108 protein-coding genes are annotated in these 114,981 nt (G+C 55.8%); 51 read left to right on the top strand and 57 right to left on the bottom strand.

Annotated elements, in window-relative coordinates; translation table 11 throughout:
* Positions 1 to 113: 113 nt before the first annotated feature.
* Positions 114 to 1,070: a VirK/YbjX family protein gene (locus JTA15_RS03095; RefSeq protein ID WP_138613659.1), complete on the top strand. Its 957-nt coding sequence runs from the start codon at positions 114 to 116 to the stop codon at positions 1,068 to 1,070.
* On the opposite strand, the gene JTA15_RS03090 is transcribed toward JTA15_RS03095, so the two are convergent.
* A complete protein-coding gene (locus tag JTA15_RS03090) occupies positions 1,067 to 2,725 on the bottom strand; it encodes an ATP-dependent endonuclease (RefSeq protein ID WP_014169354.1) in 1,659 nt (552 codons plus the stop codon). The genes JTA15_RS03095 and JTA15_RS03090 overlap by 4 nt on opposite strands.
* Before the next feature lie 289 nt (positions 2,726 to 3,014).
* Here JTA15_RS03090 and aqpZ point away from each other — a divergent pair, with 289 nt between their 5' ends.
* From aqpZ to hcr, 4 genes are all read left to right on the top strand, one after another.
* On the top strand, positions 3,015 to 3,710 hold the full coding sequence (aqpZ, locus tag JTA15_RS03085; RefSeq protein ID WP_025204573.1) for an aquaporin Z: 696 nt from the start codon (positions 3,015 to 3,017) through the stop codon (positions 3,708 to 3,710).
* 166 nt (positions 3,711 to 3,876) lie between these two features.
* Complete coding sequence (locus JTA15_RS03080; RefSeq protein ID WP_020884841.1) at positions 3,877 to 4,776, top strand: lysine exporter LysO family protein; 900 nt, start codon at positions 3,877 to 3,879, stop codon at positions 4,774 to 4,776.
* 144 nt (positions 4,777 to 4,920) lie between these two features.
* Positions 4,921 to 6,573 (top strand): hydroxylamine reductase, encoded by a 1,653-nt coding sequence (gene hcp / locus JTA15_RS03075; RefSeq protein ID WP_138013678.1) that lies wholly within the window; start codon positions 4,921 to 4,923, stop codon positions 6,571 to 6,573.
* A gap of 10 nt (positions 6,574 to 6,583) precedes the next feature.
* The gene (gene hcr, locus JTA15_RS03070; protein WP_219372848.1) at positions 6,584 to 7,552 is read left to right on the top strand and encodes an NADH oxidoreductase; all 969 of its coding nucleotides are present in this window, start codon (positions 6,584 to 6,586) and stop codon (positions 7,550 to 7,552) included.
* Between the two features lie 45 nt (positions 7,553 to 7,597).
* On the opposite strand, the gene JTA15_RS03065 is transcribed toward hcr, so the two are convergent.
* Positions 7,598 to 8,032 carry a DoxX family protein gene (locus JTA15_RS03065; protein WP_032677784.1) on the bottom strand — a complete coding sequence of 145 codons (435 nt, stop codon included), beginning with the start codon at positions 8,030 to 8,032 and terminating at the stop codon, positions 7,598 to 7,600.
* A gap of 151 nt (positions 8,033 to 8,183) precedes the next feature.
* Between JTA15_RS03065 and poxB the strand changes: the two genes are divergently transcribed.
* From poxB to JTA15_RS03045, 4 genes are all read left to right on the top strand, one after another.
* Entirely contained in the window at positions 8,184 to 9,902 is a 1,719-nt protein-coding gene (gene poxB, locus JTA15_RS03060) for a ubiquinone-dependent pyruvate dehydrogenase (RefSeq protein ID WP_014169348.1), read from the top strand.
* 38 nt (positions 9,903 to 9,940) lie between these two features.
* The gene (gene ltaE, locus JTA15_RS03055; protein ID WP_219372847.1) at positions 9,941 to 10,942 is read left to right on the top strand and encodes a low-specificity L-threonine aldolase; all 1,002 of its coding nucleotides are present in this window, start codon (positions 9,941 to 9,943) and stop codon (positions 10,940 to 10,942) included.
* Between the two features lie 10 nt (positions 10,943 to 10,952).
* Complete coding sequence (locus JTA15_RS03050; protein WP_219372846.1) at positions 10,953 to 12,392, top strand: SDR family oxidoreductase; 1,440 nt, start codon at positions 10,953 to 10,955, stop codon at positions 12,390 to 12,392.
* Between the two features lie 89 nt (positions 12,393 to 12,481).
* Positions 12,482 to 13,495 carry an NAD(P)-dependent oxidoreductase gene (locus JTA15_RS03045; protein WP_020884845.1) on the top strand — a complete coding sequence of 338 codons (1,014 nt, stop codon included), beginning with the start codon at positions 12,482 to 12,484 and terminating at the stop codon, positions 13,493 to 13,495.
* A 62-nt stretch (positions 13,496 to 13,557) separates the two neighbouring features.
* Here JTA15_RS03045 and JTA15_RS03040 read toward each other — a convergent pair whose 3' ends face one another.
* The 15 genes from JTA15_RS03040 to gspC all read right to left on the bottom strand — a co-directional run bounded on the left by JTA15_RS03040 (position 13,558) and on the right by gspC (position 29,831).
* Positions 13,558 to 15,387, bottom strand: coding sequence for a chitinase (locus JTA15_RS03040; RefSeq protein ID WP_014169344.1), 1,830 nt, complete (start codon positions 15,385 to 15,387; stop codon positions 13,558 to 13,560).
* A gap of 144 nt (positions 15,388 to 15,531) precedes the next feature.
* Complete coding sequence (gene iagB / locus JTA15_RS03035) at positions 15,532 to 15,972, bottom strand: type III secretion system invasion protein IagB (protein WP_014169343.1); 441 nt, start codon at positions 15,970 to 15,972, stop codon at positions 15,532 to 15,534.
* Between the two features lie 137 nt (positions 15,973 to 16,109).
* Entirely contained in the window at positions 16,110 to 18,845 is a 2,736-nt protein-coding gene (locus JTA15_RS03030; protein ID WP_078774805.1) for a glycosyl hydrolase family 18 protein, read from the bottom strand.
* Positions 18,846 to 19,105: 260 nt separating this feature from the next.
* Entirely contained in the window at positions 19,106 to 19,903 is a 798-nt protein-coding gene (locus JTA15_RS03025) for an A24 family peptidase (RefSeq protein ID WP_219372845.1), read from the bottom strand.
* Entirely contained in the window at positions 19,900 to 20,385 is a 486-nt protein-coding gene (gspM, locus tag JTA15_RS03020; RefSeq protein WP_020884851.1) for a type II secretion system protein GspM, read from the bottom strand. The genes JTA15_RS03025 and gspM overlap by 4 nt, the downstream gene beginning before the upstream one ends.
* Positions 20,382 to 21,515: a type II secretion system protein GspL gene (gspL, locus tag JTA15_RS03015; RefSeq protein WP_219372844.1), complete on the bottom strand. Its 1,134-nt coding sequence runs from the start codon at positions 21,513 to 21,515 to the stop codon at positions 20,382 to 20,384. The genes gspM and gspL overlap by 4 nt, the downstream gene beginning before the upstream one ends.
* Positions 21,516 to 21,530: 15 nt before the next feature.
* Complete coding sequence (gspK, locus tag JTA15_RS03010) at positions 21,531 to 22,541, bottom strand: type II secretion system minor pseudopilin GspK (protein WP_032681350.1); 1,011 nt, start codon at positions 22,539 to 22,541, stop codon at positions 21,531 to 21,533.
* On the bottom strand, positions 22,538 to 23,161 hold the full coding sequence (gene gspJ / locus JTA15_RS03005) for a type II secretion system minor pseudopilin GspJ (RefSeq protein WP_047355708.1): 624 nt from the start codon (positions 23,159 to 23,161) through the stop codon (positions 22,538 to 22,540). Before gspJ ends, gspK begins: the two co-directional genes overlap by 4 nt.
* On the bottom strand, positions 23,158 to 23,538 hold the full coding sequence (gene gspI, locus JTA15_RS03000) for a type II secretion system minor pseudopilin GspI (RefSeq protein ID WP_014169336.1): 381 nt from the start codon (positions 23,536 to 23,538) through the stop codon (positions 23,158 to 23,160). Before gspI ends, gspJ begins: the two co-directional genes overlap by 4 nt.
* Complete coding sequence (gene gspH, locus JTA15_RS02995) at positions 23,531 to 24,016, bottom strand: type II secretion system minor pseudopilin GspH (RefSeq protein WP_014169335.1); 486 nt, start codon at positions 24,014 to 24,016, stop codon at positions 23,531 to 23,533. The genes gspI and gspH overlap by 8 nt, the downstream gene beginning before the upstream one ends.
* Entirely contained in the window at positions 24,016 to 24,465 is a 450-nt protein-coding gene (gene gspG, locus JTA15_RS02990; RefSeq protein ID WP_219372843.1) for a type II secretion system major pseudopilin GspG, read from the bottom strand. The genes gspH and gspG overlap by 1 nt, the downstream gene beginning before the upstream one ends.
* A 3-nt stretch (positions 24,466 to 24,468) precedes the next feature.
* Positions 24,469 to 25,677: a type II secretion system inner membrane protein GspF gene (gspF, locus tag JTA15_RS02985; RefSeq protein WP_219372842.1), complete on the bottom strand. Its 1,209-nt coding sequence runs from the start codon at positions 25,675 to 25,677 to the stop codon at positions 24,469 to 24,471.
* Complete coding sequence (gene gspE / locus JTA15_RS02980; protein ID WP_014169332.1) at positions 25,677 to 27,155, bottom strand: type II secretion system ATPase GspE; 1,479 nt, start codon at positions 27,153 to 27,155, stop codon at positions 25,677 to 25,679. The genes gspF and gspE overlap by 1 nt, the downstream gene beginning before the upstream one ends.
* Before the next feature lie 14 nt (positions 27,156 to 27,169).
* Positions 27,170 to 29,086 carry a type II secretion system secretin GspD gene (gene gspD, locus JTA15_RS02975; RefSeq protein ID WP_219372841.1) on the bottom strand — a complete coding sequence of 639 codons (1,917 nt, stop codon included), beginning with the start codon at positions 29,084 to 29,086 and terminating at the stop codon, positions 27,170 to 27,172.
* 13 nt (positions 29,087 to 29,099) lie between these two features.
* Complete coding sequence (gene gspC / locus JTA15_RS02970; protein ID WP_219373228.1) at positions 29,100 to 29,831, bottom strand: type II secretion system protein GspC; 732 nt, start codon at positions 29,829 to 29,831, stop codon at positions 29,100 to 29,102.
* Positions 29,832 to 30,131: 300 nt separating this feature from the next.
* Here gspC and JTA15_RS02965 point away from each other — a divergent pair, with 300 nt between their 5' ends.
* Complete coding sequence (locus tag JTA15_RS02965; protein ID WP_219372840.1) at positions 30,132 to 31,694, top strand: ExeA family protein; 1,563 nt, start codon at positions 30,132 to 30,134, stop codon at positions 31,692 to 31,694.
* Complete coding sequence (locus JTA15_RS02960) at positions 31,694 to 32,290, top strand: hypothetical protein (RefSeq protein ID WP_219372839.1); 597 nt, start codon at positions 31,694 to 31,696, stop codon at positions 32,288 to 32,290. The genes JTA15_RS02965 and JTA15_RS02960 overlap by 1 nt, the downstream gene beginning before the upstream one ends.
* On the opposite strand, the gene JTA15_RS02955 is transcribed toward JTA15_RS02960, so the two are convergent.
* The 3 genes from JTA15_RS02955 to JTA15_RS02945 all read right to left on the bottom strand — a co-directional run bounded on the left by JTA15_RS02955 (position 32,291) and on the right by JTA15_RS02945 (position 34,333).
* The gene (locus JTA15_RS02955) at positions 32,291 to 32,914 is read right to left on the bottom strand and encodes a helix-turn-helix domain-containing protein (protein WP_020884862.1); all 624 of its coding nucleotides are present in this window, start codon (positions 32,912 to 32,914) and stop codon (positions 32,291 to 32,293) included.
* 268 nt (positions 32,915 to 33,182) lie between these two features.
* The gene (locus tag JTA15_RS02950; protein WP_032677767.1) at positions 33,183 to 34,013 is read right to left on the bottom strand and encodes an N-acetylmuramoyl-L-alanine amidase; all 831 of its coding nucleotides are present in this window, start codon (positions 34,011 to 34,013) and stop codon (positions 33,183 to 33,185) included.
* A complete protein-coding gene (locus JTA15_RS02945; RefSeq protein ID WP_006174327.1) occupies positions 34,010 to 34,333 on the bottom strand; it encodes a heavy metal-binding domain-containing protein in 324 nt (107 codons plus the stop codon). Before JTA15_RS02945 ends, JTA15_RS02950 begins: the two co-directional genes overlap by 4 nt.
* 97 nt (positions 34,334 to 34,430) lie before the next feature.
* Here JTA15_RS02945 and JTA15_RS02940 point away from each other — a divergent pair, with 97 nt between their 5' ends.
* From JTA15_RS02940 to artJ, 6 genes are all read left to right on the top strand, one after another.
* Positions 34,431 to 34,949 carry a lipoprotein gene (locus JTA15_RS02940; RefSeq protein ID WP_014169325.1) on the top strand — a complete coding sequence of 173 codons (519 nt, stop codon included), beginning with the start codon at positions 34,431 to 34,433 and terminating at the stop codon, positions 34,947 to 34,949.
* Positions 34,950 to 35,175: 226 nt separating this feature from the next.
* Positions 35,176 to 35,904 (top strand): arginine ABC transporter ATP-binding protein ArtP, encoded by a 729-nt coding sequence (artP, locus tag JTA15_RS02935; RefSeq protein WP_014169324.1) that lies wholly within the window; start codon positions 35,176 to 35,178, stop codon positions 35,902 to 35,904.
* Positions 35,905 to 35,924: 20 nt separating this feature from the next.
* Positions 35,925 to 36,656, top strand: coding sequence for an arginine ABC transporter substrate-binding protein ArtI (gene artI, locus JTA15_RS02930; RefSeq protein ID WP_020884864.1), 732 nt, complete (start codon positions 35,925 to 35,927; stop codon positions 36,654 to 36,656).
* Positions 36,657 to 36,662: 6 nt separating this feature from the next.
* Entirely contained in the window at positions 36,663 to 37,379 is a 717-nt protein-coding gene (gene artQ, locus JTA15_RS02925; RefSeq protein ID WP_014169322.1) for an arginine ABC transporter permease ArtQ, read from the top strand.
* Complete coding sequence (artM, locus tag JTA15_RS02920; RefSeq protein ID WP_025204592.1) at positions 37,379 to 38,047, top strand: arginine ABC transporter permease ArtM; 669 nt, start codon at positions 37,379 to 37,381, stop codon at positions 38,045 to 38,047. The genes artQ and artM overlap by 1 nt, the downstream gene beginning before the upstream one ends.
* A gap of 177 nt (positions 38,048 to 38,224) precedes the next feature.
* Positions 38,225 to 38,956 (top strand): arginine ABC transporter substrate-binding protein ArtJ, encoded by a 732-nt coding sequence (gene artJ / locus JTA15_RS02915; protein ID WP_020884865.1) that lies wholly within the window; start codon positions 38,225 to 38,227, stop codon positions 38,954 to 38,956.
* Positions 38,957 to 39,019: 63 nt separating this feature from the next.
* Here artJ and JTA15_RS02910 read toward each other — a convergent pair whose 3' ends face one another.
* The 11 genes from JTA15_RS02910 to nfsA all read right to left on the bottom strand — a co-directional run bounded on the left by JTA15_RS02910 (position 39,020) and on the right by nfsA (position 49,737).
* Positions 39,020 to 40,486 carry an ATP-binding protein gene (locus tag JTA15_RS02910; RefSeq protein ID WP_219372838.1) on the bottom strand — a complete coding sequence of 489 codons (1,467 nt, stop codon included), beginning with the start codon at positions 40,484 to 40,486 and terminating at the stop codon, positions 39,020 to 39,022.
* Positions 40,473 to 41,177: a response regulator transcription factor gene (locus JTA15_RS02905; protein WP_014169317.1), complete on the bottom strand. Its 705-nt coding sequence runs from the start codon at positions 41,175 to 41,177 to the stop codon at positions 40,473 to 40,475. Before JTA15_RS02905 ends, JTA15_RS02910 begins: the two co-directional genes overlap by 14 nt.
* Positions 41,178 to 41,248: 71 nt before the next feature.
* Positions 41,249 to 42,376 (bottom strand): 23S rRNA (uracil(747)-C(5))-methyltransferase RlmC, encoded by a 1,128-nt coding sequence (gene rlmC / locus JTA15_RS02900; RefSeq protein WP_219372837.1) that lies wholly within the window; start codon positions 42,374 to 42,376, stop codon positions 41,249 to 41,251.
* Positions 42,377 to 42,416: 40 nt separating this feature from the next.
* Positions 42,417 to 42,890: a YbjO family protein gene (locus JTA15_RS02895; RefSeq protein WP_219372836.1), complete on the bottom strand. Its 474-nt coding sequence runs from the start codon at positions 42,888 to 42,890 to the stop codon at positions 42,417 to 42,419.
* A gap of 65 nt (positions 42,891 to 42,955) precedes the next feature.
* Positions 42,956 to 43,801 (bottom strand): putrescine ABC transporter permease PotI, encoded by an 846-nt coding sequence (potI, locus tag JTA15_RS02890; RefSeq protein ID WP_020884869.1) that lies wholly within the window; start codon positions 43,799 to 43,801, stop codon positions 42,956 to 42,958.
* Positions 43,798 to 44,751, bottom strand: a complete 954-nt coding sequence (gene potH / locus JTA15_RS02885; RefSeq protein ID WP_219372835.1) for a putrescine ABC transporter permease PotH — start codon at positions 44,749 to 44,751, stop codon at positions 43,798 to 43,800. Before potH ends, potI begins: the two co-directional genes overlap by 4 nt.
* 10 nt (positions 44,752 to 44,761) lie before the next feature.
* Positions 44,762 to 45,895, bottom strand: a complete 1,134-nt coding sequence (potG, locus tag JTA15_RS02880; protein WP_020884870.1) for a putrescine ABC transporter ATP-binding subunit PotG — start codon at positions 45,893 to 45,895, stop codon at positions 44,762 to 44,764.
* Between the two features lie 143 nt (positions 45,896 to 46,038).
* Entirely contained in the window at positions 46,039 to 47,151 is a 1,113-nt protein-coding gene (gene potF, locus JTA15_RS02875; protein WP_014169310.1) for a spermidine/putrescine ABC transporter substrate-binding protein PotF, read from the bottom strand.
* A gap of 351 nt (positions 47,152 to 47,502) precedes the next feature.
* Positions 47,503 to 47,979, bottom strand: coding sequence for a YbjN domain-containing protein (locus JTA15_RS02870; protein ID WP_014169308.1), 477 nt, complete (start codon positions 47,977 to 47,979; stop codon positions 47,503 to 47,505).
* Positions 47,980 to 48,042: 63 nt separating this feature from the next.
* Positions 48,043 to 48,945 carry a 30S ribosomal protein S6--L-glutamate ligase gene (gene rimK, locus JTA15_RS02865; protein ID WP_020884872.1) on the bottom strand — a complete coding sequence of 301 codons (903 nt, stop codon included), beginning with the start codon at positions 48,943 to 48,945 and terminating at the stop codon, positions 48,043 to 48,045.
* Between the two features lie 69 nt (positions 48,946 to 49,014).
* Positions 49,015 to 49,737 (bottom strand): nitroreductase NfsA, encoded by a 723-nt coding sequence (gene nfsA, locus JTA15_RS02860; protein ID WP_025204598.1) that lies wholly within the window; start codon positions 49,735 to 49,737, stop codon positions 49,015 to 49,017.
* 182 nt (positions 49,738 to 49,919) lie between these two features.
* Here nfsA and JTA15_RS02855 point away from each other — a divergent pair, with 182 nt between their 5' ends.
* Positions 49,920 to 50,189 (top strand): GrxA family glutaredoxin, encoded by a 270-nt coding sequence (locus tag JTA15_RS02855; protein ID WP_014169305.1) that lies wholly within the window; start codon positions 49,920 to 49,922, stop codon positions 50,187 to 50,189.
* 30 nt (positions 50,190 to 50,219) lie between these two features.
* On the opposite strand, the gene JTA15_RS02850 is transcribed toward JTA15_RS02855, so the two are convergent.
* Positions 50,220 to 50,594 carry an inner membrane protein YbjM gene (locus JTA15_RS02850; protein ID WP_032677760.1) on the bottom strand — a complete coding sequence of 125 codons (375 nt, stop codon included), beginning with the start codon at positions 50,592 to 50,594 and terminating at the stop codon, positions 50,220 to 50,222.
* 273 nt (positions 50,595 to 50,867) lie between these two features.
* Here JTA15_RS02850 and JTA15_RS02845 point away from each other — a divergent pair, with 273 nt between their 5' ends.
* From JTA15_RS02845 to JTA15_RS02825, 5 genes are all read left to right on the top strand, one after another.
* Entirely contained in the window at positions 50,868 to 52,553 is a 1,686-nt protein-coding gene (locus JTA15_RS02845) for an aspartate:alanine antiporter (RefSeq protein WP_014169303.1), read from the top strand.
* Positions 52,554 to 52,803: 250 nt separating this feature from the next.
* A complete protein-coding gene (locus tag JTA15_RS02840; RefSeq protein WP_014169302.1) occupies positions 52,804 to 53,124 on the top strand; it encodes a metalloregulator ArsR/SmtB family transcription factor in 321 nt (106 codons plus the stop codon).
* A 36-nt stretch (positions 53,125 to 53,160) separates the two neighbouring features.
* A complete protein-coding gene (locus JTA15_RS02835; protein ID WP_219372834.1) occupies positions 53,161 to 54,450 on the top strand; it encodes an arsenic transporter in 1,290 nt (429 codons plus the stop codon).
* A 12-nt stretch (positions 54,451 to 54,462) separates the two neighbouring features.
* Entirely contained in the window at positions 54,463 to 54,894 is a 432-nt protein-coding gene (gene arsC, locus JTA15_RS02830) for a glutaredoxin-dependent arsenate reductase (RefSeq protein WP_025204600.1), read from the top strand.
* A gap of 117 nt (positions 54,895 to 55,011) precedes the next feature.
* On the top strand, positions 55,012 to 55,788 hold the full coding sequence (locus JTA15_RS02825; protein WP_219372833.1) for an SDR family NAD(P)-dependent oxidoreductase: 777 nt from the start codon (positions 55,012 to 55,014) through the stop codon (positions 55,786 to 55,788).
* Here JTA15_RS02825 and JTA15_RS02820 read toward each other — a convergent pair.
* The gene (locus tag JTA15_RS02820; RefSeq protein ID WP_078774820.1) at positions 55,785 to 56,336 is read right to left on the bottom strand and encodes a TetR/AcrR family transcriptional regulator; all 552 of its coding nucleotides are present in this window, start codon (positions 56,334 to 56,336) and stop codon (positions 55,785 to 55,787) included. The two genes, JTA15_RS02825 and JTA15_RS02820, sit on opposite strands and share 4 nt — an antisense overlap.
* An 82-nt stretch (positions 56,337 to 56,418) precedes the next feature.
* Between JTA15_RS02820 and JTA15_RS02815 the strand changes: the two genes are divergently transcribed.
* Positions 56,419 to 57,633: an MFS transporter gene (locus tag JTA15_RS02815; protein ID WP_032677755.1), complete on the top strand. Its 1,215-nt coding sequence runs from the start codon at positions 56,419 to 56,421 to the stop codon at positions 57,631 to 57,633.
* Positions 57,623 to 58,435, top strand: a complete 813-nt coding sequence (locus JTA15_RS02810) for a Cof-type HAD-IIB family hydrolase (protein WP_219372832.1) — start codon at positions 57,623 to 57,625, stop codon at positions 58,433 to 58,435. The genes JTA15_RS02815 and JTA15_RS02810 overlap by 11 nt, the downstream gene beginning before the upstream one ends.
* A 40-nt stretch (positions 58,436 to 58,475) precedes the next feature.
* On the opposite strand, the gene JTA15_RS02805 is transcribed toward JTA15_RS02810, so the two are convergent.
* A complete protein-coding gene (locus JTA15_RS02805) occupies positions 58,476 to 59,708 on the bottom strand; it encodes an MFS transporter (RefSeq protein WP_014169295.1) in 1,233 nt (410 codons plus the stop codon).
* 168 nt (positions 59,709 to 59,876) lie between these two features.
* Between JTA15_RS02805 and JTA15_RS02800 the strand changes: the two genes are divergently transcribed.
* The 3 genes from JTA15_RS02800 (at position 59,877) to deoR (ending at position 62,047) form a co-directional block, all read left to right on the top strand.
* The gene (locus JTA15_RS02800; protein WP_219372831.1) at positions 59,877 to 60,605 is read left to right on the top strand and encodes a phosphatase PAP2 family protein; all 729 of its coding nucleotides are present in this window, start codon (positions 59,877 to 59,879) and stop codon (positions 60,603 to 60,605) included.
* Between the two features lie 7 nt (positions 60,606 to 60,612).
* The gene (ybjG, locus tag JTA15_RS02795) at positions 60,613 to 61,221 is read left to right on the top strand and encodes an undecaprenyl-diphosphate phosphatase (protein ID WP_121340062.1); all 609 of its coding nucleotides are present in this window, start codon (positions 60,613 to 60,615) and stop codon (positions 61,219 to 61,221) included.
* A gap of 67 nt (positions 61,222 to 61,288) precedes the next feature.
* Positions 61,289 to 62,047 (top strand): DNA-binding transcriptional repressor DeoR, encoded by a 759-nt coding sequence (gene deoR, locus JTA15_RS02790; protein ID WP_014169292.1) that lies wholly within the window; start codon positions 61,289 to 61,291, stop codon positions 62,045 to 62,047.
* A gap of 52 nt (positions 62,048 to 62,099) precedes the next feature.
* On the opposite strand, the gene dacC is transcribed toward deoR, so the two are convergent.
* Positions 62,100 to 63,305: a serine-type D-Ala-D-Ala carboxypeptidase gene (dacC, locus tag JTA15_RS02785; protein WP_219372830.1), complete on the bottom strand. Its 1,206-nt coding sequence runs from the start codon at positions 63,303 to 63,305 to the stop codon at positions 62,100 to 62,102.
* A 256-nt stretch (positions 63,306 to 63,561) separates the two neighbouring features.
* Here dacC and JTA15_RS02780 point away from each other — a divergent pair, with 256 nt between their 5' ends.
* Entirely contained in the window at positions 63,562 to 64,188 is a 627-nt protein-coding gene (locus JTA15_RS02780) for a glutathione S-transferase family protein (protein ID WP_020884885.1), read from the top strand.
* On the opposite strand, the gene JTA15_RS02775 is transcribed toward JTA15_RS02780, so the two are convergent.
* Both JTA15_RS02775 and bssR read right to left on the bottom strand, forming a co-directional pair.
* On the bottom strand, positions 64,189 to 65,307 hold the full coding sequence (locus JTA15_RS02775; protein ID WP_025204606.1) for a PQQ-dependent sugar dehydrogenase: 1,119 nt from the start codon (positions 65,305 to 65,307) through the stop codon (positions 64,189 to 64,191).
* Between the two features lie 106 nt (positions 65,308 to 65,413).
* Positions 65,414 to 65,797 (bottom strand): biofilm formation regulator BssR, encoded by a 384-nt coding sequence (gene bssR / locus JTA15_RS02770; protein ID WP_020884887.1) that lies wholly within the window; start codon positions 65,795 to 65,797, stop codon positions 65,414 to 65,416.
* A gap of 216 nt (positions 65,798 to 66,013) precedes the next feature.
* On the opposite strand from bssR, the gene rimO reads away from it, so the two are divergent.
* On the top strand, positions 66,014 to 67,339 hold the full coding sequence (gene rimO, locus JTA15_RS02765; protein WP_014169287.1) for a 30S ribosomal protein S12 methylthiotransferase RimO: 1,326 nt from the start codon (positions 66,014 to 66,016) through the stop codon (positions 67,337 to 67,339).
* A 50-nt stretch (positions 67,340 to 67,389) separates the two neighbouring features.
* On the opposite strand, the gene gsiD is transcribed toward rimO, so the two are convergent.
* From gsiD to iaaA, 5 genes are read right to left on the bottom strand one after another with little or no spacing between them, the layout of a single operon-like run.
* On the bottom strand, positions 67,390 to 68,301 hold the full coding sequence (gene gsiD / locus JTA15_RS02760) for a glutathione ABC transporter permease GsiD (RefSeq protein ID WP_044858126.1): 912 nt from the start codon (positions 68,299 to 68,301) through the stop codon (positions 67,390 to 67,392).
* A 1-nt stretch (position 68,302) separates the two neighbouring features.
* Positions 68,303 to 69,223: a glutathione ABC transporter permease GsiC gene (gene gsiC / locus JTA15_RS02755; RefSeq protein WP_073395810.1), complete on the bottom strand. Its 921-nt coding sequence runs from the start codon at positions 69,221 to 69,223 to the stop codon at positions 68,303 to 68,305.
* A gap of 45 nt (positions 69,224 to 69,268) precedes the next feature.
* Positions 69,269 to 70,807, bottom strand: a complete 1,539-nt coding sequence (gsiB, locus tag JTA15_RS02750; protein WP_032677748.1) for a glutathione ABC transporter substrate-binding protein GsiB — start codon at positions 70,805 to 70,807, stop codon at positions 69,269 to 69,271.
* 23 nt (positions 70,808 to 70,830) lie between these two features.
* Complete coding sequence (gene gsiA / locus JTA15_RS02745) at positions 70,831 to 72,702, bottom strand: glutathione ABC transporter ATP-binding protein GsiA (protein WP_014169283.1); 1,872 nt, start codon at positions 72,700 to 72,702, stop codon at positions 70,831 to 70,833.
* 11 nt (positions 72,703 to 72,713) lie between these two features.
* A complete protein-coding gene (gene iaaA / locus JTA15_RS02740; RefSeq protein WP_163305732.1) occupies positions 72,714 to 73,652 on the bottom strand; it encodes a beta-aspartyl-peptidase in 939 nt (312 codons plus the stop codon).
* A gap of 188 nt (positions 73,653 to 73,840) precedes the next feature.
* On the opposite strand from iaaA, the gene moeA reads away from it, so the two are divergent.
* Positions 73,841 to 75,073 (top strand): molybdopterin molybdotransferase MoeA, encoded by a 1,233-nt coding sequence (moeA, locus tag JTA15_RS02735; protein ID WP_219372829.1) that lies wholly within the window; start codon positions 73,841 to 73,843, stop codon positions 75,071 to 75,073.
* A gap of 1 nt (position 75,074) precedes the next feature.
* Positions 75,075 to 75,827, top strand: coding sequence for a molybdopterin-synthase adenylyltransferase MoeB (gene moeB / locus JTA15_RS02730; RefSeq protein WP_219372828.1), 753 nt, complete (start codon positions 75,075 to 75,077; stop codon positions 75,825 to 75,827).
* 40 nt (positions 75,828 to 75,867) lie between these two features.
* Here moeB and fsa read toward each other — a convergent pair whose 3' ends face one another.
* Entirely contained in the window at positions 75,868 to 76,530 is a 663-nt protein-coding gene (gene fsa / locus JTA15_RS02725) for a fructose-6-phosphate aldolase (protein WP_020884894.1), read from the bottom strand.
* A gap of 128 nt (positions 76,531 to 76,658) precedes the next feature.
* Between fsa and JTA15_RS02720 the strand changes: the two genes are divergently transcribed.
* From JTA15_RS02720 to JTA15_RS02705, 4 genes are all read left to right on the top strand, one after another.
* Positions 76,659 to 77,558, top strand: coding sequence for a glycyl-radical enzyme activating protein (locus JTA15_RS02720; protein ID WP_163304667.1), 900 nt, complete (start codon positions 76,659 to 76,661; stop codon positions 77,556 to 77,558).
* A gap of 4 nt (positions 77,559 to 77,562) precedes the next feature.
* Positions 77,563 to 79,995, top strand: a complete 2,433-nt coding sequence (locus JTA15_RS02715; RefSeq protein WP_025204613.1) for a formate C-acetyltransferase/glycerol dehydratase family glycyl radical enzyme — start codon at positions 77,563 to 77,565, stop codon at positions 79,993 to 79,995.
* Between the two features lie 161 nt (positions 79,996 to 80,156).
* On the top strand, positions 80,157 to 80,972 hold the full coding sequence (locus JTA15_RS02710) for a Cof-type HAD-IIB family hydrolase (protein ID WP_047357149.1): 816 nt from the start codon (positions 80,157 to 80,159) through the stop codon (positions 80,970 to 80,972).
* A 149-nt stretch (positions 80,973 to 81,121) separates the two neighbouring features.
* Positions 81,122 to 82,378 (top strand): DUF1479 domain-containing protein, encoded by a 1,257-nt coding sequence (locus tag JTA15_RS02705; RefSeq protein WP_014169275.1) that lies wholly within the window; start codon positions 81,122 to 81,124, stop codon positions 82,376 to 82,378.
* Here the strand turns inward: JTA15_RS02705 and JTA15_RS02700 are convergent.
* Entirely contained in the window at positions 82,375 to 83,448 is a 1,074-nt protein-coding gene (locus JTA15_RS02700; RefSeq protein WP_219372827.1) for a LacI family DNA-binding transcriptional regulator, read from the bottom strand. The two genes, JTA15_RS02705 and JTA15_RS02700, sit on opposite strands and share 4 nt — an antisense overlap.
* Before the next feature lie 287 nt (positions 83,449 to 83,735).
* Here JTA15_RS02700 and JTA15_RS02695 point away from each other — a divergent pair, with 287 nt between their 5' ends.
* Complete coding sequence (locus JTA15_RS02695; protein ID WP_020884899.1) at positions 83,736 to 85,037, top strand: MFS transporter; 1,302 nt, start codon at positions 83,736 to 83,738, stop codon at positions 85,035 to 85,037.
* 17 nt (positions 85,038 to 85,054) lie between these two features.
* Positions 85,055 to 87,418: a TIM-barrel domain-containing protein gene (locus JTA15_RS02690; RefSeq protein WP_219372826.1), complete on the top strand. Its 2,364-nt coding sequence runs from the start codon at positions 85,055 to 85,057 to the stop codon at positions 87,416 to 87,418.
* Positions 87,419 to 87,494: 76 nt separating this feature from the next.
* Here JTA15_RS02690 and JTA15_RS02685 read toward each other — a convergent pair whose 3' ends face one another.
* Complete coding sequence (locus JTA15_RS02685) at positions 87,495 to 89,090, bottom strand: ABC-F family ATPase (protein ID WP_020884901.1); 1,596 nt, start codon at positions 89,088 to 89,090, stop codon at positions 87,495 to 87,497.
* A gap of 221 nt (positions 89,091 to 89,311) precedes the next feature.
* On the opposite strand from JTA15_RS02685, the gene ldtB reads away from it, so the two are divergent.
* On the top strand, positions 89,312 to 90,232 hold the full coding sequence (gene ldtB / locus JTA15_RS02680; protein WP_025204618.1) for a L,D-transpeptidase: 921 nt from the start codon (positions 89,312 to 89,314) through the stop codon (positions 90,230 to 90,232).
* A 69-nt stretch (positions 90,233 to 90,301) separates the two neighbouring features.
* Here ldtB and JTA15_RS02675 read toward each other — a convergent pair whose 3' ends face one another.
* The 9 genes from JTA15_RS02675 to mntR form a co-directional block, all read right to left on the bottom strand.
* A complete protein-coding gene (locus JTA15_RS02675) occupies positions 90,302 to 91,018 on the bottom strand; it encodes a GntR family transcriptional regulator (protein WP_032677739.1) in 717 nt (238 codons plus the stop codon).
* A 15-nt stretch (positions 91,019 to 91,033) separates the two neighbouring features.
* Complete coding sequence (locus JTA15_RS02670; RefSeq protein WP_219372825.1) at positions 91,034 to 92,356, bottom strand: PTS sugar transporter subunit IIC; 1,323 nt, start codon at positions 92,354 to 92,356, stop codon at positions 91,034 to 91,036.
* A gap of 51 nt (positions 92,357 to 92,407) precedes the next feature.
* Complete coding sequence (locus tag JTA15_RS02665; protein WP_032681380.1) at positions 92,408 to 93,784, bottom strand: glycoside hydrolase family 1 protein; 1,377 nt, start codon at positions 93,782 to 93,784, stop codon at positions 92,408 to 92,410.
* 147 nt (positions 93,785 to 93,931) lie between these two features.
* Entirely contained in the window at positions 93,932 to 94,972 is a 1,041-nt protein-coding gene (locus tag JTA15_RS02660; protein WP_014169266.1) for an aldo/keto reductase, read from the bottom strand.
* Positions 94,973 to 95,078: 106 nt separating this feature from the next.
* On the bottom strand, positions 95,079 to 96,599 hold the full coding sequence (locus tag JTA15_RS02655) for an efflux transporter outer membrane subunit (protein WP_219372824.1): 1,521 nt from the start codon (positions 96,597 to 96,599) through the stop codon (positions 95,079 to 95,081).
* Positions 96,599 to 98,170, bottom strand: coding sequence for a DHA2 family efflux MFS transporter permease subunit (locus tag JTA15_RS02650; protein WP_219372823.1), 1,572 nt, complete (start codon positions 98,168 to 98,170; stop codon positions 96,599 to 96,601). The genes JTA15_RS02655 and JTA15_RS02650 overlap by 1 nt, the downstream gene beginning before the upstream one ends.
* A complete protein-coding gene (locus JTA15_RS02645; RefSeq protein ID WP_020884906.1) occupies positions 98,167 to 99,261 on the bottom strand; it encodes an HlyD family secretion protein in 1,095 nt (364 codons plus the stop codon). The genes JTA15_RS02650 and JTA15_RS02645 overlap by 4 nt, the downstream gene beginning before the upstream one ends.
* A gap of 101 nt (positions 99,262 to 99,362) precedes the next feature.
* Complete coding sequence (locus JTA15_RS02640) at positions 99,363 to 100,472, bottom strand: anion transporter (protein ID WP_040016987.1); 1,110 nt, start codon at positions 100,470 to 100,472, stop codon at positions 99,363 to 99,365.
* Positions 100,469 to 100,942, bottom strand: a complete 474-nt coding sequence (mntR, locus tag JTA15_RS02635; protein ID WP_014169260.1) for a manganese-binding transcriptional regulator MntR — start codon at positions 100,940 to 100,942, stop codon at positions 100,469 to 100,471. Before mntR ends, JTA15_RS02640 begins: the two co-directional genes overlap by 4 nt.
* Positions 100,943 to 101,125: 183 nt before the next feature.
* Here mntR and mntS point away from each other — a divergent pair, with 183 nt between their 5' ends.
* A complete protein-coding gene (mntS, locus tag JTA15_RS02630; protein ID WP_020884908.1) occupies positions 101,126 to 101,257 on the top strand; it encodes a manganase accumulation protein MntS in 132 nt (43 codons plus the stop codon).
* A gap of 283 nt (positions 101,258 to 101,540) precedes the next feature.
* Entirely contained in the window at positions 101,541 to 103,124 is a 1,584-nt protein-coding gene (locus JTA15_RS02625) for a phosphoethanolamine transferase (RefSeq protein WP_025204621.1), read from the top strand.
* A 95-nt stretch (positions 103,125 to 103,219) separates the two neighbouring features.
* Here JTA15_RS02625 and ompX read toward each other — a convergent pair whose 3' ends face one another.
* Positions 103,220 to 103,738, bottom strand: a complete 519-nt coding sequence (gene ompX / locus JTA15_RS02620) for an outer membrane protein OmpX (RefSeq protein ID WP_020884910.1) — start codon at positions 103,736 to 103,738, stop codon at positions 103,220 to 103,222.
* A gap of 354 nt (positions 103,739 to 104,092) precedes the next feature.
* On the opposite strand from ompX, the gene rhtA reads away from it, so the two are divergent.
* The 6 genes from rhtA to ybiO all read left to right on the top strand — a co-directional run bounded on the left by rhtA (position 104,093) and on the right by ybiO (position 110,695).
* Complete coding sequence (gene rhtA, locus JTA15_RS02615) at positions 104,093 to 104,980, top strand: threonine/homoserine exporter RhtA (RefSeq protein ID WP_086463042.1); 888 nt, start codon at positions 104,093 to 104,095, stop codon at positions 104,978 to 104,980.
* A 300-nt stretch (positions 104,981 to 105,280) separates the two neighbouring features.
* Positions 105,281 to 105,784 carry a DNA starvation/stationary phase protection protein Dps gene (dps, locus tag JTA15_RS02610; protein ID WP_010428924.1) on the top strand — a complete coding sequence of 168 codons (504 nt, stop codon included), beginning with the start codon at positions 105,281 to 105,283 and terminating at the stop codon, positions 105,782 to 105,784.
* A gap of 362 nt (positions 105,785 to 106,146) precedes the next feature.
* Positions 106,147 to 106,890, top strand: a complete 744-nt coding sequence (gene glnH, locus JTA15_RS02605; protein WP_014883108.1) for a glutamine ABC transporter substrate-binding protein GlnH — start codon at positions 106,147 to 106,149, stop codon at positions 106,888 to 106,890.
* Between the two features lie 84 nt (positions 106,891 to 106,974).
* Positions 106,975 to 107,634, top strand: coding sequence for a glutamine ABC transporter permease GlnP (gene glnP / locus JTA15_RS02600; protein ID WP_014169254.1), 660 nt, complete (start codon positions 106,975 to 106,977; stop codon positions 107,632 to 107,634).
* Complete coding sequence (gene glnQ / locus JTA15_RS02595; RefSeq protein ID WP_014169252.1) at positions 107,631 to 108,353, top strand: glutamine ABC transporter ATP-binding protein GlnQ; 723 nt, start codon at positions 107,631 to 107,633, stop codon at positions 108,351 to 108,353. Before glnP ends, glnQ begins: the two co-directional genes overlap by 4 nt.
* A 131-nt stretch (positions 108,354 to 108,484) precedes the next feature.
* Positions 108,485 to 110,695, top strand: a complete 2,211-nt coding sequence (gene ybiO, locus JTA15_RS02590) for a mechanosensitive channel protein (RefSeq protein WP_047366371.1) — start codon at positions 108,485 to 108,487, stop codon at positions 110,693 to 110,695.
* A gap of 46 nt (positions 110,696 to 110,741) precedes the next feature.
* Here the strand turns inward: ybiO and rlmF are convergent, their stop codons facing one another.
* A complete protein-coding gene (rlmF, locus tag JTA15_RS02585; protein WP_020884914.1) occupies positions 110,742 to 111,653 on the bottom strand; it encodes a 23S rRNA (adenine(1618)-N(6))-methyltransferase RlmF in 912 nt (303 codons plus the stop codon).
* A 243-nt stretch (positions 111,654 to 111,896) separates the two neighbouring features.
* Between rlmF and mcbA the strand changes: the two genes are divergently transcribed.
* The 3 genes from mcbA to ybiJ all read left to right on the top strand — a co-directional run bounded on the left by mcbA (position 111,897) and on the right by ybiJ (position 113,093).
* Positions 111,897 to 112,163 (top strand): DUF1471 family periplasmic protein McbA, encoded by a 267-nt coding sequence (mcbA, locus tag JTA15_RS02580; protein ID WP_032677729.1) that lies wholly within the window; start codon positions 111,897 to 111,899, stop codon positions 112,161 to 112,163.
* 117 nt (positions 112,164 to 112,280) lie between these two features.
* The gene (locus tag JTA15_RS02575) at positions 112,281 to 112,547 is read left to right on the top strand and encodes a DksA/TraR family C4-type zinc finger protein (protein WP_014169247.1); all 267 of its coding nucleotides are present in this window, start codon (positions 112,281 to 112,283) and stop codon (positions 112,545 to 112,547) included.
* Positions 112,548 to 112,832: 285 nt separating this feature from the next.
* Positions 112,833 to 113,093: a DUF1471 family protein YbiJ gene (gene ybiJ / locus JTA15_RS02570; RefSeq protein WP_020884917.1), complete on the top strand. Its 261-nt coding sequence runs from the start codon at positions 112,833 to 112,835 to the stop codon at positions 113,091 to 113,093.
* A gap of 115 nt (positions 113,094 to 113,208) precedes the next feature.
* On the opposite strand, the gene ybiB is transcribed toward ybiJ, so the two are convergent.
* The gene (gene ybiB, locus JTA15_RS02565) at positions 113,209 to 114,171 is read right to left on the bottom strand and encodes a DNA-binding protein YbiB (RefSeq protein ID WP_032677728.1); all 963 of its coding nucleotides are present in this window, start codon (positions 114,169 to 114,171) and stop codon (positions 113,209 to 113,211) included.
* 256 nt (positions 114,172 to 114,427) lie between these two features.
* On the opposite strand from ybiB, the gene JTA15_RS02560 reads away from it, so the two are divergent.
* The gene (locus tag JTA15_RS02560; protein WP_014169244.1) at positions 114,428 to 114,964 is read left to right on the top strand and encodes a fimbrial protein; all 537 of its coding nucleotides are present in this window, start codon (positions 114,428 to 114,430) and stop codon (positions 114,962 to 114,964) included.
* The last annotated feature ends 17 nt before the right edge of the window (positions 114,965 to 114,981 follow it).

The following is a 114,981-nucleotide window of genomic DNA, read 5'->3' as shown; positions in this document are numbered from 1 at the left end:
CTAAACGACTCCTCAACGAAACCCCCGCGCACCGAAATCGCCTCAATTTGTTGATGAGTTATTGAAATTTCGCCTGCTGAAATAGAACCCTTCCTTCAGAAGCAGGATCTAACATGTCTTCCATCGTCGATACACTTATTTCTCATCAGCACCAGCCTAAATCCGGCTGGCAGCTCTTCAATAATCTGGCCTTCGGGAAGATCACGCCGGGGCTGGCATGGCAAAACCCCGCTTATCGACGTAAGTTCATGCTCCGTTCGCTGATGACACCGTTCAGCACCACGCGTCTGCTGTCAGAGCTGGCAAAGCAGCCGCGCCTGATGCAAATGTTGCAGGTGCAGCCGGGGCTGCCGTGCCGCCTGCACCGCCCGTGGTTAACGGTGGACATGGATCGCCGACAGGCGCTGGAATCGCTGACCTGGCACTACCAGACAATGACGCGCCAGCTTCCGGCAACGCTGGTCAAGGGTTACCTTTCACCGCAGGGGGCAACCCTGCTGACCCTGACCGGAAAAGACGAACAGCAGTTTACTGTGCGCCTGTGCGCCGACGCCTTCATGGATAAAGAGGGTGAAGCCACCCTCGTCTTTTGTAACCATCAGAATACCGTGCTGGCGGAAATGACCTTCACGCTGTGCCCGTTTGAAGGAAAAACAACGCTGTTCATTGGCGGCCTGCAGGGGGCAAAAGCACATGTTCCACATGAACTGATCCAGGGGGCGACCAAAGCGTGTCACGGCCTGTTCCCGAAACGCCTGCTGGTTGAAACGGCAATGACGCTTGGCGCAGCTTTCCCGGTTGAGCATATTGTCGCGGTGAGTAACGCCACGCATATCTACCGCAGCTGGCGTTACCGCAAGAAAAAAGAGGGAAAACTGCTGGCCGATTATGACAGCTTCTGGCTCTCCCTCGGTGGGCAAAAACAGGATAACGGCCACTTCATGCTGCCGCTCGCCATGCCCCGTAAGCCGATGGAAGAGATTGCGAGCAAAAAGCGCGCTGAGTACCGCCGCCGCTATGCGCTACTGGACAGCCTGACGCAACACGTCACGCAGGCGACCCGCGCTTAATCCGCTTTCCCGCGTGCCAGCCACAGCACGCGGGAGAACATCTTGCGCAGCAGCGTCGGCACGGACTCCACGCCACGTCTCCCCGCTTCCGTCGCCACCTCAATCGCTAAATCAGGTTTTGAAGAGCGGTGGATGGCTTTGGCAATCACGCGCCGCATGTTCATTGGCACATCCACCGGCACCATCGCAATCCGGTGGAACACGTCGTCGAACCCCTGACGGTACATAAAGTGCTCCATGTCCATGGCCGGCAGCATGGTTAGGTGGTCGCGCTCTTCTTCGCGCTCATTATTTAGCAGGCCACGCACGGTCGCGGCATATTTTTTCCCCGCCTCGTCACCATCCACCAGCACATGCCATTCAATGCCCATCCGCCGGGCGAATTTGATCAGCGGCTTGATCCCCGACTGGGCAAATTCGATGACCTTGATACCTTCGGCATCAAAATGGTGGCCGCACTGACGCGCCAGTTCGTTGATAACCCAGGTTTCCGTTTCTCCCTCAACCAGCAGCCAGCAGCGGGCGAACAGCGACGACGCACGATTAAAGCGGATGTGGAACGAGATACGACGTCCCTCTTCCGCGTTCATCCCGCCCGGCCCGAGGCGATAGGCGGTGACGCGGGAAGACTCACGTACCAGACGGCAGACGTGCTCGACCGGGGTCAGCGACAATAACTCGCCGGAATTGGTGGTGGTCACGCGCTGCAGCGGCAGTAGATTCAACAGGTGCCACGCCACCGAGAGCATGATCGGGTGCAGGCGCGTTTCCGGGTCTTCCACCAGCAGCAGCGGGCGGGCGTCACGGTCGAGACGAACGGTGCCCTTGGCCTGCAGAAGCGTCGAAAACAGCCCCAGCAAAATCACCCGATGGGTACGGCCACCGGGCCTGTCGATCATCCGGTTAATGATATCGAGGTAGCGCCAGCTGCGTTGTTCATCGTGAGAGCGGCGGCGCATCAGACGATGGCGCGACTCCGACGTCCCCTGCTCGGAAAAATAGTGTTCCAGCAGTTGTACCATTGCCGACAACCCCTGGCGGATTTGACCATCGGTCAGATTTTGCGGACGCGCCACCAGCTCTCGCGCCAGGAAATCCAGCTCGCGGGCGGTCACTTCCACTTCCGGCATATTCGGTACGGTGCCGTTGCGGATCCGCCGCATAAAACGCGCATCACGCAGGCGCAACACCGGCATCAGGCGAATCAGGTGGCGAGCCAGGTCGTCGATGTCATCCAGCGGAATAGGGTTGGCTTTCTCATCGAGGAAATCACGCAGGGTTAATACGCCCTCGTTTTCTGCCATCTCACCTTCCAGTCGGTAGAAAATCCGGTGGAAACCGTCGTCGCACGGGACCCAGCAGGGTGATAACGGCCGGAAGCGTCGCACGCGGTGACGCCCCGGCTCGGATTCGCGGAACGTCAGAATAATGTGCAGGTGTTTTTCGCGGCCGTTCACATCGCCGGGAGGAAACCAGAAATCATCATGGGCAAAGTGATACAGATCGTCTTCGGGCGAAAGCAGCAGCGTCAGCGCATCCAGCAGGCTGGACTTACCCCACGCGTTCTCACCGATCAGGACGTTGTTCTGCTCAAGCTGCAGCGACAGGCGGTTAATACCGCGGAACCCAACAATTTCCACACGTTCGAGAAGCATAAATCCCCCGCGAGATGATCACTTTTTCCTTTAAGTTATCAGCAGTATAGCGGCAGGAACTTTGACACGACAGCACAACCTTCGTGCTGCAGAGAATTGGTCTATGCTCTATTTACCGTCGATTTGAACAAGGAATGACATCACGTTGCCATAAATCAAATTAACCGAATTAATTTTAGTGGCGAAGGGATGTTTTTGTTTTTAAAATAATGGCTCTTTGAGTCGTCATCCCTTTTTTGACGATATCCCGCACGCAGGAACGCGTGTGAAGTTTATTATTGAGGTGGTTATGTTTAGAAAATTAGCAGCAGAATGCTTTGGTACATTCTGGCTGGTGTTTGGTGGCTGCGGTAGCGCCGTTCTGGCAGCAGCATTTCCGGAATTAGGTATTGGTTTTGTTGGCGTAGCGCTGGCATTCGGTTTAACCGTATTAACCATGGCGTTTGCCGTGGGTCATATTTCCGGTGGTCATTTTAACCCGGCGGTGACATTAGGTTTATGGGCGGGCGGTCGTTTCCCTGCTAAAGAAGTCATTGGTTATATTGTGGCCCAGGTTGTTGGCGGGATTATTGCTGCAGCAGTTCTGTACGTTATTGCCAGCGGTAAAGCCGGCTTTGACGCCGCCGCAAGCGGCTTCGCCTCAAACGGTTTCGGCGAACACTCCCCTGGCGGTTACTCCATGCTCTCTGCCATCGTGATTGAAATTGTGCTGACCGCAGGCTTCCTGCTGGTGATCCACGGCGCAACCGACAAACACGCCCCGGCGGGCTTCGCGCCTATCGCCATTGGTCTGGCGCTGACGCTTATCCACCTGATCTCTATTCCGGTCACTAACACCTCCGTAAACCCGGCGCGCAGTACTGCCGTCGCTATTTTCCAGGGCGGCTGGGCGCTTGAGCAGCTGTGGCTGTTCTGGGTAATGCCAATCATCGGCGGTATTCTGGGCGGCGTGCTGTATCGCACCCTGCTGGAAAAACGCGATTAACTACGTGTGCAGTCGGGTAGCACTTACGCTTACCCGACCTGCATGACAACACTCAGGCCGGGTCAGGCGTTGCCGCCACCCGGCTTTTTTGTTGCTCCTTTACCTGACAACGTTTATTGGGTAGTGTCTCTGGCGCTTAACAGATATTCACAAGGACCCGTTGTTCATGTTTTCAGGACTCCTCATCATTCTGCTGCCTCTGATTGTGGGCTACCTTATCCCGCTACATCGCGAATCCGCGTTACGGCTTATCAACCGTTTTCTGAGCTGGATTGTCTACGTCATTCTTTTCTTTATGGGGATAAGCCTGGCGTTTCTGGATAATCTGGCCACCAATCTGCTGGCGATCCTGCATTATTCTGTCGTCACCTGCGCCGTTATTTTGCTGTGCAATATTGCCGCACTATTCTGGCTTGAGCGCACTATTCCGTGGAAAAATCACCACCACCAGGAAAAACTGCCGTCACGAATTGCAATGGCGCTGGAATCTTTAAAATTATGCGGCGTCGTGGTGCTGGGTTTTGTTCTTGGGCTGAGCGGATGGAATTTTTTACAGCACGCGACGGAAGCCAGTGAATATACCCTCATTTTCCTGTTGTTCCTTATCGGTATTCAGCTGCGAAATAATGGCATGACGTTGAAACAGATTGTCCTGAATCGCCGTGGAATGATCGTCGCGGTTATCGTCGTCATTAGCTCACTGGTGGCGGGCGTGATTAACGCTTTTATTCTCGGCCTGCCGTTAAAAACCGGTCTGGCAATGGCCTCCGGATTTGGCTGGTATTCCCTTTCCGGTATTCTGCTGACCGAATCGTTCGGTCCGGTCATCGGGAGCGCCGCCTTCTTTAACGACCTGGCGCGAGAATTAATTGCCATTATGCTGATCCCGGGCCTGGTGCGCCGCAGTCGCTCGACCGCACTGGGTCTGTGTGGCGCCACGTCGATGGACTTTACCCTGCCGGTTCTGCAGCGTTCAGGTGGGCTGGAGATGGTGCCTGCCGCCATCGTACACGGCTTTATTTTGAGCCTGCTGGTTCCCGTTCTGATGGCGTTTTTCTCCGCCTGATACTCCTCTGGCGGTAGGCTTTCTGCCGCCAAAATTGCGCTAAATCAATCTCCCTCTATTTTGTAGAAGAAAGCCCTTTTCACCGTTCAGTCACAGGCATAATCTCAAACATGTATATCAAATATAACTTTAACAGGTGTGATTATGTTTTGTGTGCAATGTGAACAAACCATCCGTACCCCGGCAGGCAATGGCTGCTCTTATGCGCAAGGTATGTGCGGCAAAACTGCAGAAACATCAGACCTGCAGGATCTGCTGATTGCCGCCCTGCAAGGCCTTTCCGCATGGGCATTCAAGGCCCGCGAATATGGCATTATTGACCACTATGTAGACAGTTTCGCCCCCCGCGCCTTTTTCTCCACGCTGACTAACGTTAACTTTGATTCCCCGCGCATCGTCGGCTATGCTCGCGAAGCAATTGCGTTGCGTGAAGCGCTGAAAGCGCAGTGCCTGATCGCCGATGCCAACGCACGGGTAGAAAACCCAATGGCAGACCTGCAGCTGGTGAGCGACGACCTGGGCGAGCTGCAGCGTCAGGCAGCAGAATTCACCCCCAACAAAGATAAAGCGGCGATTGGCGAGAACATTCTCGGCCTGCGTCTGCTCTGCCTGTACGGCCTGAAAGGGGCCGCGGCCTATATGGAACACGCGCACGTTCTGGGCCAGTACGATAACGCTATCTATGCTCAGTACCACAAAATCATGGCGTGGCTGGGTACCTGGCCTGCCGAGATGAATCCGCTGCTCGAATGTTCAATGGAAATCGGCCAGATGAACTTCAACGTGATGCGTATTCTGGATGCCGGTGAAACCCGCACCTACGGCCACCCGACACCGACGCAGGTTAACGTTAAAGCGACCGAAGGCAAGTGCATCCTGATCTCCGGCCATGACCTGAAAGACCTCTATAACCTGCTGAAGCAGACCGAAGGCACGGGCGTTAACGTCTATACCCACGGCGAAATGCTGCCCGCACACGGCTACCCGGAACTGCGTAAATTTAAACACCTGGTCGGGAACTACGGCAGCGGCTGGCAGAACCAGCAGGTTGAGTTCGCCCGTTTCCCGGGCCCCATCGTGATGACCTCTAACTGCATCATCGACCCCACCGTTGGCGCGTATGACGACCGCATCTGGACCCGCAGCATCGTTGGCTGGCCGGGTGTGAGCCACCTGGAAGGGGATGATTTCGGCCCGGTCATCGCCCAGGCGCAGCAGATGGGTGGCTTCCCGTACAGCGAAATCGAACATCTGATCACCGTCGGCTTTGGTCGCGAAACCCTGCTCGGTGCCGCGGATTCACTGATTGACCTCGTGAGCCGTGAAAAACTGCGCCATATCTTCCTGATTGGCGGCTGTGACGGCGCGCGCGGTGAGCGTAACTACTTCACCGATTTCGCCACCAGCGTACCGGAAGATTGCCTGATCCTGACGCTGGCGTGCGGTAAATACCGTTTCAACAAGCTGGACTTCGGCAACATTGAAGGTTTGCCACGTCTGGTCGATGCGGGTCAGTGTAACGATGCCTACTCTGCCATCATTCTGGCCGTCACGCTGGCGGAAAAACTGGGCTGCGGCGTCAACGATCTGCCGCTGTCGCTGGTGCTCTCCTGGTTTGAACAGAAAGCGATTGTCATCCTGCTGACCCTGCTCTCTCTCGGCGTGACCAACATTGTGACCGGCCCCACCGCACCCGGCTTCCTGACACCGGATCTGCTGGCCGTGCTGAACGAGAAGTTTGGTCTGCGTTCCGTGACCACCGTAGAAGAAGATATGCAGCAGCTGCTGAGCGCGTAAGGAGTTATTCATGACCATGCCAACCTCACAATGTCCGTGGCGGATGCAGGTTCATCACATCCATCAGGAGACGCCGGATGTGTGGACGCTGTCCCTGCTGTGCCATGACTACTATCCGTACCGTGCAGGTCAGTATGCGCTGGTCAGTGTCCGCAACTCAGCGGACACGCTGCGCGCCTACACGATCTCCTCGACGCCGGGCGTGAGCGAGTACATCACGCTCACTATCCGCCGTATCGATGATGGCGCAGGCTCGCAGTGGCTGACCCGGGACGTGAAGCGCGGGGATTACCTCTGGCTGTCGGACGCACACGGGGATTTCACCTGTGACGATAAAGCGGAAGATAAATTCCTGCTGCTGGCCGCCGGGTGCGGCGTCACGCCGATCATGTCAATGCGTCGCTGGCTGGCGAAAAACCGTCCGCAGGCTGATGTTCAGGTGATCTTCAGCGTGCGCTCGCCGGAAGATGTGATCTTTGCCGAAGAGTGGCGTAACTATCCGGTGACGCTGGTGGCGGAACATAACGCAACCCACGGTTTTGTCGCCGGACGTCTGAGCCGTGAACTGCTGCAAAGCGTCCCGGACCTCGCGGATCGTACCGTGATGACCTGTGGGCCGGCGCCGTATATGGATATCGTTGAGCAGGACGTGAAAGCGCTGGGCGTGACCCGCTTCTTCAAAGAGCAGTTCTTCACCCCGGTCGCGGAAGCGGCAACCAGCGGAATTACGTTCACCAGGCTGCAACCTGCTCAGACTTTCTTTGGCCGGGTCGGCACCACGCTACTGGACGCGCTGGAAAGCAACAATGTGCCGGTGGTGGTGGCATGCCGTGCTGGCGTGTGTGGCTGCTGCAAGACCAAAGTGGTCTCCGGTGAGTACACCGTGACGAGCACCATGACGCTGACCGAGGCAGAAATCGCCGACGGATACGTGCTGGCGTGCTCGTGTCATCCACAGGGGGATCTTGTGCTGGCGTAGCGAATGACGGGGGTAAGCGCTCGCGTTTACCCCCGGTTAGTACGCCTACCGCCAGACCGGCGCTTTCCCCAACGCAAAACGCCCAGCGCCTAAACATGCTACCGCCAGCGCACCGATAAAGAAGTACACCAGGCTCTCAATCGCCCAGGCACCTACCGCGTCCAGCGCAAAGGTTTCCCCCGTCCCGACCATCAGCCACGCCACAATCATGGTAAACGCCAGCACCAGTGCCGCCGGGCGCGTAAAAAGCCCCACGATAATCAGGACAGGTGCCACCACTTCGCCAATGAGCACGCCGTAGGCGATAAACCCCGGTAATCCTTTTTCCACCAGCATGCCGCTGATGAACCCCACGCCACCCAATAACTTGTGTAAACCGTGAAAAAGCATCAGCCCACCGACGGCAAGTCGTAACAAGAGTTTGCCGGCATCGTCGCACGATAGCTTTTCATTAACAGCAATTAACAATGATTTAACCATTTGAAATGATTCCTGTTTTCATCTGTGTGATGACCAGATTATGCCGAATCATTGCGGGTGAAAAGCACCTTTTAATAAGGGGGAAAGCGCGGCAATACAGTGACTTTCTTCTAAGCTTGTAAGCGATATCACTTAAAGGAGATGGACACCCATGAAACAAACCGTGGCTGCATACATAGCAAAAACCCTCGAGCAGGCAGGCGTAAAGCGCATCTGGGGCGTAACCGGCGACTCCCTGAACGGGCTGAGCGATAGCCTCAATAAGATGAAGACCATTGAATGGATGCCAACCCGTCATGAAGAGGTTGCCGCCTTCGCGGCTGGGGCGGAAGCGCAGGTGACGGGTGAACTGGCCGTCTGCGCCGGATCGTGCGGACCGGGCAACCTTCACTTGATCAACGGCCTGTTTGACTGCCACCGCAATCACGTACCGGTCCTGGCGATTGCCGCCCACATCCCTTCTTCCGAAATCGGCAGCGGCTATTTTCAGGAGACGCATCCTCAGGAGCTGTTCCGTGAATGCAGCCACTATTGCGAATTAGTTTCCTCACCAGAACAAATCCCTCAGGTTCTGGCCATTGCAATGCGCAAAGCCGTGCTTAACCGCGGTGTTTCGGTGGTCGTTATTCCCGGTGACGTGGCGCTGAAGGCCGCGCCTGAAGGTGCCAGTTCGCACTGGTATCACGCCCCACAGCCTGTCATCACGCCGGCTGAAGAAGAGCTCAAAAAGCTCGCGCAGCTGCTGCGTTACTCCAGCAATATCGCCCTGATGTGCGGCAGTGGCTGCGCAGGCGCGCACAAAGAGCTGGTGGAATTTGCCGGCAAGTTAAAATCCCCGATTGTTCACGCCCTGCGCGGCAAAGAGCACGTCGAATATGACAATCCGTATGACGTGGGCATGACCGGACTGATCGGTTTTTCCAGCGGTTTCCACACCATGATGAATGCCGACACGCTGATCCTGCTCGGCACCCAATTCCCGTACCGCGCGTTTTACCCGACGGATGCCAAAATCATTCAGATTGATATTAACCCGGGCAGTATTGGTGCCCACAGCAAAGTCGATATGGCGCTGGTAGGGGACATCAAATCCACCCTCGCCGCCCTGCTGCCGCTGGTGGAAGAAAAAACCGACCGGAAGTTCCTCGACAAAGCCCTCAGTGATTACCGCGATGCACGCAAAGGACTGGACGATCTTGCCAAACCGAGCGACAAAGCCATTCATCCCCAGTATCTGGCGCAGCAAATTAGCCATTTCGCGGACGACGACGCCATCTTTACCTGCGACGTGGGCACCCCGACCGTCTGGGCGGCACGCTATCTGAAGATGAACGGCAAACGCCGTCTGCTGGGGTCGTTCAACCACGGTTCGATGGCCAACGCCATGCCGCAGGCGCTGGGGGCCAAGGCCACCGCACCAGAGCGTCAGGTGGTGGCGATGTGCGGCGACGGCGGGTTCAGCATGCTAATGGGCGATTTCCTGTCGGTTGTGCAGATGAAGCTCCCGCTGAAAATCGTGGTCTTTAACAACAGCGTGCTGGGCTTTGTGGCGATGGAGATGAAGGCAGGTGGCTATCTGACGGACGGCACCGAGCTGCACGACACCAACTTCGCGCGCATCGCTGAAGCCTGCGGCATCACGGGTATTCGCGTAGAGAAAGCCTCAGAAGTCGATGAAGCCCTGCAGCGCGCCTTCTCCATCGACGGTCCGGTACTGGTGGACGTGGTGGTGGCGAAAGAAGAGCTGGCGATCCCACCGCAGATTAAACTCGAGCAGGCCAAAGGATTCAGCCTCTATATGCTGCGCGCCATCATCAGCGGACGCGGTGATGAGGTAATCGAACTGGCAAAAACCAACTGGCTCAGGTAAAACATTTCACATAACCTCTTAAATTAAAGGGATGTGAAATGATTGATTTACGCAGTGATACCGTTACCCGTCCGGGTCGCGCCATGCTCGAAGAGATGATGGCCGCCCCGGTCGGGGACGACGTCTACGGTGACGATCCGACGGTGAATGCGCTGCAGCGTTATGCCGCCGAGCTAAGCGGTAAAGAGGCTGCCCTGTTTCTGCCATCCGGCACCCAGGCCAACCTGGTGGCGTTGCTCAGCCACTGCGAACGCGGTGAAGAGTATATTGCCGGTCAGGGCGCGCACAATTACCTGTACGAAGCAGGCGGTGCGGCGGTACTGGGCAGCATTCAGCCTCAGCCGATTGATGCCGCCCCGGACGGCACCCTGCCCCTCGACAAGGTCGCGGCGAAAATCAAAGTCGATGATGTGCATTTCGCCCGCACCAGGCTGCTCAGTCTGGAAAACACCCACAACGGCAAAGTGCTGCCACGCGAGTACCTGAAAGCAGCGTGGGAATTCACCCGCGAGCGCAAACTCGGGCTGCACGTGGACGGCGCGCGCATCTTTAACGCCGTGGTGGAGTATGGCTGCGAGCTGAAAGACATCGCGCAGTATTGCGATTCGTTCACTATCTGCCTGTCTAAAGGGCTGGGGACGCCCATTGGCTCGCTGCTGGTGGGCAATGCGGACTTCATCAAACGCGCGGTCCGCTGGCGTAAGATGACCGGCGGTGGGATGCGCCAGGCCGGTATTCTGGCGGCAGCCGGACTGTACGCCCTGAAAAACAACGTGGCCCGCCTGAAAGACGACCATGAAAACGCCGCGTGGATGGCCGTACAGCTACGCGAGATTGGTGCAGACGTCATGCGCCACGATACCAACATGCTGTTCATTCGCGTGGGCGAAGAGCACGCTGCCGCGCTGGGTGAGTTTATGAAAGCCCGTGGCGTGTTGATCAACGCCTCGCCGGTGGTACGCCTGGTTATGCACTTAGACGTTAATCGTCAGCAGCTGGCAGACGTGGTGAAACACTGGCAGGCGTTTTTACAGCGCTAAGGAGCAGAGCGTGCCACAGCGTATTCTGGTACTCGGTGCCAGTGGGTATATCGGTCAGCATCTCACCACTGCGTTAAGTCAGCTGGGGCACCAGGTGCTGGCCGTGGCACGCAACACGGAGCGTCTGCAAAAGCTGCACCTGCCCGGGGTGACCTGTCACAACGTCGATCTCAACTGGCCCACGACGCTGCCGGCGTTACTGGAAGGGGTCGACACGCTTTACTACCTTGTTCACAGCATGGGCGAAGGGGGCGATTTTATCGCCCATGAACGTCAGGTGGCGATGAACGTCCGCGACGCGCTGTTGCGCACACCGGTGAAGCAGGTGATTTTTTTAAGCTCGCTGCAGGCGCCTGCTAACGAGCAGTCCGATCATCTTCGCGCCCGTCAGCTCACGGCTGAAACCCTGCGCGGCGCCAATATTCCCGTCACCGAACTGCGGGCGGGGATCATCGTCGGGGCCGGCTCCGCCGCGTTCGAAGTGATGCGCGACATGGTGTACAACCTGCCGGTGCTTACCCCGCCGCGCTGGGTGCGATCGCGCACCACGCCGATTGCGCTGGAAAATTTACGCCATTATCTGGTGGCCCTGCTGGACCATCCGGCTGAGCAACACCGCGTGCTTGAGGCTGCCGGCCCGGAAGTGCTGAGCTACCAGCAACAGTTCGAACATTTTATGCGCGTCAGCGGCCGCCGACGCTGGCTGATCCCCATTCCCTTCCCTACCCGCTGGATCTCGGTGTGGTTTTTAACCGTCATTACGTCCGTGCCGCCGACGACCGCAAAAGCGCTGATCCAGGGGCTCAAACACGATCTGCTGGCCGACGATCGCGCGTTGCGTGCGCTGATCCCCCAGACGCTGATCCGTTTCGATGACGCGGTACGCAATACGCTCAAGGAAGAGGAACAGCTGATGAACTCAAGCGACTGGGGCTACGACGCCCAGGCGTTTGCCCGCTGGCGGCCTGAGTACGGTTACTTTCCTAAACAGGCTGGCTGCACGGTGAACACCCCGGCAAGTCTGGCGGACCTGTGGGAGGTGGTGAATCAGATTGGCGGCAAAGAACGCTATTTCTTCGGCAATATCCTCTGGCAAACCCGTGGCGCACTGGATCTGCTAGTAGGACACAGGCTGGCGAAAGGCCGTCCTGCGCACCCGTATCTTGCGGTAGGCGATACGGTTGACAGCTGGAAGGTAATTATCGTCGAGCCCGAAAAACAGCTGGCGCTGCTGTTTGGCATGAAAGCGCCCGGTCTGGGACGGTTGTGCTTTACGCTAAAAGACAAAGGCGACCATCGTGAACTGGACGTTCGTGCCTGGTGGCACCCGCACGGTATGCCGGGGCTTTTCTACTGGTTGTTGATGATCCCCGCTCACCTGTTTATCTTTCGCGGAATGGCGAAACGTATCGCGCAGCTGGCAGAACAAAAGACGAAAATAACTCAATAAAACTCTTATTCTTTCACCTTTCCCATTGCAACCCGCCGTAATTCACGAAAGAATGCGCACGAAATTCTTTTTCAACACAGTGGATTGATATGAAGGTACTGGTTACCGGGGCGACCAGCGGCTTAGGCCGAAATGCGGTCGAGTTTCTGCGCAACAAAGGCATCAGCGTCAGGGCCACCGGTCGCAACGAAGCGATGGGTAAACTGCTGCAAAAAATGGGCGCAGAGTTTGTCCATGCCGACCTGACGGAGCTGGTCTCCTCTCAGGCCAAGGTGATGCTGGCCGGTATTGATACGCTGTGGCACTGCTCCAGTTTTACCTCCCCGTGGGGCACCCAGGAAGCTTTTGACCTCGCCAACGTGCGTGCCACCCGTCGTCTGGGTGAATGGGCCGTGGCCTGGGGCGTGCGTAACTTTATTCATATCTCCTCCCCGTCTCTCTATTTCGACTATCACCATCACCGCGACGTGCAGGAAGATTTTCGCCCGGCGCGCTTTGCCTGTGAGTTTGCCCGCAGTAAAGCGGCCAGCGAAGAGGTGATCGATCTGCTGGCGCAGTCGAACCCGCACACTCGTTTTACCGTATTGCGTCCTCAGAGCCTGTTCGGCCCGCATGACAAAGTGTTTATCCCGCGTCTGGCGCAGATGATGCACCACTACGGCAGCGTGCTGCTGCCCCGCGGTGGCGATGCGATGGTGGATATGACGTACTACGAAAATGCGGTCCACGCCATGTGGCTGGCAAGCCAGCCGGACTGCGATACCCTGATTTCCGGTCGCGCGTACAATATCACCAACGGTGAGCCCTGCACGCTGCGCAGCATCGTGCAAAGGTTGATTGACGAGTTGCAAATCGACTGCCGTATCCGTTCCGTGCCCTACCCGATGCTGGATATGATTGCCCGCAGTATGGAGCGTCTTGGGAGTAAATCGGCGAAAGAGCCTGCGTTGACGCACTACGGTGTGTCAAAGCTCAACTTTGATTTTACGCTGGATATCACCCGCGCAGAAAACGAACTGGGGTATAAGCCGATTGTCTCCCTGGATGAAGGGATTGTGCGTACTGCCGCCTGGCTGCGTGACCACGGTAAATTGCATCGCTAGTTGAGCGCGCTCATCTCAGAGAACAGAGACGAAAACGGCAACCCGAAGGTTGCCGTTTTGTTTTACAGCGCCGTCCAGGCGTCTGACCACGCCAGACCCGCGCCTGGCTCGTAGTACGCCGGGGCATTGTTACACCAGCCGCTGTACGGGAACGGTTTGCACTGGAACAGTTTACCGTGGTTATTCACGATATCGCCTGCCTTGTACTTGCTGTTCGCGCTCCACGCGGCGTAAGCACCTGAGGTACCGTCGTTTTCAGACGGCGTCGTGGCTTTCGCTTTAACGTTCAGCAGATAGGAAGTGGTGCTGCTCAGCTCACCATCGCTCACGGTCAGGCTGACTTCATACTGTTGAGCCGTCGCAGACTCTGGCGCGGTAAAGGTCACCACCGCCTTGTCTTCACCGGTGACCGTCTGGCCATCCTGTGAACGCCAGGTGTAGGTCAGCGTATTGCCGTCCTGGTCAGTGGATCCTTCTGCGCTCAGGGATACCTGCGCGCCCGCTTCCACCGCACCGATTGGGCCCGCAATCTGCGCGACCGGGGCGTGGTTCACCACGGTCGGTTCTGCCGGCGTTTCATCCGGAACCGGTGCCGGTGCCGGGGTTTCATCTTCCGATGGCGTCGGTGCCGGAGTGACCGGATGCTCGTCCGGCGTCACGGCGGAACCGTCATCGTTGATGATGTTGACGTTATAGAATTTCTTCACGCAGTTCGTGTAGTCACCCTCTTTAAAGGCGCTGAACGGCGTCTGATAACCGACCAGCTGGCAGGAATACGTTTTACCGTCTGGCGTATCGGCACTCCATCCCCAGTCCTGCTCCCAGTAAATCTTCAGCGCACCGGAGCCGCCTTCATCGAACTGCTTCATGTTGGCACAGCCGAGCACTTCATTTGCCGGGACAGGCACTTTCAGGTACTTCGCAAACTCTTTGTAGTACTTGATACGGTTTTCAGACTGGGCAATCTCAGTCGGGCCGCCACACTCTACGCCACCGTTAATGATCTGGGTGGTCACGCCGAAGCCCGGAACCAGGCCGTTGGCTTTGTCATGATCGTTTGGCTGCCAGGTGCCGTCGATAACCTGCAGCATGCTCGGTTTCGGCGGCTGCGGATAGGCGAAGAAGAAGATGGCGCTTGCCAGGTTCAGCCAGGTGTCAGCCACCAGCTCCGGCTTGTCGAGCAGCGTGCGGACAGTGCCGAACATCGCTTCAGAGAACGGACCGTAGTTGTAGTTATAAGACAGCTGTTTTGCCCCACGGCCAAAGTAACTCACGAAATCGCCGTCTTTGTCTTTGCCGCACGGCCAGGTTTGTCCCTGCCAGATATCAGGATTACATTCGCCGTTGTAACCGCCTTTCTGCCCTTCGGTCCAGCCCATTTCGCGAACGTGAACCAGCGCCTGACGCCACTCGGCTTCCGGACGCCAGCTTTCGTGGCCGCCGGTTTCCTGAGCGAAGTGGGCAAACATGGTGGCCAGCTCTTTACGGCAGATGGCGTCGCTGTCACGGCCGTCGTTGTAGGTCTTACACAGCGCCGGGAATTTGCCCACCGCTTTCAGGAAGTTACTGTAGGTGTAGGACTGCGCTCGCATCGGGAAAAGGTATTCCCAGTCGCTGGCCTTCACAATGCCTTCAACGCGTTTAACGTTATCCGGGTTCGCTGCACGGCCTGGCTCAATCAGCTCAACCTGGGCATTATCCAGCGTACGAATGGTGTCTTTAACCGACGCCATCAGTGGAAAGTTAGTCAGTTCCTGTTCTTTCTTCGCCAGATCGCTGGCTTTCAGGGTGAACGGCTCGCTGGTGGTTGCCTGCAGCGTCGCAGCCTGTGCCATGAAAGGCGCAATGCATGCACCCGCAACGAGCACGCTCAGTAAGGTCCTTTTGGTCATTTCAACTCATCCTATATATAGCAACAAGGGTTAATGCAATCACGGTTTATGTATTATTCCCTTAATAAATAAACCAAAGAGTGCGGTAATTTTTCATTTTCTGAAGCGCACCTCTGGGTACGCTTCAAAAAACAAAAAGCAGAATTAATAAGAGGAACGAGGTTTTATCTCCTGATATTTCGCCCAGACCTTGCGGGCATAATTCATGCGCTTTGAATAATTCTCTTTTTTCACTCCCGCGTTATAAGCCCCGACGGCTTCCCAGTTATAGCCATATACGTTGATCATCGTCGACAGTATTGATGCGCCCACCATAATGGAGGTGCAGGGCTCGGTCACAAGCCGGTTCTCGTCAATGCCCTGGCGCTGCAGTTCGCTGAAATGCGTGCTGTTAATCTGCATTAATCCCACATCCCGCGAGCCATCCTGATTCCACCCCACGGCATTCGGATTCATACCGGATTCCACCTGCGCAATGGCATATAATAAATACGGATCGACATGATAATAATGCGCCGCTTTATCCCAGCAATTTGCTGTCGCACTCTGACTTAAAATAAGCAATAACAATAAAAAGCGTTTCATCTCATTACCTGTTTATTTACTGACGATCCTTCTCCTTGCGCACGCTGTCTTATTCCGGAAGGGGTTGACCACACCCGAAACGGGGTGTGGTCAACGATTGCAGGCGATATCAAACCCGCAACCTCAGGCTAAGAAGGTTATTTGCAGTCTGCTGACGCGCCTTCTTTCACCCATACATCGCTGTTACCTGGTTTATCACCACGGGTCCACCATTTCGCACGGTAGACATACCCCTGGTAGGTGGTCGTATCGCCACCGTTGTAAACCACATCTGAACGCCAGTTCATTTTCACCTGGCTGACCAGCTCCCACGCATCCGCGTCAAAGCCAGGTTTATTGCCCTGTGTCCAGTACTTCGCTTTCCACACCAGGTTGTCGGCGCTCACGGTGTCACCACTGTTGTAGATTTTGCTCGCACTCCAGGCCGGGTACTGGCTGGCATTGGCATCAACAGGTGCATCACAACTGCCGGTGGCAGAGCCTTCATCAGAAGGTGGCGTGACCTCATCGGCTGGTGGTGTCACCTCGTCAGATGGCGGCGTGACCTCATCGGCTGGTGGTGTTACCTCGTCAGATGGCGGCGTGACCTCATCGGCTGCTTTTGGCGTGACAATAACCTGCACGTTCGATTGAACGCTGGTTTTACCGTCGCTGACCACCACGCTCAGGGTGTAGGTGGAATCGGAAGCGACAGCCGGTGCGGTGATATTCACGTTCGCGGTGTCAGTACCGGTTGCGTTCATGTCCGCCGGCACGCTCCAGGCATAGGTCAGCGCGTCACCATCCGGATCGGCCGCCTGCGCATGCAGGGCATAGGTTTCACCCGCCTGCAGCGTGATGCTTTCCATCGGGTTGACCACCGGTGCCTGGTTCGCTTTAGGTGCTTTGTTCACGACCTGAACATCAATGGCGTTCGTCAGGCCTTTCGCATCTTTCACCGTCAGGCGGAAGGAGAGCGTCTGGTTCTGAGTCACTGCCGCCGCGCCGAAGGAGGCTTTGGCTTTCGTGCTGTTGGTAAGGGTCACGGCTGGACCGGAAATCTGGGTCCACTTATAGGTAATGGCGTCGCCGTCCGGATCGCCAGACGCAGAGCCATCGAGGGTGACGGTAACAGGCCCGGTCACGGTCTGATCGGCAGCCGCAGCGATCGGCGCATGGTTGGTGACAACGGGATCAACCGGCGTTGAACCGCCGCCCAACAGGCTTTCGTTCATCGCATTAAGGATGTCGCCATTGTCCGAGTCGATGGACCAGGAGAACAGACCGCCCAGATTTTTCGCCAGCACATACTTACCTTTTGCCGTGGTAGAACGCGCGTCTTCATAGGTAATCAGATCGCCGGTGGCTTTATTGAACAGATACGGCGCTTCTGCCGCGGCATCGTATTTGTATTCCCAGCCTGGCTTGCCTTTGTACTCGTTCGCAATCTGACGGTAGTCAACCACGCCCGGTTCCCAGGTGCCTTTGACCGCGCCCGTTGCCGTACCGGTGAACGGATTATCGCCGGTGTAGCCATGAACGCCGGTCCAGCCGCGACCGTACATGCCCGCCCCCACAACAATCTTGCCCGGCTGCACGCCCTGCTCCAGCAGCGCGTTCACGCCGTTTTCAGTGGTGTAGTTGGTGTCCGGTTTCCACTCCGCGCCGTGCAACGCCGCCTGGTGGCCGAGATCAGTGTTGCTCCAGCCGCCGTAGAAGTCGTAGCTCATCAGGAAGATGTGGTCGAGATACTGCTGCGCCGTGGTGTAATCCACGTCTTCAATTTTGTCTTTACCGGAACCAATGGCGGTGGTCAGTTCGTACGTACGGCCCGTTTCTGCTGACAGCTCGTTCAGCATCGCGCGCAGATCGTGCATCACCGCGGTATAGGTGGCTTTGTCCTGAGCAGGGTTGCCAAGATTTTCCGACACGCCACCACCCCCCGGGAATTCCCAGTCAATATCGACCCCGTCGAAGAATTTCCAGGTTTTCAGGAACTCTTTCACGGAAGAGACGAAGCGCGCGCGGATCGCGGAATCATGCATCTGGAAGAATGGATCGGACATCGTCCAGCCGCCAATGGAAGGCAGCACTTTCAGATCCGGATGGGCTTTTTTCAGCGCCATCAACTGACCAAAGTTACCTTTGTAGGGGTCGTCCCAGTTGGTCACGCCGGCCTGCGGTTTTTGCAATGCCGCCCACGGATCGTGAATGGCCACGGTGTAATCCTGACGGCCCGCACAGGCGCGCTGCAGCGCGGCGAAGCTGTTGCCGTTCTCAACCGTTTTTAATCCGTCGTTGATGCCATCACCGCCACAGATCGGAATGAAACCGTACAAAATGTGGTTCAGGTTCGCCGCAGGGATTTTATCCACCGGGAACTCACGCCCATAGACGCCCCACTCAGGGAAATAGGCACCCACCACTTTGTCCGTATGTTTAGAGAAAGTTTTGTTATTTTCCTTCAGGGTGGTGTTCAGCGGCAGCAGATGGCTCCCGTCCGTGTCCGCCACGATGATCAGTTTGCTGGCACTTTTAGAACACCCGCTGGCGTTACAGAGTTCAACCTGCTCCTGATAGCGTCCGCCCTTTTTCACTTTGAAGGTGGCTGACCCGGAGGCGCTTGCGGCGCCACTCCACACGGCCTGACCATCCAGAAGCACTTTTGCCGAGGTTGGCGCATCGCCGCTCCAGACGTTCCACTCAACTTTCACATCCGCGCCATCATGGACTTTCACAAGGCTGTTATAGTCTTGCGCTGCCTGGTCAACTTCAACAATCGCAAACTTATCATTGCCACTGCTGAGGGTTGGCGTACCTGGCGCCGCCGCGAAGGCAGAGCTGGACGCCGCTGCAACGAAAAGCGCCAGATATTTAGGCTTCATAAATTTCATTTTTATTTCCTGATAAATTTATTTGTAAACGTTAATGACCCATGTCTTCCTTTAAAACATGGAATAGTTTTTTACAGACTTTGAATTTCAACTTAAGCAATAATCGTTAACCGCTATTTCTGTGGCGCGCTGTATTCCTCCATTAAAAGATACAAGCTCGAATTCTGTGAAGCTTATGTCTTTAACGATACGCTGAATAAATACTGTATTCCTTTCATTCCCCAATCGAAAAAATCACTAAAAAAACTTGACCGGTGTATTCAGAATGTGGAACAGGCAACCTGATAAACAAAAACCGTCATGCCGGCAAAAGCTAAATAAGGACCGAAAGAAATAATGCGGTTATTTTTATTCGCATGTCTTGTCGCGAAATATCCGACAATACCGCTTAACGCGGCAATCAATTCCAGGGTGGGCAGTGCCTGCCAGCCGCACCAGGCGCCTAACGCCGCCAGAAGTTTAAAATCGCCATAGCCTAATCCTTCTCGTCCGGTAAGCAGACGAAATACCCAGTAAAGAGACCAGAGCGAAAGGTAGCCAGCCACCGCCCCGACCAGCGCATCCTTAAGCGGCAGCGTGTGGTCAACGAGGTGTAACAACAGTCCTGCCCACAGCAACGGCTGGGTCAGACAGTCAGGGAGCAACTGATGCTGCCAGTCAATCATCGCCAGCGGCAGCAGAAACGCGGCCAGCAACCACAGTGAGAACAACGCCGGTTCGCCCGGAATGCACAAGGCGGTGAGGCCAAAAAAGAGCGCGGTGACGAGTTCGAGCATCAATAAGCGCAGCGGGATGGCCGTGCCGCACTGCCTGCAGCGCCCGCGCAATACTAGCCAGCTGACCAGCGGGATATTCTCCCAGGCCGCGAGATCATGCTGGCACACCGGGCAGTGAGAGGCCGGAAACAGCAAGTTGCCCGTGCCTTCCTCCTCCATCACCATGCCCGGCACGCGCTCGGCGACAACCCCCAGAAAACTGCCCACCATGCTGCCCAGGATCGCACTCATCACCGGGAACCCCACCGGGTAGATTTCCCGCATCAGCGCAACGGTGTTCATGCGGTTTTGCGCCAGGTGAGCTGCACTTCTGCTTTCACATCACTGAGGTGATCGACCGGCGTAAGGTTCATTTTTTGCAGCCTGACGCCGGAGGTCTGGTTGATTTCCCGCAGCCAGTTTTTTAATTCATACACATTTACGCGGTTCACCACGAACGATAAGGTTTGCCCGTCCTGACGCACCTCCGTCAGGGAAAGGTTAATTTCATGAGCGCTGTTCTCCACCACCGTGCGCGGGTTATCCGTTTTAATGATCATCACCGGAAGGTGGTGTTTATCTATTTCTCTGCGCATCCAGTTCAGCGTCTCTTTTTGTCGGGTCAGCGTTGATTTGCTATTTTGAATCATATTATCCAGTGGCATCATGCCCGCGTAATAAACAGCCGCGGCCAGGAGGGCAACGGCACCGGTTTTTAAAATATATTTCTCCCGGATGCTGTATTGTTGATAACGCGACGTAAGCTTCGTGATTCGCTCTTTCATTTATATTTCCCTGCGATCATGGCGGTATAAGGTGCAGTGGTCGAAACAGGCTGTAGGGTGAAATCAAAATGCTCCCCTGTTTTCTCCACAAACGACTGCAGCGCGGCCTGGCTTTGCGCACTGACGCTCAGGGTCAGCGCATTTTGTTGCGCATCGTACTCAAGCAGGGAGATCTCAAGTGCGGGTACGGCCAGTCTGGCTTTCTCAAGATCATCCAGCTGCAGGAATATCCCTTTGTGCTGCTTTTTCATGTTTTGACCAAAGTGGTATTTGATATTGGTCTGCTGGCGCATGCTGGGAAAATGGTGCTGATAAACCTGAACGATCTCCTGCTGAACCCGATTTTCCTGCTGTACCAGCATCCAGGCCATCGCGATCCGCGGGCCCAGCAACAGCCCGAGAGACAGCAGGCCCGCCGCCGCCATCGCGATTTTTATTCCTTTAGACGCGCTGCCTTTTCCTGCCTTCGGGCTGAATTCACCGTGCAGGAGGGTGACCCGACAGGATTGCCACTGTGGCTGGATCAGCACCAGCGGATGCTGCCACGGTTGCAGAAGATCCACCCCGACACCGGCTGGCGGTTCGCCGTAACAGCACACGTCACCGTCTGGGGTTTTTTGCATCAGCAGCGGCAGCAGGCTGGCCTCCATTTCGCTGGCGACATGGGGCGACAGGCGCAGCCAGTAGCGGTCATCCAGGGCAACCAGCGTGCTTCCTCCTGCCGTCACCGGCAGCAGCCAGGCATCCGGCAGCACCTGAATCACCTTCAAACCGGCCTCCTGGCAACGGGCTAACCACCCGCGCAGAAGATCGGTATCAATCGCCACCGCGTCAACGTCGGCCCCCTTTTTGTGAAGCACCGTCCAGTGAAGGTTATCCACCTCGCCAATGAGCGTCTCTTCCGCCAGCCACGAGAACGCCGCCGTCTGAGAGGCAACTTTTTTCGGCAACGTAAAATGGCGGAAGATCATGTTGCCCGCGGGCAACAGTAAACAGACCCGGGCCGCGAGAGGATGGTCTGCCAGCGCGTCAAGGCGCTCCACAACGTCAACCTGCTGGCTGCCGGAAGCACACCACATTATTTTCCCGCCCTCACGGCTGTCGGGACGAACAAAAAGTACCTGTTTCATAGCCATCTGCTTTTCTTATTCAATCATTCGGTAACGACGTTGCCACGTCACGATCTCACCGGCTTCGTTATTGACCTGAAGCTGGCTTACCACGCGAAGCGTTAGCGCATCGGTGTTGCCGGTATAGTTAACGCGGAAGTACCGGCTTTGGGTGGAGAGTTGTCCGGCCACCTGCGGAAGGTCGTCTTTCACCTGCGGGAAGGCCTGCTCCAGCGCGTTGCTGAAGGTTTCCATATTTTCCCAGCCGGTTTCAGGTCGCGATTCAATCAGGCGAACGGCATCGTCTTGCGTTATTTTTCCGGGGAACATGGCGGCCAGTAAGGCGGCCTGTTCCGGTTTCAGGGTGTTCACATCCACCTTGCTGGCGGTATCCGGTAAGGCACACAGCAGCGTGCTCACCTTCCGGTATGCCGTTGCCGGAAATGCCGGCAGCAGCGTGATCTCAGCGATCGTGCGCATCATCTGGTTTGCGGGCTGCCGGGGGGGCACCACGCCCGCCCAGGCATCGCCCTCCGCCCCCTTGCTGGCCGTGGTGGTATCGCCATCCAGATAGTCCACCAGCTGCGAGTAAACCTCGTGCGCCGTGGACTGGCTGAGGCCACTCCCGGTCAGGAGTTGCTCAACAATCTGCTCTTTCCGCGGTTTTTCCGGCACCGCGGGCGCATTTTGCCCCTGCGCGATGTCATCGGCCGCCAGCAGGTTATTCACGTTGAAGCAGTCCTGGGCGTCTTCTACCTGACTGACCACCGTGTAATCGTCACCCCGGGTCTCCAGCGGCTGATGCCAGTCACCCTGCAGGGTAAGGGCTTTACTCTCACCGCTGGCGTCGCTCTGCAGACGATCTTTGACCACCTTCTCCTGAGCCTGCATGGCCCAGCGCAGCTGCTGCTGACTCACCTGGTAATGGGTTTTCTGCAGATTGCGGCAGAACTGCTGGCTGATTCTGGCAGCCAGCGCCGACATCATGACCAGCAGGATCAGTACCACCAGCAGCGCGACGCCTTTCTGTTTACGTAAAGCCTTCATGATGTCGCTTCCGCTGCAGGTGGCGCGGCAGGTGCGTCTGCGGGCGCTGGCGCGGCGGCCTCGGGGATATCGCCCGGCGTCGTAAACACCCAGCGCCAGGTTTCCCCGTTTTCCATCGTCAGCGTCAGCTCGACGCCATCCGGCAGATGTGCCGGGTCGTTCCAGCTTTTTTGCCAGCCCTGACGGTAAAAACGCCACTGCAGAGATTTCACCTCGCCGACAATCGGCACCGCATCGGGTCTGGCACCCGCCGGGCTGTCAATCACCGGCCAGACATCCCGGTACAGTCGCCCCTCTTCCAGCCGCCAGCGCACGCGCTCCAGCTGTACGGTTCCGCTCACGCCGTTCAGCGTGGTCAGCTCAAGGCCGTCATCCCCCTGACGAAATGTATCCGGCTCGTTGCGCGGCGCACGCGCCTGAAGCTGATAGAAATCGCGTTCCATCAGGCTCCAGGCACGCTGAAGCTGATTGAGCTTTGCCGCGCTGGCCTCCGTCGCCGAACTGGTGCGCATCGCCCCGTCGAGGATTTGCCAGGCCAGGGTGCTGATCACCGCAAAAATGGTCAGCGCAATCATGATCTCCAGCAGGGTAAATCCCCGCTGGCGTCGGATTTTCTTCACGGTTCCTCTCCCGGCGCGATGACCTGCAGTGAAATAACCGGCTGGCTTTCATCGCCTTCTGCATAGACGCGGATGGCATTCGCCCAGCCGTTAGCCGCGGTTTTTACGCGCTGCTTTCGCCAGGCCCAGCTGCGCCCGCCCATGACCTCTGCCCCCTGCGCTTCAGCGTCAGGAAAATCACGTCTGTTGAGCTGCGCCTCCGCCAGTTGATTTTCGGCGACCCAGCTGGCCTGCAATGTATCGGCCAGCCCGTGGGTGAAACGCACGTTCAGGGAGACCGAGTTCATCAGCGCCAGTGCGGCGGTGGAGAAGATGACCAGCGCGACCATCACCTCCAACAGAGTCATCCCCTTTTGCTTTCTCTTGCCGTTAGCCATCGTTTTCTACCGTTACAGGGGCCGCGCCTTGCGACACCACGCGGAAATGGTGCGCGTTGTCGCGGCTTTGCAGCGCCAGCGTAAAGCGGCTGATTTCACCGTCTGGCAGAAATAACACCTGCGGTTCGGATGTCACCGTGGCGGCGAGACGCTGCGGCGTGAGCGAGACGTGCATCTCCGGCGGGAAATCACCCCGGGTCGTTATCCGCCCCGCGGATAACGACACCCAGTGACGTTCACCGTTTTTATCCTCGAGCGTCACCAGCCGGTATTTATCCGCGGTCATAACCAACCCCACGATATTTCCGTCCATCACTGCCCGGTCTGAACCATAATCAACGAGGGCTTTTAATTGCTGACCAAATATATCCGCACCGCTGCGTGAGGGTATTGTTGAAACCACCATCATGGCGCAACTGGCAAATATCACCAGCGCCAGAATAATTTCCAGCAACGTAAAGCCGCGTTGACGTTTCATTATTTCTCTTTCTTATCCAGAGACCAGTTTGTAATATCATCGGCGGTATTGGCTTCGCCATCTGGACCTGCGGAGAAAACGTCTACGGCACCGTGTTCACCCGGGCTGACCAGAATATAATCCCCGCCCCACGGGTCCTGCGGCAGGCGGCGGATATAACCGTCCGCACGGTAGCCGTTGGGAATTGGCGCAATCTCTGGCTTCGCGACCAGCGCCTGCAAGCCCTGTTCAGTGGTGGGATAGCGGTGATTATCCAGCTTATACATATCCAGCGAGCCTTCGAGCGCGACGATATCGCTGGTCGCTTTTTGGGTATCCGCTTTTTCTTTATTGCCCATTAAATTGGGTACCACCATACTCGCGAGTACGCCGAGAATAACAATAACCACCATTAATTCGAGCAAGGTGAAGCCCGCCTGGCGAGCCAGGTGTTTACGTTTTATAGCCATGATTTAACCTACCATATTATTAAGTTGCAGAAGCGGTTGTAATATTGACAGGACGATGAATAAAACAATCGTCGCCATAGATACCACCAGTGCCGGTTCAAATACCGACAGCGTTAACGTAATACGATGCTGTAATGCCGATTCCTGGTTTTCCGCCGCGCGGTCCATTAAATGGCCTAATTCCCCACTCTCTTCCCCGGAGGCAATCATATACAGCATGATCGGCGGGAATAATTTCGCCTGCTCCAGAGCCGTATAAAGCGATGCCCCCTGGCGCACGGTATCCGCCGCCTGCTCCAGCACCTGCCGGGCATACCGGTTTTCGATCCCGTCCATCGCGATATACATCCCCTCCAGCAACGGCACGCTACTGGCCTGCAGAATGCTCAGGGTACGGATATAGCGGGCGCTGTTGATGGCGCAGACCAGCTTTTTGACGGGCGAACCGTTCACCAGCCAGTTGTGCCAGCGAAAACGATTTTTAGCGTTTCGAAGCCAGGCCTTAAAACCCATCATCCCGCCAGCCAGGCTGCCGACGATATAGAGGCCGTAAACCTGCAGGAAATCACTCACCGCGATCAGCGTGCGGGTGGTGATCGGCAGCTGCTGTTTCATATGGGTGAACTGCTCAATCACCTGGGGCACAACCGCCACCAGCAGAATGCCGATCACCGCGATGGCCACCACGGTCAGGGTGATCGGGTAGACCATCGCCTGCGTCAGTTTGCTTTTCATCTTCTGACGCTGCTCGTTGTACTCGGCCAGCTTTTCCAGCACGTCGCCCAGATGGCCGGTCTTTTCACCGGCCATTACCAACGTGCAGTAGAGCTTGTCGAAGCTGCGCGGAAACTGGCTGAAAGCGTCAAACAGCGTATGCCCTTCCACCACCTTCTCGCGGATGTCCACCACCATCGCCGCGAGCTTTTTATCCTCCGTCTGTTTCGCGATTGCCTTCAGCGCGCTCTCCAGCGGCAGCGCAGCGTTGACGAGCGTCGACAGCTGACGGGTAAACATCGACAGCACCGGCGTGGAGAGTTTTGCCCCGGCGTTCGCATTACCGGCAGCCGCAACCTCACGGGTTTCGTTGATGCTGACGGGCATTAGCTTTTGCTCGCGTAACATCTGGCGGACCTGCTTTTGCCCCTCAGCCTGCAACGTGCCACGCCGGGTTTTGCCCGCGGTATCCATCGCCGTCCAGGCGTAGAAGGCCATTACGCATCTCCTCCGCGCTCGGCGGTGACGCGCATCACCTCTTCCAGCGAAGTGACGCCGCCGATCACCTTCAGCAGCCCGTTCTCACGCAGGCTGTAGGCCTGCTTAAAGAGTTCGGTTTCGATGGCCATTTCGTCTTTATCTTCATGAATGGCGCGGCGCAGGGTGCTGTCGACCACCAGAAACTCATGAATACCAGCGCGCCCCTGATAACCGCTCTGGCGGCAGTGTTCGCACCCCACCGCGCGATAGATCGCGTGTGGCGGCTGGTCCATAAAGCTGAACAGCGCCTTTTCATTGTCATCCAGCGGACTGGTGGTACGGCAGTGCGGACACAGCCGACGCACCAGACGCTGGGCAATGACCCCCAGTAACGATGAACCGATTAAAAACGACTCCAGCCCCATATCCCGCAGGCGGGTTATCGCCCCGGCGGCGCTGTTGGTGTGCAGCGTAGACATGACCAGGTGACCGGTGAGCGACGCCTGCACCGCAATTTGTGCCGTCTCGGCGTCACGGATTTCGCCGATCATCACCACGTCCGGGTCCTGGCGCAGAATTGCGCGCAGCCCGCGGGCAAAAGTCATGTCCACGCGCGGGTTAACCTGCGTCTGCCCTACCCCTTCCAGCTCGTATTCAATGGGATCTTCTACGGTCAGGATGTTGCGCTCATGGCCGTTCAGCGCCGAAAGAATCGCGTACAGGGTGGTACTTTTACCGGAACCCGTTGGCCCGGTGACCAGGATAATGCCGTGCGGGCGGTCAATCAGCCCTTGTAACTTCTCCCGTTCTTCATCAATCAGCCCAAGCTTGTTGATATCAGGCTTGAGATTGCTTTTATCGAGCAGACGCATGACCACACGCTCACCATACTGGGACGGAATGGTCGATACGCGCACGTCGACAGCCTTACGGCCAATGCGCAGGGAAATACGGCCATCCTGCGGCAGACGTTTCTCCGCGATATCCAGCCGGGACATCACCTTGATACGCGAAACCAGCAGCGGCGCGAGCTTACGCGCGGGCTGCAACACCGGACGCAGCACGCCGTCGACGCGAAAGCGAATGCTCAGCGTACGCTCGAAGGTTTCAATATGAATATCCGACGCGCCCTCTTTTACCGCCTCGCCGAGAATGGCGTTGATCAGGCGGATCACCGGCGAGTTTTCATCGTTATCGAGCAGATCTTCGTTGTCCGGGATCTCCTCGGTTAACGCCATCAGATCGATATCGGCGTCCATATCGTCCACCAGTTGCTGGGACACCCCGCTGCTCTGCTGCCAGATCCTGGCCAGCATTTCATCGAAGGCTTCCGCCGTCAGGGTGACCGGGACAAACGCGCGTCCCAGCACCCGACGCACTTCCAGCAGCGCGAGTGCCGGGGTGTCATCACGGATATAGACCGCATCGTGATAAAATAAAACGCCGTTATCTTTTGCGTAGCCGCTGCTACACAGGGTTTTGCTCAGTTCGTCCACGTGATACCTCCGCCTTACTCTTTAAACGGATTGCGCGACGCGCTGGATTTCATCGATACAGCACTCGCAGCAGGGAACGCGGGTAACACGGCGTTATCCGCCGGTTCAATGATCCCGAGCTTTTTCTCCTCAACGCGCTGCTGCTGGCGGGCGCGGATCTGGTCATATTTCTCTTTCGACGCCGCGCTGTAGTTGTCGTCGTCACGCAGCACGGTGGTATGAATAAAGACCATCAGGTTGCGTTTGGACGCGTCCTGCGAGGTGTAGCGGAAAAGCTGCCCGACCAGCGGAATATCCCCCAGCAGCGGCACTTTGGAGACCGACTGCTTAGTGACATTCTCCATCAGGCCGCCGAGCACCACCGTTTGCCCGCTGTGCACCATCACTTCGTTATTGATGGTTCGGGTATTAAAGGTTGGGCCAAGGCTGGCGTCTTCCGTTGCGCTGTTGTCGACGCTTGAGACCTCCTGCTCAATCTTCAGGTGGATCATGTCGCCGTCGTTGATTTGCGGCACAATTTTCAGTTTGGTCCCCACCGTCTTGCGCTCTACGGAGTTAAAGACATTATCGCCACTGGTGGTCTGCGAACCGGAAAGCACCGGCACGTCCTGACCGACATTAAATGACGCCTCTTTGTTATCCAGCGTGACCACGCTTGGCGTGGAAAGGATGTCGTTTTTGCCGTCGGTTGAGAGCGCGGTCATCAGCGCACCGAAATCACCGTTAAAGAAGCCGGTCGCCAGGCCAGTAAAGCTGGCGCCCTTGATGGTGCCATTTTTTATCTGACTAATGGGCAGGCCGGTGGAGCCGAACTGGACGCCACCGTGCTTGCCGGTCCACTGCACGCCGAGATCCAGACCGTTGCCGTCCTGCACTTCAGCAATGATGGCTTCCACCAGCACCTGCGGACGGCGGATGTCGAGCTTGTCGATCACCTTCTCAAGGGAGTTCATCACGTTAGGCTGCGCGGTGATCACCAGCGAGTTGGTTGACTCGTCGGCGGTAATATTCAGATCGGTTGCCGCGGTGGCCGTTTTCGCCTTCGCGGTGCCGGCTTTGTCTTTCAGCTGTTCGCCAATACCGGTGAGCACCGGAACCACTTTGGTGGCGCTGGCGTACTTGAGATAGAAGACGCGGGTATTCCCCTCGTTGTTCTGCTCGCGATCTAACTCATGGATCAGGCTGCGGGTACGCGTGCGCGCATCCTCCGAACCGCTGATCACCAGGCTGTTGGTTTCGTCATCCGCCACCACTTTGGTGGCCAACTGCGGCGCGTTCTGCCCTTTCTGCTCTTCGTTGTTGAGATTATTCAACATGTCGGAGAGCGCTTTGGCGGAAGCAAAGCGCAGGGGGACGATTTCGCGACGCTGAACACCGTCTTTATCCACGCGCTGGACCAGATCCACCAGCCGGTTCACCACGGACGCTTTACCGGTTAACAACAGCACGTTGGAAGGCTCGAAGTGCACCACGTTGCCGATGCCGGTAGCATCGTTCAGTTGACGCAACAGCGGCGCGAGTTCACGCACCGGCACGTTTTCCATGCGCACGACACGGGTAATAATCTCATCGCCTTTGCCCGGGTTTGTGCTGTCTGCCAGCGGCGCACCGGCGGTGCGGGCCACGCTTGAGCGCACCACTTTAACCATGCCGTTATCCATCGGGATCACCGAGAGACCGTAGAGATCCAGCACGCTCAGGAAGAACTGGTAATACTCATCCTCCGTCAGCACGTTGTAGGTTCTGACAGATACGGAGCCCTGAACCGACGGGTCGACGAGAATGGTTTTGTTAAGGTTGCGGCCTACCGTATCGATAAATTCTCGGATATCGGTATTTTTAAAACTCGCGCTAAAGTTGGCTGCGAGCAGCGAACCCGAATATAACGACAATGCGGTCAGCGCCACGCACGCCCATGGAAATTTCTTCATGTCTGTACACTTATTAATTGTTAAGAACATTGACCCGAATATTTTCAAGGTGAGCGTGACGTCTGACGACAACCTCCGCTTCTTTCATTTTTGACCATTCAGCAATAATATTTTTTGCCTTTACTTCATCGGTCATATCGACAGCATTCACTTCGACTGCCACGTCCCCTTTTTTCAGTCCTGAATGGCTATAAAAGGAAGAAGCATTCCGGGGATTAATGGCATAGCCTTCCAGTTGGCCTTTTTCGACAACCGGTTTTAATACCAGATAATCATTCAGATGCAGCGTGTCTGCGCCTGCATCTTTTGTCGATTTGGTTACCGGGCCGCTATCAACGCCGCCCTTGAAATAATCCGGTTTCTTTAAGGCCAGCGTCTGCGTGATGCCTTCATAATTCACGACGACACTGTCTTTGTTAATTTCCTGAATAAAGGCATCGTTAAACCCGGTCAGCGGCTCCCCTTCGCGGTAGCTCTTCTGGCCCGCGGGCGTTTTAATAACAGCGAAGGAAAGCCAGGGGTCATCACTGCGCACAATGCCTTCTATTTCCGCCGCCAGCGGGGCTTTTAGCGCAGCCGGCCCAATGTCCTGACGTGCTGCCGCCGTGAAAAGCGTGAATGTTTTCTCTTCGCGGCGGTTTTTCAGCGGCTGCGCATCAGAGTTAGCCAACCTATTCGTAACCTTTTTATAATCTTTAAACGTGAAATATCCTTGCTGGCCGCTAAAAATTAACAGCACCAACATCATGCAAGGGGTTATCCACCGTGACAGAAATGAGAACCTCATTTTTCATCTGGCCTTTAACAAAGCGAAAATAAGCAGCATCACGCTGCGACAAAACGTGTGAAGAGAGTAATGAGACGCGGTGAGTACGGCCATCGACTTCGCCACCAACTTTAATAAAGAAAATTATTGACCGTCTAAAATCGAGGTGTTAGGACATTTCTGCCGGATATTTTTACCCAGTTGAAAAATTGATCGCCCCGTCTCCTTACCGTAATTTCACGACCTGTTGCTATTCCTCATCAGAGACGGTAAGTCGTTATGTATCAGAGCCACTTTACTTTTAAAACCCCGCCCTTCAGGAAGGTCACCCGCTTATCCGGGGATTTTCTGGTGCCTTATCATCAGGACGTCTTTAACCTGCTGAAAGAGAAAACCCAACAGGCGGGAATATGCGGGCTCTTTAGCGACGATACCTCGCTGTTGGGCCAGTTCAGCGATGCGCTGAAAAACAGCGACAACCGCGTTCTTGCCATCAACGCGTTTCCAAAACTGAGCGCCAGTAGCCTGCTGTACAAGCTCAGCCCGGACACGAAAGCGATCGCCAGCCGTATTCAGGCGGTCGATACCGTGCTGCAGCAGTGGCAAGCCGGGAAAACGCAGGCCACCGTGCTGGTCATTTCCCATACTGAAGCCATGAAAGAGACCTGCCGGACGGTGCTGGGGATGTTGCTCACCCGTGCGCAGGAGCTGGGGTGTCATTTATCGGTGGTGCTGACGGGCGCGGAAAATCAGGCGGCGCTGCTACAGCAATCTGATCTGCGTGAATATGTGCATACCCACCACACCTTGCGCCCCCTGACCTGCCGTGAATATCTCAGCTACGTGCAGGCGCAGTGCGAAGAGCACGGGGGCGAAAACTCGCCGTTATCCCCGGCGCGCGTGCGTAAGATGCACGCAATGACAAAAGGGAAAATCAGTGAACTGAATGCGCTGGCGCACCTGTCGATGCTCGCGGCCTGGACCGAACGCGCAAGCCAGGTCAGTCCGCGACATTTACGCCTGGCGGCCGCAGAGGTGCTGCCCGCGAAAAAACAGGGTAAGCGTCTGGCAACGGTTTCACTGTTTGCCTCTGTGCTGTTCGCGGCTTGCGGCTGGTATTTCACCGCCTCAATGACTGCTCGCCTCCCGGTTTCTCTGCCGGTCCCGATAAGCTGGAAACACCCGGCCGCCCCCGTTCAGGCCCCCGTCGTGCCGGTTATCGACAAGGAAATAGTCAATCAGCCGGACGCGATGCATCAGCTTTATCTGATGTGGGGGTATGACGCCTCGGCGGACGATGCGCTGTGTCAAAACGCGGTGAAGGTAAACCTGATGTGTAACCAGGGAAATGCCTCTCCGGATGCGCTGGCAGGCGAAGGTTATCCGTGGGTGAGCGAGCTCAAAACCGGCAATCATCTTAACTATGCGGTGGTCGCCCGCGTCGGAGAAACCTCGATGGACCTGCTGATGAATAACCGGACCTGGCAGGTCAGCCGCAGCTGGTTTAACCGGCATGCAACCGGAAACTATACGCAACTGCACCGCCTGACGCCGGAAGGTAAAGACGCCATCAGCGCAACCAGTGACGGCAAAGAGATGAGCTGGCTTGATCAGCAGCTGAGCCAGGCCCTTTCTCAGCCTGAAACCCACGCTCAGCGCTGGACTGCGGAGATGATGAAACGCACTCGCGCGTTCCAGCAAAAAATGCATCTGCATGTGGACGGTATTCCCGGCGAAGAGACATTGATGCAGTTAATGCGGGAAACCAACACCACGCCGAGCGTATTGATCCAGGCTTCGCATGCAATACCGGATGCGAAAATGCAGGAGAAGCATTCCTGATGTCTACTATCAGCCTTGCGGCTCAGCGCAGTTACACCACCGGGGAAGCGGTCTGGTTTTCATATCGCCTTCCCGGACTGAGATACGTTTTTGCCCACACCGTTTTAGGACTCCTGGGTCTGTGCGCCATGCTGATGGCCGGGTTGTACGCGCATGTGTATTGGGATCTGCGCCACCCTGCCCCCGCCCCCATCAACGCGAGCAGTGCCAGACCGGAAACACAGCTTTCAGATATGCATTATGTGTATGTGAGCAAACCCTTCCCGCATCCGCACCCTAAACCTGCGCCGGTGCATGAGGATATGCCAGCCCTGCAGGATCTGCCGATTAACGGCGATGATACCGACTGGCAGCAGGCGCCTGAAGGAGCGGCTCAGCACGATACCGCGCGGGATACGTTACCCGGAACTGGGGCGCACACCGACGCTTCTGCACGGGCTGGCAGCGACAGTTCCTCATTAACAGAATTGTTTAAGCAGGCGTTAAAAGAACAAGAGCAGGATTATTCGCAAGGCAAAATTCCCGCGCCGCCGGTTGACGAAACGCAGGATATTTCCCGGTCCCCTTTACGTCATAAAGGAGACCGGCTGGAGTAATTAATATTTTTCAGGCAAGGATGTCAGGTTAAGGAGTCGCCCCTTTTCCACCACAATATACTGACCTTTTTTCAGGTCGGAGAGAATTTTAATAATGGTACTGCGTGCCAGGTTGGTGTATTCCTGAATATAGTCATATATATTGATATCACGCTGATGCTGAACAATCAGTTCATTAATCTCGTATAAAAATTCGCGCACCACCGAATAGGCACTGCGGGCAACCAGCACATCGTCACGCTTGCTCAGCATACAAATATACCAGGAGAGCACTTTCGTCAGTTCCGGCCACAGATTGTTTTCAGTCATTAGCTGGGCGAAGTCCTCTTTTTTTATCGAGCGCACGACGGTATTTGACCGAATGAGGCCATACATGTGCGTGGCGCTGTAAAACATAGAACAAAGCCCAAATATACACGGCCCCTGCACGGTGAACATGCACAGTTCATCAGATTCGCGGCGGAACTCAACGTCGCCACTGACGATAATATGAATATACTGTGAATCACTGGTAGATATTTTCTGCCACTTTTTTAACGTCTTCTCTTCAAATCCTGACGTTGCAGAAATAATTGCATTGACTTCGTTTTGCGGACGTAATTTTTTACCGTAGATGCTTAACATTATTATACCCAATTTAAGATGTGAAATATAAAACTCAGGATTAAGACGTAAGGCCTCAACCCAGGAATATTTTCCTGATGAAACACTCAAGGAGAAAATAAAAGTAGAAATTGTTTACGTTAATTTGCTGCTTTACTTAGCAAGCTATGTGTCCATCTTAAATCCGGATAATTTTAAGTCAATTAACTAAAAATGAATTGAGTTTGTACTTAAGATTAATCTTACTTAAATTACGCGAAAAATACTCACGAGGGGGTATCCCGCAGGATCACCCCTGTCCGTACTTTTCCAGAAGCGCTTCAGCGATGGCCAGCGTTTCCCGGTCAGCCACACCATTCCACAGCTGTGGACGGAAGTGCATTTGAAACGCGGTAATCACTCTTTTCTGCTGCTGGGCTGTGGCAGCCTCCGGCACTTCATAGCCATACCGCGCTAACAGATCGAGCAGCAGTGCGCTGTCCACTTCCTGATAGCGTGGCTGCCCATTGAGATAAAAGTTGACGCGGTCCGGATCGGGCCAGGCACCAATTCCCTGCTGCGCCAGTTCGCGCCAGGGGAACAGCGGGCCGGGATCGTCTTTACGCTGGGGGGCAATATCAGAGTGCGCGACGACGTTCTGCGGCTTAATGTCGTAGCGGGCGATAATGTCTTTGGCGAGCGGGATCAGAGCCGCAATTTGCGCCGGCTCGAACGGGGTGAAGTGTTTTACTCCCGCCGTTTTTTGCCAGCCCCGGTTTTCCAGCTCAATCCCCACGGAGGTGTCATTAATACGGTTGGTGCCGCGCCAGAAGCTGATGCCGGCATGCCATGCCAGTTCGCTCTCCGGCACCAGCTGCCAGATACGCGGTTTGCCCTCAGGGGCAGGCGGTTTGGCGGGGATCAGGTAGTGAGAGCTGACATTCTTGTCGGTTAACGTCGCCAGCGAGCTGTCAAAGTCATCGGCGGTGTAGTGGATCACCAGCACCTTTATACGCGGGTAAGCCGCCTGGGCCTGATGGCGGGTATCCAGCTCATAGGCACCTTTATCAATAATGCCTTTTTCCGTGGCGCACCCTGCCAGCAACAGCGCCAGCAGGAGTGTGGCAAGCGAGCGCTTCATCGACGGGTTTTCACCGCCGTACCGCTTACGCTCACCATCAGCATGCTGGCATCTTTACCGACCGTTTCGTAGTCAATATCGATGCCTACCACGGCATCTGCACCCAGCGCCTTGGCCTGCTCGCCAAGCTCTTTAAACGCAATTTCGCGGGCTTTGCGCAGCTCTTTCTCATACGCGCCAGAACGTCCCCCCACGATATCGCGAATGCCGGCAAAGAAGTCCCGGAAAATGTTCGCGCCCAGTATGGCTTCGCCGGTGACCACGCCGCAGTACTCGGTAATAGGTTGCCCTTCCAGGGTAGGCGTTGTTGAAAACTGCATACTTTCTCTCCTTCTTTAGCGTTCAATGCCTTAGGTACAGCATTATCGGTTCGTTACGCTATGATTGAAAGGATAGTTAATAAATAAGGAAATCAACATGCGCTATTCAGCTTTAACACTTTTCGTGCCCTGCGCGCTGGTGCTCAGCGCCTGCACCACCACGGTCACGCCAGCCTTTAAGGATATTGGTACCCGCAGCGGCCCATGCATTGAGGGCGGCCCGGATACCGTGGCGCAACAGTTCTATGATTACCGCATACAGCACCGCAGCAATGATATTACCGCCCTGCGACCGTATCTGAGTGACGGCCTGGCGAAACTGCTGAGCGACGCCACCCGCGATCCGCAGCATAACGCGCTGCTTAAATCCGATCCGTTCTCCAGCCGCGCCACGCTGCCTGACAGCGCCGAGGTCACCAGTGCTTCAACGATCCCAAACACCGATGCGCGAAACATTCCCCTGCGCGTCAAACTGACCCAGGGAACCCAAACCTGGCAGGATGAAGTGCTGATGATCCGTGAAGGTCAGTGCTGGGCGGTGGACGACGTAAGGTACGTCGGTGGCAGCGTTCACGCCCCGGCAGGCACGCTCCGCCAGTCAATTGAAAACCGCTAAGCCTCCCGTCTAAAAAGCGTTAACCCCGTAAAATGTGCGGCATTTCATGCGGAATGCCGACATTTATACTCGCCGACATTGCCGTTCGCTATTTTGTGCTATGTTTAGAGGGTATTGCGGGTTATATTTAACTTTTAACGCAGAAATATTGCATAACTATTCTGTCAACGGTACTATCTGCGGCCTCAATTGCTATAGATTGCCTGGATGAGTAAAGACTGCCCCGATGAGTATTAAACTAAACGGCATTAACTGCTTCTACGGCGCACACCAGGCGCTGTTTGACATCACGCTGGACTGCCCGGAAGGCGAAACGCTGGTTTTGCTTGGCCCAAGCGGTGCAGGTAAAAGCTCCCTTCTGCGTGTCCTTAATCTGCTTGAAATGCCCCGTTCGGGTACGCTGGCTATCGCCGGTAACCATTTTGATTTCGCGAAAACACCGTCTGATAAAGCGATTCGTGAACTGCGTCAAAACGTTGGCATGGTCTTCCAGCAATACAATCTCTGGCCGCATCTGACCGTACTGCAAAACCTGATCGAAGCCCCGTGCCGCGTGCTGGGCTTAAGTAAAGATCAGGCGATCGCGCGTGCGGATAAGCTGCTGGAGCGTCTGCGCCTTAAGCCTTACAGCGACCGCTATCCGCTGCACCTGTCCGGTGGTCAGCAGCAACGTGTGGCGATTGCCCGTGCGCTGATGATGGAGCCTGCGGTACTGCTGTTTGATGAACCGACCGCGGCGCTGGATCCCGAAATTACCGCCCAGATCGTGAGCATCATTCGCGAGCTGGCGGAAACCCATATTACTCAGGTCATCGTAACCCATGAAGTGGAAGTGGCGCGCAAAACGGCCAGCCGCGTGGTCTACATGGAAAACGGGTATATCGTTGAGCAAGGTGATGCGAGCTGCTTCTCAAACCCGCAAACCGATGCGTTCAAAAACTATTTATCTCATTGATTGTGTCAGGGGAAATGATAATGAAAAAAGTATTACTTGCCGCGCTGCTCGCCAGCGTCACCCTTTCCGCTACCGCAGCCCAGACGATTCGTTTCGCGACTGAAGCGTCTTATCCTCCGTTTGAATCCATTGATGCGAACAATAAAATTGTCGGCTTTGACGTGGATCTGGCAAACGCCCTGTGTAAAGAGATCGACGCAACCTGTACCTTCAGCAACCAGGCGTTCGACAGCCTGATCCCAAGCCTGAAGTTCCGCCGTATCGACGCCGTTATGGCCGGAATGGATATCACCCCTGAGCGCGAAAAACAGGTTCTCTTCACCACCCCTTACTACGACAACTCTGCCCTGTTTATTGGTCAGAAAGGCAAATTCACGTCGGTTGATCAGCTGAAAGGCAAGAAAGTGGGCGTGCAGAACGGCACCACGCACCAGAAATTCATCATGGATAAACACCCGGAAATCACCACCGTTCCGTATGACAGCTACCAGAATGCGAAGCTGGATCTGCAGAACGGCCGTATTGATGGCGTGTTCGGCGACACCGCCGTGGTGACCGAGTGGCTGAAAGCCAACGATAAACTGGCACCAGTGGGCGATAAAGTGACCGACAAGGATTACTTCGGCACGGGTCTGGGTATTGCCGTTCGTCAGGGCAACACTGAGCTGCAGCAGAAATTCAACGCTGCGCTGGAAAAAGTGAAGAAAGACGGCACCTACGAAACCATCTACAAAAAATGGTTCCAGAAGTAATTCCTGATGAATGAAATTTTTCCTTTAGCAAGCGCCGCCGGGATGACCGTCGGCCTTGCCGTTTGCGCACTGATTATCGGCCTTGTGCTGGCGATGATCTTTGCGGTATGGGAATCAGCAAAATGGTTCCCTGTCGCATGGGCCGGCTCAGCGCTGGTCACCGTGCTGCGTGGGCTGCCTGAAATTCTGGTGGTCCTGTTTATCTATTTTGGCTCCTCGCAGCTGCTGTTAACGCTGTCGGACGGCTTCACCCTCAATCTGGGTGTGGTACAGATCCCGGTGCAGATGCAGATTGAGAACTTTGACGTCAGCCCGTTCCTGTGCGGCGTGATTGCTCTCTCTCTGCTCTATTCCGCGTATGCTTCGCAAACCCTGCGCGGTGCGCTGAAAGCGGTTCCGCAGGGACAGTGGGAGTCTGGCCAGGCGTTAGGCTTGTCGAAATCGGCGATCTTCTTCCGTCTGGTGATGCCGCAGATGTGGCGTCATGCGCTGCCCGGGCTGGGTAACCAGTGGCTGGTGCTGCTGAAAGATACCGCGCTGGTAAGCCTGATCAGCGTGAACGATTTAATGCTGCAAACCAAAAGTATCGCGACCCGTACCCAGGAGCCGTTTACCTGGTACATCGTGGCGGCGGCTATCTACCTGGTGATCACGCTGGTGAGTCAGTACATCCTCAAGCGCATTGATCTGCGTGCGACGCGCTTTGAACGGAGACCAGGCTGATGCTTGACTATTTTCCGGAGCTGATGAAAGGGCTGCACACCAGCCTGACGCTGACCGTCGCATCGATCATCGTGGCGCTGATCCTGGCGTTGATCTTTACCATCGTCCTGACGCTAAAAACGCCGGTGCTGGTATGGATTGTGCGAGCCTACATTACCTTGTTCACCGGTACACCGCTGCTGGTGCAGATCTTCCTGATTTACTACGGCCCGGGCCAGTTCCCGTCGCTGCAGGAGTATCCGGTTATCTGGCACCTGCTTTCTGAGCCATGGCTGTGCGCCCTGATTGCCCTTTCGCTGAACAGTGCGGCCTATACCACGCAGCTGTTCTACGGGGCTATTCGTGCCATCCCGGAAGGGCAATGGCAGTCCTGTGGTGCGCTGGGCATGAGCAAGAAAGACACGCTGGCTATTTTGCTGCCGTACGCGTTTAAACGTGCGCTCTCCTCCTACTCCAACGAAGTGGTGCTGGTTTTCAAGAGTACGTCTCTGGCCTACACCATCACGCTGATGGAAGTCATGGGCCACGGGCAGCTGCTCTACGGACGCACCTATGACGTCATGGTGTTTGGTGCCGCGGGCGTGGTCTATCTGGTGGTAAACGGTTTGCTGACGCTGATGATGCGCCTTATCGAGCGTAAAGCGCTGGCGTTTGAGCGCCGTAATTAATCACCGTTTTGCATAAACTTTATTGACGAAGACGGGCAAGTCTAACGACTGCCCGTCTTTTTTTATGGGTTAAATAATATTTAATCATTTTTATTGAATATAAATTCATTAAATGGCATTGTATTTCCATGCCGCAGACACGGCGCATAAGACAGACTGACAGACGGGAGCATTACAATGAAAAAGTTAGTTCTGGCCGCTTTACTGGCCACTTTCGCCGCTGGCGCATCAGCTGCAGATAAAATCAACTTCGGCGTTTCGGCCACCTATCCGCCATTTGAGTCGCTGGATGCCAGCAACCAGATTGTCGGTTTTGATATCGACCTCGCCAAAGCCCTGTGCAAACAGATGCAGGCCGACTGCACGTTCACGAACCATGCGTTTGACAGCCTGATCCCGTCGCTGAAATTCAAAAAATACGACGCGGTGATCTCCGGGATGGACATCACCCCAGAGCGTAGCAAGCAGGTCACCTTCACCGACCCGTACTACGCCAACTCGGCGGTGGTCATTGCGAAGAAAGGGGCTTACACATCCTTTGACCAGCTGAAAGGCAAACGCATTGGGATGGAAAACGGCACCACGCATCAGAAATACCTGCAGGACAAACATCCTGAAGTGAAAACCGTGGCCTATGATAGCTACCAGAATGCCATTATCGACCTGAAAAATGGCCGTATTGATGGGGTCTTCGGTGACACTGCGGTGGTGAACGAGTGGCTGAAAACCAACCCACAGCTGGGCACCGCGACCGAAAAAGTGACCGATCCACAGTACTTCGGTACGGGCCTGGGCATTGCGGTGCGTCCGGATAACAAAGCCCTGCTGGAAAAACTGAATGGCGCGCTGAAAGCAATTAAAGCTGACGGCACGTACAAGAAAATCAGCGATCAGTGGTTCCCGCAGTAACAGCTTTTTGTCGGGTAGCCTGGCCTACGGGGGTGGTCTGTAGGCCGGGCAAACCCGGCAATTTCACAGTGGAACAAAGAAGCGAAAACGAGCCCCGTTCGTGGACTCCATCAGCCTGATCCCCCCGCCGTGCAGTTCCAGCATACGTTTCACAATCAACAGCCCCAACCCGCCACGGTTTTCCCGTGATGCCTGCGGATTTAACGCCGAAGGACGCTCAAACAGATCGTTGCGAAGAGAAGCATCAACGCCGGTTCCATTATCAGCCACCTCAACCTGTAGCTGCGCGTTCTCCTGCCAGACCGCCAGACGGACCTCTCCACCGGTCGGCGTATGCCGCATCGCGTTATCCAGCAGGTTAGTCACCACCCGCTCAATCATCGAGACATCGGCATTCACCAGCGGCAACGGGCCCGGTACATCAATGCGCAGGTTCACCTCCCGCGTGCGGGCCGTGAGTTCAAATTTCTGCGCCACATCTGAAATCAGCTCCCCCATGGCAAAACGCTCGCGCTGCGGTTTGATGCCGCCGTGCTCAAGGCGCGCCAGTTCAAACAGCTGCTGCGAAAGATGACGCACTTTCTGACCCTGGCGCAGCGCCGTGGCGAGATACTGCTGGTGTTCCTGCGGCGTCAGCGTCGCGGATTTCAGCGACAGCGTTTCGAGATAGCCCAGCAAGGAGGTGAGCGGCGTGCGTAAATCGTGCGAGATATTGGCGATAAACTCCCGGCGCTGGCGATCGCTGTCGGCCAGCTGATCCCACTGCAGGGTGATTTTACGGGCCAGCTCGATAAACGTATTGCGCAGCGTGGCCACTTCATCCTTTACCGTGGTTTCAGTAGGCTGCGCCGCCAGCTGTTTAATGGCGCTAATGCTGTCCTGCTCCAGCCCGGCCACTTCCTGCGTGAGACGTTTGACCGGACGCGTTACCCAGTACCAGACCAGTAACCCCGCCAGCAAACCAAACAGCGCGACCCACATCAATGACCACAGGACGGTGCTCCAGAGCGCCTGATGCCAGGCCATCTCCGCCAGCGCGTTTGACTCTTCGCCCTGCAGAATAATGTACAGATAGCCTTTCAGCTCTCCGTCCTGACGCAACGGCGTTGCGCTGAAAACCTTTTTGTTCTGGCTTCGCGGGTCATCGCCCAGTACCGGCCGTGCGGCATCACTGAGGAAAGTCTGCACCGGCCCGAGGTCGATTTTTTGCCGCTGGATATGCCCCGGCGGCGCGGCGTCAGCCAGCAGTTCGCCATCAGGCGAGACAACGTACAGTTCGACGCTTGGATTGAAGGTCATCAGCCGGTCAAAGAGCGGTTTCAGCGCGTGGCGGTCAACCCTGCCCTGCGCATCCAGAATCGGTTCCCGCTGGACAATCTGCTGCGCCAGGCCACCGGACAGCCGCTGCACCATCGCATTACCGTACTGCATGGTGCTGTAAAGTTGCACCGCGCAGGCGATGGTCGCACAGAGCGTCAGCAGCAGAATAAACAACAGCGTCAGGCGCTGGCTCAGGCTAAAGCGGCGCATCGTTTGGCTCCGCAAATTTGTAGCCTTTGCCCCAGACAGTGCGAATGATCTCCGGCTCGGCGGCGTCCTTCTCAATCTTGATGCGCAGGCGGTTAATGTGGGTGTTGACGGTGTGTTCGTAACCTTCGTGCTGATAGCCCCAGACCTGTTCCAGCAGCGCCAGACGCGAGAAAACTTCACCGGGATGACGGGCAAAGAAGTACAGCAGTTCAAACTCGCGCGGGGTGAGATCCACCACTTGGCCGTGCAAAAGCACGCTGCGCGCCAGCGGGTCGAGCGTCAGGCCGTGAGCCTGAATATTCCCGGCACTTTGCGCCTGCCCCATCGCCTGCTGGCGTCGGAACAGCGCCTTGATACGCGCGATCAGCTCCTGTACCGAAAACGGCTTGGCCAGATAATCGTCCGCCCCGGTTTCCAGCCCGGTAATACGGTCGGTTTCACTGCTGCGGGCGCTGATGATGATCACCGGCAGGTAGCGGGTCATCTGGCGGATGCGACGGCAAATCTCCAGACCGTCGACGTTGGGGAGCATTAAATCGAGGATCACCGCGTCCCACGGCTGCTTCTCGAGGCGCTGTAAGGCATTGCCCCCGTCGGGCTCGTGGGTGATGGCGTAGCCTTCATCTTCTAAGTTGAGGCGCAGAAGCGCCGCGATATCGTGGTCATCTTCCACCAGCAGGATCTGCTTCATGGGTAAGCCTTCTTCAATTCTGATGAGATAAGCTTACCTGATTTCGCAGGCGGACAGAGTTCATATTTTGTTTAAGATTTAACGAGTAGCGTCAGGACTTCATAATGCGCGGTATGCGGGAACATATCGAACAGCTGGACGCGTTCAATGCGGTAGCCCGGCAGCGTCGCGATATCTTTTGCCATCGTCTGCGCGTTGCAGCTGGAGTAGACGATGTAGTCCGGTGCCATCTGGCTCAGATAGTCGCACAGCGCTTTCCCGATGCCCCGGCGCGGCGGGTTCACCAGCACCAGTTCAGGCACATTATCCTGCCCTGTCGCGAACTGCGTGGAGTCCAGCGCCTGGAAGTGCAGCCGGGTCAACCCAAGCTCTGCGGCAGACTGTCTGGCACAGGCAATCGCTTCGGCGGAGATCTCAATCCCGGTAAGCTGCATGTCTGGCGTGGCGCAGTGCAGACCGAAGCCGCCCACCCCGCAGAACAGATCCCACATATGATGGATATTTAACGCCCGCACCCAGTCACGGGCGGTGGCATAAAGCGCACTCGCGACGGTCGGGTTGGTCTGGAAGAAGCTTTGCGGACGGATCCACAGCGGTACATCGTTGAACGTTTCTGCCAGCGCATGCTGTTCGGTGAAGAAGATCTCCCGCTCCCCTTCCATGATAGCCATATGCACCGGCTGAATATTCGCGGTGATAACGGTTAACTGCGGAAGCTGTTGCTGAAGCCATGGCAACGCCGCGCGAAGCTGCTCCACCTTGGCTTCTGAGCGCAGAACAAAGCGCAGCATCATGCTGCCGTCTACCTGGCTTTCGGTAAGAAGAAGGTATTTGAGCTCGCCGCGCTTGCGGGCAACGTTATAGGGCGTTAACCCGGCACGGGCAATAAACGGTTTGATCGCAGCAAAGACCGGGGCGAACGAGGCGGGATAAAGCGGACAGTCGGTTAAATCTTCAGGCGTACCCTCGCGATGCAACATGCCCAGCAGCGGTTTTTCAACGCTGCCGCTCACCACCATTTTGGCTTTATTACGAAAGCCCTGCTCCGGCCCGCTGACGGGTGCGCACCATTCGCCCACGGCATGGTCTGCCAGCAGGTGTTGCAGGTCGGCCATTTTGGCGGTGAGTTGCTGAGAAACCGGCTGTTCTATCCACTGACAGGAGCGGCAGCGACCGGCGTCATAGAGTGCGCACTGCATATCAAAACCTTAAGAATCACGAGGGCTGCGATTATACACATTATTGCAGCTGGAAGAACCGCCGACTGGAAGCAGGCACGAACAGGAAGAACAGCACCAGCATATCCGGGAGTTTTTGCAAAAACAGCGCGTGCAAAATCTCGCGTTTTGATCCACCCGCAATACTGAACAGTTCCGGATAGCCATACCCCAGCGAGGCGGCCCACAGATAGCTCGCCGCCGTAATTTGCGTCAGCAAATAGACCCAGCGCGCCCAGTTGCGTCCTCTGACCAGCGAAAATGCGCAGTAAATCTCGATAAACACCAGTACCAGGCTGCTCAAAAAGACCAGCGTCAGGTTCCACGTCTGTACGCTGCGGTGAATGAATTCAGCCATACCGCGCACACCCAGGGTGTTAAGGATCATCAGCACATCAAGACAGCGGATCATAATAATAGCGAGCGCCGCCACCTGCACCAGTACAGGAACGTTTGGACGAGCGTGCGTAAGACGTGATTTTTTTAATAATCCCAATGTTTTACTTCCCTGAAAAACAGTGCCGCGTCATGCGCGGCACATCACTGGAAAGTTTAAATCCTTCAGCCGCGTCTTGCACGCTGGATATCACGCACACGTTGTTTTTCCGCGCGCGCCATCAAATACCAGGCGATAAATCCGACAATTCCGACCACCCCGAGGATGATCGAGGCCAGGGCGTTAATCTCCGGATTGACCCCCATGCGTACGCTGGAGAAGACCAGCATAGGCAGCGTCGTCGCGCCCGGTCCTGAGACAAAGCTGGCGATAACCAGATCGTCGAGCGACAGCGTAAACGCCAGCAGCCAGCCGGAAATCACCGCCGGCATAATCATCGGCAGCGTGATGATGAAGAAGACCTTCAGCGGCGTCGCTCCGAGATCCATCGCCGCCTCTTCAATGGAGCGGTCCAGCTCGCGCAAACGCGAAGAGATAACCACCGCCACGTACGCGGTACAGAAGGTGACGTGCGCCAGCCAGATGGTGAGCATGCCGCGATCTGCCGGCCAGCCAATGGCATGCGCCAGGGCGACGAACAGCAGCAGCAGCGCCAGACCGGTGATAACGTCTGGCATAACCAGTGGCGCGGTAATCATAAAGGCAAAGCCGTTCGACCCCCGAAAACGCCCGAAGCGCACCATGACCAGCGCGGCAATGGTCCCCAGCACGGAGGCCATCGTGGCCGCCAGCGCGGCGATGGTCAGGCTCAGCCCCACCGCGCTCATCATCGCGTCATCATGGAACAATTCGCCGTACCAGCGCGTCGACCAGCCGGCCCATACCGTTACCAGTTTGGAGCTGTTGAACGAGTAGATCACCAGCATCAACATGGGTGCATACAGGAAAGTAAAGCCAATCACCAGGATGGCAATTCGCCATGGGGAGCGCACTACCGGTAAGTTGTTCATCCGTGGTCTCCCATCTGTTTCTGCTGATGTTTGTGGAACCACATGATCGGTACGATCAGCAGGAGCAACATCACGATCGCCACCGCAGACGCCACAGGCCAGTCGCGGTTATTAAAGAACTCCTGCCACAGCACACGCCCAATCATGATGCTGTCCGGGCCACCGAGCAGTTCCGGGATCACAAACTCCCCTACCGCCGGGATAAAGACCAGCATCGACCCGGCAATAATGCCGCCCCGGGTCAACGGAACGATAACGCTGAAGAAGGTTTTAAGCGGACGGGCACCAAGGTCAAGCGATGCTTCCACCAGCGAATAATCGATACGCGTCAGCGCCGTATAAATTGGCAGCACCATAAACGGCAGATAGGCGTAAACAATCCCGATATAGACCGCGAGATTGGTATGCAGGATTGTCAGGGGCTGATCGATAACCCCAAGCCACATCAGGAAGTTATTCAGCACCCCGTTGTTTTTCAGGATCCCCATCCACGCGTAGACGCGGATCAGGAACGAGGTCCATGACGGCAGGATCACCAGCAACAGCAGAATGTTGCGCGTCGAGGATTTACTGTGCGCCACGGCCCATGCCAGCGGATAACCCAGAAGCAGACAGCAGATCGTCGAGATCGCCGCCACCTGCAACGACTGCAGATATGCTTCGAAATAGAGCGGATCTTCCGTCAACTGCAGGAAATTGCCGAGGTTAAGGGTCAGCGTCAGCTGTCCGTCAGCCCAGTCCAGCAGGTTGGTATAGGGCGGGATCGCCCGCGCCATTTCCGCCAGGCTTATCTTAAAAACAATCAGGAACGGCAGCAGGAACAGCAGGATCAGCCACACGTAAGGCATGGCAATCACCAGCTTGCGTCCGTGATTCATCTGCATGCGCGCCAGCCAGTGCGCAAAGCCACCCGGTTTTTCAACGCGGGCTGGAGGTTCTAAGGTATTCATTGTCCGCTCCTTATACCGTCAGCACTACACAACTGTCCGCATCCCAGCACAGGCGTACTTCGTCGCCCCAGGTCGGCTGTCCCTTGCGATAACGATGTTCGTTCTGCAGCTGGGCGCTGAGCATCTGCCCGCTTTTCAGACGCACATGGTAGATGGAGAGGTCGCCCAGGTAAGCAATGTGCACCACTTCCCCGACGGCGAAGTTAAAGCCATCGGCCGGCGGATCTTCGCACAGCATGATCTTCTCCGGGCGGAGCGCGACATACACCGGCACGTTATCCACCACCGAGCTATCCGGATCGACCTTAAGCGGATGCTGCAGCCCCGGCGACTCAATCACCAGACCGTCATCCTCGCGCGATTTCAGCAGCCCTTCGAAGACGTTGACCGACCCGATGAACTCCGCGCTGTAGCGGGTGGTCGGATGCTCATAAATCTCTTCCGGCTCGCCAATCTGTACGAACTTACCGCGGTTCATGATCGCAATACGCCCGGCCATGGTCATCGCCTCTTCCTGGTCGTGGGTAACCATCACGCAGGTCACCCCCACGCGCTCAAGGATATCCACCACTTCCAGCTGCATACGGTCACGCAGTTTTTTATCCAGGGCGCCCATCGGTTCATCGAGCAGCAGCAGCTTAGGACGTTTCGCCAGGCTTCTCGCCAGCGCCACGCGCTGACGCTGGCCACCTGAGAGCTGATGCGGTTTACGCTTCGCGAACTCCTGCATGTGCACCAGGCTGAGCATCTCTGCCACGCGGGCGGTGATTTCGGCTTTCGGCAGTTTGTCCTGCTTAAGACCAAAGGCGATATTCTGCTCCACCGTCATATGGGGGAAGAGCGCGTAAGACTGGAACATCATGTTTATCGGGCGCTGATACGGCGGCACGCGGGAAAGATCGACACCATCCAGCATGATTTGCCCGGCGGTAGGCTGTTCAAAACCGGCCAGCATACGCAGCAGGGTCGATTTACCGCAGCCAGATGCGCCCAGAAGGGCAAAAATTTCACCTTTGTAGATAGTCAGGCTGACGTCGTCCACGGCATGCTGACCATCGAAAGATTTGGTGAGGTTACGAATTTCAAGAAGCGGGGTCAGCGCTTTACGGACTTTCGCCTGCGGGCGGGGGATCGCGTCATTCACGGGGTGCTCTCCGGCAGAAATCAAAACTGGTGCAAACGCACCATCAGGGTGCGCATCGTCGGGCGGCGCTCACGCCAGCCCGACCGACGGGTTTAGCAGGCCCGGTGAGCGCTTTTGCCACCGGGCAACCGTACCGGACGCCGTTATTTACCGCTTTTCACTTTGGTCCACGCACGGGTACGTACGCGGTCAATTTTTGGATCCTGAACTTTCAGGGTGAACAGCTTGGCAAACACATCCGCCGGCGGATAGATAGCCGGGTTATTGCGGATCTCTTCGCTGACCAGCGGCACAGAGGCCTTGTTGCCGTTAGCGTAATAGACGTGATCGCTGATATGCGCGATGACTTCCGGACGCATCAGGTAGTTAAGGAACTGGTAAGCTTCGTCTTTGTTTTTCGCGTCAGCCGGCATGGCGAAGACGTCGAAGAACGCCAGCGCGCCCTCTTTCGGAATGAAGTAGGAAACATTCACGCCGTTTTTGGCTTCTTTGGCGCGGTTAGCCGCCTGCCATACGTCCCCTGCCCAGCCAATCGCCACGCAGATGTCGCCGTTTGCCAGGTCGTTGATGTACTGTGAGGAGTGGAAGTAACGAATGTTCGGACGCAGCTTCAGCAGCAGATCGGTTGCCGGGCCGGTGTAATCATCGGCCTTGCTGCTGTTAGGATCTTTGCCCAGGTAGTTCAGCACGGTGGCGAAAATCTCTTCTGGCGCATCCAGGAAAGAGACGCCGCAGCTTTTCAGCTTCTCAAGGTTTTCCGGCTTCAGCACCACGTCCCAGCTGTCGAGTTTGACATCTTTACCCAGCACCGCTTTGACTTTATCGACGTTATAGCCAATACCGGTGGTCGCCCACAGATACGGCATCGCGTATTTGTTGTCTGGGTCATGCTTGGCGACCAGCTTAAGCACTTCCGGATCGAGGTTTTTCCAGTTCGGTAATTTGCTCTTATCGAGCGGCTGGAAGACACCTGCCGTCAGCTGACGCTCAAGGAAACTTGCGGAGGGTACCACCAGGTCAAAACCGGTACTGCCCGCCATCAGTTTCCCTTCCAGCACTTCGTTGGAATCGAAAACGTCATAGACCACTTTAATGCCGGTCTCTTTTTCGAAATTAGCGACGGTATCCGGCGCGATATAGTCAGACCAGTTATAAACGTGCAGCGTTTTTTGTTCCGCAGCGAGCGTGCCGGCAGAGACGGCCATCAGAGCACCCGCAACCAGACCCGATAACCATTTTTTATTCAAGGCGATCATATCGTTATTCCTTCTGAAAGCTCGTTAACAAACGAACTAAAACTGTGCAATCTGAAGATATGCAATAATCATGCATAGTTTGTCGCTCTGCACGAAATAAAAAGAAACCTCTTTACCCGGCAGGATCCGCTCGCTTTTTTAAGCATCGCAAGAATAACTGTAGCCCGTGTCTCCGGCTATAGCCCAGACGAAAAAACGCCTTTTATCAATTTTTTATGCAGGTTATGTCTACGTGATAAGCCGAAATGGCGTTTGGGGAGGTGAAAAATTCTTTAAAGAAAGGTTAAAAGCAGCAGAAAAAATGGCGTTATGCAGCCGCTATGGCAGCGACTGCGCAAAAGTCAGACAGGCTTAGTGAAGAAAATTGGGAGATGCATCATTATTCTCTGCATCATCTTCCGCGCTATACAGCAAATGGTGCGCATTGGCTTCCATCATTACCATCGAAATTTGCTCTTCACTCAAGCGCATAAACCAGGAGAACTGCTTGAAAGAGAGGCCGGCACCGGAGAATAAAGACTGGCAAACGACCAGTTTTGGCAGATTATCATCCTGTATATCGAGAAATGCTTTCACCGTCAAAGAACTGGCGTTGATGGCCGACAGGTCAGAGGCCAGTGCCAGCAGCGCAGACGGTTTCACTTCGGCCAGCGCAGAGAAGAGGATTACGTCGTTAATGAGATCGATTTTGGCATCGAAAATACCATCGAAATTTTGCATATGAGGCAAATGCAGCGCCTGGCAGGAATCACATTCAAAGAAAGTGATACCGGCATCATCGAGCCATTGACGTAACGTATCCAGTGTTGGAACGACCTGTAAATCCATCGCGGTGCAGCCTCTTTAATAAAAACTTCGCATAGAGTACGCAAAAAGTGCGCTGTAATCCATTTAACCGCCCGTTTTCAGACAGTAGCCCGGCGTTGCGTGGCGCTCGACCCATGAGATCATTTTACCCGCAATATCGACCCCGGTGGTTTTTTCCACCCCTTCCAGTCCCGGTGAGGCATTCACCTCCATCACCAGCGGCCCGCGCGTCGCCCGCAGTAAATCAACACCCGCCACATCCAGCCCCAGCGTTTGCGCCGCTTTCACGGCAATCTCACGCTCGCGATCGCTGATATCCGCGACTCTCGCCACGCCGCCACGGTGCAGATTAGAGCGGAAGTCGCCCTCTTTTGCCTGACGTTCGATGGCCGCAACCACCTCGTTACCGACAACAAAACAGCGAATGTCGCGCCCTTTGGCTTCTTCAATGTACTCCTGCACCAGAATATGGGCATTCAGCCCGCGAAAGGCGTCAATCACGCTTTCCGCCGCCTGCCGCGTTTCGGCCAGCACCACACCAATGCCCTGAGTGCCTTCCACCAGCTTGATCACTAGCGGCGCGCCACCCACCATATCGATTAAATCGCTGGTGTCGTCCGGTGAATGTGCAATGCCGGTAACCGGAAGATCGATTCCCTGCCGGGCAAGCAGTTGCAGCGAACGGAGCTTATCGCGGGCGCGAGATATCGCAACGGATTCATTGAGCGGATAGCTGCCCAGCATCTCAAACTGGCGCAACGCGGCCGTGCCGTAATAGGTTATCTGGGAGCCGATGCGGGGGATAACCGCATCAAAATGCGGGAGCTTGCGGCCTTTGTAATGAATCGATGAGGCAGCAGGATCAATGTTCATATAGCAGGACATCGGATCGAGGATCTCAACCTGATGCCCCCGTTTTGCCGCCGCTTCTCGCAGGCGTTTACATGAATAGAGCGTTCCATCCCGGGACAAAATGGCAATTTTCACCCTGCACCTCTCTAAAGACATGGAAAAAGCCTGCGTATCATACACGCAGGCAGGCGCAGGATGAATGGGCTATCGTGTCGCCCAGCCCTGTTTGTGCAGATAGTCGAGAATAAACGGGCGATTCTCTTTAATGATGGTGCGACGAATGTGGTCACTCCAGGTATCGCGACGGTTATTGCTGTCGCGCGTCATGTAGTAGTGCGCCAGCTCTTCATCGTATTGCGCCAGCACATCCTGATCGACAGGCTGGTAGTGGTTTTCATGCACCAGCATCGCCGCAGGCAGGCGCGGCTTGAGGTCCGGGTTATCCGCAGGCCAGCCAAGGCACAGGCCAAACAGGGGCAGAACATGTTTTGGCAGCTTCAGCAGTTCGGTAACGCTTTCGATATTGTTACGCAGCCCGCCGATGTACACGCCGCCCAGCCCCAGCGATTCCGCCGCCGTGAAGGCGTTTTGCGCCATCAGCGCGGTGTCCACGACGCCCAGCAGCAGCTGTTCGGCAAGGCCAAGCTCGGCTTGCGGGCAGATCTGCAGGTGGCGGTTAAAATCGGCGCAGAACACCCAGAACTCGGCTGCCTGTGCCACATGCTTTTGTCCACCGGTGAGGGTCACCAGTTGTTCACGCATTGCCGGGTCGGTAATACGAATAATGGAGCTGCACTGCAGGAAGCTGGAGCTGGATGTCGCCCTTGCACTGTCAATAATGGCTTCACGCTGCGCCGGCGTTATCGGCTCGTCGGTGAAGTGGCGAATTGAACGATGGGAACGTAGCAGGTCTATGGTTGGCGTCATCTTGTCTCTCTTTGTCTTGCGTGAATCATATCGCAGCCAGTATAGGCAATGATGCGCGCGATGTAATTGGCGAAACATAGCTGAGAGGTATTATAACGACAGGCGAAACCTTCTTTAATGACGGCAGGTTATCGGGCACTATAGACCCATTCGCCGTCAGGCTTGTTTTCGAGGAGAGAGAAATGTTTGCAGTAATTTTTGGTCGTCCAGGGTGCCCTTACTGTGTGCGCGCGAAAGAGCTGGCTGAGAAACTGACCGAAGAGCGTGATGATTTTAACTTCCGTTATGTCGATATCCACGCGGAAGGGATCAGCAAAGCCGATCTGGAAAAAACCGTGGGTAAACCGGTTGAAACCGTACCGCAGATTTTCCTCGATCAGAAACACATCGGCGGTTGCACAGACTTTGAAGCATACGCTAAAGAGCATCTGGGCCTGTTTGCCGCTCAGTAATGCTAAGACGCCCTCACCCTGAGGGCGTTTTTATTTGTGGTGTCTGCGCCGGGCCAACATGCTGTGGACAAACAAAAAACATAGCGCTCCCAGTGCGCACCAGAAGACGCCACTCAGCAACCACGCCAGCTCCTGCCAGAAACTTCGCGTAGAAATATACAGTGACCGCATCAGCAGCAGACACAGCGGCGCTGCAAGTATTGCGCCCAGTAACGGTTTCACCACTTCCCCCCGGCGGGAGAGAAAACTGGCAGCAGCCCCTGGCAGGGTGAAAAAGAGCAGCCCCAGCTCCGGATGACCCGACGCCCTGAACGCTCCCTTCACATTAAAAGCGAGGGACATGCAAACGACAATGAACAGCAAAAAGCAGCTGATCACCCCCGCCCAGTTTCGTTTAATGTTCAAACTATCCTCCTGACTTATCTCTATCAAATACACTTTCGTCGGGTAGACGCCCAGTCAGATAAAGCAATGCGGCAATCCTTGCCAAAGTACACACAGGGTGAAGCGATAATAGGTGGCTGTCAGTAGCTAATACGATTAAACTAACCGCCAGCTAATGTTTTAGGGAATAAAGCTGGAAACAGGGAGCGTTAAAGCCTTTCCCTGACCCAGAAAACAGTAGCCCAAAAAGTCCTTTCATTCAACAACTTACTGGTAAACAAGAAGTTAGCCTCCGTGAATATAAACGTCGCAGACTTGTTAAATGGGAATTACATCCTGTTATTATTTGTGGTACTGGCGCTGGGCCTTTGCCTGGGTAAATTGCGCCTTGGTTCGGTTCAACTTGGTAATTCCATTGGCGTTTTAGTCGTCTCACTATTATTAGGCCAGCAGCATTTCAGCATTAACACGGACGCGCTCAACTTAGGCTTTATGCTGTTTATTTTTTGTGTTGGTGTGGAAGCTGGGCCCAACTTTTTTTCAATTTTCTTCCGCGACGGCAAAAATTATCTGATGCTGGCGCTGGTCATGGTCGGCAGCGCGCTGCTGATCGCCTTAGGGCTGGGTAAACTGTTTGGCTGGGATATCGGGCTAACGGCCGGTATGCTCGCCGGCTCGATGACCTCCACGCCGGTATTGGTGGGTGCAGGCGATACCCTGCGCCATTCCGGCATGGCCGGTGCGCAACTCTCTACCGCGCTCGACCACCTGAGCCTGGGCTATGCCCTGACCTATCTGATTGGTCTGGTGAGCCTGATTGTGGGCGCCCGCTACCTGCCAAAACTGCAGCACCAGGATTTGCAGACCAGCGCTCAGCAAATTGCCCGCGAACGCGGTCTGGACACCGACAGCAAGCGTAAAGTCTATCTGCCCGTGATTCGCGCCTACCGCGTTGGGCCCGAGCTGGTTGCATGGGCGGACGGGAAAAACCTCCGCGAGCTGGGGATTTACCGCCAGACAGGCTGCTATATCGAACGTATTCGCCGTAACGGCATTCTGGCAAACCCGGACGGCGACGCCGTGCTGCAGATGGGCGATGACATTGCCCTGGTTGGTTACCCGGATGCCCACGCCCGCCTCGACCCGAGCTTCCGCAACGGTAAAGAGGTGTTTGACCGCGATCTGCTCGATATGCGTATCGTCACCGAAGAGATTGTGGTGAAAAACCATAACGCCGTCGGCCGTCGTCTGGCGCAGCTGAAGCTGACCGATCATGGTTGCTTCCTCAACCGCGTGATCCGCAGCCAGATTGAGATGCCAATCGACGACAACGTCGTGCTGAACAAAGGCGACGTTCTGCAGGTCAGCGGCGATGCGCGACGCGTGAAAACCGTTGCGGACCGCATCGGCTTTATCTCTATTCACAGCCAGGTCACCGACCTGCTGGCCTTCTGCGCCTTCTTTATCGTTGGCCTGATGATCGGGATGATCACCTTCCAGTTCAGCAACTTTAGCTTTGGCATCGGTAACGCTGCCGGGCTGCTGTTCGCCGGCATCATGCTGGGCTTCCTGCGAGCGAACCACCCGACCTTCGGCTACATTCCGCAGGGGGCGCTCAATATGGTGAAAGAGTTTGGTCTGATGGTCTTTATGGCGGGTGTCGGCTTAAGCGCCGGTAGCGGCATTGGCCACAGCCTGGGCGCTGTTGGCTGGCAGATGTTGGTTTCCGGACTTATCGTCAGCCTGGTACCGGTAGTGATTTGCTTCCTGTTCGGTGCTTATGTGCTTCGCATGAACCGCGCCCTGCTCTTCGGGGCAATGATGGGGGCCCGTACCTGCGCCCCGGCAATGGAAATTATCAGTGATACCGCACGCAGCAATATTCCTGCGCTGGGCTATGCGGGCACCTACGCTATCGCTAACGTACTGCTTACGCTCGCGGGTACGCTGATCATCATCATCTGGCCTGGACTCGGATAACTCTTAAGTTCTGCGCACGACGAAAAAATTTTCGTTACGCGCAGAACTTTTTTATCAGGGGGCAGTCATAACTATTGCCACTGCTTTTCTTTGATGTCCCCAATTTGTGGAGCCCATCAACCCCGCCGTTTTGGTTCAAGGTTGATGGGTTTTTTGTTGCCTGAAATTCCCCTCTTCAACATTCCGCCTTCCCTCTTTCCGCCCAAACATATATGCTTAACCGCATATATAACCAACCACAGGAAAGCCGATGCTACATCCGGTCCAACTTTTCAAAGCCCTCTCCGACGAGACCCGCCTGTCCATCGTCATGCTTCTGCGCGAAGCCGGGGAACTGTGCGTCTGCGATCTCTGTTCCGCCACGGCTGAATCACAGCCCAAGGTATCGCGCCATATGGCACTGCTGCGTGAATCCGGGTTGGTGAGCGATCGCCGGGAGGGGAAATGGGTTTATTACCGTTTGTCCCCCACTATGCCAGCATGGGCTGCCACCGTGATTGACAACAGCTGGAACTGCTTGCGGGAAGAGACCCGCGCAAAGCTGAAAAACCGTCTTCCGGGCGCGTGTTAAAACACATTCATAAAAACAGATATAACGGAGTTCACGATGTTTCTGGCTGGGGCAATTTTTCTGTTTACACTGGTGCTGGTCATCTGGCAGCCCAGAGGGTTAAGTATCGGCTGGAGCGCCACGATAGGTGCTGTACTGGCGCTGGCCAGCGGCGTGATCCACATTAACGATATTCCGGTGGTGTGGAATATTGTCTGGAACGCGACGGCCACGTTTATCGCCGTCATCATCATCAGCCTGCTGCTTGATGAGTCCGGATTTTTCGAGTGGGCGGCGCTGCATGTGGCCCGCTGGGGTAATGGCAAGGGCCGGTTGCTGTTTACGTATATCGTTCTGCTGGGTGCGGCCGTTGCGGCGCTTTTTGCCAACGACGGCGCGGCGCTTATCCTCACGCCCATCGTTATCGCCATGCTGCTCGCCCTCGGGTTCAGCAAGCAGGCCACGCTGGCGTTTGTCATGGCGGCTGGATTTATCGCCGACACTGCCAGCCTGCCGCTGATCGTTTCGAACCTGGTGAATATCGTATCGGCAGACTTCTTCTCGCTGGGGTTCAGCGAATACGCCTCGGTGATGATCCCCGTGGATCTCGCCGCGATTGCGGCCACGCTGGTGATGCTGCACCTGTTCTTTCGAAAGGATATTCCGCCGGTATACGACCTGTCAAAACTCCGCGAGCCTTCCCGCGCGATTAACGATCTTCCAACCTTCAGAACGGGCTGGATTGTTCTGTTACTGCTCCTTGTCGGGTTCTTTGTACTTGAACCGCTCGGCATTCCGGTCAGTGCGATCGCGACAGCAGGCGCGTTGATTTTGTTTGCCGTTGCAAAGCGCGGGCATGCCATTAATACGGGAAAAGTGCTTCGTGGCGCACCGTGGCAGATCGTTATCTTCTCGCTGGGGATGTACCTGGTGGTGTATGGCCTGCGCAATGCCGGGCTGACGGAGTATCTGTCAGGGGTTCTCAATCTCCTCGCCGGGCATGGTCTGTGGGCCACCACGCTCGGTACCGGGTTCATCACGGCGTTCCTGTCATCCATAATGAACAATATGCCGACCGTCCTGATTGGGGCACTGTCTGTCGATGGCAGCACGGCATCGGGTGTGATTAAGGACGCGATGATTTATGCCAACGTGATTGGCTGCGACCTGGGTCCGAAGATCACGCCTATTGGCAGCCTGGCCACCCTGCTCTGGCTCCATGTCCTGGCGCAGAAAAACATGACGATCACCTGGGGCTATTATTTCCGGACAGGCATCATCATGACGTTGCCGGTTCTGTTTGTGACGCTCGCCGCGCTGGCGTTACGTCTCTCCTTCACACTGTAATGAGTAACGGATATGAGCCATATCACCATTTACCACAATCCAGCCTGCGGCACCTCACGCAACACGCTGGAGATGATCCGCAACAGCGGCACTGAACCCGAAATTATTCTGTACCTTGAGAACCCACCGTCTCGTGATGAACTGACCAGACTGATTGCTGAGATGGGGATTTCCGTGCGGGATTTGCTGCGCAAAAATGTCGAACCTTATGAACAGCTGGGCCTCGCCGGGGACCGGTTTACCGACGACCAGCTTATCGATTCTATGCTGCAGCATCCGATCCTGATTAACCGTCCGATCGTGGTGACGCCGCTGGGCACTCGCCTGTGCCGCCCTTCCGAAGTCGTGCTCGATATCCTGCCTGATGCACAGAAAGGGGCGTTTACGAAAGAAGATGGCGAAGCGGTGGTGGACGCCAGCGGAAAAAAAATCTCCGGCAGCTAATCTGCTGATAGTGATGCCGTAAGTCTTGTCATCCACATACCCTGCCCCGTGGCGGAGTTGCATCCGCCGTCACCCGACCCATAATTTGATAGACCGGTCTGGTGAGGGGATGCAGGTATGAGTCTCAAAAATAAAACCGCCGTTATCTTTGGTGGCAGCGGTGCTATTGGCAGCGCCGCTGCGTACGCGCTCGCCCGTGAAGGGGCTACGGTCTACCTCGCGGCACGCGATCAGGCCAGGCTGGAGCACGTCGCTAACCGCATTCACGCCGCTGGCGGGTCAGCCCGGCTGTTTGTTTTCGATGCTCTCGATGCCGACGCGACGCTCCCGGACGTTACCGGCATTGATATCGTCGTGAATGCCACGGGCTTTATGCATGACCAGGGTAAACGCCTCGACGCATTAACGCTCAGTGAATTCAGACAGGGGTTCGGCCCTTTTCTGGCCGCCTATTTCAACATCGCCAAAGCTGTCGCACCCCGTATGGGCGGTGAGCGTGCCGGAACGCTTATCACCGTCGTTGCGCCGGCTGCAAATATGGCGATGCCGGGACATCTCGGGCATATCGTTGGCTGCGCGGGAACGGAAGCGTTAACCCGTGCGCTCGCGGCGGAGCTGGGGGCAAAGAATATTCGCGTCCTGTGCGTGCGTTCGCATGCGATAGCCGACGCGGTTCAGGCCGGTTCCTGTGTGGGTGACCTGTTCGCCATCAAGGCACAGGCGATGGGCATTACCGTGGAGCAGTTTCTGGAGGGCGCGGCACAGAGCACGATGCTGAATCGCCTGCCCACGCTGGAGCAAGTGGCAGACACCATCGCGTTTCTGGCGTCAGATGCAGCCGGTGCCATCACGGGAACAACGGTAAACATGACGGCCGGCGCGACCACAATCTAACGTCCACTCTCGCCCGCTATCCTGCCGACCATCGCCCGGATTTCCTCCCGGGTGAGCGGGACTCTGTCGGTCACAAAGTGCAGCGTCATCCCTTCGATAAAGGCATCCAGCGCGCGGGTGGTCACCGGGTCGAACCACTGCTCAAGCGTGGTCTGGCTCATTTTCATCCAGTCCTGCATTACCGTTTTGAGCGCCGCACTGCGGTGCATAAAGGCATAGAGCTGGTACATCAGCGCCATATTCTGCGGCGTCGTGACCTGGGAACTGTGGATCAGCGTGGTGATGGATTCGCACGCCATTTCTGGCCCGGTCACGCCGGCGAAGAAATCCCGATACTGCTGCGACATCTGCCGGGTAAACCACGTAAAGGCCTCTTCCAGCAGCGACTCCATACCGTCAAAATAGTAGGTCATCGACCCCAGCGGCACGCCCGCGCAGGTGGCAATTTTCCGGTGCGTCACGGCATGAATACCGTGCTCTGCAATGGTGTCCAGGGTCGCCTGCAGGATCTTCTCCCGGCGTTGAGGATCGTTCGGTGCTCTGCTCATAAATTCCCCACGTGGTTTGTGTACAAATGTACACAAACTTGCTAGTGTTGTCGCTATTGTTGTACTTCCGGTGCTGACTTCAATGACTCTGACCTCCCCCCGTAGAACTCTGCAGCTGCGCATGTGGGCGCTGTTTATGTTCTTCTTTATTCCCGGTCTGCTGATGGCCTCATGGGCCACGCGAACCCCGGCCATTCGCGATATTTTATCCGTCTCAACGGCCGAGATGGGCATCGTGCTGTTTGGCCTGTCGATAGGCTCCATGAGCGGTATTCTGTGCTCCGCGTGGCTTGTCAAACGCTTCGGTACACGGGCGGTCATCCGCACCACCATGTGCTGTGCCGTGTTCGGGATGCTGGTGCTAAGCGTGGCGCTGTGGCTTGCCTCGCCGGTGCTGTTTGCCCTTGGGCTGACGGTGTTTGGCGGCAGCTTCGGTGCCGCTGAAGTGGCCATTAACGTTGAAGGGGCATCGGTTGAACGTGAGATGAATAAAACCGTACTGCCGATGATGCATGGCTTTTACAGCCTAGGCACGCTGGCCGGTGCGGGTGTGGGGATGGCGCTGACGGCCTCGGGCGTCGCCGCGAACCTGCATATTCTGCTGGCCGCACTGGTATGTATTATCCCCATTCTGACCGGTATCCGGGCGATCCCTGACGGCACCGGCAAGAACACCTCTGACGAACACGCCACCGCGGAAAAAGGGCTGCCGTTTTACCGCGACATTCAGCTGATGCTGATCGGCGTGGTGGTGCTGGCGATGGCCTTTGCGGAAGGGTCCGCTAACGACTGGCTGCCGCTGCTGATGGTTGACGGCCACGGTTTTAGTCCAACCTCCGGTTCCCTGATCTACGCCGGTTTCACCCTCGGGATGACCGTTGGGCGCTTTACCGGTGGCTGGTTTATTGACCGCTACAGCCGCGTGGCGGTGGTGCGTGCCAGCGCCCTGCTGGGCGGGCTGGGGATTGCGATGATCATCTTTGTGGACGTGGACTGGATTGCCGGCGTGTCGGTGATCCTCTGGGGTCTGGGGGCTTCGCTTGGCTTCCCGCTCACCATTTCAGCCGCCAGCGACACTGGCCCGGATGCACCGACCCGCGTCAGCGTGGTGGCGACCACGGGCTACCTCGCCTTCCTGGTGGGGCCACCGTTGCTCGGCTTCCTCGGTGAGCACTACGGGCTGCGCAGCGCCATGCTGGTGGTGTTAGGGTTAGTGATCATCGCAGCGCTGGTAGCGCGCGCGGTAGCGAAGCCGGAAACGGAACAAACGACACTGGAGAAGGGATATGAGCGTTAAACTGATCGCCGTCGACATGGATGGCACGTTTCTGAGCGATGCCAAAACCTATAACCGCCCGCGTTTTCTGGCGCAATATGCACGAATGAAAGCGCAAGGCATTCGCTTTGCGGTTGCCAGCGGCAACCAGTACTACCAGCTGATTTCCTTTTTCCCGGAGATTGCCCATGAAATTGCGTTTGTCGCGGAAAATGGCGGCTGGGTGGTCAGCGCCGGGGAAGATGTCTTTAACGGTGAACTGTCGAAGACGCACTTCGACACCGTTGCCGCCGTGTTAAACGATGTGCCGGGCATTGAGATTATCGCCTGCGGAAAAAGCAGCGCCTATACGCTGAAGCATTATGACGACAGCTTTAAGGATATCGCGGCAAAGTACTACCACCGTCTCGAAATGGTGAGTGATTTCGGCAACCTGAACGATATTTTCTTCAAATTCGGGCTTAACGTCTCTGACGACGACATCCCGCGTATTCAGGCGATGCTGCGCGAAAAGCTGAACGACATTATGGTGCCCGTCACGACCGGCCACGGCAGTATCGACCTCATCATCCCCGGGGTGCATAAAGCCAACGGTCTGCGAATACTGCAAAAGCGCTGGGGCATCGACGACAGCGAAGTGGTGGCTTTTGGCGATAGCGGGAATGACGTAGAAATGTTGCGCCAGTCAGGGTTCAGCTTTGCGATGGCTAACGCCAGGCCGCATATTAAGGCGGTGGCGCGCTTTGAAGCCCCGCACAATAACGACGAAGGCGTGCTGGATGTAATTGATAAGGTGTTGAACGGCGAAGCGCCGTTTTATTGACGCCACCATGGCCCTCTCCCGCCGGGAGAGGGAAAACAACTTACGGCTGTAAAGCATTCCCGACGCGTTTATCTTTCAGGAACACCACGATAAGCCCAACCCAGAGCACGCCGTTAGCCAGATTAAACAGGCTGAACAGACCGTTGCCGCCAAATGCGTAGGCGTGTTTGCTCACCTCGATACCGACGGTGAAAATCAGCATTTGCAACATGCCCATCGCCGCTGACACCGTGCCTTTGCTCATCTCGCTGGCAAACAGCGTCAGGCGCACCAGCCCGGCATTCGCCACACCGATACCAAACGCGTAAACGCTTAATCCTGCGGTCATCCACAGATACGCATGGGACGACACCACTGTCGCGACCGCCGCCAGAACCAGCCCGGCAGCGATGGGCCAGCCGCCCATGATGATCAAGGCGCGCACCGTACGACGGGATGTGAGACGCGCCAGCACCAGGTTACCGATAATCAGCGCGCCAAAAATCGGCACCTGCAGCAAGCCATACTCATAGCTGCTGAGCTGCTCGCCGCTGATGATAATGACCGGCGACTGGGCAATCCACGCCAGCAGAGGCAGGCTAACAAACCCCGTCGCCAGCGCGCCCGCCACAAAGCGGCCGTTCTTCAGCACTTCTTTGTAATCCCGGCCCAGCTCTTTTAGCGACAGTTTCTCACCCAGACGGGTAGCGGTTTCCGGCATCGCGCGGTGCAGGCCAAAGAAAGCGACGGCGGCCAGCACGGCAAACAGCACGAACATCCCTTCCCACGGCGCAACGTGTACCCAGGCAGCGCCCACCAGCGGCCCCAGCAGGGGCGCGATCAGCGCCACGTTCGCCATCAGCGCGGTAATCTTGATACACACCGCTTCCTCAAACGATTCCTGGATGGCGGCATACCCGACGGCACCGATAAAGCAGAGGCTCACCCCCTGCAGGAAGCGCAGCAGGGTAAATTGCTCAATATTTTGCGCCAGCAGCGTGGCGAGGCAGGTCACGATAAACCATACCACGCCCGTCAGCATCACCGGACGACGGCCAATACGATCCGACAGCGGCCCTAACAGCCACTGCAAAAACATGCCGCCAGCCAGATAGGCGGTCATGGAGGTTGGTACCCATTCGATCCCTGCGTTGTACTGTTCGACAACGGCCAGCATGCCGGGCTGGATCATATCGTTGCCGATGTAAGTAGAGAATTCGTAGAGCACCAGACATAAGGGGAAAAGCAACGCCTGACGACCCAGACGTGAACCAGAAGAAGAACGGTTTAACATGCAATCTCTTTATCGTGACAAAATCGCGACGAGTGTAATGAAATGCCCTGGCCCGAGATAGTGATTTATCCAGAAGAAACAGAAATAAAGCACATATCGTCTTTGTTTAAGGTTTCCTTAAGTTGACAGATTTATGATAGCCCCATTTCTCGTCAACGACTCCGGATTATGGCACCCACTTCCAGCCGTTCAGAATTGTCTAACTTACAGACAAATAAGACAAAACGACTTTACCGTCTACCACCCCGCTTTTATGGTTATCAGCTTTTAATACTGATAGCCCTTGCCGTGCTGTTTACCTGGCTATCCCGCGATGAAACGCTCGACAGATGGATCACCGGTTTATGGTATGACGCAGCTGCTCACCGTTTTCCACTGCAGCAAGACCACCTGCTGGACCTGCTGAACCATCGACTGGCGAAGTACATCGCCATCGCCGCAGGTGCTGTTGCGCTCATTTATGGCGCGTTCAGGGGCAATGCGAGACTGGTCACGGCCGCGCTGCTGATGGGGCTTGGCGCGCTGGTGGTTGGCGTACTGAAAAGCATAAGCCATCACAGCTGCCCGTGGGATCTGGTGGAGTATGGCGGTAAGGCCGTTTCTTATCCGCTGTTCAGTGCCGCTCCCGCTGACAGCGGTCCGGGGCGCTGTTTCCCCGGCGGTCATGCCTCCAGCGGCTTTATGGTGATGGGACTGTTCTTTGCCTTCTGGCGCGAGCGTCCGCGTCTTGCCTGGTGCTTCGTCGTGCTGGGCGCCGCTTTAGGTCTGGCGATGGGTTACGGCCAGGTCATGCGCGGGGCGCATTTTTTCTCTCACAACCTGTGGGCTGGGTGGTGGGTCTGGTTTTCCCAGTTGGTGGTCTACGGTCTGGTCTCCACCTGGTTTGCTAAAGAGTGACAACGCTATGTTAGAGAATTTGAATTACCAGCTGTTTTATCTCATCAACGCCACTCCGGCCTCGCCAGAGTGGATGATTGATTTCGCCACCTTCCTGGCAAAAGATCTGATCAGTATCGTGCCGGTGCTGGCGGCGATCCTCTGGCTGTGGGGGCCGAGAAGCCAGGTGAAGGCGCAGCGCCAGCTGGTAATTAAGATGGCGATGGCCCTCGGGATAAGCGTGCTGGTCAGCTACATTCTGGGCCTGACGTTCCCGCACGACCGCCCCTTCGTCGACCACGCGGGGTATACCTTCCTGCACCATGCCCCGGATGACTCGTTCCCAAGCGATCACGGGACGGTTATCTTTACTTTCGCGCTGGCCTTCCTGTTCTGGCATCGTCTGTGGTCGGGTGCGGTGCTGATGGTGGTGGCCGGGGCTATCGCCTGGTCTCGCGTTTATCTCGGCGTCCACTGGCCGATGGATATGGTGGGGGGGGTGCTGGTCGGTCTCATCGGCTGCGTCAGCGCAGCGATCCTGTGGAATCTCTTCGGTGAAGCGCTCTACCGCGGCCTGTCTTATCTGTATCGCACCCTTTTTGCTATCCCGATCCGCAAAGGCTGGATACGTGACTAACCCCAGCCTGACAGGTTACACTTGAACCCCCGCCCTGCGGGGGTTCACTTTTTTATCCCGAGGAACTATGGAAACACGTCGCGATGACCGCATTGCTCAGCTGATACAGGCGCTGAAGCGCAGTGATAAGCTTCATCTTAAGGAAGCCGCCAGTCTCCTCGGGGTCTCTGAGATGACCATTCGCCGGGATCTGAACAGCGAGAGCGCGCCTGTCGTGCTGCTGGGCGGGTACATTGTGCTTGAGCCGCGTAGCGCCAGCCATTATCTGATCAGCGACCAAAAGACGCGCCTGGTGGAAGAGAAACGCAAAGCCGCCCGGCTTGCGGCCTCGCTGGTGCAGCCGCATCAGACGCTTTTTTTTGACTGCGGCACCACCACGCCGTGGATAATCGAAGCGATCGACAGCAGCATCCCGTTTACGGCGGTGTGTTACTCGCTGAATACCTTTCTGGCACTGCAGGAGAAACCCGAGTGCCGGGTGATCCTCTGTGGCGGTGAGTTTCACGCCAGCAACGCCATCTTTAAGCCGCTGAATCTGCAGGATACGCTCAGCAACGTATGTCCGGATATCGCGTTTTATTCCGCAGCAGGAGTCACTGTCCGTCAGGGAGCAACCTGCTTTAACCTGGAAGAGTTGCCGGTCAAGCACTGGGCATTAAGCGCCGCGCAGTACCATGTGCTGGTGGTCGATCACAGCAAGTTTGGCAAGGTTCGTCCGGCAAGAATGGGTGAGCTGTCGCGCTTTGACGCCATCGTCAGCGATTGCCGTCCGGATGAAGAGACCGTGGCCTACGCGAAAGCGCAGCAGGTGAAGTTGATGTACTGAGTCAGGTGCAGAGGTCATGCCGGGTGGCGCGATGCCACCCGACAATGGAGGCTTAACTGAACCAGCTGCCAAACCATCCGTGGAATTTCATCATGACTAAGTCCCACATCCGGCTAAAGAAACCGCCCTCTTCTACCGCTTCCATCACAATCAGCGGACGCTGTTCAATCGATTTGCCATTAAGCTGGAAATCAATCGTCCCGACCACCTGGCCTTTTTTCAGCGGCGCGGTGAGCTGGCTGTCGGTCAGGGTGTAGCTGGCTTTCAGGTTTTTCAGCTGACCACGGGGAATGGTCACCGACCCGCCTTCACCCGCCCCCAGGTTCACTTCACTCTTGTCACCAAACCAGACGCGCTGGCTGATGAACGTGGCATCCGGTTTAATGGGCGTGACGGTTTCATAGAAGCGGAAACCCCAGGTCAGCAATTTTTCTGATTCATTAAAACGAATGCGGTCGGTTTTGGTGCCCAGCACGACCGAGATCAGGCGCATATCACCCTGAGTTGCGGAAGCGACCAGGTTATAACCCGCGCCGGCCGTGGTGCCGGTCTTCATACCGTCGACGTTGACGTTGCTGCTCCACAGCAGACGGTTACGGTTCGGCTGGCGGATTTTGTTGAAGGTAAACTCTTTTTCTTTGTGGATGGCATATTCATCCGGCACGTCGTGGATCAACGCTTTGCCTAACAGCGCCATGTCGCGCGCGGTACTGAACTGACCCGGCGCATCAAGACCGTGCACGGTTTTAAAGGTGGTATTGGTCAGGCCCAGTTTTTGCGCGTAGCCATTCATCAGGCCAATAAAAGAGTCCTGGCTGCCCGCAACGTAATCGGCCAGCGCAATACAGGCATCGTTACCGGACTGGATAATGACCCCTTTATTCAAATCAGACACTGACACCTGATCGCCGGGTTTGAGGAACATCACCGATGACCCACGCAGCGCCGGGTTGCCGGTCGCCCAGGCGTCCTTCCCGATGGTGACCATATCGTCAAGCTTGATTTTGCCCGCTTTCAGCGCCTGACCCACCACATAGCTGGTCATGATTTTCGTCAGGCTTGCCGGGTCAAGTTTCTCATCCGCATTGCCTTCCGCCAGCACTTTACCACTGGAATAATCCATCAGGATCCAGGCGCGCGCATCCACAGGCGGCGCTTCGGGCGCAGCCTGTTCCGCTGCGTAGAGAGTTGGTACAAACAGGAAAAGGAGCGCAGAGCCTGCCGCCAGGCTGCGCAGAGAAGTCATTTTTCGCGTCATAAATGCCACCCGAGTGTCCATTCAAAAATTACGTCACATCACCGTGTCGCAAGAAGCGATGAGTAATAGCGCACTAAAACGGTTAAAGAAACCTAACCAAGGTAAAGTTATTAAAGTTTATGCAATAACATTCAGATACGCTTTGATTCAGGCGATTTTTTTGTCTTCTGTTGCGTAATTGTTAGGTTTATCCCACCATGGCAAATCGCTGGCGTTGATTCACATCTCAGGTTGTTTGACTATTTCGGGAGTTTCTATGATTACGCTGTGGGGCAGGAACAATTCAACCAACGTTAAGAAAGTCCTCTGGACGCTGGAGGAGCTGGATTTACCGTTTAAGCAGGTGATGGCAGGTTTGCAGTTTGGGGTAAATAAAGATGCCGACTATCTGGCCATGAACCCAAACGGTCTGGTGCCCTTGCTGCGCGACGAAGAGACCGACGTGACGCTGTGGGAGTCCAACACCATCGTGCGTTACCTCGCGGCACAGTATGGTCAGAGCCGCCTGTGGGTGGACAATCCGGCCCAACGCGCTCAGGGTGAAAAGTGGATGGACTGGGCAAACCAGACGCTCTCCCCCGCACACCGTGTGATCCTGATGGGGCTTGTCAGAACCCCCGAAGCTGACCGCGACTATCCTGCCATTCATGCAGCCCAGGACACCTGTGAAAACCTGTTTGCGATGATGGACGACGAACTGGCGAAGCATCCGTGGTTCTCAGGCGAACGCTTCGGCGTAGGCGATATTGCCGTTGCGCCCTTCATCTGGAACCTGACCAACATTGACGTTACCTGGACGCCGCGCCCGCATCTTGAGCGCTGGCTGAAGCAACTGAGCGAGCGCCCGGCATACCGTCACGTGGTGATGATCCCGGTGACCTGATTACGATCCGGACGGGCTGACTTTCAACAGTTGCCCGTCCGTCTCATCGGTCAGGACATACAGATACCCATCCGGCCCCACCCGCACATCGCGAATGCGCTGGTCTCTGTCACCTAAAATTCGCCCCTTCTCGGTAACCGTGTTGCCCTCCACGCTCAGCACGATAACGTCTTTCTCCTTCAGCGCCCCGACAAACAGCGTGTTTTTCCACTGCGGGAATACGTCACTGTTGTAAAACGCCATCCCGCTCACGGCGGGGGACACTTTCCAGACAAAGAGCGGCTTTTCCGTTCCCTCGACGTGCTCGCCCTGGGCTTCCGGGATCTTCAGGCCGCTGTAGTTAATACCGTGCGTCGCCAGCGGCCAGCCGTAATTTTTGCCTTTCTCCGGGATATTGATTTCATCCCCGCCGCGCGGACCGTGCTCGTTAAGCCATAGCGTGTCGCTCCAGGGGTTCATCGCCATCCCCTGCGGATTACGAATGCCGTAAGACCAGATTTCGGGCCGTGCGCCGGGAGTGTTCACAAACGGGTTATCGGCAGGCACTTTGCCGTCCTCCGTCAGGCGCACAACTTTGCCCTGCAGTTTATCCAGATCCTGCGCCGTCGGACGCTGGTTGTTCTCGCCCAGACCAATAAACAGATGGCCTTTACCGTCGAAGACCAGTCGACCACCGAAATGGTTACCGGTGGACAGTTTCGGCATCTGACGGAAGACCACCTGGAAACCTTCAATTCGGGAGAGATCATCGCTTAAGCGGCCATAGCCAACCGCCGTTCCCGCTTTGCCGTCATTCCCCGCCTCGGCATAGCTCAGCCAGACGCGGCGTGATTTTTCAAAATCCGGGGCGAGTGCCACGTCCAGCAACCCGCCCTGGCCGTTTGCCCAGACCTTGGGTACGCCGACGATCGGATCGGAAAGCCCTTTTCCGGCCTGCCAGTGCTTTAACTGGCCTCCCTTAAGGGTCACCAGCAGCCCTTTATTGTCCGGCAGGAACGCCATCGACCAGGGATGATCGAGCCGGTTTTGCACAACGTCGACTTTTACCGCGTCGGGGGCGGCGAGGAGAGAAAACGGGAATAACAACGCAGGCAGGAAAATCAGCGAGGATCGATGCATAACGCGCTCCTTTATCGGTTTATGGCATAAAGGTTAGCCACTGGGTCCGGGCACGTTATCACTTTTACAAAAGCTTAATCAGAAGGGGGAGTTGCCTCCCCCGGTGTCAGTGTTGTTCAAGCGTCTCGTGCTTGTTCAGACACATGATGCATAGAGAGAGCGTGGTCAGGCAGTTTTCAAGCTTCTCCGCGTTAACAGCAATAAAATTTGGGCAGTCGTGGCGTCCGTTCATCAAACATACCCCTGCAATGGAGAGCACCTCGGCGGCGCGGCGCAGCGCAACGAGTTCGCTTTCGGCGTATTCCGCTTTCAGGACGGGTGCTTTTTCACGCATGAAGTTGCAAAGTTCAAAGAGATTATCACGCAGATGTTCGCTTTCGCTGACTGACATATACCCTTTTGCCTTCCTCAACTGCAGGTACGCGGCAAGGTCGATTCGGGCATTGATCAGCTTGTTAAGCAGATCGCGTTTCAGTCTGTCAACGGACATGCTCTTTCCTCCTCTGTCAGCCATTGTGCACATTCAGAATAAGGTTATTTTTTGTACAGTTTAATGCCTGAGATCAATAATTCTTAACTGATTAACATTATTTACAATGTTACAACCTTCTCGCCGGTCATCCGCCTCGCAAAGAGTGTATAAATCCCCCGCGGAACGCTGTAAAATCCCGCCCTGATAACTCCATAATTGATGAATTTTTAACCTATGAGCAATGTTACGCACCAGCCTAAAATCGGCTTCGTCTCCCTGGGCTGCCCAAAAAACCTGGTGGATTCTGAACGCATCCTGACCGAACTGCGCACCGAGGGCTATGACGTGGTGCCAAGCTACGACAACGCCGACATGGTGATCGTTAACACCTGCGGGTTTATCGACAGCGCGGTTCAGGAGTCACTGGAAGCCATCGGTGAAGCCCTGACGGAAAACGGCAAAGTGATTGTGACCGGCTGTCTGGGCGCGAAAGTGGACCAGATCCGCGAAGTGCACCCGAAAGTGCTGGAGATCACCGGCCCGCACAGCTACGAGCAGGTACTGGAGCATGTTCATCACTACGTCCCTAAACCTAAGCACAATCCGTTCCTGAGCCTGGTGCCAGAACAGGGCGTGAAGCTGACCCCGCGTCACTATGCGTACCTGAAAATTTCCGAAGGCTGCAACCATCGCTGCACCTTCTGCATTATCCCGTCCATGCGTGGCGATTTGGTCAGCCGTCCGATTGGTGAAGTGCTGGCAGAAGCCAAACGTCTGGCAGACGCAGGCGTTAAAGAGCTGCTGGTCATTTCCCAGGATACCTCGGCTTATGGCGTCGACGTGAAGCATCGCTCTGGTTTCCACAACGGCGAGCCGGTGAAAACCAGCATGGTTGGCCTGTGCGAACAGCTTGCCAAACTGGGTATCTGGACACGTCTGCATTACGTCTACCCGTATCCGCACGTTGACGATGTCATCCCGCTGATGGCAGAAGGGAAAATTCTTCCGTATCTGGATATCCCGCTGCAACACGCCAGCCCGCGTATTCTGAAGCTGATGAAGCGTCCTGGCTCCGTCGATCGCCAGCTGGCACGCATCAAACAGTGGCGTGAAATCTGCCCGGACCTGACCCTGCGTTCCACCTTCATTGTGGGCTTCCCGGGCGAAACCGAAGAAGATTTCCAGATGCTGCTCGACTTCCTGAAAGAAGCACGTCTGGACCGCGTAGGCTGCTTCAAATACAGCCCGGTAGAAGGCGCGACCGCCAACGAACTGGCGGATCAGGTTCCGGAAGAGGTGAAAGAAGAGCGCTGGAACCGCTTCATGCAGCTGCAACAGCAGATCTCTGCTGAACGTCTGCAGGAAAAAGTGGGCCGCGAAATTCTGGTCATCATCGATGAAGTGGACGAAGAAGGCGCAATTGGCCGCAGCATGGCGGACGCCCCTGAAATCGACGGCGCGGTCTACCTGAACGGCGAAACCAGCGTTAAGCCGGGCGATATTGTCCGCGTGAAAGTTGAAAACGCCGACGAGTATGATTTGTGGGGAAGCCGGGTTTAACGGCGTTTACCCTTCCCTTCACCCTCTCCCGCCGGGAGAGGGTTTCCATCCTACCCCTTAATCCTCGGATCCAGCGCGTCGCGTAACCCATCACCCAACAGGTTAAACGCCAGCACGGTCAGGAAAATGGCCAGGCTCGGGAAGATGGCCACGTGTGGTGCAATGACCATGTCCGCTCTTGCTTCATTCAGCATCGCGCCCCACTCCGGTGTAGGCGGTTGGGCACCCAGCCCCAGAAACGACAGGCTGGCCGCCGAGATAATCGACACGCCGATACGCATGGTAAAATAGACCACGATAGACGATACCGTTCCCGGCAGAATATGGCTGAACAGGATAGTGGCATCGCTGGCCCCCATGCTGCGCGCAGACTCAATAAAGGTTTGCTGTTTGAGCACCAGCGTGTTGCCTCGTACCAGACGCGCAAACGCCGGTATTGAGAAGACCGCAACCGCAATAATGACGTTAGCCATACCGCTGCCCATTATCGCCACCACCGCAATCGCCAGCAGAATGCCCGGGAAGGCAAACAACACGTCGCAGATACGCATGATAATGCGGTCCCACCAGCCTTCGTAATATCCGGCGACCAGACCCAGCACGGTGCCGATTGCCGCGCCAATCAGTACCGCAAAAACCCCGGCGGCGAGAGAGATCTGCGCCCCCACCAGCACGCGGCTGAAGATGTCTCGCCCAAGCGAGTCCACGCCGAACCAGTGCAGCATCGACGGTCCATCATTGAGACGGTCGTAATCAAAATAGTTTTCCGCATCAAACGGTGCTACCCACGGCGCAATGATCGCCACCACAATCAGCAGCAGGACAAATAGCCCCGCCGTCATGGCGACCGGCTGACGGCGAAAACGCCGCCAGAATTCAGACCACGGCGTGCGGATATGGTCCGGCTTTAGCCCCGGCATAGCGTTTAACATGGCCTGACGACGCCAGTTCAACAATCGCATTTTACTTATACCTGATGGCCGGGTTAATGGCGGCGTAGAGCACATCCACCACTAAGTTGATAAGAATAAATTCCAGTGAGAAAAGCAGGACTTCGGCCTGAATAACCGGGTAATCACGCATTTCGACTGAATCCACCAAAAGACGTCCCAGCCCCGGCCAGTTAAAGACCTTCTCCACCACAATCGAGCCGCCCAGCAGGAAACCAAACTGGAGCCCCATCATCGTCACCACCGGGATCATCGCGTTACGAAAGCCGTGTTTGAGGATGACCCATTTCTCGCTGACCCCTTTCGCCCGGGCGGTGCGAATATAATCTTCGCTCAGCACGTCAACGAACGAGGCGCGGGTAAAGCGGGCCATCACGGCCGCAACGGCAGCACCCAGCGTCATCGAGGGCAGAATGTAGTGTTTCCAGGTGTCGGCCCCGACCGTCGGCAGCCAGCCCAGCTCCACGGAGAATATCTGCATCAGCAGCATCCCCAGTGCAAATGCCGGGAAGGAAATGCCCGTGACGGCCAGAGCCATACCGAGCTTATCCGGCCAGCGGTTGCGCCAGACGGCAGCGACAATTCCTGCGCCAAGACCAAACAGCACCGCCCAGCTCATGCTGGCAATGGTTAACCAGAACGTGGGCATAAAGCGGCTGGCAATCTCTTCCGACACCGGACGACGTGACACCATAGAGATGCCAAAGTCACCCTGCAGAACGTTGCCAATATAGTGGAGAAACTGCATATACAAAGGCTGGTCGAGGCCCAGTTGTTTTCGCACCAGCGCGATAACCGTTGCATCCGCATCTGACCCTGCAACCAGACGTGCCGGATCGCCCGGCAGCATATGAACAAACAAAAACACCAGCACCGCCACAATCAGCAGCGTCGGGATAAGCCCCAACAGGCGTTTACAAACATAATTCAGCATGCCTTTCCCTCTCATCCCACAGGCGGTGGCCTGCGGGCATGAGTATTATTTTAAATCTGCTTCATCAAAGCTAAAGCCCGTATCCGGCATGATGTAGAACCCGGTCAGCGCTTTGTTATGCGCGGAAACCAGTTTTTCCACCACCAGCGGTACCCACGGCGACTCTTTCCAGATGATATCCTGCGCCTCTTTATACAGGCGTGCTTTCTCTTCCGGTTTGGTCGTTTTCAGGGCATCCGCCAGGTCTTTATCCACCTTCGGGTTGCTGTAGAAGGCCGTGTTGAACAGGGTCGGCGGCCAGTTCTGTGAGGCGAACAGCGGCGACAGCGCCCAGTCCGCTTCACCGGTAGAGGCCGACCAGCCGGTGTAGAACATCCGTACGCCGCTCTCTTTCTGCCCTTTCCCTTCCACTTCAGCCGCACGCTGACCGGCATCCATCGCGGTGACCTGCGCCTTGATACCTACCTGAGCCAGCTGCTGCTGGGTAAATTGCAGCACCTTCTGAGCGGTACTGTGATTATGCGACGACCAGAGCGTGGTGCTAAAGCCGTTCGGGAAACCCGCCTCTTTTAACAGCTCACGCGCTTTGGCCGGATCGTAAGGCCACGGTTGATAGTTTTGCGAATAGGCGATCGCCGGAGGCAGCACGCCGGTAGCCGGCGTGGCATAGCCAGCAAAGGCGACTTTTACCAGCGCCTGGCGGTTAATGGCGTAGTTGATGGCCTCACGCACTTTTGGATTATCAAACGGCTTTTGCGTCACGTTCATGCTGATATAGCGCTGCATAATGGACGGGCTGGCGACCAGCTCCAGCTTGCTGTTTTTCTGCAGAATGGCGGCTTGCTCATAGGGGATCGGGAACGCGAACTGCGCCTCGCCGGTCTGCAGCATCGCCGCGCGGGTGTTGTTGTCCACCACCGGACGCCAGGTAATGGTGTCCAGCTTCGGCAGGCCCGGCTGCCAGTAACCCGCAAACTTCTTAACCTTCACAAAGTCGGTCTGGTTCCAGGTGAGCAGCTCGTAGGGGCCGGTCCCCACCGGATGGAACCCGATCTCTTTGCCGTATTTTTTCAGCGCGGCAGGCGAAATCATCGCCGTGGCAGGATGCGCCAGAATATTGATAAACGCCGAGAACGGCTCTTTCAGGGTGATCTTCACCGTCGTCGGGTCGACCACCTCGGTGCTGGCGATGTTTTTATACAGGTTGTAGCGCTTGAGGCTATTTTCCGGGTTGCTGGCGCGATCGAGGTTTATCTTCACCGCCTCCGCGTTGAAATCTGTACCGTCCTGGAACTTCACGCCGGTTCTGAGCTTAAGGGTATACACCAGCCCGTCGCTGGAAACGGTATACCCTTCCGCCAGCACATTTTTAAGTTTCATCTCGCTATCCAGGCCAAACAGCCCCTGATAGAACGATTTCGCCACCGCCTGGGAGAGCGTGTCGTTGGCATCATACGGATCCAGCGTGGTGAAATTGGAACCGACGGCGACCACCACATCTTTGGCAGCGAACGCCGGCGCGGCGGCCAGGGCTGCCGTCACGCTCGCGGCGAGTAACCATTTGCGCGCTACAAATTTAACCATTGTGTTCTCCTGCCTGTTTTGAGTTATAACCGCGAGAATGCATTGTCCTGACGCGGAGGGGCCACAAAATGCCCCGGGCCAACCTCGCGCAGCGCCACGCGCTCCACCGCCTCGCCCCGTTTACGAATATTGCTCGGCATTTCGTCCTGCAGCAGCACACGCTGGCCGTGGCGATGCTCAGGGTCGGCAACCGGCACTGCGGCGATAAGCTTGCGTGTGTAAGGGTGCTGTGGATTTTCAAATACCGCCCTGCGCGGTCCTATCTCCACAATTTGCCCCATAAACATCACCGCGACACGGTGGCTGATACGCTCAACCACCGCCATGTCATGTGAGATAAAGAGGAAGGCAATCCCCATATCCCGCTGCAGGTCGAGCAGTAAATTAATGATTTGCGCCCGGATAGAGACATCCAGCGCCGAGACGGATTCATCTGCAATCACCACTTTCGGGTTAAGTGCCAGCGCGCGGGCAATGCAAATACGCTGCCGCTGACCGCCCGAAAACTCGTGCGGATAACGCCAGGCATGTTCCGGCTTCAGCCCCACGCGTTCAAGCAGCCAGGCCACCCGACGCTGCGCGGCTTCACCATCGAGCAGGTTATGCACCCGCAGCGGCTCCATAAGCGAATACCCCACCGTGTGGCGCGGGTCGAGGGAGGCATACGGATCCTGGAAAATAAACTGGATATCTCGTCTTACCGCCTGCAGTTTGCTGTCCGGAAGGGTATCAATGCGTTCCCCGTTAAAGGTTATGCTGCCCTCCTGGGACTCCACCAGCCTGAGCAGCGCCCGCCCGGTGGTGGATTTGCCGCAGCCTGACTCTCCCACCAGCGCCAGCGTTTCGCCTGGCCATAAATCAAAACTGACGTTTTCAACCGCATGCACCTCGCGCTTCACGCGGTTAAACATTCCGCTGCGCAGGGGAAAACGGGTCACCAGATCGCGCACTTCCAGAATCGGCTTGCCGGGTACCACGGTATCCTGCTCGATTTCATCTTCCTGCTGGCCTGCCGCTTCGAGAGAAATCAACGGGAACCGGCGCGGTAAATCGCTGCCGTTCATCGCCCCCAACCGCGGAACCGCCGCCAGCAGCGCTTTGGTGTAAGGATGAACCGGCGCATGGAAAATTTGCTCAACCGTGCCGGTTTCCACGGCGTTGCCCTTATGCATGACCAGCACGCGATCGGCAATATCGGCGACCACACCCATATCGTGGGTGATGAAAATCACCCCCATCTCCATCTCCTGCTGCAGCACTTTGATAAGCTGCAGAATTTGCGCCTGAATAGTCACATCCAGTGCCGTCGTGGGTTCGTCGGCAATCAGCACCGCGGGACGGCAGGAGAGCGCCATCGCAATCATGACGCGTTGACGCATACCGCCGGAAAGCTGATGCGGGTAGCGCCCCAGAATGGCCTGCGCTTCCGGTATGCGTACCAGGTCGAGCATGCGTTTCGCTTCACGAAGCGCCTCATCACCGCTCAACCCCTGATGCAGGCGTATGGACTCGGCAATCTGTTCCCCGACCGGAAAGACCGGGTTCAGCGAGGTCATCGGCTCCTGGAAGATCATCGCAATATCGGCCCCGCGCACGCTCTGCATCTGTGAGGCGCTCAGCTCATTCAAATCAATGACCTGGTGATTACGCCGGCGCAGCAGCATTTTTTCGCAGCTGACCTGTCCGCCGGTCTGTTCCAGCAGACGCATCAGCGCCAGTGCGGTGACCGATTTCCCTGAACCGGACTCGCCCACAATCGCCAGCGTTTCGCCGCGGTTGAGCGAGAACGATAAATTCTGTACTGCGGGGATGAACTGCCGCTCTTCCTGAAACGCAATATTCAGTTGATGGACAGCCAGCACTTCACGGTTGTCCAGCTCTTCACTGTGCGGCACGCTTTGCCCCCTTATTCACGATAGATCCCCGTACTGGGTTCATCACCGGCATAACCCCACGCGCGGTACATACCTTCGCTGTTAAACGGCAATGCCACGTTGCCCTCACGATCCACCGCAATTAACCCACCGACACCCCCCAGTGCGGGCAGTTTCTCCATCACCACGCGCTCACAGGCTTCGGCCAGGCTTAACCCGCCGTAATCCATCAGCGCGGTGATGTCGTACGCCGCGAGGGCGCGAATAAACACTTCACCGGTTCCGGTGCATGACACTGCCGCCGTGGCGTTATTGGCATAGCACCCTGCCCCCGGCAATGGACTGTCACCTACCCGGCCCGGCAGTTTGTTGGTCATACCGCCGGTCGACGTGGCCGCAGCCAGATTCCCGGCTTTATCAAGAGCCACCGCCCCTACCGTGCCCATTTTGCTGCGCTCATCGAGCGGCGCGGTATGGTCAAGCTGCGCCACGTTTGCCGAGCGCGCCTCAAGCAGCTGTTGATAACGCTCCGGCGTTGAAAACAGATCGGGAGAAACTGGCGTCATGCCATGTTCCGCGGCAAACGTCTCCGCCCCGGCCCCGGTCAGAAGAACATGCGGGCTCGCTTCCATCACCAGACGCGCGGCCAGCACCGGATTACGAAGATGGCTCACCCCCGCGACGGCGCCCGCTTTAAGGGTGACACCGTCCATGACGCAGGCATCCAGCTCGTGTGTTTCATCGCGGGTAAAGACCGAACCAATGCCCGCGTTAAACAATGGGCACTCTTCCAGCAGACGTACCGCCTCGGTAACCACATCCAGCGCGCTCTCGCCCGCCTCCAGCATCCGCTGGCCCGTTTCCACAATGGCATACAGCGCATCAATATAACGTTTTTCCTGCTCGGGACTGAGCAGGGCACGGGTGATTGCCCCGGCGCCACCATGAATTGCGATTACCGCATTAACCATTCCCATCACCCGTTAGCCTGATTTGCGGCTTTTTCTATAAATATCATTATCGTCGCTGAAACTTCAGATGATTTTTGAATATAGAAAGACGCAACTGTGATGTAAAGCGTACACCCATCGGGTCATACAGTTAGTGGCACTTTTCTGCCATAATGGACGCTTTCGTCGTTACTCCTCAGGAGCCCACCATGGATTTTACCGCCGGACTGATGCCGCTTGAGGCGGCACTCACGCAGATGCTTGACCGAATTTCCCCCCTGCACGACCACGAGACGCTGCCATTGGTGCGCTGTTTTGGTCGTATTGCCGCGCGCGATATCGTCTCTCCGCTTAACGTGCCTGGGTTCGATAACTCCGCAATGGACGGCTACGCGGTACGCCTGGCGGATATCCGGACGGATACGGCGCTGCCCGTGGCGGGTAAGGCATTTGCCGGTCAGCCGTTTAACGGTGAGTGGCCTGCGGGTAGCTGCATACGCATCATGACCGGTGCCCCCGTGCCGCCAGGCTGCGAAGCGGTGGTGATGCAGGAAGAGACCGAACAAACGGAAGCGGGCGTCCGCTTCACCGCGAGTGTTAAAGCGGGACAGAATATCCGTCGTACCGGTGAAGACATCACGCGTGGCGCAACGGTATTTGCCGCCGGGCAGAAACTGACGGTGGGCGAACTGCCGGTGCTGGCCTCGCTCGGCATTGCAGAAATTGACGTTATCCGTAAGGTACGCGTGGCGGTCTTTTCCACCGGCGATGAACTCCAGCTTCCGGGCCAGCCACTGCAGGACGGCCAGATTTACGACACTAACCGCCTCGCGGTACACCTGATGCTTGAACAGCTGGGGTGTGAGGTCATTAACCTTGGCATCATTGCGGATGATCCGGAGAAACTGCGCGCCGCGTTTATTGAAGCGGACCAGTCTGCGGACGTGGTAATTAGCTCCGGCGGCGTTTCCGTAGGTGAAGCGGATTACACCAAAACCATTCTTGAAGAGCTGGGAGAGATCGGCTTCTGGAAACTGGCCATCAAGCCGGGCAAACCGTTCGCGTTTGGTCAGCTGAAACACAGCTGGTTCTGCGGCCTGCCGGGTAACCCGGTTTCCGCCGCCCTGACCTTCTACCAGCTGGTCATTCCGCTGCTGGCAAAACTGTCTGGTAACCAGGCCCACCCGCTGCCGGTTCGCCAGCGCGTACGTGCGGCGACGCGCCTGAAGAAATCACCGGGCCGTCTTGATTTCCAGCGCGGTATTCTGACGCGCAACGCTGAAGGCGAGCTGGAAGTGAGCACCACCGGACACCAGGGCTCGCACATCTTCAGCTCGTTCAGCCAGGGCAACTGCTTTATCGTTCTCGAGCGTGAACGCGGCAGCGTGGAGCCGGGTGAATGGGTTGAGGTGGAAAGCTTTAACCACCTCTTCGGAGGCTAACATGACGGCTGAACTCAGCGACCAGGAGATGATGCGCTATAACCGCCAGATTGTTCTGCGCGGTTTTGATTTCGACGGCCAGGAAGCGCTTAAGGCAGCACGGGTGCTGGTCGTGGGGCTGGGGGGGCTGGGCTGCGCTGCGGCCCAGTATCTGGCCGCGGCGGGGGTGGGCAATATGACGCTGCTGGATTTTGATACCGTGTCGGTGTCGAACCTTCAGCGCCAGACGCTGCACAGCGACGCGACCCTCGGCCAGCCCAAAGTGGAATCGGCCCGCGCGGCGCTGGCGCGCATCAATCCTCACGTGAAGTTCACCCTGATTGACGCCCTGCTGGATGATGAGGCGCTGTCGGCACAGATAGCACGACACGATCTGGTGCTGGACTGCACCGATAACGTCACCATTCGCAATCAGCTGAATGCAGGATGTTTTGCCCACAAAACGCCGCTGGTCTCCGGTGCCGCCATTCGCATGGAAGGCCAAATCAGCGTCTTTACCTACGCCGGAGGCGAACCCTGCTATCGCTGCCTGAGCCGTCTGTTTGGCGAGAACGCCCTCACCTGCGTGGAGGCGGGCGTCATGGCTCCGTTAGTCGGCGTCATAGGTTCGTTGCAGGCTATGGAAGCGATCAAAGTGCTGGCGCATTACGGGACGCCTGCCGCGGGGAAAATCGTGATGTATGACGCGATGACCTGCCAGTTCCGCGAGATGAAACTGATGAGCAACCCCGGCTGTGAGGTATGCGGACGCTAAATGGTTGCCGGGCAAGCGTTAGCATAACCCGGCAACCGTATCAGAGCGTCGTTCTGCCAAACGCCCCTTGCCAGTCCTGCTCAAACTTCACTATTGCCGCATCCACCGCAGGCGAAGTAATAAACTGCTGAGCAACATCCAGCGGCAGGGTGATGGATTCACAACCTGCCAGCAGGCAGTCCAGTGCCTGACGCGGCGTTTTGAAGCTCGCGGCCAGCACTTTTGACTGCGGGGCATGCAGCGTCAGAAGCTGCTGCAGTTCAACCACCGTCTGGATCCCGTCCCCGCCCTGCGCGTCCACGCGGTTAACGTAAGGGGCAACATACTCAGCGCCCGCCAGCGCGGACAGCATCCCTTGTGCTGCACCGTACACCGCCGTACCCAGCGTCGGGATCCCTTCCGCTTTCAGCATTTTGATCGCCGCCAGACCTTCCGCCGTTACCGGCACTTTTACCACCAGGTCGTTGATAATGGTGCGCAGTTTACGCGCCTCTTCCACCATCCCTTCAGCGGTGGTCGCCATGACCTGCGCGAACAGGCGACCTTTCCCGCCGAGCGCATCCTGCAGCGCCGGTAGCAGCGCCTCGAGCGGCGTTTTCCCTGCCGCCACGATACTGGGGTTCGTGGTCACGCCCGCCAGCGGGAAGATACGCGCCAGCCGTTTCACTGCCGCGACGTCGGAAGTATCGAGATAAAGTTCCATGATGTAACCCTCAAATTTAGCCTGCACTTACCCTATCACGACAAAACCTGCTCAGGAGTTGACCTGCATCAAGATAACTTTCATTCGAAAGTAATTTAATCTTCATATGCAAGATGAGAGGCGAAAACATGATCTTCAATATTCAGCGTTACTCTACCCACGATGGCCCCGGTATTCGTACCGTTGTGTTCCTGAAAGGCTGCTCGCTGGGCTGTCGCTGGTGCCAGAATCCGGAAAGCCGCTCCCGCCACCGGGATGTTCTCTTTGACGCACGGCTGTGCCTGGAAGGCTGCGACCTGTGCCAGAAAGCGGCGCCGGGCATTATCGATCGTGCGCTGAATGGGCTGGTTATCCACCGTGAAAAGCTTAACGAAGAGACTCTCGACGCCCTCACCGACTGCTGCCCGACGCAGGCGCTCACCGTCTGTGGTGAAGAAAAGCAGGTTGAAGAGATTATGTCCACCGTACTGCGCGACAAACCGTTCTATGACCGCAGCGGCGGCGGGATAACCCTGTCCGGCGGTGAACCGTTTATGAATCCCGATCTGGCTCATGCCCTGTTTAAAGCCAGCCATGAGCAAGGCATACATACCGCCGTGGAAACCTGTCTCCACGTGCCATGGCATTATATTGCAACGTCATTACCGTATGTCGATCTGTTCCTGGCGGACCTGAAACACGTTGATGGCAGGACGTTCAAACAGTGGACCGACGGTTCAGCCAAACGGATCCTTGATAACCTGAAACGCCTGGCCGCCGCCGGTAAACAGGTCACCATCCGCGTACCGCTGATTCAGGGCTTCAACGCCGATGAAGCGTCGATTACCGCCATCACTAACTTTGCCGCAGACGAACTCAACGTCCGCGAGATCCATTTTCTGCCGTACCACACGCTGGGCATGAACAAATATACCCTGCTCGGCCAACCCTACTCTGCCCCTGATAAACCGCTGGATGATCCTGCGCTTCTGGACTTCGCACAGCAGTACGCCTGCCAGAAAGGGTTAACCGCGACCTTACGAGGATAAACTTATGACGACCCTGAATCTCAGCACCCTTAGCGAGCGCATAAAAGCACACAAAACGGCCCTCGTGCATATCGTGAAGCCGCCGGTCTGTACCGAGCGCGCCCTGCATTACACCGAGATGTACCAGCAGCATATGGACAAGCCGATCCCGGTGCGTCGCGCGCTGGCGCTGGCGCATCACCTCGCGCAGCGCACCATCTGGATAAAACACGATGAGCTCATCATCGGTAACCAGGCCAGTGAAGTCCGCGCCGCGCCAATTTTCCCGGAATACACCGTCTCGTGGATTGAAAAAGAGATTGACGATCTGGCGGACCGTCCGGGCGCAGGCTTTGCGGTGAGCGAAGAAAACAAGCGCGTATTGCATGAGATCTGCCCATGGTGGCGCGGCCAGACGGTGCAGGATCGCTGCTACGGCATGTTCACCGACGAGCAAAAAGGGCTGCTGGAAACCGGCATTATCAAAGCGGAAGGTAACATGACCTCCGGCGACGCACACCTGGCGGTTAACTTCCCGCTGCTGCTGGAAAAAGGTCTCGATGGTCTGCGCGACAAAGTGGCCGAGCGTCGTTCGCGTATCAACCTGACGGTGCTCGACGACCTTCACGGGGAACAGTTCCTGAAAGCGATCGATATTGTGCTGGAAGCGGTCAGCCTGCACATCGAACGTTTCGCCGCGCTGGCGCGTGAAATGGCGGCAACCGAATCCCGTGAAAGCCGTCGCGACGAGCTGCTGGCGATGGCAGAAAACTGTGATGTGATTGCCCATCAGCCGCCAACAACCTTCTGGCAGGCGCTGCAGCTGTGCTACTTCATTCAGCTGATTCTGCAGATTGAGTCCAACGGCCACTCCGTCTCGTTTGCCCGCATGGACCAGTACCTCTATCCGTACTACCGCCGCGACGTGGAGCTGAACCAGAGCCTCGACCGCGAACATGCCATCGAGCTGCTGCACAGCTGCTGGCTGAAGCTGCTGGAAGTGAACAAAATCCGCTCCGGTTCGCACTCCAAAGCTTCAGCGGGTAGCCCGCTGTATCAGAACGTCACCATCGGTGGACAGACGCTGATCAACGGTGAGCCTATGGACGCAGTCAATCCGCTCAGCTACGCGATTCTGGAATCCTGCGGTCGCCTGCGCTCCACGCAGCCAAACCTGAGCGTGCGTTATCATGCGGGCATGAGCAATGACTTCCTCGACGCCTGCGTGCAGGTGATCCGCTGCGGCTTTGGTATGCCCGCGTTCAACAACGATGAGATTGTTATTCCGGAATTCATCAAGCTCGGCGTCGAAAAAGAGGATGCCTATGACTATGCCGCGATTGGCTGCATCGAAACCGCAGTGGGTGGCAAATGGGGTTATCGCTGCACCGGCATGAGCTTTATCAACTTCGCCCGCGTGATGCTGGCAGCGCTGGAAGGCGGCCGCGATGCCACCAGCGGTAAGGTATTCCTGCCACAGGAGAAAGCACTCTCTGCCGGTAACTTCGATAACTTCGAAGAGGTGATGGCGGCGTGGGATACCCAGATCCGCTACTACACCCGCAAATCTATCGAGATTGAGTATGTGGTGGACACGATGCTGGAAGAGAACGTCCCCGATATTCTCTGCTCAGCGCTGGTGGATGACTGTATAGAACGCGCGAAAAGCATCAAACAAGGCGGCGCGAAGTATGACTGGGTGTCAGGCCTGCAGGTGGGTATTGCTAACCTGGGCAACAGCCTGGCCGCGGTGAAAAAACTGGTCTTCGAACAGGGTACGATAGGTCAGCAACAGCTGGCCGCCGCTCTGGCCGATGATTTCGACGGGCTGACCCACGAGCAGCTGCGTCAGCGGCTGATCAACGGCGCGCCAAAATACGGTAACGATGACGACAGCGTGGATATGCTGCTGACCCGTGCCTACGAAACCTATATCGCCGAGCTGAAGCAGTACCATAACCCGCGCTATGGCCGTGGTCCGATTGGCGGTAACTACTATGCCGGCACGTCATCTATCTCCGCGAACGTGCCGTTTGGCGCGGCAACGATGGCAACCCCGGATGGACGTAAGGCGCATACTCCGCTGGCAGAAGGAGCCAGCCCGGCCTCCGGTACTGACCACCTCGGCCCTACGGCGGTAATTGGCTCTGTCGGCAAACTGCCAACCGAAGCGATCCTCGGCGGGGTACTGTTAAACCAGAAGCTCAATCCGTCGACGCTGGAAAATGACAGTGACCGTCAGAAACTGATGGTGCTTCTGCGTACCTTCTTTGAAGTGCACAAGGGCTGGCATATTCAGTACAACATCGTTTCGCGTGAAACGCTGCTGGAAGCGAAGAAACACCCGGACCAGTATCGTGACCTGGTGGTGCGCGTCGCAGGGTACTCCGCGTTCTTTACCGCCCTGTCGCCGGATGCGCAGGACGATATTATTGCGCGTACCGAGCACACGCTTTAACTCTCTTCAGACTTATGCCCTCTCCCATCAAGGAGAGGGAACCTGTCTTTAAGCGGCAATTTCGGTTGCCGCTTTGCTTTGACTTTCGAATGAAATTAAATTTGTGCTCTCCGTCACCTTGTTATTAGAATGTTTCAAACGCAGTGACTCAGGAGCACAGTATGACCGTAAAAGTTATCGTCACCGATATGGACGGAACTTTCCTTGATGATGCCAAGCAGTACGACCGCGACCGCTTTCAGGCACAGTTTGAGCAGCTTAAAGCCCGTAATATTGAATTTGTTGTCGCCAGCGGCAACCAGTATTACCAGCTCATCTCCTTCTTCCCGGAACTGAAAGATCAGATCTCCTTCGTGGCGGAAAATGGCGCGCTGGTGTTCGATCACGGTGAGCAGATTTTTCACGGTGAACTGACCCGCCATGAGTCGCAAATTGTCATTGGCGAGTTGCTGAAAGACAACGCGCTCAACTTTGTGGCCTGTGGGCTGGAGAGCGCCTACGTCAGCGATCGGGCGCCGGACGCGTTTGTGGCGCTCATGTCAAAGCACTACCACCGCTTAAAACGCATCCGTGATTACCGCGAAATTGACGACGTGCTGTTCAAATTCTCCCTGAATTTGCCGGACAGCGATATCCCGAATCTTGTCGACAAACTGCACGTCTCCCTCGACGGGATTATGAAACCCGTCACCAGCGGTTTTGGGTTTGTCGATTTGATTATCCCGGGCCTGCACAAAGCCAACGGTATTAGCCGTCTGCTGAAGCGCTGGAAAATCTCGCCGCAGGCGTGCGTGGCAATCGGGGACAGCGGCAACGATGCGGAAATGCTGAAGCTGGTGAAATACAATTTTGCCATGGGCAACGCGGCGCAGAGCATCAAAACGATCTGCCGCTACAGCACGGATGACAACAACCATCAGGGCGCACTGAATGTGATTCAGGCCGTGCTTGACGACCACTCCCCGTTCGACGCGTAATCTCTCTCTTGCCGGAGCACTGCTCCGGCACCTCACTCTTTTTCCATCCTGTGGCACACGTCAAACATTTAAACTTGCATTAACTAATTTTTAACTTAAAGTATCACTTGTAGATATTTTTACTTTCGAATGAAAGATGCGAGGCAGTTATGACGTTTACCAGTGAAAGTTTGCCTGCGGACCATAAAGCAGCGATTCGTCAGTTGAAGCGTGAACTACGTGCGCAGATCGGAGACGTTCAGGCGGTATTCGACACGCTCAGCGATAAAATCGCGACCCGCGTGGCGGAAATTAATGCCCTGAAGAACAAAGGTGAAACCGTCTGGCCGGTTATCCCGTTTGCGGATGTGAAAAACGGGACGATCACCCAGGCACAGCGTGACGCGGTCAAACGCCGTGGCTGCGCGGTGATTAAAGGTCACTTCCCCCGCGAGCAGGCGCTGGCGTGGGATCAATCGATGCTCGACTACCTCGATCTCAACCGGTTTGATGAGGTCTATAAAGGTCCGGGCGATAACTTCTTTGGTACCTTAACCGCCTCACGTCCGGAAATTTACCCTATCTACTGGTCGCAGGCGCAAATGCAGGCCCGCCAGAGTGAAGAGATGGCGCAGGTACAGTCGTTCCTGAACCGTTTATGGACCTTCGAGAGTAATGGCAAGCAGTGGTTCGATCCGGACGTCAGCGTCATTTATCCGGACCGTATTCGTCGTCGCCCACCGGGTACCACCTCTAAAGGGCTGGGCGCGCATACCGATTCCGGCGCGCTGGAGCGCTGGCTGCTGCCGGCCTATCAGCAGGTCTTTGCCCGCGTTTTTGACGGCAACGTGGATAAATACGATCCGTGGAACGCCGCACACCGTACCGAAGTGGAAGAGTACACCGTGGATAACACCACAAAATGTTCTGTATTCCGCACCTTCCAGGGCTGGACGGCGCTGTCAGATATGATCCCGGGTCAGGGGCTGCTGCATGTGGTGCCGATCCCGGAAGCGATGGCCTACATTCTGCTGCGTCCGCTGCTGGATGATGTCCCGGAAGATGAACTCTGCGGCGTCGCGCCGGGACGTGTCCTGCCGGTCTCCGAGAAATGGCATCCGCTGTTAATCGAAGCGCTGAGCAGCATTCCTGCACTGGAAGCAGGCGATTCCGTGTGGTGGCACTGTGACGTGATCCACTCCGTTGCACCGGTGGAAAATCAGCAAGGCTGGGGCAACGTAATGTATATCCCTGCCGCCCCGATGTGCGAGAAAAACCTCGCCTATGCGAAAAAAGTGAAAGCAGCGCTGGAAACCGGTGCATCGCCGGGCGATTTCCCGCGCGAAGATTATGAAAAAAACTGGCAGGACCGCTTTACCGTGAACGATCTGAATATTCACGGCAAGCGTGCCCTGGGCATGGCTTAACTGTCGTATAACCCTTCCCGCTCCACGGCGGTGCGTCGTTTCCCCTGACGTATCCGCCGGACAGAACCCCGCACGGCCAGCGTGCCGTTAAGCAATAACGTTCCCACCGGCGCATCCGGGCGCATCAGCCGTTGCTGAAGCATATGCACCGCTTCGGTTCCCAGTTCATCGCGAGGTACGTGCACCGCCGTGAGCGGAACATCCTGAATGGCCGCCAGATTAAACCCGTCAATGCTCATCACCGAGATATCCTGCGGCACACGCAAGCCCTGTTTTTGCAGCGCACTGATGGTGCCCGCCGCCATAAAATCGCCGCCGACCAAAAATGCGGTGGGCAGATCCTTACCCTGCATTTGACGGAGCCAGGAGGTGACCAGCTCTTCCGTTTCGCGCGCGCTGAAGCTCGGAGCCACCAGCAGATCGCGTTTATCGTTGAATTTCAGGTTGTGAGACTGCCACGCATCGCGGATCCCGGCCAGACGCAGTTCCATGGTGTAACGCCGCAGGCAGAGGACATTCATCACCTCACGGTGTCCCATTTCAAACAGATAGTCCGCGGCCCGCTCACCTATCGCGCGGTGGTCCGGTGCCACTGCAGGCAGGCGCATATGCCGGTCGCGGCAGTTAATCAGCATGCAGGGTTTACCCACATCCACCGCCAGATCGTGAATATGCGGATCGTCGATACCGAGAAGAATAGCGGCCTGTGTCTCCGGCTCGTTCATCCGTGCCAGAAAAAGCTGTGCGTCGCTGTCATTCTCTTCCAGCGCGCAATAACGCAGACGGACATCGTGGGAAGCAAGGCCTTTACTCACGCTCTGGATCACGCGGTAGTAAAAGATGTCGGACCGCTCGTCAAAGGCGCGCTGTGGCGCAAAAACCACCAGGCTGTTGAGCAGCAGACGCCCCGCCGCCAGACCGTCCATCACCCCCAGCTCCCGCGCGCAGGCCAGCACCGTGGCGCGCGCTTTTTCACTGGTGTTCGCTTTTCCTGCCAGCACCCGCGACACGGTGCTGATGGAGAGCTGCGTGCGGGCGGCAATTTCGGTGATTTTTAGCCTTTTGTCCATTTTGTGATCTGGCTCCATTTGCGAAATGAAAAAATTTTCATAGCGTACTTATCAGGCAGTAACGGGCATGAAAAGCATCATGCCAGATGATTTATGTCATTGATGAGAAATTTTGCACAAAATCCACTATTGCCCGCTCATTTTCTCCCTTAAGGTGAATTTGTCACACCACTTCCATACTAGTTGTATAGCAACTTCCAAATTAAAACGGATAGAAATCAAAGCCATAAAAATCAGTGTGACACCTGAACCTCCGTCCCCTTACCGTCCGTCTTGTGGAGAGTAAAATGAGTCAGGACATCAATAACACCGTTGCGACAAGCAAAACCCGTCGCGTCATTAAGAACCTGCGCTGGTATGTGCTGGTGCTGTTCTTACTGGGCGTCACCGTTAACTACATCACCCGAAACTCGCTGGGTATTCTCGCCCCTGAGTTGAAAGAGAGCCTTGGGATCACCACCGAGCAATACTCCTGGATCGTCGGGGCATTTCAGATTGCCTACACCATTTTCCAGCCTCTGTGCGGCTGGTTGATCGACGTGATTGGTCTGAAGATTGGCTTTATGGTTTGCGCCGGGATCTGGGCGCTGATGTGTATTTTCCACGCCGGGGCGGGCAGCTGGCTGCACCTGGCTATCTTGCGCTTCTTTATGGGTGCTTCTGAAGCGGCCGCCACGCCGGCGAATGCGAAAACCATTGGCGAATGGTTTCCGAAATCGGAACGTCCTGTCGCGGCCGGTTGGGCGGGCGTAGGGTTCTCCATTGGCGCGATGCTGGCACCGCCCATCATCTATTTCGCGCACGCCTCGTTTGGCTGGCAGGGCGCGTTTATGTTTACCGGCGTGCTGGCGCTGCTGTGGGTGATCCTCTGGTGGGCTTTTTACCACAACCCGGAACAGCATCCGAACCTGAGCAAGGACGAACTGGCATTTATCAAGCAGGATAACGAACCGCCTGCGGTAAAACTGCCCTTCCTCACCGCGCTGAAAAATGTCTCCAAAAATAAGCGCTTCTACGGTATCGCCCTTCCGGCGTTTATGGCCGAACCGGCCTGGGCCGTGCTGAGCTTCTGGGTTCCGCTGTATCTCGCCAAAGAGCACGGCATGGATTTGAAGCAGATTGCGATGTTTGCCTGGCTGCCGTTCCTTGCCGCGGACCTCGGCAGCGTGGCAAGCGGCTACCTCACCCGTCTGTATGCCCGACTGTTCGGCTGCAGCCGTGTGAACTCGGTGGTGGCCAGCTCCGTCACCGGGGCATTCCTGATGATCTCCCTGGCCGTCGTGGCCATTACCCGCGACCCGTATATCACCATCGTGCTGATCTCCATCGGCGGTTTCGGGCATCAGATCATCTCCTGCATGCTCAGCGCGCTGGTCGTGGAGTCATTTGATAAAGGTCAGATGGCGACCGTTAACGGCATGCGCGGCTCGGCGGCCTGGATCGCCAGCTTCCTGTTCTCCCTGTTAATTGGGGTGACCGCCGACAAAATCGGCTTTAACCCGCTCTTTATTGCCATGGGGTTCTTTGACCTGATTGGCGCTGTTTTCCTGGTGGCATTTATTGCTGAACGTCGCGCCAAGCGCGCCTGATAGTGGATGTATTGCGTATGAAAACCCTGAAAAACTGGACCGTTGATAAGCAGTCGGCAAATCATCTGGAACTGCTGGTCGATAACCAGCACCGTCTGTGCCTGTATGTGCTGGAAGAAAATCTGTTCCGCGTGCTGATTAAACGCAAAGGTGAACTGACGCTGGATCGCACCTGGAGCATCGCCCCGCAACAAGATGTGCCGTGGGAAGGTCGCCGCCGCGACGATCTGAGTGGTTTCACCTGCCCCGCCTGGACGCTAACGCAGCAGGACGACGTGCTGACGGTTGCCACCGAACAGCTGCGTGTGACCGTGCATCAGCCGCTGTGGCTGGAGTGGCACTACCGCAATGAGGCAGGTGATTGGCAGCCGCTGGTCAACGACCGTCCAACCAGTGCTTATCTGCTGAATGCCCATGGCGACGGTGCGGCGCACTACCTGAGCCGCCGCAAAGATGAACGCTTCTACGGTCTGGGTGAGAAAGCCGGCGATCTGCAGCGTAACGGTAAACGCTACGAGATGCGCAACCTCGATGCAATGGGCTACAACGCGGCCAGCACCGATCCTCTGTACAAACATATTCCGTTCACCCTCACCCGTCGCGATGACGTGAGCTACGGTCTCTTCTACGACAACCTGAGCAGCTGCTGGCTGGATCTGGGCAACGAGATTGACAACTATCACACCGCCTATCGTCGCTGGCAGGCGGAAGCGGGCGACATCGATTACTACATTTTTACCGGCAAGCGCGTGCTGGACGTCACCAAAGCTTTCGTGCGTCTGACCGGGAAAACGCTCTTCGGGCCGAAATGGAGCCTGGGTTACAGCGGTTCGACCATGCATTACACCGACGCGCCGGATGCGCAGAACCAGCTGATGAACTTTATTCGTCTGTGCGAAGAACATGCTATTCCCTGCGACTCGTTCCAGCTCTCTTCGGGCTATACCTCGATCAACGGCAAGCGCTACGTCTTTAACTGGAACCACGACAAGGTGCCGCAGCCGAAGGTGATGACCCAGGCTTTCCACGACGCGGGGTTAAAGCTGGCGGCCAACATCAAGCCATGCCTGCTGCAGGATCATCCGCGCTATAACGAAGTTGCGGAAAACGGGTTGTTCATCCGCGATTCAGAAACCGACGCGCCAGAACGCTCCAGCTTCTGGGATGACGAAGGTTCTCACCTCGATTTTACCAACCCACAGACGGTGAAATGGTGGCAGGAAGGGGTAACCACGCAGCTGCTTGAGATGGGGATCGACTCCACCTGGAACGACAACAACGAATATGAAGTGTGGGATGGCGAAGCCCGCTGCCACGGCTTTGGCAAGGAAATCGCGATCAAGCACATTCGCCCGGTGATGCCGCTGCTAATGATGCGTGCCTCGCTGGAAGCGCAGCAGCGTTTTGCCCCGGAAAAACGTCCGTATCTCATTTCCCGCTCCGGCTGCGCGGGCATGCAGCGTTACGTCCAGACCTGGAGCGGCGATAACCGTACCAGCTGGGATACCCTGCGCTATAACACCCGCATGGGTCTGGGAATGAGCCTGTCCGGGCTGTTTAATGTGGGGCATGATGTCGGTGGCTTTTCTGGCGACAAACCCGACGCGGAACTGTTCGTACGCTGGGTGCAAAACGGCGTGATGCATCCGCGCTTTACTATTCACTCATGGAATGATGACCACACCGTTAACGAGCCGTGGATGTATCCGGGCGTGACGCCGGCTATTCGTGGTGCCATTGAATTACGTTATCGTCTGCTGCCGTACCTTTATACCCTGCTCTGGCAGGCGCATACCGACGACGAACCGATGCTACGCCCGACCTTCCTCGACCACGAACACGATGCGCAGACGTTTGAGGAGAACGATGATTTCCTGCTGGGTCGCGACCTGCTGGTGGCCAGCGTGGTGGAGGCCGGGCAGCGCGAGCGACGCGTCTGGCTGCCGGATAACGAAACGGGCTGGTACGATTTTTACACCCACGAGTGGTTCGCTGGCGGGCAGTGGATCGTACGTGATGCGCCGCTGGAGAAATTGCCGCTGCTGGTACGTGCCGGTGCGGGTCTGCCGCTCAGCGAACGCATTACGCATGTCAGCGCGGAAAAAGACACTACCCGTGAGCTGAAACTGTTCCCGGTGAAAGGCGTCGGTTCAACCGCGGGCCTGCTGTTTGAAGACGATGGTGAAAGCTGGGGCTATCAGAACGGCAATGCGCTGTGGGTGGAATGGGACATGGCATGCGACGGTGCCACCATCAACCTGAAGGTCAGTGCGCGGGGAGATTATCGTCCGGCGTGGAAAGCGCTGAAGATATCGTTACCGGCCGGGGAAAAACGCACGCTGCTGGTGAATGGTATTGAAGGGAGTGAATGGGTGGTCTAGTACGGCCTGATGCCCGCTCCCACAGGGAGAGGGCATCAAACACAGGCCCGGTAGGCGTAGCGCCACCGGGCTTTTTTTAACCCTCGATACCTTTACTGCGCAGGTAATCTTCGTAGTTACCGGTGAAGTCCACCACGCGCTCAGGCGTAATTTCGATCACGCGGGTCGCCAGCGAGCTGACGAATTCACGGTCGTGAGAGACGAAGATCAGGGTCCCCTGATACATCTCCAGCGCCATGTTCAGCGATTCGATAGATTCCATATCCAGGTGGTTAGTCGGTTCATCCATCACCAGGATATTGGGTTTTTCCATCATCAGCTTACCGAACAGCATGCGCCCTTTTTCACCACCGGAAAGCACTTTAGCAGGCTTCTTGATGTCGTCCTGGCTGAACAACAGACGACCCAGAATGCTGCGCACCGCCTGCTCGTCATCGCCTTCCTGCTTCCACTGGCTCATCCAGTCGAAGACGGTCAGGTCGTTTTCGAACTCGTATTCATGGTCCTGTGCGTAGTAACCAATCTGCGCGTTTTCAGACCACTTCACGGTACCGTTATCCGGCTGCAGTTCGCCGACCAGGGTTTTCAGCAGGGTGGATTTACCCACGCCGTTGGCACCCAGAATGGCGATCTTCTCGCCCACTTCCAGCAGCAGGTTAAAGTTTTTAAACAGCGGACCGTTTTCAAAACCTTTAGCCAGGGCTTCCACTTCCAGCGCATTACGGAACAGTTTCTTGTCCTGCTCGAAGCGGATGAATGGGTTCTGACGGCTGGACGCTTTCACTTCATCAAGCTTGATCTTGTCAATCTGACGCGCACGAGAGGTCGCCTGGCGAGATTTAGAGGCGTTCGCGCTGAAGCGGCTGACGAAAGACTGCAGATCCGCAATCTGGGCTTTCTTCTTGGCGTTATCCGCCAGCAGACGTTCACGCGCCTGCGTGGCTGCCGTCATGTACTCGTCGTAGTTGCCCGGATAAACGCGCAGCTCGCCGTAGTCCAGGTCCGCCATGTGTGTACACACCATGTTCAGGAAGTGACGGTCGTGCGAGATGATGATCATGGTGCTGTCGCGATCGTTCAGCGTCTGCTCCAGCCAGCGGATGGTGTCGATGTCCAGGTTGTTCGTTGGTTCGTCGAGCAGCAGGATATCCGGATTAGAGAACAGCGCCTGCGCCAGCAGAACACGCAGTTTCCAGCCTGGCGCGACTTCGCTCATCGGGCCGTAATGTTGTTCTACCGGAATACCCACACCCAGCAGCAGCTCGCCCGCACGCGCTTCCGCAGAGTAGCCATCCATTTCGCCGTACAGCACTTCGAGATCGGCCACTTTGTAGCCATCTTCTTCGCTCATCTCCGCCAGCGCGTAGATGCGATCGCGCTCCTGCTTCACTTCCCACAGCTCCGCGTGTCCCATGATAACGGTGTCAAGGACGGTGAACTCTTCAAAGGCGAACTGATCCTGACGCAGCTTACCGATGCGCTCGTTTGGATCGAGCGAAACGTTGCCCAGCGTCGGCTCTAAATCACCGCCGAGGATTTTCATAAAAGTAGATTTACCGCTACCGTTGGCGCCAATCAGGCCGTAACGGTTGCCGCCGCCAAATTTGACGGAAATGTTTTCGAACAGCGGCTTACTGCCAAACTGCATAGTGACGTTGCTGGTAACTAACACGGGGAGATTCCTGCGAAAAGTGTGATAAACACGGCATTATGCCACAATTCCGAATTGAGATCCCGCGTTGCGGCAATCCGCTAAACTTTAACAAAATCGAAAAAAATGTGATTTCGTACACATCTGAATTCCCTGTTAGCGGGAATGCACATATAATGCGCTCCCATCAAGATTCAGACTTATCAACTCATCGCCGGAATGGCTTAGATACCTCGCACAACATGAACATGAAATTAACAACGCTTTTTGCGGCGGCGTTAGCCGTAGTAGGTTTTTGCAAAACCGCTTCTGCGGTGACTTATCCGCTGCCGACAGACGGTAGCCGTCTGGTTGGTCAAAACCAGGTGGTCACGGTGCCTGAAGGTAACGCTCAGCCACTGGAATATTTCGCGGCGCAGTACCAGTTGGGCCTGTCTAACATGCTGGAAGCGAATCCGGGTGTTGACCCGTATCTGCCTAAAGCCGGTACCGTGCTGAACATTCCTCAGCAGCTGATTCTGCCGGATACCGTCCATGAAGGTATCGTCATCAACAGCGCGGAAATGCGTCTGTATTACTACCCGAAAGGCACCAACACGGTTATCGTGCTGCCAATCGGTATCGGCCAGCTGGGTAAAGACACCCCAATGAACTGGACGACCAAAGTTGAGCGTAAGAAAGCAGGCCCAACCTGGACGCCAACCGCCAAAATGCACGCAGAGTACATCGCTGCGGGTGAACCCCTGCCAGCTGTTGTACCGGCAGGCCCGGATAACCCTATGGGTCTGTACGCACTGTACATTGGCCGTCTGTACGCGATTCACGGGACCAACGCCAACTTCGGTATCGGCCTGCGCGTAAGCCACGGCTGCGTACGTCTGCGTAACGAAGACATCAAATTCCTGTTCGAAAACGTGCCGGTCGGTACCCGCGTCCAGTTCATCAACGAACCGGTTAAAGCGACGTCTGAGCCGGATGGCAGCCGTTACATTGAAGTACATAACCCGCTGTCCACCAGCGAAGACCAGATCAACAACAACGAAATCGTTCCGGTTACGCTGAACAGCGCGGTGCAGTCCGTGACCTCTCAGCCGGATGTAGAGACAGCGATTGTTGACCAGGCCGTTCAGAACCGTTCTGGTATGCCAGTGCGTCTGAACTGACCCTCTGCCCGGTGGCGCTTTGCTGACCGGGTCTGAGAATAAAAAAGCGGGCTCTGATGCCCGCTTTTTTTATCCGTTATTGACGATAACTATCCCGCCGTGGTCGTAACGGTAGTGACAGTGGGCATACTCAAGCGGTGTGCCATCCTCCAGATAGATAACCTGCTCCACCTCCAGCACCGGATCGGTCTGCTCGCAGATAAGGTGTTGCATATCCAGCGCGTTCGGTTTTAGCGCCCGCACCACCCGGTACGACCCCATGATTTTCAGCCCCAGCGTCTCCTGCACGTAGCGGAACACGGAGCCTTCAAGATGGCTTTTATTCAGACCGGGCACCAGATTAAGCGGCATAACGGTGGAGTCCAGCGACATCGGCTCACCGTTGAGCAGACGCAGACGAACAAAGTCATAGACAGGCGCATCGGCGTTAATCATCAGCGAGGCCTGCTCCTTCTCGTTCGGAAAGCGCAACTCGAAATGGACCACGACGCTGGAAACGGTGCCCAGATGCTCCCAGGTTTTTGTTGCGCCGAAGTAGTCGCTGCCGGAAAGATCCCACTGCGAGAGTTGCAGGAAATTTTTGCGGATAAACGTCCCCTGCCCCTGACGGGTATAGATCAGCCCTTCCACAATTAACTGGCGTATGGCCTGCTGTATGGTCATCCGGCTGGTGCTGAACTCCGCCGCCAGGGCAAACTGGTCCGGGAGCGGTTCGTTGGCGGCGTATTGCGAGCTAATAATGCGTTTCTTAATTTCCCGCGCTATGGTGATGTACTTCGCCGCCATCGTCCTTCCTTTCTGTTAGTTTTCTGTCCCGCTGTTTTTTAATGCCACTCTCTCGGCAATTTTGAGGAAAGGCAGGTAGAAGAATACACCAAATACAATGATTGCCAACTGCACGACCACGGCGCGCCAGTCCCCTGCCGTTGCCAGCCAGGCGCTCAGAATGGGCGGAGTTGTCCACGGGATCATAACCACACAGCGCGACATTACCCCCAGGGTAGTACAGAACCACGCAAACCAGATACCTATGGCAGGTAGCAGCACAAAGGGGATCATCAGCGGCAGGTTGAACACAATCGGCAGGCCAAAAATGACCGGCTCGTTGATGTTAAACAGACCCGGCGCCAGCGACAAACGGGCCACCTGTTTCGCCGATTTTTGCCGTGAGAAGACGAAAATGGCAATCAACAGTGAAATCGTGCTGCCGGTGCCCCCCACCATACCAAAGGTCGGTACAAAGATATTGTTGATGATATGTGGGACAGGCTGACCGTTGGCAAAGGCCAGCATATTCTCGTTGGTGTTGATCAGCAGAAACGGCTCCAGCACCACGCTGTTAACCACCGACTGATGGATCCCAAGCGTGAACAGGAAGTTACCAAAGCTATAGATAAAAATCGTGCCCGGCAGGCTGGTGTTGATCAGGCGCAGCGGCTGCTGAATAAAAGTGGTGATCAGGTGGATGAGATCCGTGTGCAACACGTTCGCCAGAAGCGCGGCCAGTATAGCAAACAGGGAAAGCGTCAGGATCGTCGGGATCAGCGCGGTAAACGATTTACTGACCGCCGGCGGTACATTTTCACCTAAAGAAATGTGCAGCGCTTTCAGACGAGAAATGGCGATAAACAGTTCCGTTGAGAGCAGACCAATCAGCACCCCGGCAAAAATGCCGGTTGAGCCAATATTGGAGAACGTCAGCACCTGCGTGACGTTCACCGTGGCGTCGCTGCCGACGGGCGTGAGCTGTAAGCGCATCGGCATCATAATGATAAAACTGCTGATGGCGATAACCACTGCCGAGACCGGGTTGTCGAAGTCTTTGTTGCGTGCCAGCGACCAGGCAATCATCGGTGCCAGCAACAGCGCGGCGATATTCAGCGTACCGTTAATAATCGCCTCGCCCCACACCTTAAAATGCGCCAGCGTGTCGCCTTCAAAAATCCATGGGAATACCACGTTATTCACCAGCACCGCCAGACCGGCAAGGATGAAAATGGGCATGACCGTGGCGAAGGCATCGCGCAGGGAACGCAGGTGCACCTGGTTTGCCAGGCGCGCCGAGAACTCAACAAATCTGTCGACAAAAGACTGCATATGCGGTGTTATTTTTGTTTCAGACATAGCGGATATTTCCCTTCAATCAGTCACAAAAACGGCCCGGCAGCGTACGGCTTACATCTCGCGTCCGTTGGTATGGATAACCTGTTTCAACCATGCGTAGCTCTTCTTCGGTACGCGCTTTAAGTCTTTCAGGTCGTGGTTTTCACGGTTCACATAGACCACGCCGTAACGCTTACGCATGTCTCCCTGTGAACTCAGAATGTCGATTAAGCCCCAGCCGAGGTAGCCGATCACCTCTGCGCCATCCTCAAACATGGCTTGTTTCATCGCCTCGATATGCGCCCGGTGGTAGTCAATACGGTAGGTATCTTCAATCGGATTCACACCGTCCCAGGACTCGATCACCCCAATACCGTTTTCAATCGGGAATACCGGCATACGCCAGTCGTTGTAATAGCGGGTGATGATGGTGCGAAAGCCCAGCGGATCAATCTGCCAGTTCCATTCGGTCGCTTTCAGGTACGGGTTATTTTTATCACCGTGCAGAAGGTAATCGTTGACCGGCGTTCCTTCGGGGATCGCATCGCTGTCGAGGGTTTTACTGGCGTAGTAGCTGAAGGCCATATAGTCGTTTTTGGTACGCGCCAGCAGCGCAAGATCCTCAGCGCGGTAGATATCCGCAAAACCTTGCTGTTCCACGACGGCCATCACCGCCGGGCTGTAACCCTGGCCGGCAAAGACGCGCAGCAGGTTCTGGTTGAGGAATTCGTCATACTGCTGGGCGCAGAAGATATCACGCGGTTTACAGGTCGCCGGATAGACCAGCTGGTGCGCCAGCATACCGCCCATCAGCTGGCCCGGACGGGTCTGGTGCAGGTATTCGGTCAGGGTCATATGCGCGACCATGGTGTGGTGCTGCAGTTCATACAGCTCGCGCAGGGTTTTCTCGCCTTTCATATAGCCCGAGATCCGGAAGGCTTCCGGCATGTGGAAGATGTTCTGCTCGTTAAACGTCAGCCAGTATTTCACCCGGTCGCCGTAACAGTCGATCATCTTTTTGCCGTAGCGGATAAACGCGTCCATCACACGGCGATCGTTAAAACCGTTGTACTCCTGCGCCAGCGCCAGCGGCATATCGAAGTGGTAGAGGCAGATCATCGGCTCAATGCCGCGGGCAATTAAATCGTTAATAAAGCGGTCATAAAAGGCGATACCTTCGTCGTTGAAGTCACCGTCGCCCTGTGGACATACGCGGCTCCAGGCGATCTGAAAGCGGTAGCAGTTCATGCCCAGATCCTGCATCAGGTCGAAATCTTCCCGATAGCGGTGGTAGGAATCGGTCGCGACTTTCCAGTCAGAAACGTTCTCCCCGGCTTCGCGAATGTCATATACCGACATTCCCTTTCCTCCCTCATTCCAGGCCCCTTCCGTCTGCATACTGGATACGGAATTGCCCCATAAAAAATTGGCTGGCAGAAATTGATTCATGATCGCTCCCTATATGACTAGTCATTTAAAATTTCATGACTAGTCATATAGACGAAGACGAAAAATCAATCAAAGAGGAGGATCGTTTTTTGTGAGCAAGGCGGGAAAAAAACCCGGTCAGCGAAGCGAGACCGGGGGGAAGGACGGTTATTGTTGTGCGAGCTGATGACGACGATATTCACCCTGCCGCTCCAGCATCCAGCCCGGGTATTCGCGCGGCAGCGCGCTGACGGCATCAAGCTGTTTAAGCTCGTCTTCGCTTAAACGGATCCCGGTGGCGGCAATGTTGTCGTCCAGCTGGTCGACACGTTTGGCACCAATAATGACGCTGGTTACGGCCTTCTGATGCAGCAACCACGCCAGCGCAATTTGCGCCACAGAGACACCTTTGCGCTCGGCCAGGGTGCGCATCACATCCACGCAATCGAAAGCACGCTCTTTATTCACCGGCGGGAAGTCAAATTCCAGGCGGCGACCGCCGGATTCACTCTGCCCGTCACGGCCATATTTTCCGCTAAGCAGACCGCCTGCCAGTGGGCTCCAGACCATCAACCCGACGCCTTCACTCTGCATCATCGGTATCAGTTCGCGCTCAAGATCGCGCCCGGCGATGGTGTAATACGCCTGCAGCGAAGCAAAACGCGCCAGCCCAAGGCGTTCGGAAATGCCCAGCGCTTTGGCAATCTGCCACGCCGCCCAGTTAGAGACGCCGATATAACGCACGTGCCCATGCTGCACCAGGTTATCCAGCGCGTAGAGCATCTCTTCGACCGGGGTTGCCGGGTCAAAACCGTGGAGCTGATACAGATCGATATGGTCGAGCTGCAGACGGCGCAGGCTCTCTTTGACGCTACTGATGATGTGATAGCGCGAACTGCCGCGGGAGTTCACCCCGGCCGTGCCCGTTTCGCCAAACACTTTGGTGGCAACCACCACGTTTTCGCGCGGAATTTTCAGGTTCTTCAGCGCCTGGCCGGTGATCTCCTCCGAGCGCCCTTCCGAATACACATCCGCGGTATCGATGAAATTAATTCCGGCATCCAGTGCACGGCCCACCAGCTGCTCGGCTTCACTTTGCTGCAGCTGACCAATCTTGCCCCACATGCCGCCTTCTCCGCCGAAGGTCATGGTGCCAAGGCACAGTTCAGACACAAACAGACCGGTATTGCCCAGTTTTTGATAACGCATAAGATAATCCTCGCATGTCGTTCGATGGGTACCCGATAGTTATACCCGCCCCATAGCCATCGCGAATGTGGTGTTCCTGTCCGTTTCTTGCCCAATCCTCTGAATCTTATCCGCGAGGAGCCTCACCAAAGACCTTGTAATCCGGTAATTGCACCTGCTGATACGGCTCCCAGCCGCCGCCCAGCGCTTTGTAGAGCGCCACCAGATCGAGAGCGCTCTGCACCTGCGCCTGCGCGCGTTGCTGCTGCGCCTGCGCCAGCTGCCGCTGGGCATCCAGCACGTCAATAAAGCTGGCGATCCCCTGCCGGTAGCTGTCGCTTGCCAAATCAAACGCGTTTTGCAACGCATCGATGGTTTTAGCAAGGCCGGCTTCACGCTGCTGATCGGTGCGGTAGCTCACCAGCGCATTCTCCACGTCCCCGAGCGCGGTGAGCACCGTCTGGCGGTAGTCGAGCACTGCCGCGCCCTGCTGCGCACGCGCCACCTTCACGCTCGAGACCAGTCTTCCGCCCTGGAAAATCGGTATCGAGACCTGCGGGCCGAAGCTGTAGAAGTGGCTGCTCCAGTCCGTCAGCCAGTTGGTTTCGCTGTTTCGCAGACCAAACTGCCCGGAGAGGGTAAAGCTCGGGAACAGCTGCGCCACGGAAACGCCGATTTGCGCCGTGGCGGCGTGTAGATTGGCTTCCGCCTCGCGCACGTCAGGACGACGACGGGCCAGCGTGGAGGGGATACCCGTTTGTACAATATCCGGCAGGGCGGGCATCGGCTGCGCCGACTGCAGCTCCGCATCCAGCGCCCCCGGCGGCTTGCCGAGTAAAATCGCGAGGCCATTCATTGCCTGCCGTGCCTGGGCCTGATACTGAGGAAGCTGCGCTTCGAGGTTCCCCAACTGGGCACGCGCATTTTCAACGTCCATCTGCGGTGACAGCCCGCCCCGCTGGCGGCTTTCGGTGAGTTCCAGGGTTTGTTGCGCACTCTTAATCTGGGTGTTCAGCGTGGCAATGATGCTCTGCGCCCCCCGCAGCTGCAGCCATGCGCGCGCCACTTCCGCCTCCAGCGACACCAGCGCGTCGTTACGCTGCTCTATCGCCACTTTCTGCTGCGCTTCGGCAGCCTCGACCTGTCGGCGCACCTTGCCCCAAAGGTCGATTTCCCACTGCGCATCGAAGCTCCCCTGGTAAAGATTGATCGGCTGCGTCAGCGGTCCTAGCGCGCCCCTGAGTTCAGGATCCACGTTATCAAGCTGGTCGTACACGCCGTGGGATTTCAGCTCTCCCTCCAGCCCAAGCTGCTGGCGCGTGGCCTGCAGATTACCGTTTACGGAAGGGTAAAACGCCCCACCCGCCTGGTTAATCTGTTCGCGCGCCCCGGCAATACGCAATACCGTCTGCTGCAGGGATAAATTTCCCGCGATCGCGCGTTCAATCAGGCTGTCCAGCTGCGGTGAACCGAAGGTTTTCCACCAGCGTGGGTTGGTTGCCGTCGAGGCCGTTTTTGACTTCACGCCGCTGTCACCCGGGTCGTTCCAGTGTGTCGGGGTCTGCGACGCCGGCGGCTGGTAATCCGGCCCCACGGCGCAGCCTGCCAGCAGCATGATCATCAGGGGGGTTAAACGTCTGTGTATCATCAATGTGCTCCTGCACTCCCCTCGCTCTTAACCGGCGAGAGCAACAAACAAAATGGAATCAGTAACATGGCTACCACGCTCAGAATGGTGAACACGTCGATATACGCCAGGAAGCGCGACTGCTCGATCATGGTCTGGTACATGCGCCCGGTGGCGATACCGGTAGGGTCCCCGACCTGAGTGGTGAAGTTCTGGATCGCCTGCGCGCTTTCGCGTATCGCCAGCTGGAACTGTTCATTAAACGGTGACGCGTGATAGGCCAGATGCGCGCTGTGCGCCTGAGAACGTTCGGTAATGGCCGCCGTAGAAAGCGAGATGCCAATTGAGCCCGCCACGTTGCGGAACATGGTAAACAGCGCCGCCGCATCGGCGTTCAGCCGCCTCGGTATCGAAATAAAAGCAATGGTGGTGAGAGGCACAAACAGGAACCCAAGCCCTATCGACTGGGCGCTGCGGAACAGCACCAGCGTTTCGAAATCGATATCCGGGGTCAGCGTGCGTGACCAGAAGAACGACACCGCCAGGCAGGTAAAACCAAAAGCGATAATCCAGCGCGTCTGCACCACCGGCATCAGCTTCAGCACCAGCGGGATAGTCAATACGATCAACACGGCGCCCGGTGAAAGCACCAGCCCGGACCAGGTGGCGGTGTAGCCCAGGTCCTGCTGTGCAAGCTGCGGAATCACCACCGAACTGCCGTACAGAATCATCGCCATGCCCGCCATCAACAGGCTGGAGATGGCGAAGTTGCGATCTTTCATGCAGTGCAGATCTACCACCGGTTTTTTGGCATACACCAGCCAGTAAATCACACCAATAATGCCGATGAGCGTCAGCACGGCGAAGGTGCGAATAAAGTTCGAATAAAACCAGTCCTCATCTTCTCCCCGGTCGAGCATCACCTGCAGGCAGCCTAGCCCCAGCGCGATCAGGCCAATCCCCGTCCAGTCGATAGACAGCTTCTCTTTCGATTTGCTTTCCCATGGCGGGTCTTCCAGCAGCTGGTAGATCGCCAGCACCGTTACAATCCCCACCGGAATGTTGATGAAGAAAACCCAGCGCCAGGAGTAGTTATCGGTGATCCAGCCGCCCAGCGTCGGGCCAAGTACCGGCGCAACGATGATGGCGATTGACGACAGGCCAAACGCTTTACCCCGGTCCTCGGGTTTAAAGTAGTCGAGCAGCACCGACTGCTGCGTGGGCTGCAGCCCCCCGCCGAAAAAGCCCTGCATTACGCGAAAGAGAATGATTTGCCACAGCTCGGTGGCGATCCCGCACAGGAACGAACAGACGGTGAACATCACGATGCAGATGAGGAAGAACAGCTTGCGGCCAAAAACCCGGCTCAGGAAAGCCGATATCGGCAGCACTATGCCGTTTGCCACCAGGTAGCTGGTCAATACCCAGGTGGATTCGTCGTAGCTGGACGAGAGCGACCCGGCCACATGCGGGAGCGCCACGTTAACGATAGTGGTGTCGAGGATCTCCATAAACACCGCCAGCGTGACCACAATCGCCACCGCCCACGGATTACTGGCGGGTCGCCAGTTGTCGTGGCTGTGATCCGTCATTCCACTGTCACCTTCGGTGCAACCGACAGCCCAAGCGGCAACGGTTTGTTGGGATCCAGCCCTTTATCAATCACGATCTTCACCGGCACGCGCTGAACGATTTTGACAAAGTTACCGGTAGCGTTTTCCGACGGGAAGGCGGAGAAGCGCGAGCCGCTGCCCTGTTGAATACTGTCGACATGGCCTTCGAGCGCCATATCCGGCCAGGCATCTACGGACACCTCGACCTTATCGCCCGGCTTCATGCGTTCGAGTTGCGACTCTTTAAAGTTCGCCACCACCCACACATTCGGAGAGACCAGTGAAAACAGCGCGGTACCCGCCTGCACCAGGGTGCCGGGCTGGACGTTGCGTTTAGTGACAAAACCGTCAAACGGGGCGCGGACTTCGGTGTAAGAGAGGTTCAGCGTCGCGGTTTCCAGCTGCGCTTTGGCCTGATCGACCTGGCGCTGACGCGCTTCCACATTGGTTTCCTGCTGGCGGATCTGCAGCTGTACCTGCTCTGCCACTTCAAGCTGCGCCTGCGCACTTGCCAGGCCCGCCTGGGCACTGCGCAGCTGGGCATTGGCGGTATCAATACTTTGCTGGGTGGTCGCTCGCGGGTCAACGCCTCGCTGGCGGCGATACTCCGCCTGCGCATTGGCCAGATCGGCCTGCGCTTTAATCACCTGCGCTTTGGCTTCATCACGCTGAGCGGGATACTGGACTTTTGACAGCGCCAGCTGCGCCTGAGCCTGATGCAGCTGGGCTATCGCCAGCCCAAGCTGGGCCTGCGCCTGATCGCGCTGGGCGGTGGTATCACGCGGATCGATAACCACCAGCAGGTCACCCTTTTTCACCCGCTGGTTATCGCGCACGCGCAGCTCGGTGACATAGCCTGCCGTTTTCGGGGCAATCGTCACCACATCACCGTCGGTAAAGGCGTCGTCAGTGGTCTCTTCGTTACGGGTTAAAAACCACCAGACCAGCGCCACGATAACCATCACCACCACGACAATGCCAAGGATGATTAACGGTTTTTTGCCCGGGCGCTTACGCTGTTTAGTGTTGTTTTCCTGCTCGTCAGCAGGCAGGTTTTGATCTTCAGCCATAGGTCAGCAACAGTCCTGTCAGTGAGCGGCATCACACTATGCCGTTCACTAAAGCTAGGACGTTGCTATACGTTTGCCAGGAAAAACTGACAAATTGCGCACTATATGAGAAGGAAAATTCCGAAACCGATCGCCGCGGCCCAAATCAGCATCGGGATCGACCAGACATGGAAACGCCACCAGATACGACGATCGTTAGCCATACGCAGGGCAATCAGGTTAGCAAGCGAACCGGGCAGCAGCCCAAACCCACCGATATTCACCGCCCACGCCAGCAGCGTGTCAGGGGGAACGTAGTTGAGGAGTAAAATGGTGGAAGGCACGTTGCTGATGAACTGTGACAGGCCAATCGCCGTGAGCCACAATCCCGGCTGCGACAGGCCGCTGACGCTGTGCAGAACGTGTTGCAGTACCGGAAGCTGGATAAGCAGATGCACATCAATAAACATCACCATAAAGACCAGCAATAACGTCCAGTCCACGCTGACCAGCACGCGCCGCGCCAGGAATAAAAAACCGGCGGCGACGAGCAGTACGCCCGCCAGTTCATACTTCAGTTCCAGCGCGAACAGGAAAACGATGTACAGCGCCAGACAACTCCACACCAGACGCGGCTGCCACTGCGGGCCCGTGGTACCGCTGTGGTACTGCAGTTTTTTAACCGGGAACGCGAACCAGCAGACCGCCAGCAGCGACACCATCATCACCAGCGCCAGCGGAGCCATCTGCCAGGTAAAAGCGGCAAACGACAGCCCGGAGCGTCCCCACAGGAGAATATTTTGTGGGTTGCCAATAGGGGTCAGAAGCGAACCGGCGTTAACGGCCAGCGCCTCGAAGATGATCAGCCGGCTAACCGGGATCTCGCAGAGCTTACGCAACGTGAGCGTGAGTGGCACGATGATAAACAGCGCCACGTCGTTGGTCAGAAACGTCGACAGCACCGCAGCAGAGAACACCATAAACAGCGCCAGGCGGCGTTCAGTGGCAAAGCGGCGCACCATTTTACGTCCCAGGACGTCAAAATAGCCGCTCAACTCTACCCCTTTGGTGAGCATCATCAGGCCACTGAGGGTAATGATGGTGCGCCAGTCAATCACCGCAGGCCAGGTGTGTGGCGCAAACGGCACAAAGATGCTCAGTACTGCGCCAATGATGAATAAGAGATGGAAGAAACGATCGCGTGCCAGGGCCTGCAGTCCAGGGATGTTCATTCAGCGGAGGGACCATATTTAAGGGTAAACTCGCGGAACTTAACCAGCGTCTCTTCGCTGACGTGGTGTTCCATTCCTTCCGCGTCCCGGCGGGCAATTTCCGGGCTTACGCCCAGCACCAGTAAGAAGTTTTCGACGAGCTGGTGGCGCTCGCGACTCTCCTGGGCGAGTTTCTCCCCTTCCGGCGTCAGAAAGACGCCGCGCCAGGGGATCATTTCAATCAGGCCCACGGAGGCCAGACGTTTTAACATTTTTGCCACTGTCGGTTGGGAAACGCCCAGCCGTGCAGCCATATCCACCTGGCGCGCCTCCCCGACCTCGCGAATCAAATCGGAAATCAGTTCAACATAGTCATCAATCAGCTCACGACGGTGCGCTTCACGTACCTGGCGAAAACCTTCGACATGTTCTTCAACATTCACCAGTTGCGTCGTTTTTCTGATTGTTGGCTTACCTGCGCGACGGTTCATTGTACTTCCTCAGTGGGGTGACGCTTCCAGCGCCCGGTATCGAGAGCGCACATTGTAAACCATCCCTCTACAAGCACAAAAAATTAACGAAATAGCCATAGCTATACAATATAGCCTGTGCTATATCTGTATGTAATGCAGTCACCCTTCACGGATCGAAGGGATCAAAAATCAGGAGGTCTCATGAACGAATTCAAGAGGTGTATGAACGTGTTTACCCACTCTCCCTTTAAAGTACGCCTGATGCTGTTGAACATGCTGTGCGATATGTTTAACAACAAACCCCCGCATCAGGACGACAAACCTTCCCACTAAGCGGCGTTGCGGTACGCCGCTTCATTTTTCCGTCACAAACCCTCTGTACACTGGCTTTCAGCCGCCCTATTCCCGATCTTTTTTACGGATTTGCAATCCCCTTCGCAAAACATCTGCTTAGCAACTGTTGCTATTATTTAGCGCTCGCACTATCTTCTTGCAGCCCTGCACAATTTGCGGCTCGCTGAAGCGGACCCTCATTCCCTCTCCACGCACTGTCAGGCAGGTTATGACCCTTGACGCCAGGGTGAGCACATGGCGTTTTTATCCATGATAGTGACCTATGAATTTAACCCTGATAGACACCGTTGTTACCCGTAGCCGGGCCTTAAGCCCGTGGACGGGATTTTACTTTTTGCAGTCATTACTGATTAACTTTGCGCTTGGCTATCCCTTTAGCCTGCTCTATGCCGTGGCCTTTACCTGCATATTGCATGTGCTGTGGCGAACGGCTCCGCGCGCGCAAAAAACGTTAGTCGGAATCTGTTCTCTGGTCGCTGCACTCTATTTCCCGTTTGGTCAGGCTTACGGCTCGCCGAACTTTAATACCCTGCTGGCGCTGCACTCGACCAATATGGAAGAGTCGACAGAGATCCTGACGATCTTCCCCTGGTACAGCTATGTGGTCGGCCTCTTTATCTTTGCCCTTGGCGTGATAGCCGTTCGCCGTAAAGCGGAAGAGAAAAAAACGTGGGGAAAAATTGAGCACCTGTGCCTGGCGTTCAGCGTGGTGGCGTTCTTTGTCGCACCAGTACAAAACCTGGCCTGGGGTGGGGTTTTCAAGCTGAAGGATACCGGCTATCCGGTGTTCCGTTTTGTGAAAGACGTCGTCGTTAACAATAAAGAGGTGCTCGACGAACAGGCACGTATGGCTGAGCTTTCAAATATGAAAGACACCTGGAACGTGCTGGCCGTGAAGCCCAAATATCACACCTATGTGGTGGTGATTGGTGAAAGTGCACGTCGCGACGCCATGGGAGCCTTTGGCGGACACTGGGACAACACGCCGTTCGCCAGTTCGGTCAAAGGCACCCTGTTTACCGATTATGTTGCGGCCAGCGGCTCAACGCAGAAATCTCTCGGCCTGACGCTGAACCGGGTGGTCGATGACAAACCCCAGTTTCAGGATAACTTTGTTACCCTGGCGAACCGCGCAGGTTTCCAGACCTGGTGGTTCTCCAATCAGGGACAAATTGGCGAATACGATACAGCCATTGCCAGTATCGCCAGACGCGCCGACGAAGTGCAGTTCCTGAAGAACGGTGATTTTGAAGCGGACAAGAATACGAAAGATGAAGCGTTGCTGAAAATGACGGCGCAGGTCTTTGCCTCTCCGCGTACCCAGCCGCAGCTGATTGTTCTGCACCTGATGGGGTCTCACCCGCAGGCCTGCGATCGGACCGGCGGTAAATACGCAGAGTTTGTGCAATCCAAAGAGACCTCATGCTATCTCTACACCATGACGCAAACCGACGACCTGCTGAGCAAGCTGTACGATCAGTTGCGCAATACGGGTGACAGTTTCTCGATGGTCTACTTCTCGGATCACGGGCTGGCGTTTAAAGAGCGCGGTAAAGAGGTGCAGTATCTGGCGCACGACGATAAGTTCCAGCAGAACTTCCAGGTACCGTTTATGGTTGTGTCGAGTGATGATAAAACGCATCGCATTATTAAAGCGCGGCGTTCGGCCAATGATTTCCTGACCTTCTTCTCGCAGTGGACGGGGATTTCGGCACAGCAGATAAAAAATGCGTACCCGTTTGTCTCTAACAAGAAGGCTCCCCCAGTTTACATTACCAACTTCAAGTTACAGAAAGTTGACTATAACCATCTGGGAACCGATATCTTCGATATTAAGAGTAAATAATCCGGGCAATCTGCTACCCTCTCATGCAAGGCGAGGGATTAACGTAAAAAAAATCCGCCACATTGGGCGGATTTTTTACTGGCTCACCGAAGTGATTAGAAGCGGTAACCTACGCCCGCGATCCAGGTGCCAACGTCAACGTTGCGGATACGGCTCTGCTCATAAGAGAAGTCCAGAGCGACGTCCTGGATTGGGTTGAACTGTAGACCCGCGCCATAGGAGAAGCCGTAGTCGCTGTTGCTTGCAGTGCGGTTCAGACCCTGGTTTTCGGTCTGCTGGAATTTACCGTAGCCAACACCTACAACACCGTAGATGCTTGCCCAGTCGTTCAGACGGTAAGCTGGACCAGCGGTGATGCCGTAGTACTGGCCTTTGTTGTATGCGCCGTTTTCAGAACGATCTTTCTCGGTGTAGGTGAAAGAACCGATCACGCCCAGTGGGTTGTTATCCTGCTCGTAACGATACTTCAGGTTGAAACCGTTAGCTTTGTTCATCACGCCCTGCATATCGCTCTGAGCGTAACCACCAGTTACAGTAGAAGTAGCAGCTACAGCGGTACCTGCGGAAACAGCCAGTACAGCGGCCAGTGCTGAAAGACATGCAATTTTTTTCATAACCACCTCAAATGTGCTTCAAGTAAGTCCGTAAGTTTTAAATATATCAAAAAAATTTGCGAAACTCTTTGTGATTCGTGATGTCTAACTGAACCTTTCCTGTAACAGAACGTTTCCAGCGTCAGCTATCTCATTCAAATCACATACAATTTTCGCTATAAAACGCTCATACTGCGCGTCTGCGCCGTTACATTCATCCAGATTATTCCTAATCTGACAGGCGATAAATCCACCAGCGCTTAACCATTTTACGGAATTTACACGTTTTTTTTTCAACGGTCTCTCAACCGTTGCAGCTTATTTCCTTTACACTGCAACCTTTACTTCATTTGACATAAGTTGACAGGAGAAAGGATGCCTGGGTTATCCCGCTCGTCGTCGGTCTGGTTGCCGGTTGTCGTCATACTCATCGCCATGTTGTCCATTCAAAGCGGTGCCTCGCTGGCTAAATCCCTCTTTCCGCTGGTCGGTGCGCCTGGGGTCACGGCCCTGCGTATTGCCCTCGGAACCGCGATCCTGGTGGTGATTTTCAAACCCTGGCGTTTACGCTTTAAAAAAGAACAACGCTTACCGCTGCTTTTTTACGGGCTGTCCCTGGGAGCGATGAACTACATGTTCTATCTCTCCATCCAGACAATTCCGTTGGGGATTGCCGTGGCACTGGAGTTTACTGGCCCGCTGGCGGTAGCGCTTTTCTCGTCCCGTCGTCCCGTTGACTTTATCTGGGTAATTCTAGCCGTTCTTGGCCTGTGGTTCCTGCTGCCGCTGGGTCAAAGCGTCTCAGAGATCGATCTCACGGGCGCGGCGCTGGCTCTGGGGGCGGGTGCCTGCTGGGCTATCTATATATTGACCGGACAGCGCGCCGGGGAAGAGCATGGCCCGGCGACGGTGGCAATCGGTTCATTAATTGCCGCTATCATCTTTGTGCCGGTGGGTATGGCTCAGGCCACCGAGTCCATCTGGCAATGGTCAGTCATGCCCATCGGGCTGGCGGTCGCCATTCTTTCCACAGCACTCCCCTACTCTTTAGAGATGATAGCCCTTACGCGCCTGCCGACGCGCATTTTCGGCACGCTGATGAGCATGGAGCCCGCGCTCGCCGCCCTGTCAGGGATGGTCTTCCTCGGGGAAACCCTGACCTTCACCCAGACGCTGGCCCTGTGTTCGATTATCGCCGCCTCAATGGGCTCAACGCTGACGATGCGCCCGGAACCTAAAGTTGAGAAAATTGACCTCAATTAGCGCCCTATATTCTGCGTGGCTTTATAGCCATGCAGAATAAAGGCCAGTTTCCCGTTTAAAATATTTTTTTACATACTTTGCACTCTTCGTGAAATATTTCCCCCGCTGTCTATAACGTTTTCCTGAATTAGGATTGATCTGCATCAATTTTAAATAATCCCTTTAATTTCATACCATTGTAAACACAACGCCCTTCTCACTATTAAACTGATAGGCAGAGCCTCCCCGCAGGGAAAAAATCCGGTGCTATACTTAATCCCGCAATTACCTGGGACACAAACATCAAGAGGATATGAGATTATGAGTACCGCTAAACTGGTGAAAACGAAAGCGTCTAATCTGCTTTATACCCGTAACGATGTATCGGATAGCGACAAAAAAGCGACCATTGAGTTGCTGAATCGCCAGGTGATCCAGTTCATCGATCTTTCGCTGATCACCAAACAGGCCCACTGGAATATGCGCGGTGCAAACTTTATTGCCGTTCATGAAATGCTGGATGGCTTCCGCACAGCACTGGTTACCCACCTCGATACCATGGCCGAACGTGCCGTACAGTTAGGCGGTGTGGCACTGGGTACCACGCAGGTCATTAACAGTAAGACGCCACTGAAAAGTTATCCGCTGGATATCCATACCGTTCAGGATCACCTGAAAGAGCTGGCAGACCGCTACGCGATTGTGGCTAATGATGTGCGTAAAGCTATCGGTGAAGCGAAAGACGAAGATACTGCTGATATCTTCACCGCCGCTTCCCGCGACCTGGATCAGTTCCTGTGGTTCATTGAGTCCAACATCGAATAATTCATAAGAATTTCCTATACAACCCTCGCCCTCCGGTGAGGGTTTTGCACATCTATGGTGCACGTTTTTGGCCTGAGACGCTGCAAAAGTGAAAAAATTGTAATAATCACCTCACACAACCGTTAACGGAAGATTGTTTTTTCGTCAGAATTTACGCTAAATAACGCTTCGTCTGTTGAGCCAAATGACGCGCACCAAAACGGTGCTCCACTTTGGTGCAATAAAAGTTCATTGCCCCGTTTTCTGTGCAATGCATGACATCATCCCCTTTGTAAAACAACAGCTTGTAAAGTTGGCACGATTTTTTCATTGTGCCACTCGTTCTCGCAGGGGATCGCCCCGTGGATATAAAAGGAAATGCTATGAAGTCTGTATTAAAAGTTTCACTGGCTGCACTTACCCTGGCTTTTGCGGTCTCTTCCCAGGCTGCCGACAAACTGGTTGTGGCGACCGACACGGCGTTCGTTCCGTTTGAATTCAAACAGGGTGATAAGTACGTCGGCTTTGATGTTGATCTGTGGGCTGCTATCGCAAAAGAACTCAAACTGGATTACACCCTGAAGCCAATGGACTTCAGCGGCATCATCCCGGCACTGCAAACGAAAAACGTTGATCTGGCCCTGGCCGGTATCACCATTACTGAAGAACGTAAAAAAGCGATCGACTTCTCTGACGGCTACTACAAAAGCGGCCTGCTGGTGATGGTGAAAGCCGATAATAACGACGTAAAAAGCGTGAAAGACCTCGACGGTAAAGTCGTCGCGGTGAAAGGCGGTACCGGTTCTGTTGATTACGCGAAAGCAAACATCAAAACCAAAGACCTGCGTCAGTTCCCGAACATCGATAACGCCTACATGGAGCTGGGTACCAACCGTGCTGACGCGGTGCTGCACGATACCCCTAACATCCTGTACTTCATCAAAACGGCGGGCAACGGCAAGTTCAAAGCCGTCGGTGATTCTCTGGAAGCCCAGCAGTACGGTATTGCGTTCCCGAAAGGCAGCGACGACCTGCGTACGAAAGTTAACGGCGCGCTGAAAACCCTGAAAGAGAACGGCACCTACAACGAAATCTATAAAAAATGGTTCGGTACCGAGCCTAAATAATAATTCTTAAAAATGACGTTCACTCGGGGGCGACCTTTCGCCCCTGCTATTTTAGAAACACGGTAACAGTAACAGGAAACTATCATGCAGTTTGACTGGAGCGCCATCTGGCCTGCCATTCCTATCTTGCTTGAAGGCGCTAAAATGACCCTGTGGATTTCGGTCCTCGGTCTGGTTGGTGGGTTGATTATCGGTCTTGTCGCCGGTTTCGCCCGCACCTACGGCGGCTGGATTGCAAACCACATCGCACTGGTTTTCATCGAAGTGATCCGCGGCACCCCAATTGTCGTTCAGGTCATGTTCATCTACTTCGCCCTGCCAATGGCTTTCACCGACCTGCGCATTGACCCGTTCAGCGCCGCTGTCGTGACCATTATGATCAACTCAGGTGCCTATATCGCGGAAATTACCCGTGGTGCGGTCCTGTCGATTCATAAAGGTTTCAGTGAAGCGGGTCTGGCGTTAGGCCTTTCTCGTCGCGAAACGATCCGCCACGTCATTCTGCCGTTGGCCCTGCGCCGCATGCTGCCACCGCTGGGGAACCAGTGGATCATCAGTATTAAGGATACGTCGCTGTTCATCGTTATCGGCGTTGCTGAGCTGACCCGTCAGGGCCAGGAGATCATTGCGGGCAACTTCCGTGCGCTGGAAATCTGGAGTGCGGTAGCCGTTGTCTACCTGATCATCACTCTGGTTCTGAGTTTCGTTCTGCGTCGTCTTGAAAGAAGGATGAAAATCCTGTGATTGAATTTAAAAACGTTTCCAAGCACTTTGGCCCAACCCAGGTGCTGCACAATATCGATCTGAACATCAAACAGGGTGAAGTGGTGGTCATTATCGGGCCATCCGGTTCCGGTAAATCGACCCTGCTGCGCTGCATCAACAAGCTGGAAGAGATCACCAGCGGCGATCTGATTGTCGATGGCCTGAAGGTGAATGACCCGAAAGTTGACGACCGTCTGATTCGTCAGGAAGCCGGCATGGTGTTCCAGCAGTTCTACCTGTTCCCGCACCTGACGGCGCTGGAAAACGTAATGTTTGGTCCACTGCGCGTACGTGGCGCCAGTAAAGCGGCGGCGGAAACGCTGGCTAAAGATCTGCTGGCTAAAGTCGGCCTCGCGGAACGTGCTCATCACTACCCCTCTGAGTTGTCCGGTGGACAGCAGCAGCGTGTGGCCATCGCCCGCGCACTGGCGGTAAAACCGAAGATGATGCTGTTCGATGAGCCAACCTCGGCGCTTGACCCGGAACTGCGTCACGAAGTGCTGAAAGTCATGCAGGATCTGGCTGAAGAAGGGATGACGATGGTCATCGTGACCCACGAAATCGGCTTTGCTGAGAAAGTGGCTTCCCGCCTGATCTTTATTGATAAGGGCCGTATCGCTGAAGACGGTAACCCACAAGCGCTGATCGCCAATCCACCGAGCCAGCGCCTGCAGGAGTTCCTGCAGCACGTCTCCTGATAGCGCTTCAGTTACGCCATTCTGAGCCGGGCATGCCCGGCTTTTTTACGCCAGATTGTTCCCAAAAATCCTCCCGCGCGCCTCGCCCTCTATACTTATCTTTTTGTTCATTATTTTCACCGGAGGATGCCGTGCCGTGGATCTTGCTGTTGCTTAGCCTGTTTTGTGCGCCATCGTTCGCCGTTTCCATCCCCGGCGTCACCACCGGCACGACCGCCACACAGCAAACGACACCGCCCCCAGAGCCGGATGTTGAACAGAAAAAAGCCGCCTACAGTGCCCTTGCCGATGTGCTTGAAAACGATACCTCCCGGCAGGAGTTAATCGGACAGTTGCGAAAAGTCGCCGCCACGCCGCCGCAGGAGCCGGTGCCAACAATTACCCCTCCGCAAGTGGAAGAACAAAAAACGGTGCTGGAAAATGTCACCGACGTGAGCCGTCACTATGGAAGCGAGCTCTCCTCGCGCTTTGCCCAGCTCTATCGCAACCTGATTGGTTCGCCCCATAAACCGTTTAATCCCCATACGTTTACGACAGCCGCCACGCAGTTTTTGATGCTGGCGGGCGCTGTATTTCTGTTTTACTGGCTGGTACGCCTGTGCGCATGGCCGCTCTACCGTAAAATGGGGCAATGGGGGCGCAAGAAGAACCAGCAGAAAAGCAGCTGGTTACACCTGCCGCTGATGATAGCGTCGGCGTTTATCATCGATTTACTGCTGCTGGCGCTGACGCTGTTTATGGGCCAGGTCCTGGCCGACAGGCTTAACGCCGGCAATAAAACCATCGCTTTCCAGCAGGCGCTCTTCCTCAACGCCTTTGCGCTGATCGAGTTCTTTAAGGCGCTGCTGCGTTTGATATTTTGCCCGCACGTACCGGATCTTCGTCCCTTCTCGATTCGGGATGAGAGCGCCAGATACTGGGCGCTGCGCCTCAGCGTGCTCAGTGGATTGATTGGTTACGGTCTGCTGGTTGCCGTGCCGATCATCTCCAACCAGGTCAACGTGCAGTTTGGCGCCCTGGCGAATGTGCTGATTATGATCTGCATTACCGTCTGGGCGTTGTACCTTATCTTCCATAACAAAAAGACCATTACCCAAAGCTTGCTGCATCTGGCCGATCGTTCCCTGTCGTTTTTCAGTCTCTTTATCCGCGCCTTCGCGCTGGTGTGGCACTGGCTGGCGAGCGCCTACTTTATCGTGTTGTGCTTCTTCTCGCTGTTCGACCCGGGCAACAGCCTGAAATTTATGATGGGGGCGACGTTCAAGAGCCTGGCCATCATTGGCATTGCGGCATTTGTCTCTGGCCTGCTGTCGCGCTGGCTATCGAAAACCTTCACCCTCTCGCCACAGGTGCAGCGCAGTTATCCGGAACTGCAAAAAAGGGTCAACGGCTGGATCTCGGTATCACTGAAAGTGGCGCGCATTCTCACCGTCTGCGTGGCGATTATGCTGTTGCTTAACGCATGGGGATTGTTTGACTTCTGGAACTGGCTGCACAACGGCGCGGGTGAAAAGACCGTCGATATTTTAATTCGCATCGCGCTGATCCTCTTCTTCTCTGCGGTTGGCTGGACGTTGCTGGCGAGCCTTATCGAGAACCGTCTGGTCTCCGACATTCACGGCCGCCCCCTGCCCAGCGCCCGTGCCCGCACCCTGCTGACGCTGTTTCGCAATGCGCTGGCGGTTATTATCAGCACCATCACCATCATGATTGTGCTCTCGGAAATCGGCGTGAACATCGCGCCGCTACTGGCAGGTGCCGGCGCGCTGGGGCTGGCTATCTCTTTTGGTTCGCAAACCCTGGTGAAGGATATAATCACCGGCGTCTTTATCCAGTTTGAGAACGGGATGAACACCGGGGATCTGGTCACGATTGGGCCGTTAACCGGCACGGTAGAGCGCATGTCCATTCGCTCCGTCGGCGTGCGCCAGGACACCGGGGCGTACCACATAATTCCATGGTCATCGATAACCACCTTCGCTAACTTTGTCCGAGGCATTGGTTCGGTAGTGGCCAACTACGACGTTGACCGTCATGAAGATGCAGATAAAGCGAAACAGGCGCTACGGGACGCCGTGGAAGAGATGATGGCGATGGAGGATATTCGCGGGCTGGTGATTGGAGAGCCGTCGTTTGCCGGTATTGTCGGCCTGACGAACACGGCATTTACCCTGCGCGTGTCGTTCACCACGCAGCCACTGAAGCAGTGGACGGTGCGCTTTGCGCTCGACAGTATGGTGAAAAAACACTTTGACCTGGCCGCGGTGCGGATGCCGGTGCAGACCTACCAGGTATTACCCTCACCGGCGTCCCCCACACCGCCACAGGAGCCCACCTTATAGCGTGGGGACCGGGTAACGGCGTCGCCTTACCCGGCTTGCCTGTGGGTTATTTACTGCGCTTGTTAGCGTCCATAAATGACCAGGCGATAAAGCGGCTCTGCTTCTGGCCTTGCGCCATCTCTTTTTTCACCACGTTAACGGCGCCCACGTCGGTCAGTGCACGGTACAGGGGGGGCAGGTTATCCCCACGGGATACCAGCGTCGTGAACCATTTAACCTGACGGCCAAATACTTTACTTTCCTCAATCATTCGCAGGATGAATGCCACTTCTCCCCCCTCGCACCACAGTTCCTGTTGCTGCCCTCCAAAGTTCAGCGCGGCATCTTCCGCCTGACCGAGATTGCGGCGTTTGCGCTCGCTGCCCGCACGGGCGGTGGCCGCGGAGTCATGGAACGGTGGGTTACACAGGGTGGCATCGTAGCTTTCGTTCTTGTGGATAATCCCGTTGAAGATCGATGCGGCATCTTTCTGCCGACGCAAGCGGACAGACCGGCTTAACCCAGGGTTGGCGTTGATAATCGCCTGTGCGCTGGAAAACGCCTCATTACCGATTTCACTGCCGGTAAAGCGCCAGTGATATTCATGAACGCCAATCAACGGATAAATCAGGTTCGCCCCGGTACCGATATCAAGCACGGATGCTTGCTCAGGGATGACACCGTTGCGATCGTCAGCGAGAAGATCGGCAAGATGGTGGAGATAATCGGCCCGCCCCGGCACAGGTGGGCAGAGAAAGCCTTCCGGAATATCCCAGTGCGCCACACCGTAATAGTGTGCCAGCAGGGCTTTATTGAGCATTTTAACCGCCTGCGGATCGGCAAAGTTGACCGAAGGTTCACCGGCAGGTGTCTGCACAATGTAGTCCTGCAGCGAAGGACAGCTCTGACACAACGCATTCATGTCATAGCGGTTACGATGGCGATTTCGTGGGTGCAATCCCGGCTTTTGGGAAGTCATGGCTTTCTCCTTTAAACAGCGGCGTAAGATACCCTTTGCAGGCTCAACGGTAAATATTTCTCTGCGACGCTCAAAAACCCGTCATAAATCAAACACCTTTATGTCTATGATCTGTCAGTAAAACGTCAGTTTTTATCGTTCAAAAAATAAGCAGATCATCATCAAATTTTTGCGCTAAATCACACTCGCCAGGCTTCTAAACTTAAAGGGAATCACCTGTTGTTTCCTCATGAGGATGTGATTATGAAAAAATACCTGACCCTTGTTGTTCTCGCGGGTGCACTGGCTACCGCGTCATTCTCTGCCATGGCGGTACAGTCATTGACCGACAATACAGATACCAGCCAGCTCAAGCCTGCGGGCACCGTCTCGGTAAGCCGCGCAAGTAACCTTGACGATCTCCAGAATAAACTCGCCGAAAAAGCCCGCCAGGAAGGGGCTAAAGGTTTCGTGGTTAACGCCGCGGGCGGGGATAACCATATGTATGGCACGGCGACCATTTATAAATAACGTCTCTTTCTATAAACAAACTGCATCTGCCTGACAGATGCAGTTCCTCTCTGCCTTGACTGCACGTTTTTTCACCCCATAGTAAAAACAGGGCTTAACAGATCCCAGGAGTAAACCATGGCTTCCGGTTGGGCGAATGATGACGCCGTTAACGAACAAATCAACAGTACAATTGAAGATGCGGTTGCGCGCGCTCGCGGTGAAATTCCGCGCGGTGAAAGTCTCTATGAATGTGAAGAGTGTGGAGAAGTGATCCCAGAAGCGCGGCGCAAAGCCATACCAGGCGTACGGTTATGCATCGCCTGCCAGCAGGAGAAAGATTCGAAAAATAGCGCGCACTCAGGATATAATCGCAGAGGATCGAAAGACAGCCAGCTACGTTGACTTTCCTTTACCGAAGTTAACGGCGCAGGCGGTTACCTTTACGCTCACGGTTTTTTGCGAACCGCGTAGCAAAATGTGCCCTTCTCGTCGCTTCTGTAAAGCGCAGCTACAAGAAGTGTAAAGTCGTCCTCTGAATTTATTAATATTCAATAAGTTATTTGTCATTCAATTTTTTTGAGCAACCACGTCAATTCTCTTCGATTTTCTCTCGCATAAAAAAACGTGATACTTATCACATCGACGGAACATCGTCCCCTTAACAGAATCACCTGCGAGAGATTAATTATGAAAACCATCAAATATGCTGTTGCTGCTGTTGCCCTGTCCGCTCTGTCTTTCGGCGCTTTTGCTGCAGAACCTGTGTCTCCATCTCAGGCGCAGAGCATGAACAAACTCGGTGTGGTAAGTGCTGAAGGCGCGACCACTCTGGACGGTCTGGAAGCGAAACTGGCTGAGAAAGCTGCTGCTGCCGGTGCAAGCGGATACACCATCACCTCCGCGAACACCAATAACAAACTGAGCGGTACTGCGGTTATCTATAAGTAATTGACTGAATGCTCCACCCTCGCCATACCCTCTGGTGAGCTGCTCCAACCCTCATTGACCCTGTTGTTGTTACCCTTGCTTGCCCGTCCGCCACTGGACGGGCTTTTTTTTGGGCTTAAAACGTCTTCCCGACGCGTTCCATCCCTGCCTCTACGGATTCAACTTCACCGGTCGCCAGCAGGCAACAGGCCATCTGCAGCTTGATCGCGTGCGGTACCGGAACCTTTCCGGCCAGGCACTGCTCAATCCAGTGGGCGGTGGTATGCGGATCTTTTGCGTCAGGCAGGATCGCGTCGGAACGCTCTTCCCCTCGCTCGAGAATGGCGCGCGTGCCAGCGGAATCAATCAGCATCATCTGTGGGCAGCGCTGCGGGTTAGCATACACCTCGCCTTCCGTGCCGTGCATCAACAAGGCCCTGCCGCCTATGTCTTCAAAGAATTTCCCCACGCGCGTCACGTACTCCGGGTGAGAGACGCTGGAAAGACGCAGAGCCGCGTCTTCGCCAAACGGCGTAGCCAGTTTCGCCAGCGTATGCGCGCTGTTACGCACGCCCATGCGCCAGCGCATATCAAGCTGCTTCTCCAGCGGGGGGCAGAGTGCTCCGACAGGGATATAAACCGGCTGATGGCCATCAAGCTTCGCCTGTGCCTGGCCGGCATGCCGTGTGGGTTCGATACCCAGCATGCCGAAAATCGTTTCGGTCAGCACGCGGGTTGGATCTTCGCTTACACCATGCACCACCACCGGGAAGCCCAGCTTGTGCAATAAAATAGCGAGCAGCGGCGTCAGGTTGGCCTGCTTGCGTGCCCCGTTATAGCTCGGGATCACAATCGGCATCGGTTTTGCCACTGGCGCGTTTAAGCGCAGGGTCTGCGCCTGCATTGCTTCGTAGAAGCCACGCATCTCCGCTTCGCCTTCTCCTTTGATACGCAGCGCTATCAGGATACCGCCCATTTCAAGGTCGGGTACGTCACCGTTGAGCATATGCGTATAGAGCGCACGAGCGGTTTCATGGTCCAGATCGCGGGCATGATTTTTCCCTCGTCCTACCTCTTTGATAATTTTGCGATAATCCACGACATCTCTCCTGACAGCTTCATCTTGTTAACAATATAGCCCTGAAGAACGTCTGGCCGTTAGTGTTTTTGAACCGGATCATCCTTCTGTTTTTATCATGAAAAAAGAAACTCAAGCACTATTTCAATTATTTGTGATTGCCGTTGAAGATTCTTACCCCACCCGTTTCTGATTAAATAACCAACGGAAAATCATTTAAGGTCAACGGTGAAAACGTCCAGGCAACGTTCTCACCAGAAACATACCAGGATTTGTTATGAACAAGGTTGCTATAGGTTTATTTATCGCCGCAACGGCAGGATGTTCTGCATCCGCATTTGCGGCAACAAACGGTGAAGGTCAGATTAACTTCACCGGTGAAATTATTGATTCTGCTTGTCAGGTAGTGAACGGGTTAAGTAATCCATTAAATGTTCAGTTAGGCAAAGTGTCTAAAACGGTATTTACCGGGGCTGGATCTACCAGCACATTAACCAAGTTTGATATTCAATTAAAGAATTGCCCGGAGACCGTGACTTCCGCCGCCATTAACTTCGGTGGCACGCCGGATCCGGATAACAACACTACGCTTGCATTAACGCCGGATGTAGATGCTGCAACAGGTGTCGCTATTCAGCTGGTGGACGCGTCTGAGCAACCGGTGAGTTTGTATACGCCCTCTCAGCAATATCCGTTAGCCTCCGGTACGGCGGTCAATAACCTGGAATTTGGAGCCCGTTATATTCAGACCCAGGCTGCAATCACCGCAGGCCTGGCAAACGCCGTGTCGACCTTCACTGTTATTTATAACTGATATTATCCATCCTGAGA

It is taken from the genome of Enterobacter sp. BIDMC 29, from assembly GCF_019378755.1.
Taxonomy (GTDB): domain Bacteria; phylum Pseudomonadota; class Gammaproteobacteria; order Enterobacterales; family Enterobacteriaceae; genus Enterobacter; species Enterobacter ludwigii.
Note: the sequence above shows the minus strand (reverse complement) of the source record. Positions and strands in the feature narration are given on the sequence as shown.

Excerpts from the sequence above, each read along its gene's own strand:
- JTA15_RS03095 (WP_138613659.1), top strand. The coding sequence starts at position 114 with ATGTCTTCCATCGTCGATACACTTATTTCTCATCAGCACCAGCCTAAA.
- JTA15_RS03090 (WP_014169354.1), bottom strand. The coding sequence starts at position 2,725 with ATGCTTCTCGAACGTGTGGAAATTGTTGGGTTCCGCGGTATTAACCGC.
- aqpZ (WP_025204573.1), top strand. The coding sequence starts at position 3,015 with ATGTTTAGAAAATTAGCAGCAGAATGCTTTGGTACATTCTGGCTGGTG.
- JTA15_RS03080 (WP_020884841.1), top strand. The coding sequence starts at position 3,877 with ATGTTTTCAGGACTCCTCATCATTCTGCTGCCTCTGATTGTGGGCTAC.
- hcp (WP_138013678.1), top strand. The coding sequence starts at position 4,921 with ATGTTTTGTGTGCAATGTGAACAAACCATCCGTACCCCGGCAGGCAAT.
- hcr (WP_219372848.1), top strand. The coding sequence starts at position 6,584 with ATGACCATGCCAACCTCACAATGTCCGTGGCGGATGCAGGTTCATCAC.
- JTA15_RS03065 (WP_032677784.1), bottom strand. The coding sequence starts at position 8,032 with ATGGTTAAATCATTGTTAATTGCTGTTAATGAAAAGCTATCGTGCGAC.
- poxB (WP_014169348.1), top strand. The coding sequence starts at position 8,184 with ATGAAACAAACCGTGGCTGCATACATAGCAAAAACCCTCGAGCAGGCA.
- ltaE (WP_219372847.1), top strand. The coding sequence starts at position 9,941 with ATGATTGATTTACGCAGTGATACCGTTACCCGTCCGGGTCGCGCCATG.
- JTA15_RS03045 (WP_020884845.1), top strand. The coding sequence starts at position 12,482 with ATGAAGGTACTGGTTACCGGGGCGACCAGCGGCTTAGGCCGAAATGCG.
- JTA15_RS03040 (WP_014169344.1), bottom strand. The coding sequence starts at position 15,387 with ATGACCAAAAGGACCTTACTGAGCGTGCTCGTTGCGGGTGCATGCATT.
- iagB (WP_014169343.1), bottom strand. The coding sequence starts at position 15,972 with ATGAAACGCTTTTTATTGTTATTGCTTATTTTAAGTCAGAGTGCGACA.
- JTA15_RS03030 (WP_078774805.1), bottom strand. The coding sequence starts at position 18,845 with ATGAAATTTATGAAGCCTAAATATCTGGCGCTTTTCGTTGCAGCGGCG.
- JTA15_RS03025 (WP_219372845.1), bottom strand. The coding sequence starts at position 19,903 with ATGAACACCGTTGCGCTGATGCGGGAAATCTACCCGGTGGGGTTCCCG.
- gspM (WP_020884851.1), bottom strand. The coding sequence starts at position 20,385 with ATGAAAGAGCGAATCACGAAGCTTACGTCGCGTTATCAACAATACAGC.
- gspL (WP_219372844.1), bottom strand. The coding sequence starts at position 21,515 with ATGAAACAGGTACTTTTTGTTCGTCCCGACAGCCGTGAGGGCGGGAAA.
- gspK (WP_032681350.1), bottom strand. The coding sequence starts at position 22,541 with ATGAAGGCTTTACGTAAACAGAAAGGCGTCGCGCTGCTGGTGGTACTG.
- gspI (WP_014169336.1), bottom strand. The coding sequence starts at position 23,538 with ATGGCTAACGGCAAGAGAAAGCAAAAGGGGATGACTCTGTTGGAGGTG.
- gspH (WP_014169335.1), bottom strand. The coding sequence starts at position 24,016 with ATGAAACGTCAACGCGGCTTTACGTTGCTGGAAATTATTCTGGCGCTG.
- gspG (WP_219372843.1), bottom strand. The coding sequence starts at position 24,465 with ATGGCTATAAAACGTAAACACCTGGCTCGCCAGGCGGGCTTCACCTTG.
- gspF (WP_219372842.1), bottom strand. The coding sequence starts at position 25,677 with ATGGCCTTCTACGCCTGGACGGCGATGGATACCGCGGGCAAAACCCGG.
- gspD (WP_219372841.1), bottom strand. The coding sequence starts at position 29,086 with ATGAAGAAATTTCCATGGGCGTGCGTGGCGCTGACCGCATTGTCGTTA.
- gspC (WP_219373228.1), bottom strand. The coding sequence starts at position 29,831 with ATGTTGGTGCTGTTAATTTTTAGCGGCCAGCAAGGATATTTCACGTTT.
- JTA15_RS02965 (WP_219372840.1), top strand. The coding sequence starts at position 30,132 with ATGTATCAGAGCCACTTTACTTTTAAAACCCCGCCCTTCAGGAAGGTC.
- JTA15_RS02960 (WP_219372839.1), top strand. The coding sequence starts at position 31,694 with ATGTCTACTATCAGCCTTGCGGCTCAGCGCAGTTACACCACCGGGGAA.
- JTA15_RS02955 (WP_020884862.1), bottom strand. The coding sequence starts at position 32,914 with ATGTTAAGCATCTACGGTAAAAAATTACGTCCGCAAAACGAAGTCAAT.
- JTA15_RS02950 (WP_032677767.1), bottom strand. The coding sequence starts at position 34,013 with ATGAAGCGCTCGCTTGCCACACTCCTGCTGGCGCTGTTGCTGGCAGGG.
- JTA15_RS02945 (WP_006174327.1), bottom strand. The coding sequence starts at position 34,333 with ATGCAGTTTTCAACAACGCCTACCCTGGAAGGGCAACCTATTACCGAG.
- JTA15_RS02940 (WP_014169325.1), top strand. The coding sequence starts at position 34,431 with ATGCGCTATTCAGCTTTAACACTTTTCGTGCCCTGCGCGCTGGTGCTC.
- artP (WP_014169324.1), top strand. The coding sequence starts at position 35,176 with ATGAGTATTAAACTAAACGGCATTAACTGCTTCTACGGCGCACACCAG.
- artI (WP_020884864.1), top strand. The coding sequence starts at position 35,925 with ATGAAAAAAGTATTACTTGCCGCGCTGCTCGCCAGCGTCACCCTTTCC.
- artQ (WP_014169322.1), top strand. The coding sequence starts at position 36,663 with ATGAATGAAATTTTTCCTTTAGCAAGCGCCGCCGGGATGACCGTCGGC.
- artM (WP_025204592.1), top strand. The coding sequence starts at position 37,379 with ATGCTTGACTATTTTCCGGAGCTGATGAAAGGGCTGCACACCAGCCTG.
- artJ (WP_020884865.1), top strand. The coding sequence starts at position 38,225 with ATGAAAAAGTTAGTTCTGGCCGCTTTACTGGCCACTTTCGCCGCTGGC.
- JTA15_RS02910 (WP_219372838.1), bottom strand. The coding sequence starts at position 40,486 with ATGCGCCGCTTTAGCCTGAGCCAGCGCCTGACGCTGTTGTTTATTCTG.
- JTA15_RS02905 (WP_014169317.1), bottom strand. The coding sequence starts at position 41,177 with ATGAAGCAGATCCTGCTGGTGGAAGATGACCACGATATCGCGGCGCTT.
- rlmC (WP_219372837.1), bottom strand. The coding sequence starts at position 42,376 with ATGCAGTGCGCACTCTATGACGCCGGTCGCTGCCGCTCCTGTCAGTGG.
- potI (WP_020884869.1), bottom strand. The coding sequence starts at position 43,801 with ATGAACAACTTACCGGTAGTGCGCTCCCCATGGCGAATTGCCATCCTG.
- potH (WP_219372835.1), bottom strand. The coding sequence starts at position 44,751 with ATGAATACCTTAGAACCTCCAGCCCGCGTTGAAAAACCGGGTGGCTTT.
- potF (WP_014169310.1), bottom strand. The coding sequence starts at position 47,151 with ATGATCGCCTTGAATAAAAAATGGTTATCGGGTCTGGTTGCGGGTGCT.
- JTA15_RS02870 (WP_014169308.1), bottom strand. The coding sequence starts at position 47,979 with ATGGATTTACAGGTCGTTCCAACACTGGATACGTTACGTCAATGGCTC.
- nfsA (WP_025204598.1), bottom strand. The coding sequence starts at position 49,737 with ATGACGCCAACCATAGACCTGCTACGTTCCCATCGTTCAATTCGCCAC.
- JTA15_RS02855 (WP_014169305.1), top strand. The coding sequence starts at position 49,920 with ATGTTTGCAGTAATTTTTGGTCGTCCAGGGTGCCCTTACTGTGTGCGC.
- JTA15_RS02840 (WP_014169302.1), top strand. The coding sequence starts at position 52,804 with ATGCTACATCCGGTCCAACTTTTCAAAGCCCTCTCCGACGAGACCCGC.
- JTA15_RS02835 (WP_219372834.1), top strand. The coding sequence starts at position 53,161 with ATGTTTCTGGCTGGGGCAATTTTTCTGTTTACACTGGTGCTGGTCATC.
- arsC (WP_025204600.1), top strand. The coding sequence starts at position 54,463 with ATGAGCCATATCACCATTTACCACAATCCAGCCTGCGGCACCTCACGC.
- JTA15_RS02825 (WP_219372833.1), top strand. The coding sequence starts at position 55,012 with ATGAGTCTCAAAAATAAAACCGCCGTTATCTTTGGTGGCAGCGGTGCT.
- JTA15_RS02820 (WP_078774820.1), bottom strand. The coding sequence starts at position 56,336 with ATGAGCAGAGCACCGAACGATCCTCAACGCCGGGAGAAGATCCTGCAG.
- JTA15_RS02815 (WP_032677755.1), top strand. The coding sequence starts at position 56,419 with ATGACTCTGACCTCCCCCCGTAGAACTCTGCAGCTGCGCATGTGGGCG.
- JTA15_RS02810 (WP_219372832.1), top strand. The coding sequence starts at position 57,623 with ATGAGCGTTAAACTGATCGCCGTCGACATGGATGGCACGTTTCTGAGC.
- JTA15_RS02805 (WP_014169295.1), bottom strand. The coding sequence starts at position 59,708 with ATGTTAAACCGTTCTTCTTCTGGTTCACGTCTGGGTCGTCAGGCGTTG.
- JTA15_RS02800 (WP_219372831.1), top strand. The coding sequence starts at position 59,877 with ATGGCACCCACTTCCAGCCGTTCAGAATTGTCTAACTTACAGACAAAT.
- ybjG (WP_121340062.1), top strand. The coding sequence starts at position 60,613 with ATGTTAGAGAATTTGAATTACCAGCTGTTTTATCTCATCAACGCCACT.
- deoR (WP_014169292.1), top strand. The coding sequence starts at position 61,289 with ATGGAAACACGTCGCGATGACCGCATTGCTCAGCTGATACAGGCGCTG.
- dacC (WP_219372830.1), bottom strand. The coding sequence starts at position 63,305 with ATGACGCGAAAAATGACTTCTCTGCGCAGCCTGGCGGCAGGCTCTGCG.
- JTA15_RS02780 (WP_020884885.1), top strand. The coding sequence starts at position 63,562 with ATGATTACGCTGTGGGGCAGGAACAATTCAACCAACGTTAAGAAAGTC.
- JTA15_RS02775 (WP_025204606.1), bottom strand. The coding sequence starts at position 65,307 with ATGCATCGATCCTCGCTGATTTTCCTGCCTGCGTTGTTATTCCCGTTT.
- bssR (WP_020884887.1), bottom strand. The coding sequence starts at position 65,797 with ATGTCCGTTGACAGACTGAAACGCGATCTGCTTAACAAGCTGATCAAT.
- rimO (WP_014169287.1), top strand. The coding sequence starts at position 66,014 with ATGAGCAATGTTACGCACCAGCCTAAAATCGGCTTCGTCTCCCTGGGC.
- gsiD (WP_044858126.1), bottom strand. The coding sequence starts at position 68,301 with ATGCGATTGTTGAACTGGCGTCGTCAGGCCATGTTAAACGCTATGCCG.
- gsiC (WP_073395810.1), bottom strand. The coding sequence starts at position 69,223 with ATGCTGAATTATGTTTGTAAACGCCTGTTGGGGCTTATCCCGACGCTG.
- gsiB (WP_032677748.1), bottom strand. The coding sequence starts at position 70,807 with ATGGTTAAATTTGTAGCGCGCAAATGGTTACTCGCCGCGAGCGTGACG.
- iaaA (WP_163305732.1), bottom strand. The coding sequence starts at position 73,652 with ATGGTTAATGCGGTAATCGCAATTCATGGTGGCGCCGGGGCAATCACC.
- moeA (WP_219372829.1), top strand. The coding sequence starts at position 73,841 with ATGGATTTTACCGCCGGACTGATGCCGCTTGAGGCGGCACTCACGCAG.
- moeB (WP_219372828.1), top strand. The coding sequence starts at position 75,075 with ATGACGGCTGAACTCAGCGACCAGGAGATGATGCGCTATAACCGCCAG.
- fsa (WP_020884894.1), bottom strand. The coding sequence starts at position 76,530 with ATGGAACTTTATCTCGATACTTCCGACGTCGCGGCAGTGAAACGGCTG.
- JTA15_RS02720 (WP_163304667.1), top strand. The coding sequence starts at position 76,659 with ATGATCTTCAATATTCAGCGTTACTCTACCCACGATGGCCCCGGTATT.
- JTA15_RS02715 (WP_025204613.1), top strand. The coding sequence starts at position 77,563 with ATGACGACCCTGAATCTCAGCACCCTTAGCGAGCGCATAAAAGCACAC.
- JTA15_RS02710 (WP_047357149.1), top strand. The coding sequence starts at position 80,157 with ATGACCGTAAAAGTTATCGTCACCGATATGGACGGAACTTTCCTTGAT.
- JTA15_RS02705 (WP_014169275.1), top strand. The coding sequence starts at position 81,122 with ATGACGTTTACCAGTGAAAGTTTGCCTGCGGACCATAAAGCAGCGATT.
- JTA15_RS02700 (WP_219372827.1), bottom strand. The coding sequence starts at position 83,448 with ATGGACAAAAGGCTAAAAATCACCGAAATTGCCGCCCGCACGCAGCTC.
- JTA15_RS02695 (WP_020884899.1), top strand. The coding sequence starts at position 83,736 with ATGAGTCAGGACATCAATAACACCGTTGCGACAAGCAAAACCCGTCGC.
- JTA15_RS02690 (WP_219372826.1), top strand. The coding sequence starts at position 85,055 with ATGAAAACCCTGAAAAACTGGACCGTTGATAAGCAGTCGGCAAATCAT.
- ldtB (WP_025204618.1), top strand. The coding sequence starts at position 89,312 with ATGAACATGAAATTAACAACGCTTTTTGCGGCGGCGTTAGCCGTAGTA.
- JTA15_RS02675 (WP_032677739.1), bottom strand. The coding sequence starts at position 91,018 with ATGGCGGCGAAGTACATCACCATAGCGCGGGAAATTAAGAAACGCATT.
- JTA15_RS02670 (WP_219372825.1), bottom strand. The coding sequence starts at position 92,356 with ATGTCTGAAACAAAAATAACACCGCATATGCAGTCTTTTGTCGACAGA.
- JTA15_RS02665 (WP_032681380.1), bottom strand. The coding sequence starts at position 93,784 with ATGAATCAATTTCTGCCAGCCAATTTTTTATGGGGCAATTCCGTATCC.
- JTA15_RS02660 (WP_014169266.1), bottom strand. The coding sequence starts at position 94,972 with ATGCGTTATCAAAAACTGGGCAATACCGGTCTGTTTGTGTCTGAACTG.
- JTA15_RS02655 (WP_219372824.1), bottom strand. The coding sequence starts at position 96,599 with ATGATACACAGACGTTTAACCCCCCTGATGATCATGCTGCTGGCAGGC.
- JTA15_RS02650 (WP_219372823.1), bottom strand. The coding sequence starts at position 98,170 with ATGACGGATCACAGCCACGACAACTGGCGACCCGCCAGTAATCCGTGG.
- JTA15_RS02645 (WP_020884906.1), bottom strand. The coding sequence starts at position 99,261 with ATGGCTGAAGATCAAAACCTGCCTGCTGACGAGCAGGAAAACAACACT.
- JTA15_RS02640 (WP_040016987.1), bottom strand. The coding sequence starts at position 100,472 with ATGAACATCCCTGGACTGCAGGCCCTGGCACGCGATCGTTTCTTCCAT.
- mntR (WP_014169260.1), bottom strand. The coding sequence starts at position 100,942 with ATGAACCGTCGCGCAGGTAAGCCAACAATCAGAAAAACGACGCAACTG.
- mntS (WP_020884908.1), top strand. The coding sequence starts at position 101,126 with ATGAACGAATTCAAGAGGTGTATGAACGTGTTTACCCACTCTCCCTTT.
- JTA15_RS02625 (WP_025204621.1), top strand. The coding sequence starts at position 101,541 with ATGAATTTAACCCTGATAGACACCGTTGTTACCCGTAGCCGGGCCTTA.
- ompX (WP_020884910.1), bottom strand. The coding sequence starts at position 103,738 with ATGAAAAAAATTGCATGTCTTTCAGCACTGGCCGCTGTACTGGCTGTT.
- rhtA (WP_086463042.1), top strand. The coding sequence starts at position 104,093 with ATGCCTGGGTTATCCCGCTCGTCGTCGGTCTGGTTGCCGGTTGTCGTC.
- dps (WP_010428924.1), top strand. The coding sequence starts at position 105,281 with ATGAGTACCGCTAAACTGGTGAAAACGAAAGCGTCTAATCTGCTTTAT.
- glnH (WP_014883108.1), top strand. The coding sequence starts at position 106,147 with ATGAAGTCTGTATTAAAAGTTTCACTGGCTGCACTTACCCTGGCTTTT.
- glnP (WP_014169254.1), top strand. The coding sequence starts at position 106,975 with ATGCAGTTTGACTGGAGCGCCATCTGGCCTGCCATTCCTATCTTGCTT.
- rlmF (WP_020884914.1), bottom strand. The coding sequence starts at position 111,653 with ATGACTTCCCAAAAGCCGGGATTGCACCCACGAAATCGCCATCGTAAC.
- mcbA (WP_032677729.1), top strand. The coding sequence starts at position 111,897 with ATGAAAAAATACCTGACCCTTGTTGTTCTCGCGGGTGCACTGGCTACC.
- JTA15_RS02575 (WP_014169247.1), top strand. The coding sequence starts at position 112,281 with ATGGCTTCCGGTTGGGCGAATGATGACGCCGTTAACGAACAAATCAAC.
- ybiJ (WP_020884917.1), top strand. The coding sequence starts at position 112,833 with ATGAAAACCATCAAATATGCTGTTGCTGCTGTTGCCCTGTCCGCTCTG.
- JTA15_RS02560 (WP_014169244.1), top strand. The coding sequence starts at position 114,428 with ATGAACAAGGTTGCTATAGGTTTATTTATCGCCGCAACGGCAGGATGT.